The sequence below is a fragment of the Streptomyces sp. NPDC002793 genome, from assembly GCF_040295485.1.
Lineage (GTDB): Bacteria > Actinomycetota > Actinomycetes > Streptomycetales > Streptomycetaceae > Streptomyces.
This window is the reverse complement of the sequence record NZ_JBEOVL010000009.1, coordinates 57,672-173,014: the sequence shown is the minus strand read 5'-3', so window position 1 is coordinate 173,014 and position 115,343 is coordinate 57,672. Positions and strand designations below refer to the sequence as shown.

Genomic DNA, 115,343 nt, shown 5'->3' with positions numbered 1-115,343 from the left:
GCATCAGGCCGGAGAGCAGCATGGCCGGCATGGTCAGTGAGTTGATCACGGGCCCGAACTCCTGTGGCGTACGCACCTTCATGGCCAGGGCGTACGACAGCGAGGCCAGCGAGACCGTCAGCAGGCCCACGAAGGCGAAGCCGATGAGCACCCCGGGCAGCGGTGCGCGCAGCCCCATGACCAGCGCGGCGAGCACCAGCAGCACCGCTTGGAACATGAACAGCAGGGCGTCCCGCAGAACCCTTCCCAGCAACAGCGCCAGACGGCTGACAGGGGTCACGCGCATGCGCTCGACCACCCCGGTCGACTGCTCGATGATGAGGGAGAAACCGGTGAAGGAGGCACCGAAAAGGGCGAGTTGAAGGAGCAGACCGGGCACCAGGACCTGCCAGGAGTCGCCCGCCGAGCCGAGCGGGAGAGCCGTGAGGAGCGGGCCGAAGAAGAGCAGGTAGAGCAGCGGCATCAGGATCCCGAAGAAGATCTGGAACCGGGAGCGCAGGGTCTGCCGGACGTACCGGCCGAAGATCAGCGATGTGTCGTGGAGAAGCATCGGGCACGTCCTATACGGCGACGGGGGTGGTCTCGGCGGCAGCCGGGGACCGCCCGGTGATCGCGAGGAAGGTGTCGTGGAGCGAGGCGTCGGGGGAGCCGGCGTGCTCGGTCCTGAGCGCGGCCGGCGCACCCTCGGCGACGACCAGGCCGCCGTCGATGACGACCAGCCGGTCCGCGAGGGCGTCGGCCTCGTCGAGGTAGTGGGTGGTGAGCACGACCGTGGTGCCGAAGTCGTCCCGGAGCCCTCGGACCAGCTCCCACAGGTCCTCCCGGCTGCCCGGATCGAGCCCGGTGGTCGGCTCGTCGAGGAAGAGCACGGCGGGGCGGTGGGTGAGGCCCATGGCGATGTCGAGGCGCCGGCGCTGGCCGCCGGAGAGCGCGGCCGTCCTGCGGTCGAGCAGGTCGCCGAGTCCGAGTCGCGCGGCCAGTTCCGTCGTGCGCGCGATGGCGTCGGCCTTGCCCAGCCGGTACAGCCTCCCCTGGGTGACCAGCTCCTCCCGCACGGTGACGTGAGGGTCGACCCCGCCGGACTGGGCGACGTAGCCGCACTTCCCACGGACCCCCGCCGGGTCCCCGGCCAGGTCGCAGCCGGCGACGGTGGCGGCGCCGCCCGTGGGGGCGAGCAGTGTGGTGAGCATGCGCAGCGTGGTGGTCTTGCCCGCGCCGTTGGGCCCGAGCAGCCCGACGATCTCTCCGGGCATCACGGTGAGATCGACCGAGCGCACGGCGTGGACCGGTCCTGCCTTGGTCGTGAAGGTCCGGGAGAGCCCGGACGTACTGATGATTGGCATGGAGACCACAAAAACAGAGAGACTGAAAAAATGCAATGACACCAAGATTTCATCGACACCACCCGATCCGTAGGATGGGTGCATGGCTGAGGGACTGAGGGAGCGGAAGAAGCGTCGGACGAGGCAGCACCTCTCGGACGTGGCCACCTGGCTCTTCGTGGAGCGGGGCTTCGACGCGGTCACGATCGCCGAGATCGCCGAGGCCGCCGATGTCTCGGCGAACACGGTGTACAACTACTTCCCGGCCAAGGAGGATCTCTTCCTGGACCGCAGCAGTGGCGTCATCGACCGGCTCTCGCGCTACGTCCGCGGCCGAGACAAGGGGGAGTCGGCCGCCGACGCCGTCCTGCGCGAGCTCCGGATCCAGGTGGAGGGCGTCTCGCCGACGGTCGGCCTCATGGACGGGTACGCGAGCTTCATGCGGGTCATCGAGGGCGCCGACAGCCTCAAGGCCCGCCTCTGGCACATCGGGCAGGAGGCCCAGTTCCACCTGGAGGGAACCCTGCGGGAGGAGACCGGCGCGGACCCCGGTGACCGCCTGCCGGTCCTGGTGGCCGGGCAGCTCTCGTGGGTGCACGGCGCCCTCATGGCGTACATCGGCGGCGAGATGGTCGCCGGCCGGGCGGCGAACGAGGTCTCGCGTGACGCGCTCGTCCTGCTCGACGAGATGGAGGGCCTCCTCGGCGGGAAGGTGCTCAACTACGCACGGCGCGCCGCCGCGTGACGCCGGCCGGTGTGATGTCCGTCATGTGAGACGTGACGCGCATCTCTTCACGGCCTCACGGCCCCTCACGGGTACTAACCTCCGCCGGAGAGCATGCGAACAACCGAGAAGCATTGGGGTGCGAAACGTGGCCAGGAAGCTTGCCGTCATCGGCGCCGGACTCATGGGGTCCGGTATCGCGCAGGTCTCCGCCCAGGCGGGCTGGGACGTCGTACTGCGTGATGTCACCGACGAGGCCCTGGCCCGGGGGCGCGGCGGCATCGAGGCCAGTTACGGCAAGTTCGTGGCCAAGGGCAAGCTGGAGGCCGCCGACGCCGAGGCCGCGCTCGCCAGGATCACCACGACCACCGACCTCGACGCCGTGGCCGACGCGGACGTCGTCGTCGAGGCCGTCTTCGAGAAGCTGGAGGTCAAGCACGAGATCTTCCGTACGCTCGATCAGGTCGTCCGGGAGGACGCCGTCCTCGCCTCCAACACCTCCGCCATCCCGATCACCAAGATCGCGGCCGTGACGGAGCACCCGGAGCGGGTCGTCGGGGTGCACTTCTTCTCGCCGGTCCCGATGATGCGGCTCTGCGAGCTGGTGCGCGGATACAAGACCAGCGACGAAACGCTCGCCACCGCAAGGGAGTTCGCCGAGTCCGTCGGCAAGACCTGCATCGTCGTCAACCGTGATGTCGCGGGCTTCGTCACCACCCGGCTCATCTCGGCGCTCGTCGTCGAGGCGGCCAAGCTGTACGAGTCGGGCGTCGCCTCGGCCGAGGACATCGACACCGCCTGCAAGCTGGGCTTCGGCCATGCCATGGGCCCGCTCGCCACGGCCGACATGACCGGCGTCGACATCCTCCTGCACGCCACGGGCAACATCTACACCGAGTCCCAGGACGAGAAGTTCGCCGCTCCGGAGCTGATGCGCCGGATGGTCGACGCAGGTGACATCGGCCGCAAGAGCGGGCAGGGTTTCTACACCTACTGATCACGAACGGGCCCCGGGCGGTCTGATGCGCCGTCAATCAGACCCGGGGGCCCGGGATCCGACGCCCACGGCGCACGGATCCCGCGACACCACCGATATCGAGTTCACCCCTCGGGGTGAATTCGATATCGGTTCGCTCACAGACGGCAACTTCCCTGTCACTGCGGCAGTCAGTTGTGGCAGAGGCAGAGAGAAACCAGACAGACAGACCTAGCTGCGGAGTACTTCCGGGGAGCGCATATGCACATCAGGGGCGACCACGCCGAGCTGGTCGTCGGGGGCCGCCTCGACGTCCGAAGCGCGGCGGACGCCCGTACGGTTCTGCACTCGGCCGTCGACGACGGAGCCGGCGATCTCGTGCTGAACCTGACCGAGCTGGACTCGTGGGACGCCACCGGCCTCGGCGTCATCATGGGCGCGCACCGCAGAGCCGGCCGGGCCGGCCGGCGGCTGGTGCTGCGCGGCGTGCCGCCGCAGATGCAGCGGCTGCTGGTGGCGACGAGGCTGCACAGGATCCTGGCCATCGAGGGCGGGCTCGCCGCGGACTCCCTGCCACGCGTCTGACGGCGTCCACGATCCACGCACAATCCTCACGAGAATGTGGTGTCGGGGCGGCGCGGCCCCCCGCCGGTTCGTGGATACTGTGCGAAGGTTTAGGGTTCGGCCGTCTGCCGATCGACGAGGACCCACTGGCGGACACCGGACCGGGAGCGACCGCGGGCGTGCGAGACCGGTGGGGGCAACCGCGCGCTGCGCGTCTGGGGGGCTTTGACGATGGACCCGACCAATCGGGGACCGGAAGAGTACGGCCATGACCGTTCCGGTGATGACGGCGGGCGACGGCGACAGCCCCGCGACCCGCTGACGCCCGACTTCGGGCACCAGACACCGCAGCAGGCGCGCATGGTGCAGCTGACGACGGGTGACTTCCTGCTCACCGTCAATCCGGTCGACGGCAGCGAGATCGAGCCCTGCCGGCCGGGGGAGCGGCCCGAGGCCCCCACGCGGTACACCGCCGCCCAGCGGGTAGAGCGCGAGCGCGCCGCCGCGCCGCCCGTCCCTCCGGGGCCACCCGCCCCGCAGATGCCACTCCTGGAGCGTCAGGAAGAGCGTGAGCGACTGGTGCGGCTGCTCTCCCGCGGACGCTCGGTGCGCCTCACCGGACCGGCCGGGGCCGGCCGCACGGCCCTCCTGGACGCCGTCGCGGGCGACTGCGCCGACCTGGCGCCCGACGGGGTCGTACGGCTCTCCGGATACAAGCGGAGCGCCACGGAGCTGCTGTACGCACTGTTCGGGGCCGTCTACGGCGCTCCGCTGCACCGCCCCGACCGCGAAGGGCTCCTGGCGCTCCTCCACGGAGTCGGCGTCGTCGTCGTCGTCGACGACCTGGAGCTCGGCGGTGCCGCGCTCCAGGAACTGCTCGACGCCACCCCGGAGTGCGCGTTCCTCTTCGCCGCGACCCCCGAGGTGTCCGCACCCGCGGCCGAGGCGAACCTCGAAGAGGTCTTCCTCACCGGTCTCGGCCGCAGCGCCTCGATCGAGCTCATGGAACACGTCGTGGAGCGCGCGCTCACCGACGAGGAGGCGAACTGGGCGGGCGACCTCTGGTTCGAGTCCGAAGGGCTGCCCCTGCGGTTCGTCCAGGCCGGAGCCCTGCTGCGTCAGCGCGACGACCTGCACGCCGGCCAGGGCGCGGCCGACGGTGACGACGACCCCGCCGACGCGTCTCCCTTCGGGCGGCCCGAGCCGGCCGACCTCCCGCTGCCCAGCCTCGGCGAGGGCGCGGCGCCCGCCGCCCTGCTCGCGTCCCGGCTGACCGAGGCGGCCCGCGAGACCCTGCGCTTCGCGGTCGCGCTCGGCGGCGAGGTGCCGCACCAGGCGCACCTGCCGGCCCTCGTCGGGGACACCCACGCCGACGCGGCACTGGGCGAGCTGGCCCTCACCGGCATGCTCTCCCCGGCCGGGCCCCGCTACCGCCTGGCCGCCGGGGTCCTGACCCAGCTGGAGGCGAGCGGATACGGCGAGAGCGCCGACGCGCACGCCCGCAGCGCCGCCCAGCACTACGCCTGGTGGGCCGGGCACCCCTCCGTCACCCCGGAACGCGCCGTCGCCGAGGCGGACGCCCTGCTCGCCTCCATGGCCCGGCTCGTCCCCGCCGAGGCCCCAGGACAGGCCAGCGTCGCCGTCCTGCTGGCCCGCAGCGCCGCTCCCGCCTTCGCGGCGGGGATGCAGTGGGGTGCCTGGGAGAAGGCCCTCAGGACCGGACAGGAGGCCGCACGGATTGCCGGTGAGGTGGCGGAAGAGGCCTACTTCCACCACGAGTTGGGCGTACTCGCGCTCTGCACCGGTCATCTGGACCGGGCCAGGGCCGAGCTGGAGGCGTCCGTCGGCATGCGCGGCGCGCTCGCCGACAAGGCCGGTGCGGTGGCCGGCCGCCGGGCCCTCGCCCTCGTCGCAGACCGCTCCGGCGAACCGGTCCTCCGCACCCCGGTGGGCGAGGAGGTGCCGGCCCCGCGCCATGACGAGTCGGCCCCGCCCCCCGGCGGCCTCCCGGCGTCCACCCCCCTCTTCCCCCGTCAGACGGCCGAGACCTCCACGACCCTGCTCACCCGGCAGAGCCCGCCGCCCGCCCGGGGCCCCGGCGGTCCCCTGGGGGTGCTCCGGGGTGCCCGGCGCAACATCGTCGCGGTGGGCGCGGGCGCGCTGCTTGCGGCCGTGCTCGGCACGGTGGTGACGCTGGGCGCCACTTCGGGCGAGGAGGAGCCGGAGGGGCAGACCGTCACGACGGAACAGTCGGCGAACGCGGACGACAGCGAGAACGGCCTCGGCGCGGACGAGCCGACCGACGACCCGGCCACCGACGAGGGCACGGCCGGCGGCGACTCCACGACCGGCGCCCCGTCCGGCACGGCTTCGCCCTCCCCGAGCGGCTCCCCCTCGCCGAGCAGCTCCAGCCCCGGCACGACCCCGGGACCGGGCACCCCGTCGAGCAGCGCCCCCACCGGTGAGGACCCGCCGACGGAGGAGAGCCCCGAGCCGACGAAGTCGACTCCCGCGCCCACCGAGTCCGAGCCCGGGACGGAGACCCCCACCGAGACCCCGACGGACCCGCCCACCACGGAGGAGCCCCCGACGGAGGAGCCTCCCACGGAGCCCGAGACCTCCAACTCGGCGAGCGGCCCGGCCGAGACCGTCACCGCCTCGGCGACGGAGAGCGCTCCCGCCTCGCCGGCCGTGGTCTGAACGCGGAACCGCCGTACGGTCCCGGGGAACCGGGCCCGTACGGCGGTCGGGGGCAACAGCTCCCGGGGATCAGAACAGTCGCAGCTTGTCGTCCTCGATGCCCCGCATCGCGTCGTAGTCGAGGACCAGACACCCGATCCCACGGTCCGTCGCCAGCACCCGGGCCTGCGGCTTGATCTCCTGCGCCGCGAACACGCCCCGCACCGGTGCCAGATGCGGATCGCGGTTGAGCAGCTCCAGATAGCGGGTCAGCTGCTCCACGCCGTCGATGTCACCCCGCCGCTTCAGCTCCACGGCCACCGTCGCGCCGTCCGCGTCCCGGCACAGGATGTCGACCGGGCCGATCGCGGTCGGGTACTCGCGGCGGATCAGGGTGTAACCCTCGCCGATCGTCTCGATGCGGTCGGCCAGCAGTTCCTGGAGGTGCGCCTCCACACCGTCCTTGATGAGCCCCGGGTCGACACCCAGCTCATGGGACGAGTCATGAAGGATTTCCTCCATGGTGATGATCAGTTTCTCGCCCGCTTTGTTCACCACGGTCCAGACGCCTTCGTTCTCGTCGGCGCCCTCCTTCAAAGTGCACGGCGGGGACATCCAGTTGAGGGGCTTGTACGCCCTGTCGTCGGCATGGATCGAGACGCTGCCGTCCGCCTTCACCAGGATCAGACGGGGGGCGGAGGGCAGGTGGGCAGTGAGCCGGCCCGCGTAGTCGACGGAGCAACGGGCGATGACGAGACGCATGGTCGGCAACGCTACTCGACGACCACGGGTCCACGCGATTCCCGGACTCCGTCCGGTAGCCCCCTTGACGTCTGCCGAACGGACACCGATCGGGCTTGCCCCTCTTTGCGACCGTTCGTTATTGGCCGGTTGTGTTCCCAATCTCCTGGTGCGGCCCGGACTGCGCGCTTACCGTGGAAGCAGGAGGTCGCCGTCTGTGTACACAGCGTCGCCGTCCTGCCCTGCCCGTAAGGCCCCGCCCACCTGTCGGGGTCGCGAGAGGAGAACCCATGTCGCTCGACGTCTCACCGGCGCTGTTGGAACAGGCCGAGCGAGGCGAGGTCGACGAAGCCGACTTCGTCGACTGCGTCCGGACCTCCCTGCCTTACGCATGGGAGATGATCAGCTCCCTGGTGGCCCAGCTGAAGGTCGACGGCGGAGAGTTCGCCGACAACCAGACGCCCCCGCCGGACGAGCAGGCACGCGGCCAGCTGCTGCGTGCGCTCGCCAGTGACGCGATACGCGGCGCGCTGCAGCGCCACTTCGGAGTGCGCCTGGCATTTCAGAACTGCCACCGCGTCGCGGTGTTCCCGCTGGACGGTTCGGTCGACGAGCGGCTGGCCCGATTCACCTCGGTGAGGGGCCAGTTGCTCAACCAGTCGCCCGGGCTTCGGGACTGCTGAGTGCTTCTGCTGCCGCTTCGGGCCGCGGGAGGTGCAACTGGCTCCGGGGCGGCAGCTCCCGCACCACCAGGACACCACGAGCGTGAACGTGTCACTCCAGCAACGGCAGCACTTCCGTGCCCAGCCGCTGCACATTCGTCTCCGTCGCCGCGAGATCACCCGACCCCTCCACCATGAGGGCGTAGCGGGTGATGCCCGTGCGCTCCGCCGTGGCCGCCAGCCGGTCGGCGGCGAGACGGGGCGGGCCCACCGGGTGCAGACCGCAGAGGAACTCCGTGTACGCGACGGGGTCGCGCATCATCCGGTGCCGGCCGTCGACCGTCACATGGGCGTCGAGTCCCTGACGCAGCCAGCCCGGCATCGCCTTCACGAGCGTCTCCACGGCGTCCGCGGGACTGTCGGCGATCTGGGCCACCCCTGCGGACACATGTGCTACCCGCTCCACGACCTCCGAGGACTGACCGGCCTCCCGGGCGGCCGATCGCCACAGGGCGGCCATGTCGGCCTTCTCCTCGTCGCCGCAATGCATCCCGAGGAGCATCGGCAAACCCTTTTCAGCGGCGAGTTTCACGCTTTTCGGCGATGTGCAGGCGACGATCACCTCGGGCCCCGGAGGGCCGTCGCCGAGCAGCTCGTCCGTCCGGGGGACCACGGCCACCTCACGGAAGCCGAACCGCTTCCCGCGCCCCGCCACCCGGGGCGCGTCCAGCCAGTCGAGCAGCAGCTCAAGCGCCTCGGGGAAGCCCTTCTCGTACGCCTCCAGCCCGCCGCCGAACACCTCCAGGTCGACCCACGGACCACCACGCCCCACCCCGAGGGAGAAACGCCCTCCACTGGTCAGGTGCAGCAGCGCGGCCTGCTCGCCGAGCATGACGGGGTGCTGGTTGGGCAGTACGCTCACCGCCGTGCCCACCCGGATCCTGCGGGTGCGGCCGAGCAGCAGGGCGGCCAGGGTCGTGGCGGACGGGCACACCCCGTACGGCACGAAGTGGTGTTCGGCGAGCCAGACGGAGTCGAGCCCCGACTCCTCCGCGACCTCCGCGGACCGGACGGCCCGGTGCAGGGCCTCACCCTGCCCCTGGCCCGGGAACTGGGCTGCCAGCACGAATGTTCCTACGCGCATCTCTCCTGCCTCCTTACGGCCGACGCGGCTGTCCCCCAGTGGCACCAACGTCTGACACGTGCCAAAGGCACGGTCCAGGGCGAAGTTGTTGCGATTTTCCGGTTACCCACTCGCCCCGCAGCTGCTCACACGCCACGCCCGACACGGGCCGGCGGCCGATGGCTCTAGGCTGGTCGGAACGATCCGCCCGAACCGCCGCCCCGTGAGGTGTCCCGTGTCCCCGCGCCGCAACCGCCCCCGAGGCGGCGAGAGTCCTCACAGCACCGCCCGAGAGGCCGGTGAGCGGTACGGCGGGGGCGGTGCCACGGAGAGCTGGCAGGGCGAGGAGTGGTCGGTCCGCCCGGTGGCCGGCGCGAGCGCGGCCGGCAAGCGCTACCGCTGCCCCGGCTGCGACCAGGAGATCCCGTCCGGGGTACCGCACCTCGTCGCCTGGCCCGAGTTCGGCGGGATCGACGACCGCCGGCACTGGCACAAGGCCTGCTGGAACGCGAGGGACCGCCGCACCACCCGGGTGCAGCGGTCCAGGAACGCTCCGCGCTACTGAGTCCCGGGAGTCCTCAGACGTCCCGCCGGTCCAGCGCCGCGAAGGCGCCGGCCATGGCCACCGCGGTCACCCCGACGATGATCCACACCGGGTCCCAGCCGCTCGGCCCCGCCGAGGTCATCGACGTGTTGTACAGCGCGCCGAGCTGGTTGGGGATCGAGTACTGGAAGAGCGCGTTCTGCACACCGGCCAGCGACGGCGAGAACATGAACATCGCCAGCACGAGCGGGAGCAGCACCACCGCGATCATGATCGTGATCGCACCCGCCGAGTGCCGGATGATCGTACCGAGCGCGAGCGAGAGCAGCCCGAGCGTGGCGACGTAGAGGCCGACCCCGACCGTCGAACGCACCCACAGGCCGGTGTCCGGAGTGGCGCCGTCCAGGATGGCCGTCTGCAGGACACCGACGACCCCGGTGGTCACCGTGGTGATCGTGAAGGACAGCAGGAAGAAGACCACCGACTTCGCGATCAGTATCCGCGCCCGGCTCGGGCACGCGGTCAGCGTCGTACGGATCATCCCGGTGCCGTACTCGGACGCGATGGTCAGCACGCCGAGCGTCATCACACAGATCGATCCGAGCAGTACGCCGAAGAATCCCATGCTGAGCACGGGGGCGTCGTCCAGGGGGGCGTCCGACAGGTTGACGACGAGCGCGGTGAGCAGCCCGATCCCGACCAGGAGCACGATCATCACGCCGAGCGTCCACATCGTGGAGCGCACGGAACGGATCTTCGTCCACTCGGAGGCGATCGCGTCACCGAGGCCGGGAGAGCGCACGGGAATCGGTGAGGCGTACGGACCGGGAGGGGCACCCCAGCCCTGCTGCTGGGGGGCCTGGTGCTCCTGGGGGGTCGCCGGCATCGTCATCGGGGGTCCTCGGTGGTCTCGGGCACGGCCCCGTCCGCGGTGGCCGGTGTGTCTGCGGCGTACGGATTCTGTCCCGGCGGCGGCGGGGCGTACCAGCCCTGCTGCGGGACCTCCGGCGCACTCGGGGGCGCGTGGACGGGCTGCCCGTAACCGGGCGGCGGCAGCTGGAGCCCTTCCTTGGCGTCCGCCGTCGAGCGGTAGTCCACGGCGCCCTGCGTCATCCGCATGTACGCCTCCTCCAGTGACGCCAGGTGCGGGGAGAGCTCCCACAGCCGGACGTCCGACGCATGGGCCAGATCACTGATCCGGGGGAGCGGGAGTCCGGTGACGCGCAACGCCCCGTCCGGCTCCGTCATGACCCCGCCGCCCGCCTCCGCCAGCGAGGCGGTCAGCTTCTCCCGCTCCTCCGGCCGGTCGTCGGGGACTCGCACCCGCGCGAAGCCGGCGGAGTTGGCGGAGATGAATTCCGCGATGCTCATGTCGGAGAGGAGCTGCCCGCGGCCGATCACGATCAGATGGTCGGCGGTGAGTGCCATCTCACTCATCAGGTGGCTGGAGACGAAGACGGTGCGGCCTTCGGAGGCCAGCTGCTTCATCAGGTTGCGGACCCAGAGGATGCCCTCGGGGTCGAGCCCGTTGACCGGCTCGTCGAAGAGCAGCACCTGCGGGTCGCCGAGCAGCGCCGCCGCGATCCCGAGCCGCTGGCCCATACCGAGGGAGAAGCCCTTGGACCGCCTCTTCGCTACGTCCTGCAGCCCGACGACGCCGAGGACCTCGTCGACCCGGGCCGCCGGGATACCCGCCAGCTGGGCCAGGCTCAGCAGGTGGTTACGCGCACTGCGCCCGCCGTGCACGGCCTTGGCGTCGAGCAGGGCGCCCACCTGGCGCGGGGCGTTGGGAAGGCTGCGGAAGGGGTGGCCGCCGATCGTCACGTGTCCGGACGTCGGCCGGTCCAGGCCGAGCATCATGCGCATGGTGGTGGACTTGCCCGATCCGTTGGGACCGAGGAACCCCGTCACGGCACCGGGCCGCACCTGGAAGGAAAGGTTGTGCACGGCCGTCTTCGCGCCGTAGCGCTTGGTCAGGCCGACTGCCTCGATCATTCTCCAGCCCCATCGACTTATCTCTCGTCGGGGCCCAGGCCTCTGCGGCCGCACACCCCCGTAAGAGTTAGGAGGATAACCAGCCGTGGGCGGTTCCGGCCAAGCCGCTCCACGGGGCGCCCGTGTCCCGGGCGCCCCGTTCAGGCGTCCCGCCTCTTCAGCACGAGGTAACCGCCGACGAGCGCGGCGACCACCCACAGCGCCATGATCCCGAGCCCGGCCCAGGGCCCGTACGGCGCCGGGTCGCTGTTCATCGCGTCCGGGACCACCTGCATGATCTTGGAGCCGGCCTGGTCGGGGAAGTACCGGGCCACGCTCTTGGCGACCGGGACGGCCGAGAGGATCTGCGAGACGAGGAAGAAGAACGGCATCAGGATGCCCAGCGACAGCATGGAGCTGCGCAGCATCGTCGCCACCCCCATCGAGAAGATCGCGATCAGGCCCATGTAGATGCCGCCGCCGAAGACCGCGCGCAGCACGTTCTCCGCCCCGATGCCGGTACCGCGGTCGCCGAGCAGGGCCTGGCTGAGGAAGAACGTCACGAAGCTGGTGGCGAGGCCGACCACCAGGGCCAGGAGGCCGGCCACCGCGATCTTGCTGAAGAGGAACGACCCGCGCTGCGGCACGGCGGCCAGCGATGAGCGGATCATGCCGGAGCTGTACTCCGTGCCCACCACCAGGACACCGAAGACGACCATCGCCAGCTGGCCCAGGACCATCCCGGAGAAGCTCACGAACGTCGGGTCGAAGGTGGCCCGCTCGGCGGCGGAGAGATCGTCGAACTGGCTGTTCAGCAGAGCGCTCAGGGCCGCGCCCATGGCGACGGTGACGAGGAACGCGGAGATCAGCGTCCAGGTGGTCGACGAGACCGTACGGATCTTCGTCCACTCGGAATTCAGGACCGCGGGTACCGATGCCATCGCCGTCACGCCCCCTTCGTCACGTCGCCGGCCGGTCCGCCGCCCGTCCGCCGGTCGTTCCACTGATCGCCCCAGTGCGGACCCACCGGCGGTGGCGGGGCGTCCTCACCCTCGGAGTGGGCGTGGTACTCCACCGAGCCCGCGGTCATCTGCATGAAGGCCTCCTCCAGGGAAGCCCGCTGGGAGCTGAGCTCGTGCAGCACGATCCCGTGCCGGCCGGCCAGCTCACCGAGCCGCTCAGGGGCCTCGCCGTCGATCTCCAGCGTGCCGTTGCCCGACTCGGTCGCGACGACACCCTCCGCGTGCAGGAGGTCGCGCAGGCGCTCCTGCTCCGGGGAACGCATCCGCACGAAACTGCGGGAGTTCTCGCGGATGAAGTCGGCCATCGAGGTGTCCGCGAGCAGCTTGCCCTGCCCGATCACGATCAGATGATCGGCGGTCAGGGCCATTTCACTCATCAGGTGGGAGGAGACGAAGATCGTACGGCCCTCCGCCGCGAGGGCCTTCATCAGATTCCGGATCCAGTGGATCCCCTCGGGGTCCAGACCGTTGACGGGTTCGTCGAACATCAGGATCTCGGGGTCGCCGAGCAGCGCGGCCGCGATGCCCAGCCGCTGGCCCATGCCGAGGGAGAAGCCCTTGGACTTCTTCTTCGCCACCGCGCTCAGGCCGACCGTGTCCAGCACGTGCGAGACCCGGCTCGCCGGGATGCGGTTGCTCTGGGCGAGGCACAGCAGGTTGTTGTACGCGCTGCGTCCGCCGTGCATCGACTTGGCGTCCAGCAGCGCCCCGATGTGCTTGAGCGGCTCCTGGAGGTCGCGGTAGGGGCGCCCGTCGATCCGCACCGTGCCGCTGGTCGGGTTGTCGAGGTCGAGCATCATCCGCATGGTCGTGGACTTGCCCGCGCCGTTCGGACCGAGGAAGCCCGTCACCATCCCGGGCCTGACTCGGCACGACAGATGGTCGACGGCAACCTTGGCGCCGAACCGTTTGGTGAGGCCGTCGAGCTCGATCATGCCGCTCACGCTAGAACGGCCGCGCGCCCGGCGCCACCACAAGGGCGGCACCGGGCGCGCGAAGGGGTACAGCTGATGTACGTGCCCCTGGACTCCGGGTCAGCGGGTCTGCTGGGCGGGGACCCCACGGGTCGTGGACTCGTCCTCGGCCGGGGAACCGGCGGCGGCGACCGCGGCACCCGTCAGCGTCGCCAGCATCTCCCGGACGTTGGTCAGCTGGGCGTTGATCGAGTCGCGGCGGTTGGTGAGCGCCGCCAGCTCGCGCTCCGACTCGCTGCGGATCCGGTCGGCCTTGGCGTTCGCGTCCGCCACGATGTCCTCGGCCTGACGCTGAGCCGTCTCCACCGTCTGACGGGCCCGGCGCTCGGCGTCCGTACGGAGCTTCTCGGCCTCCAGGCGGAGCTGCTCGGCGCGGTGCTCGATCTCGGCGAGGCGCTTCTCGGCCTTCGCCTGACGGGACGCGAGGTCGCGCTCCGACTGGTCGCGGCGCTTGGCGAGGTTCGTCTCGAAGTCCGCGGCGGCCTGGGCGGCCTTGGCGCGGGTCTCCTCGAAGAGGGCGTCCGCCTCCTCGCGCTTCTGCTGGGCGTCCTTCTGGGCGTCGGTGCGCAGCGTGCTCGCTTCGCCCTTGGCCTTCTCGACGATACGGACGCCGTCGTCCTCGGCCTTCGCCTTGCGCTCCGCGGCGAACGTCTCCGCGTCGTTGCGCACCTGCTGGGCGGCCGACTCGGCCAGCTCGCGGTGCTGCTCGGCCGCGCGGCGGGCCTCCTCACGCAGGTCCTTCGCCTCCTCCTCGGCGAGGCGGAGGATCTTCTCGACGCGGGCACCGAGACCGGCGTACGACGGCTCCGCGTCGTTGACCTGGGCCTGGGCGTTCTGCGTCTCGAGGTGGAGTTCCTCGATGCGCTTTTCCAGAGACGTGATGCGGGCGAGGGCGCTGTCACGGTCGGCGACGAGTTTGGTAATGCGGTCGTCCACCTGACCGCGGTCGTATCCACGTCGCACGAGCTCGAAGCCGAAGGGGGAGGAAGGGTCGCTCATGGGGTTCCTGTCGAATGAGACCGGTGAGGTGTTAGAGGGAATCCTAGGGGCCTGGGCGGCGTGTCAATGTGAAGATGCCGCTTTGGTATGGAGAATGACACCCCTTTTGAGTGGCTGACCCCCGGAGCGCTTGCGACCGGGAAGAGTTGAATGTTCATGGCGAAGTGCGTGAGCCGCTACCCGTCCGACGCCTTGCCCCCCGAACGGTTCCCCGCCGCAGCGCCGGCCTTGACACCCGCGCCGCCGCTTCCGGACCCCTTGCCCGATCCCCCCGGGGCCTCGAACGACTCCAACGCCTCCAGGACGTCCTGGACACGGGAGATCTCCGTGTTGATGTCCTCGCGCCTGCGGACCAGCAGGTCCAGCTCACGGCGGCCCTCGTCGACCGTCTGCTTGGCCTCCGCCTCGGCGTCGGCGCGCAACTTCTCGGCGACCCTGGTCAGCTCGGCCTTCTTGGTCTCGGCCTCCTTGAGCAGCGACTCGGCGCGCTTCACGGCGGCGATACGGACCTTGCTCGCCTCCGAATTGGCGTTCGCCAGCAGCTCCTTGGCCTTGGCCTCGGCCTCGGCCCGCTGTTCCGTCGCCGCCTTCATCAGCTTGTCGACACGCTCGCCCGCCGTCTTCATCTGCTCGGAGGTCTCGCGCCGCGCGCGCTCGTGCAGCTCCTCGACCTCGCTCTCGATCCGGACCCTGAGTTCCTCGGCCCGCTCCCGGGTCGCGGTGGCGTCCCGGCGGGCCCCGACGAGCAGCTCGTCGGCGTCCGTACGGGCCCGCTCGACCAGGGAGTTGCCCTCGACCGTCGCCTCCGAGGTGATGCGCACGGCCTCGTTGCGGGCGGCGCCGACCATCCTGTCGGCCTGCTCCTCGGCCTCGGTGGCGGCGCGCAGCGCCTCCTCCTGGGCCTTCTCGACCAGCTGGTCGGCCTGTTCGGCGGCATCGGCACGGCGCTTCGCCGCGGCCTCGCGCGCCTCGTCCAGCAACCGGTCCGCCTCCTGGCGTGCCTCCGCGCGCAGTTGCTCGGCGGCGGCCTCCGCCTCGGTGCGCAGCCGCTCCGACTCCTCCCGGGTACGGGCCGCGTGCTCCTGGGCCGAACCGACCGTCTGCGCCGCCTCCGCGCGCAGCCGTTCGGCCTCGTCGGTCGCCTCTCCGACGAAGCGTTCCGACTGCTCGGTGGCCTCGGCGCGGATGCGCTCGCTCTCGCTCGTCGCCTCGGCCATGAGCCGGTCGGCCTGCGCCGCCGCCTCGGAACGGATCCGGTTGGCGTCCTCACGGGCCTCGCCGCGAGCGCGCGAGGCGTCCTGCTCGGCGGACGCCAGGGCGTCGGACGCCTCCGTACGGACCCGCTGGCTGTACACCGAGGTGTCCGAGCGCAGCTTCTCCGACTCGGCGATGGCCTCGGACACGGTCCGCTCGGCCAGGGCCTTCGCGGCCTCCGACTCCTCGTGCGCGACCTGACGGACGCGGTTGGCGTCCTCGGTGGCCCGCTCGCGCTCGGCGTAGGCGTCGGACCTGACCCGGTCCGCCTCCTCCTGCGCCTCGTTCCTGGTCCGCTCCGCCGAGTGCTCGGCGGCGGAGCGCAGCCCGGTGATCTCCTCCTCGGCCTGCTCCTGCAGCCCGGCGACGGAGTCCCGCACCTGCTGGGCGGTCTGCTCCGCCGCGGCGACCAGCTCGGCGGCCCGGCTCTCCGCCTCCCCGACGAGCCGCTGGGCCTCGGCCTGGGCCTCCTCGACCCGCTTGCGGGCGGAGGCGAGGAGTTCCTCGCTCTGCTCGCGGGCGCGTTCGCGCTCCTGCTCCGCCTCGTCGCGCGCCGAGCCGAGTACCTCCTCGGCGGCGCGGCGGCGGCGGTTGGCCTCCTCCTGCGCGGCGGCGAGAGCCTCGGCGGCCTCCGTGCCGACCCGCTCGGCGGCGGCCGCGGCCTCGGAACGCACCCGGTCGGCGCTCTCCTGCGCCTCGGTCTTCAGCCGCTCCGCCTCGGCGGCGGCCTCACTGCGCAGCCGTACGGCGACGGACTCGCCCTCGGCACGGGACTGCGCGGCGTCGGCGGCGGCCTCGGTACGCAGGCGCTCGGCCTCCGTGGTCGCCTGCTCCTGGAGCGTACGGATCCGCTCGGCGGCCTCGGCGCGCAGCCGTTCGGACTCCTCGCCCGTCTCGCGGCGGATGCGCTCCGCCTCCGCACGTGCCTCGCCGAGGGCCGTCTCGGCGGCCGTGACCCGGGACTCCGCCTCGGTGTGCAGCCGCGCCAACTCGTCGGCGGCCTCGGCCTTGCGGGCCTCTATGGCCTGCTCGGTCTCCTCGCGCAGGGTCCCGGCCGCCGTCTCCGCCGCGGCGGTCAGGGCCGCAGCCTGCTCCTCGGCCTCGGCGCGCAGCTTCTCCGCCTCGGCGCGGCTGCGTTCCAGCGCTTCCTCGGCCTGCTTGCGCAGGGTGGCGGCACGCTCGGCAGCCTCGGTCCTGACGCGCTCGCTCTCGGTCCCCGCGGAGGTGCGCAGCTCCTCGGCGTCGGCCTTGGCCTTGGTGAGCAGCTCCTCGGCGGTGCGGGCACCCTCCTCGAGCTGCTGGACGGCCTCGCGGCGGGCCTCGCCACGGATGCGCTCGCCCTCGGCGACGGCCTCGGAACGCAGCTGCTCGGCCTCGCCGCGGAGCCGGCGTGCCTCCTCCTGCAGCTCGACGGTCTTGGCCCGGTACTCCTTGGTGTCGTCCTTGGCCGCGCCCTTGAGCTGGTCGGCCTGCTCGGCGGCCTCGCCGCGCAGCCGGTCCGCCTCGGCCTCGGCCTCGCGGCGGATCCGGTCGGCTTCCTCACCGGCCGCCCTGGTGGTCGACTTGGCGTCGTCGGCGGCCTTGGTCAGGACCTCCTCGGCACCCCGGGCCGCCTTCGCGAGCTGGGCGGCGGCCTCCTCGGCGGCCAGGGTGCGGGCCTTCTCGGCTGCCTCGGCGACCAGCCGCTCGGCCTCGGCCCGGGCGTCGACGAGGGCCTGCTCGGCCTCTTCCTTGAGCGTCTCGGACTGCTTCGTGGCCTCGCCGACCAGCCGGGCGATCTCGGACCTGGCCGTACGGGTGCGCTGTTCGTTCTGCGACTCGGCGCCGGCCAGCCGCTTGACCGCGGCCTCCTTCGCCTCGGAGAGGACCTTCTCGGCCTCCAACCGGGCCTCGCGCAGCCGGGTCTCGGCCTCCTGCATGCGCTGCTCGGCGGCGCGGTTCAGTTCCGCGGTCTGCTGCCGGGTCTGCTCGGTCTCGGCGGTGGCCGTCGAGCGCAGCCGCTCCGCGTGTCCGGTGGCCTCCTGGGCCTGGGAGGAGGCGGCCTCCAGCAGCCGCTCGGCGTCCCTGCGGGCCCGCAGGAGCGTCGCCTCGGCGTCCGCACGCGCCGACTCCGTCTCGGAGTTGAGGCGCCGGCGGGTCTCGTCGGCGAGCCGGGCCGCCTCGGCGCGGGCGGCGGCCAGCGACTGCTCGGCCTCCGTACGCGACTCGTCCAGGAGCCGGCGCGCCTGCGATTCGGTCCTGGCCCGCAACTGCTCGGCCCAGGCGACGTTCTCGTTGACGTGGGACTCGACGGTCTGCCGGCGTTCCGCCAGCTCCTGGTCGAGCCGCTGGCGCCGCTGCACCGCCTCGGCGTGCAACTCCGCCTGGAGCCGGGCCTGATGCTCCGCGTGCTCCTGCAGGATCCGCTGCGTCTGCGCCCTGGCCTCACGCAGCTCGCGCTCGGCGTCCGTACGCAGCTGATCGGCCTGGATCTGGGCGTTACGGAGCATCTGTTCGGCCTGGTAGCCGATGTCCGCGCCGTCGTGTGCGGGACGGGTCGCCAGATTGCGCCTCGCCTCGTGCAGCTTGGCGCGCAAGACCTCGACCTGGTAACCGAGGTCCTCGGCGTGCTGGACGGCCTTCTCCCGGTCGGTCTTCAGCCGGTCCATCTCGGCTTCGAACCGCGAGAGATGGTCGTCGTCAGCTCGGTGGCTCTGCTGGCTCTCGTAGCCCCGCATTGCGCGGTCCCATCCTTCCCCGAGCTCTCAACGTCGTTCGAGCAGGGGAGACCCCAACCCTGGTCGCAATTCTCCACACGAGTACCGCTCGCGGGCGAGCGGTACCCCGGGGAATGGTGACAGATCAACGGCGGGGACGCGGCACGGCCCCGACCCGGCCCCGGCCCGGAACAGCCCACTCTACCGGGCCGGGTATGGGTCAGGTCAGTGCTCTGCCGCCGAGGTGACCAGTTCGGTGAGGACACCGTGGCAGTCCTTGGGGTGCAGGAAGGTGATCCGGGATCCCATGGACCCGGTCCTGGGCTCGTCGTACAGCACCCGGACGCCCTTCCCGCGGATGTCGGCGGCGTCCTGGTCGACGTCCGCCGTCCCGAAGGCGATGTGGTGCACACCCTCACCGTTCTTCGCCAGCCACTTGCCGACGGCCGAGTCCTCACGGGTCGGTTCCAGGAGCTGGAGGTAGGAAGCCCCGCCGTCCGAGGTCTCGTTGATCTTCAGCATGGCCTCCCGGACGCCCTGCTCCTCGTTGATCTCCGAGTGGTGCACCTCGAAGCCGTATGTCGCGCGGTAGAACTCCACTGTCCTGTCGAGGTCGAAACAAGCGATTCCGATGTGGTCGATACGCGTCAGCATGGAACCAGTGCAGCGCCCCGGGACCGGTCACGCAACGTGCGCGCGATCACACCGACAGCTGGATGACGGGGCCCATACCGCTCAGTACATTCGAGTAAACCCTCGTTCACAACCTAACCAAGGGGCTGTGCCTCATGTCAGGAACGACCGGAACCACCTCAGTGATCGTCGCGGGCGCGCGGACGCCCATGGGCCGGCTCCTCGGCTCGCTGAAGAGCTTCTCCGGAGCCGATCTCGGCGGCTTCGCCATCAAGGCGGCGCTGGACCGGGCCGGCATCGGCGGCGACCAGGTCGAGTATGTGATCATGGGCCAGGTGCTCCAGGCCGGGGCAGGGCAGATCCCGGCACGCCAGGCCGCGGTCAAGGCCGGAATCCCGATGAACGTCCCCGCGCTCACCGTCAACAAGGTGTGTCTGTCGGGGCTCGACGCGATCGCCCTCGCGGACCAGCTGATCCGCGCGGGCGAGTTCGACGTCGTGGTGGCCGGCGGCCAGGAGTCCATGACCAACGCCCCGCACCTGCTGCCGAAGTCCCGTGAGGGATACAAGTACGGTGCGATCGAGATGCTGGACTCCATGGCGTACGACGGTCTGACCGACGCCTACGAGAACATCCCGATGGGTGAGTCCACGGAGAAGCACAACACCCGTCTGGGGCTGGCCCGCGCGGAGCAGGACGAGATCGGCGCCCTGTCCCACCAGCGTGCCGCCGCGGCCCAGAAGAACGGCGTGTTCGAGGCCGAGATCACCCCGGTCGAGATCCCGCAGCGCAAGGGCGACCCCGTCCTCTTCTCCGAGGACGAGGGCATCCGCCCCGAGACGACCGTCGAGTCCCTGAGGAAGCTGCGGCCCGCCTTCACCAAGGACGGCACGATCACCGCGGGAACGGCCTCGCAGATCTCCGACGGCGCCGCGGCCGTCGTCGTCATGAGCAAGGCCAAGGCCGAGGAGCTCGGCCTGGAGTGGATCGCCGAGATCGGCGCCCACGGCAATGTGGCGGGCCCGGACAACTCGCTCCAGTCGCAGCCGTCCAACGCCATCCGGCACGCCCTGAAGAAGGAGGGCCTCGGCGTCGACGACCTCGACCTCATCGAGGTCAACGAGGCCTTCGCGGCCGTCGCGGTCCAGTCGATGAAGGACCTCGGCGTCACCTTCGACAAGGTCAACGTCAACGGCGGTGCGATCGCGCTCGGCCACCCCATCGGCATGTCCGGCGCCCGTGTGGTGCTGCACCTCGCGCTGGAGCTGAAGCGGCGCGGCGGCGGTACCGGGGCGGCGGCGCTGTGCGGCGGCGGCGGTCAGGGCGATGCGTTGATCATCCGCGTACCGGGCAAGTAGCCGGTACGGGCGAGCGAGGAGGCCGAGCGTGAAGGTGGATGTTCCCACCCTGGTCGAGCAGGCACGGGAGGGCAGGCCGCGTGCGGTGGCCCGGCTGATCTCCCTGGTGGAGGGAGCCTCGCCGCAACTGCGTGAGGTGATGGCCGCCCTGGCGCCCCTCGCGGGCCGTGCCTATGTCGTGGGCCTGACCGGATCACCGGGTGTCGGCAAGTCCACCTCCACCTCGGCGCTGGTATCCGCCTACCGGAAGGCCGGCAAGCGGGTCGCGGTCCTGGCCGTCGACCCGTCGTCCCCGTTCTCCGGAGGTGCGCTCCTCGGGGACCGGGTGCGGATGTCGGAACACGCCTCCGACCCGGGCGTCTACATCCGTTCGATGGCCACCCGGGGCCACCTGGGCGGCCTCGCGTGGTCGGCGCCGCAGGCGATCCGGGTGCTGGACGCGGCGGGCTGCGACGTGATCCTCGTGGAGACGGTGGGGGTCGGCCAGTCGGAGGTGGAGATCGCCTCCCAGGCCGACACGTCCGTCGTCCTCCTCGCCCCCGGCATGGGCGACGGCATCCAGGCGGCGAAGGCCGGGATCCTGGAGATCGGCGACGTCTACGTCGTCAACAAAGCCGACCGGGACGGCGCCGACGCCACCGCCCGCGAGCTCAACCACATGCTGGGCCTGGGCGAGTCCAGGGGGCCCGGCGACTGGCGGCCGCCGATCGTGAAGACGGTCGCCGCCCGGGGCGAGGGCATCGACGAGGTCGTCGAGGCCCTGGAGAAGCACCGGGCGTGGATGGAGGAGCACGGCGTCCTGGCGGAGCGGCGCACGGCGCGTGCGGCCCGCGAGGTCGAGACGATCGCCGTCACCGCGCTCCGCGAACGCATCGCGGATCTGCACGGGGACCGCCGGCTCGACGCCCTCGCGGAGCGGATCGTGGCCGGCGGCCTCGACCCGTACGCGGCGGCGGACGAGCTGGTCGCGGGACTCACCGGAGCGAACTGACGGCTCCCGGGCGGCGTGCGGGCCGCCCGGGAACCGCCGTCGCGCGGGCGACGGATCAGTCGTCGTCGCCGTCGTCACCGTCGTCGTCGTTGTCGTCGTTGTCGTCGTCCTGGTCCACGGTGACCTCGGCGTTCCTGGCATCGACGTGCAGCTCGTGCTGCCTGCCGTCCTTGCCCGCGACGTCGACGTCCCAGCGCAGCGCACCGCGCTTGCCGCCGTCGTCATCGTCGTCGTTGTCGTCCAGGTCCACCGACGTCACCGTGCCGGGCTGCGCGCCGAGCGCAGCCTTCACCGCGGCGTCCAGGGAGACGGCCGCCGAACGGGGCGCGTGCCGGTCGCGGTCGTCGTTGTCGTCGTCCTCGCGGTCGGACAGCACCTCGCCGTTCCGCGCGTCCACGGTCACGTCGTGCCAGACCTTGTCGGAGCCGAACACGTCCAGCTCCCAGACGGTGCGGTCGCGGTCGTCGTCGTCATCGTCATCGTCCAGTTCGGCCCCGGTGACCGTGCCGGGGACGGCCTTCAGCGCGGCGCCGACCGCCTCGTCCAGGGTGAGCCGGTCGGCCTTCCCCTCTGTCGTCCGCTCCCCGGTGGTCCCGGCCGACCGGTCCGCCGAGACCTTCCGGTCGTCCGCGCCGCCGCCGTCGGAGTCCGCGAACGCGGCGGTGGCGGCGAGCCCGCCGCCGACGAGTACGGCCGCGGTGAGAGTGGCGATGGCGATGTTGCGCTTCATGGTGGGTTCCTCCCCGATGGGATGTGCTGTGCTGAGCGACAGGACACACACTGGCCCGGCGATGCTGAAGGCAGCCTGAAGCCACCTGAAGGCTTCTTCAGCTTCGGTTTGCGAAGCTGTCCCCATGCGCCTGTTGATCGTGGAGGACGAGAAGCGTCTCGCGACGTCCCTCGGAAGAGGGCTCACCGCCGAGGGCTTCGCCGTGGACGTCGTGCACGACGGTCTGGAGGGCCTGCACCTGGCCGGCCAGGGCGTCCATGACCTCGTGGTCCTCGACATCATGCTGCCGGGGATGAACGGCTACCGGATCTGCGCCGCCCTGCGCGCCGCCGGGCACGAGATGCCGATCCTGATGCTGACCGCGAAGGACGGGGAGTACGACGAGGCGGAGGGCCTCGACACGGGCGCCGACGACTATCTGACCAAGCCGTTCTCGTACGTCGTGCTCGTCGCCCGGATCAGGGCGCTGCTGCGCCGACGCGGTGGCTCCGCCTCGCCGGTGCTGACCGCCGGCACGCTGCGGATGGACACGGCCGCCCGCCGGATCCACCGGGGCGAGGAGGAGATCACGCTCACCGCCAAGGAGTTCGCCGTCCTGGAGCAGCTCGTGCTGCGGGTGGGCGAGGTGGTCAGCAAGGCGGACATCCTGGAACACGTCTGGGACTTCGCCTACGAGGGCGACCCGAACATCGTCGAGGTCTACATCAGCACCCTGCGCCGCAAACTCGGCGCCGCGTCGATCCGCACGGTCCGGGGCGCCGGCTACCGCCTGGAGGCGCTGTGAGGTCCGTACGGGCCAGGGCCGCCCTCGGTGCCACCCTGGTCGTCGCCGTCGCGCTGACCGTCGCGGGGCTGGCCGTCCTGGCGGTGCTGCGTGGCAACCTGACGGACCGGGCGGGCCTGGAGGCCGAGGTGACCGCGCGCGAGGTGGCCGGGGACCTGGCCCTGGGCATGACGTACGCGGAGCTGGAGCCGGGCGACGACGACACCCACCCCGTCCAGGTGACCGACGGGGAGGGGCGCGTGGTGGCCGTCTCCAAGGATTTGGAAGCGATCTCGGGGACGGGGATCGCGCAGGTCGTCCCGGTCCCGCCGGCGCCGACTCCGAGCCCGGACGATGACGACGACGATGACGATGACGACGACGGGGACGACCCGCCCCGCAGCGAGGTCTCCTCCGATCCGCCGGACTTCACGAACGGCACCGCCACCGTCGACGGGGAGACGGCGGACTACCGCTTCGCCGCCGTCGAGGTGACCACGCGGGAGGACGTCACCCTGACCGTCCACGCGGGCGCCCCGCTCGCGGCCGAGCGGGAGGCCGTGGACACCGTACGCACCTCCATGCTGACCGGGCTGCCCCTCATGCTGCTCGTCGTCGCCGGAGTGACCTGGCTGGTCACCCGGCGCGCCCTTCGCCCGGTCGAGGGCATCCGGCGGGAGATGGCGGCGATCACCGCGTCCGAGGACCTCAGCCGCCGCGTGCCCGAGCCGGACTCGCGGGACGAGATCGCACGGCTGGCCCGCACGACCAACGAGACCCTCACCGTGCTGGAGGCCTCGGTCGACCGGCAGCGGCGCTTCGTCGCCGACGCCTCGCACGAACTGCGCAGCCCGATCGCCTCGCTGCGCACCCAGCTGGAGGTGGGGGAGGCCCACCCGGAGCTGCTGGACGTGCCCGGCGCGGTCGCCGACACCGTACGTCTGCAGGCGCTGGCCGCCGATCTGCTGCTGCTCGCCCGGCTGGACGCGGGGGAGCGGCCGGGGCGGACGGCGGTCGCCCTGGGCGCGTTGGTCCGCGAGGAGGTCTCCCAGCGCGCCACGGACCGCGTCCCGCCGGAGGTGTCCGTCTCCGACGCCGGTGGCTCACTCGAAGTGGTCGGCTCGCGTGGTCAGTTGGCCCGCGTGGTCGGCAATCTGCTGGACAACGCCCAGCGTCACGCGGAGCGTTCGGTGGCCGTGTCGGTGCGGGCGGCCGGGGGAGACGTGCTCGTGGAGGTGACCGACGACGGGTCGGGTGTGCCCGAGGACGAACGGGACCGGATCTTCGAGCGTTTCGTACGGCTGGACGACGCCCGTAGTCGTGACGACGGCGGGGCGGGGCTCGGCCTGGCCATCGCCCGTGATGTGGCCGCCCGGCACGGCGGCACACTCACGGTGGGTGAAGGGCCGGGCGGCGGCGCGCGGTTCACCCTGCGGCTGCCGGGGAAGCCGCAGGACGCACGGGAGGGAACGGCGGAGGAGGGCTGAGGCCCTACGGCTTGCCGCGCCGGCCGCGCAGATGGTCCGCGATCGGGGTCAGCGCCGAGTGCAGTCCTGCGAGCTCCTCGGGGGAGAGCAGGTCCATGAAGTGCCTGCGCACGGACTCGACATGGCGCGGCGCGACCTTCCGCATCGTCTCGCCGCCCAGGTCCGTGAGGACCGCGAACAGCCCGCGCCGGTCCGACTCGCAGTGCTCGCGCCGCACCAGGCCGGCGTTCTCCATGCGGGTGATCTGGTGCGAGAGCCTGCTCTTGGACTGCAGGGTGGCGGCGGCCAGGTCGCTCATCCGCATGCGCCGGTCCTCCGACTCCGAGAGGTTGACCAGGATCTCGTAGTCGTTCATGGTCAGGCCGAACGGCTGGAGGTCCTTCTCCAGCTGGTGTGTCAGCAGCCGGCTGACGTCCAGGTGGGTGCGCCAGGCGCACTGCTCCGCATCGGTCAGCCAGCGTGTGGCCGTCTCGGTCTCCATGTATGGATTCTACCTAAGATGTTGAAAGCCGGACGAAGTCTGGGGGTGTGACACCGCGCACGCACCAGGCGGTGTCACACTCCGCAGACTACCGTTCACAGCCCGAAGCGACGCTGGAGGTCCCCCAGCTGACCGGGCATGCGGGGTGTGGAGCCGTGTTGACCGCCGCTGCCTGGCCCGCCGCCCGGCACGCCCGGCGCGTGCGGGACGGCACCGGCCGCCTGCTCGGGCATCACGGCCTCCGTCGACTGGAGCAGTACGGTGCCCGCCCCGACGAACTCGAACTGGTGCTCCTCACCCGAGGTGCCGCCGATCCCGGTCAGCGAGCGCAGCCCGCCCATCACGCCCGTCATGTAGCCGTGGTCGTAGTGGTGGCAGGGCGAGGGGCAGTCCGCCCAGCCCACCAGCGCCTGCGGGTCCACCCGGAGCGGTGGCTCCATGAAGACCACCGGGCCGTTGGAGGCGGCGACGAACTTCCCCGTCCCGATCAGGGTCAGGAAGCCCGGCACGATGGACTGCTTCAGCGCCAGCGTCGGCTGGTACGCCAGCAGGTTGCCGGACCGGATCGTCAGGTTCCCCTCCTCCAGGTCGAAGGAGTTCACGTCGAAGGCCCGGTCGGCGAGCAGCATCTTGCCGCTGCCCTCGGCCACCACCCAGTCGCTCGCGTGCAGCGGCGAGTGGAAGCTCGTGCGGATCAGCCGCTCGAAGCGGCCGTGCCCGATGCCGTTGAAGTCGATCTGCCCGTAATAGGCGATCATCTTGCCCTTCTGCAGGAACCACCGGCTCCCCTTGAGCTCCACGCAGAAGGTGTACGCGTTGACGTTGTCGTCCGACGGCAGCGTCGTCGGATCGAAGACCACCGGCGTGCTCACAGCTTCTCCTCCGACGCCTGGACGTAGACCGCTCCGCTGCCGCTGAGCTCCAGCTGGAACGCCTCACCGGAACCGCGCCCCACCATGTCGCGCCAGCCGAGCGCGGTGGACAGCTTGTTGGTCACGTCCCCGTGGTGCGCGACGTACGCCTGCGGGTCCACGTGGACCGGCCGCCCCGGCGTGATCGGCAGCTCGATCACCCCGCCGTGCGCCATCACGGCGACCGCGCCGTGACCCGTGAGCGTCGTCGTGAACAGGCCCTGGCCGGTCACCTGGCCGCGCACCATGCCCATCACCCCGCCCTGCGAGCCCATGAACATGGTGCCCTGCTGGAGCGTCCCGTCGAAGGCGAGCAGCCGGTCGGCCTCCACGTAGAGGGTGTCACCGTCCAGGCCGATCACCTGGATGTGATGACCCCCGTGACCGAACATCACCGTGCCGTTCCCCTCGACCGTCATCAGCGGGGTCGCCTCGTTCGCCACCCGCCTGCCGATCATCGACCCCAGGCCGCCCTGGCCGCCCTGGATGTTCGGGGTGAACGAGACGTCGCCCCGGTACGCGAGCATCGCGCCGCGCTGGCTGTACATCGTCCGGCCGGGGCTCACCACGGCCTCGACCATCTTCGAGTTGATCTCACGGAACGGCATCAGGCATCGCCCCCGACGGTGTTCCGCTCGCTGGGCTGCACGTAGACGAGGCCCTCGCCCTCGAAGCGGATCTGGAAGGACTCGCCGGAGCCCTCGCCCATGAGCGTCCGGAAGTTCACCCCGGACTGGAAGTGCTGCTGAAGCCTGCCCTGGTGGGCGATGTACGCGCCGGGGTCGACGTTCAGCGGGTACTGGGGTGTCACCCGCAGCACCACGGCGGATCCGTCGGACATGATCGCCGCCTGGCCGGTGCCCTCGACGGTCGTGGTGAACAGGCCGTTGCCGGTCGCCCCGCCGCGGAGACCCGTGAAGGAGGTCCCGGTGCGCAGCCCGGCGTCGGTGGCCAGCAGATTGCTGGACTCGACGTACAGGGTCTCGCCGTGCAGCGAGACGAGGTTGATCTCGCTCGCCCGGTCGGCGAAATAGCAGGTGCCCTGCCCCTTCACCTCCATCATGTCCATCTGCTCGCCGGTCAGCCGGCGGGTCACCATGCCGCGCAGGCCCTCACCGCCGCCGGACATCTTCTTGAACGCCATCCGGCCGTCGTACGCCACCATCGCGCCGTTCTTCGCCTTGACGGCATCACCCGTCAGGTCGACGGCGAGCGTCTTGCTGCCTTGAAGTCGGAACATCGCCACGGTGCGACGTTAGCCGCAGAGGAGTCCGGCGCACAGGGACCCACGGACGATCCGCCCCCCGGAACGACCCTGATATGGGCGGAGACGCGCGGCAGGTACCGGACACGGACCCCCTGCCCGGGGGGCCTGCGGGCGATGCCACAATGGCTGTGCTTGTGCCTGCTTTCACAAGCCGACACGCCCCTCCCACCGAAGGTGCCCTCGTGGACATCAAGACCGCTTCCGCCCTGCACCGGCTGCGCCTCATCTCGCTTCCCGAGGCGTTGTCCTTCCCGGCGCTCCTGATCTTCGGCTCGCTCCTCATGAGGATCTCGGACATCGACTTCCTGATGCCGCCCCTCGGCGCGCTGCACGGCCTGCTCTTCACCATCTACGTGATCTTCCTGCTGGACGTGTGGGTCAAGGCCAAGTGGCCCCTCAAGCGCGTCGCCCTGTTCTTCCTCCTCGCGGTCGTGCCCTTCGGTGGTCTCTACGGCGAGAAGCTGCTCAAGAAGTACGAGGCCGACGGCGTCATCGCCGCCCGCGCTCGCGCCGAGGGGACGGTCGACGCATGATCGTCGCCTTCTCCGTCAGCCCGGTGGGCGTCGGCGAGGACGTCGGTGAGTACGTCGCCGACGCCGTCAGGGTCGTCCGGGAGTCCGGGCTGCCCAACCGCACCGACGCGATGTTCACCTCCCTCGAAGGCGAGTGGGACGAGGTCATGGACGTCGTCAAGCGCGCCGTCGCCGCTGTCGAGGCCCGCGCCGGCCGGGTCTCCCTGGTGCTGAAGGCCGATATCCGGCCGGGCGTCACCGACGGCCTGACCTCCAAGGTCGAGACCGTCGAGCGCCACCTGGCGGGCTGACACCCCGTCCACCCCGCGCGCACGAGCCCCCCACGCCCTCCGGCGTCGGGGGCTCGTCCCGTTCGGGGGAAGGAATCCGCCCGGTCGGACCTTCCCGGTCGACACCCTGCCGGATCTCCCCTTCTGTGGGGACACCGGCATATCCGACCGTTGGAGGCCCGATGCCGTCGGAAAGACCTGACCACGTCCACCGTGCCGGACGTACCGGCCGCGCCGGGTGGCGCCGAATACGAGCGGTCTCCCCGCTGACGCTCGCCCCCGTGCTCGCCGGACTGCTGCTGCTCCTCCTGGTCCTGCCCGCGCACCGGACCGGGCGTCCCGGCCAGGCGTGGCTCGGCCTCGCCGACTCCGTGACGCTGGTCTCCCTCGGCCTGCTCGCCGTGCCCGCGGCGGCCGGCCTCGCCCTGGCCGTGCACGCCGTCGCGGTGGCCAGGGACCCGGGCCCCCGAGCTCCGGAGTCCGGCACCAGGGTCGCCTTCCTCACCACGTACGCACCCGGCGGTGAGCCGCTCTCCTCGGTGCGGGTGAACCTGGAGGGCGCCGTACGGATGCGGCATCCGGGACCGCTGGACGTCTGGCTGCTCGACGAGGGCGACGACCCGGAGGCCAGGATGCTCTGCGCCGAGCTGGGCGTGCACCACTTCACCCGCCTCGGGGTGCCCGAGTGGAACCGGGCGGAGGGCCCGCACCGGGCCGGGGCGAGGCACGGCAACCTCAACGCCTGGGTCGCCAAGCACGGTGACGCGTACGACCTCGTCGCCTCCGTGGAGACCGGCCACGTCCCGCTGCCGGGCTTCCTGGAGCGGATGACGGGTTACTTCCGGGACCCGGACACGGCCTTCGTCGTCGGCCCGCGGCCCGGCGGGGACGACGAGGTCCACGCGCTGGCGCAGCGCGCGGGCAACCGCTACGGCGCGGCCGCTCTCGCCGGTCCCGGCAGCGTCGTACGGATCGCGGCGCTGCGCCGGGCCGGAGGCTTCCACGACTCCGCCGGCGAGGACGACACCGCCACCGGGCTGGAGATCCACCGGCGCCGCGACCCTCGGACCGGCCGGTACTGGCGCTCCGTCCGCGTCCCGCACGTGACGGTCTCCCACGAGGGGTACGCCGCTCCGGCGGTACCGCCCCGGGGGGCGCTGCTGCGGCAGTACGCGAAGGCGCTGTTCCGGATGCCACCCGGCCGGCTCCTCGGCTACACGCTGCTGCTCGTCCACCGGCCGGTGGCCGTGCTCACCTGGCTGCTCGGTGTGCTGAGCTGCGTGGCGGCCCTTACGCACCCGGCGGCCCGTGGCTGGGCGGCGCTCGCTCTGGTGATCGCCCTCGCGCCGCTCGCGGCGCGGTCCTCCCTCACGCCGCTGCGTACGCGCGGGAACGGCGGAGGGCCGGGCGCGCTCGGCACCGGTCGCAGCCTTCTGCCGGCCATGGAGGGCCGTAGAACACGTGTCTGGTACCGAAAGGCGAGACAGGGCTGACCCTCATGTGACCAATGGGTAAGGTCGTTCCGTGCCGAAGCCGCTCAGCCTCCCCTTCGATCCCATCGCCCGCGCCGAGGAACTCTGGCAGCGGCGCTGGGGGCCGGTGCCCTCCATGGGTGCGATCACCTCGATCATGCGCGCGCAGCAGATCCTGCTGGCCGAGGTGGACGCGGTGGTCAAACCGTACGGGCTGACCTTCGCCCGTTACGAGGCGCTGGTCCTGCTCACCTTCTCCCAGGCCGGTGAGCTGCCGATGTCCAAGATCGGGGAGCGCCTGATGGTGCACCCCACCTCCGTGACGAACACGGTGGACCGGCTGGTGCGCTCGGGGCTGGTCGACAAGCGCCCCAACCCCAACGACGGCCGGGGGACCCTCGCCTCCATCACGGCCAAGGGCCGCGAGGTCGTCGAGGCGGCCAGTCAGGACCTGATGGCGATGGACTTCGGGCTCGGGGCGTACGACGACGAGGAGTGCGCCGAGATCTTCGCGATGCTCCGGCCGCTGCGGGTGGCCGCCCAGGACTTCGACGACAAGTGACCGGGGCCCGGGGCGCTGCAAGATCGCTCATGTGCCCCGGTTAGGCTCGATGCCATGAAACGCAGCGTGCTGACCCGCTATCGGGTGATGGCCTACGTCACCGCCGTCATGTTGATGATCCTGTGCGTGTGCATGGTCTTCAAGTACGGATTCGACACCGGTGAGAGCCTGACCTTCGCGGTCTCGCAGCTCCACGGCGTCCTGTTCATCATCTACCTGATCTTCGCCTTCGACCTCGGTTCCAAGGCGAAGTGGCCGATCGGCAAGCTGCTCTGGGTGCTGATCTCCGGCACGATCCCGACGGCCGCGTTCTTCGTGGAGCGCAAGGTCGTCCGGGAGGTCGAGCCGCTTATCACCGACGGCACCGCACGGGCCGTCAAGGCCTGACCCGAGGCGCCCCCACCGCCCCGCGCGATGCGCAGGGCGGTTTGCCATCGACATTTACTAGGACGTCCTAGTAAATTTGAGGCATGGACGCTCACGAGATCGAGGAAGGCCGCCGGCGCTGGCAGGCCCGTTACGACAAGGCACGCAAGCGCGACGCCGACTTCACCACACTCTCCGGAGACCCGGTGGAGCCTGTCTACGGCCCGCGTCCCGGCGACACCTACGAGGGATTCGAGCGGATCGGCTGGCCCGGCGAGTACCCCTTCACCCGGGGGCTCCACGCCACCGGCTACCGGGGTCGCACCTGGACCATCCGCCAGTTCGCCGGCTTCGGCAACGCCGAGCAGACCAACGAACGGTACAAGTCCATCCTGGCCAACGGCGGCGGAGGGCTCAGCGTCGCCTTCGACATGCCGACCCTGATGGGCCGCGACTCCGACGACCCCCGCGCACTCGGCGAGGTCGGCCACTGCGGTGTCGCCATCGACTCGGCCGCCGACATGGAGGTCCTGTTCCGGGGCATCCCGCTCGGCGACGTCACCACCTCCATGACGATCAGCGGACCCGCCGTCCCCGTCTTCTGCATGTACCTGGTCGCCGCCGAGCGCCAGGGCGTCGACCCGGCCGTGCTCAACGGCACGCTCCAGACCGACATCTTCAAGGAGTACATCGCGCAGAAGGAGTGGCTCTTCCAGCCCGAACCCCATCTGCGCCTGATCGGCGACCTGATGGAGCACTGCGCCCGCGACATCCCCGCCTACAAGCCGCTCTCGGTCTCCGGTTACCACATCCGCGAGGCCGGCTCCACGGCCGCGCAGGAGCTCGCCTACACCCTCGCCGACGGCTTCGGGTACGTGGAGCTCGGACTGTCACGCGGCCTGGACGTCGACACGTTCGCCCCCGGGCTCTCCTTCTTCTTCGACGCACACCTCGACTTCTTCGAGGAGATCGCCAAATTCCGTGCCGCCCGCCGGATCTGGGCCCGCTGGATGAAGGAGACCTACGGCGCGAAGACCGACAAGGCGCAGTGGCTCCGCTTCCACACGCAGACGGCCGGTGTCTCGCTCACCGCCCAGCAGCCGTACAACAACGTCGTACGCACCGCGGTGGAGGCGCTGTCCGCGGTCCTCGGCGGCACCAACTCCCTGCACACCAACGCCCTGGACGAGACGCTCGCCCTCCCCTCCGCGCAGGCCGCGGAGATCGCGCTGCGCACCCAGCAGGTGCTCATGGAGGAGACCGGCGTCGCCAACGTCGCCGACCCGCTGGGCGGTTCCTGGTACGTCGAACAGCTCACCGACCGCATCGAGGCCGACGCCGAGAAGATCTTCGAGCAGATCAGGGAGCGCGGCACCCGGGCGCACCCGGACGGCAAGCACCCCATCGGGCCGATGACCTCCGGAATCCTGCGCGGCATCGAGGACGGCTGGTTCACCGGCGAGACGGCCGAGGCCGCCTTCCGCTACCAGCAGTCGCTGGAGAAGGGCGAGAAGCGGGTCGTCGGTGTCAACGTCCACCACGGGTCCGTCACCGGGGACCTGGAGATCCTCCGGGTCAGCCACGAGGTCGAGCGCGAGCAGGTGCGCGAGCTCGCCGTGCGCAAGGGGGCCCGCGAGGACGCGGAGGTCCGAAACGCGCTGGACGCCATGCTGGCCGCCGCCCGCGACGGCTCGAACATGATCGGGCCGATGCTGGAGGCCGTACGGGCGGAGGCGACCCTCGGCGAGATCTGCGGGGTGCTGCGCGAGGAGTGGGGCGTCTACACGGAGCCGCCCGGCTTCTGACCCGCGGGGCGTCAGGGCCGGGGCGGGGACGCCACTCCCAGCCCCGAGAGCAGCAACAGGGTGAAGCGCCGGGCCCAGTCGGTGTCGACGGGCTCGGCGCTCACCAGGGTCCGGTGCACCACGGCGCCGGCGATCACGTCGAAGATCAGGTCGGCGGTGCGGGCCGCCACCACCGTGTCCGGCTCGGCGGGCAGTTCGCCCCGGCGCTGGGCGCGCTCCCGGCCCTGCAGCACGAGGTGCTTCTGCCGGGCCACGATCGAATCGCGTATGCGGTCCCGCAGGGGCTCGTCCCGGGTCGACTCGGCGACCACCGCCATCAACGCCGTCTTGGTCTCCGGCCGTTCCAGCAGGGCCGCGAACTGGAGGACCACGGCCTGCACGTCGGCCGCGAGGCTGCCGAGGTCGGGCAGCTCCAGTTCGTCGAAGAGGACCGCGACCGCGTCCACCACCAGCTCGTTCTTGCCGGCCCAGCGCCGGTAGAGCGTGGTCTTGGCGACCCCAGCCCGGGTCGCCACATCGCCCATGGTCAGCTTCGACCAGCCGAGGTCGACCAGCGACGCACGGGTCGCCTCCAGGATCGCGGCATCGGCCTCGGCACTGCGAGGACGTCCGGAACGGGCGGGTCCGGTGGGGCTGCGGCTCAGCATGCGGCGACCATACCGGCCGGTAAGTACCGCTGACCGGCCCCGGAGCGCGTGAGACAGATCACCGAAAGCTCTTGCCCCGCAGGGGGTCCGGCCAGTTACGCTACGGGTCGTAGCGTAAGGAGAGACGGTTCGTCCCTCGTCGCGCGACGACCGATCGACAGCCACAGGCGCCGGGTGGGGACCCGGTACCGAGCACGGGGTTTTCAGGGCCCCGGGACCGTTTCCGTCCGCCCGCCGCGCACACCGGTGCGGCTGTGGACGGAAGCGGTTCACGGATCGCTTTCCGGAACAGTGGGTGCAGGGGGGAGGATGTACGTATGCAGCCTAGGAACATGTCCATGAGCGGTGTCGTCGACCTCGCCGCTGTGAAGGCGGCCGGCGACGCCAAGGCGAAGGCGGAGCAGGCCCGCGCGGAGTCCGCCCGGCAGGGGGGCGCCGGTGCCGTGGCACCTGCCTCCCTGGTGATCGACGTCGACGAGGCGGGCTTCGAGACCGATGTCCTCCAGCGCTCCACCGAAGTCCCGGTCGTCATCGACTTCTGGGCCGAGTGGTGCGAGCCGTGCAAGCAGCTCGGTCCGCTGCTGGAGCGCCTCGCCGCCGAGTACAACGGCCGCTTCGTGCTGGCCAAGGTCGATGTCGACGCCAACCAGATGCTGATGCAGCAGTTCGGTATCCAGGGCATCCCCGCGGTCTTCGCGGTGGTGGCCGGGCAGGCCCTCCCGCTCTTCCAGGGCGCGGCCCCCGAGAGCCAGATCCGCCAGACCCTGGACCAGCTGATCCAGGTCGGCGAGGAGCGCTTCGGCCTCACCGGGATCACCGTCGACCCGGACGCCGGATCCGCGGGTGAGAAGAGCGAGCCCGCCGAGGTCCCCGCGGGGCCGTACGACGCGCAGCTGGAAGCCGCCGCGCAGGCGCTGGACGCCAACGACTTCGCCGGTGCGGTCCAGGCGTACAAGGGCGTCCTGGCCGACGACCCGGTCAACACCGAGGCGAAGCTGGGTCTGGCCCAGGCCGAACTGCTGGGCCGCGTCGCGGGCATGGATCCGCAGCAGGTCCGCAAGGAGGCCGCGGAGAATCCGGCCCAGCCGGTGGCGCAGATGGCCGCCGCCGACCTGGACCTCGTGGGCGGCCATGTCGAGGACGCGTTCGGGCGGCTCGTCGAGACGGTCCGCCGCAATGTCGGCGACGACCGCGACGCGGTCCGGGTCCGGCTCCTGGAGCTCTTCGAGGTGATCGGCCCCGACGACCCCCGGGTCGCGGCGGCCAGGACCGCCCTGGCGCGCGTCTTGTTCTGATGTGACAACGCGGCCGTGGAGCCCTCCGGGCACCACGGCCGTTTTCACGGGCGAACGACAATCAACACGTTCGCTTTACCAAAACTTGATAAAAGTGCGCCCTGTTACTCGCAGTAAAGCGCCTGCACGGGTCTGTCCGGTTTCGCTCTGTAATCCCGCCATTCCCGCGTCCCTTTGGTGCCACCCTGTGTGGCCGGTTGATGCCCCGCTGTCGCCACCTGGTTATCGGGTCGTTACTAGTCGGTAACGACCCCCCTTGTGTCACAGCCGCGAATGGACCACGATCGGCCACGCTCGGTCCAATACCCGCGGGCCCGACGGCCAGTCGGCGCAGGTGGGTCTGTTGGTTCCCCACCGGGTGGTCGGCGGCAGTGACGCCGATCGCGGACAGGGGGGTTCCTGCCCTCGGCAGGGCCTGTCCGAGCCGGCCGCGCAGACGTGCGGCCAGTGGTTGTCGCTCGGGGGTGATCGCCGGTGATTCGGATGCGGTACGCGCCTCCGGTCCGGGCGCTCTCCTTCCCGAGGACGTAGCACTTCTCCCATCCCAGGACGGGCACGATGCCCGTACCGGAGATGTACGTCCGAGAAGGAGGAAATTTATGAGTTCGCAGGTTCGCGGTGGTACCAGATGGAAGCGTTTCGCTCTGGTCATGGTGCCGAGCGTCGTCGCGACCGCCGCCGTCGGCGTCGGTCTCGCGCAGGGTGCGCTCGCCGCGTCGTTCAGCGTCTCCGGCCAGAGCTTCAAGGTCAGCACCGACAGTCTCGTCGGTAAGGACTTCGTCCAGTACGGGAACGTCGCTTCCGGGGCGGGCAAGCACCACCCGGTGGCCGTGTCGGGCTTCAGCAGCGCCACGATCACCAACATGTGCCAGTCGGTGGTCACGCCGAACCTCCCGTTCGACCTCGGCAGCGTCACGCTGAGGCTGGAGGCCGGTACCGACCCGGATAAGCCGGTCAGGGCGACCAATCTGTACCTGGACGTCGCCCAGCTCGACGCGGACGCGGCGTTCAAGAACATCGACATCGGCGTCGCCGCCGGTGACCTCGGTGCCACCGGCATCCAGCCGGGTACCCAGGCCAACAAGAACGGTTTCGCACAGCGTGCGGAGGAAGCGGTCCTGACCGATGTGGAGCAGGTGGCGTGGGCGACCACGGCCGGCACCTTCGAGCTCAGCAACCTGAAGCTGCGGCTGCACAGCGGTACCGACGAGCAGTGCTTCTGAGGCACGTGACCGGGCGGCCGGAGCGCTCCCTGCGGGCCTCCGGCTGCCCACCCCTTCTCTTCTCACAGCAGTACCGGTTCCAGGGAGCTGTTTTCCATGAGCCCCGAGTCCACAGGGCAGAACGAGCACTACCTCACCGTCCACCGGCGGGGATTCCGCACCTGGCGGGGTAACCGGCCGTTCTGGGCGGGCCTGTTCACCATCCTGGGTGGTCTACCCATCGCGTACTTCCCGTACGCGAACATGCACCTCGGAAACATGACGATCGCGATGTCCACCACCGCCGGTGCCGGGTCGTTGATCATCGGGGTCCTGCTCGTCACGCTGGGCCTCACGATGTGGTTCCACCACATCGTGCGGGTGTTCGCAGGGGTCGCCGCGATCCTGCTCGCACTCATCTCCATTCCCGTCGCCAATATCGGCGGCTTCGTCATCGGTTTCCTGCTCGCCCTCATCGGCGGAGCACTCTCCCTCTCCTGGGCACCGGGCGAGGCGGAGGGCGCGCCGGCGCCCGGTGGTCCGGAGGCGGCCCGCCCCGAGGCCCCGGAGCGCGGTCAGGAATTCCACGACATCGCAGAGGCCCCGCGGAAGCGGAAGCTGTTCGAGGTGGCGACGGAGGCCGACGCTGGGAGGCATCGTGAGGGGTGACGACGGACAGACGAACGACGTCCGGCCCGAGGATCTTCCGGAGCGAAGAGGGCCCCGTCACGCGGCGCCCAGGAAGTCACTCCTGACGAAGCTGCACATGCCCGCGGGCAAGAAGGCGTTCGCGCTCGCCGCGATGCCGACGGCCGTCTTCGTGGGCATGGGGCTCACCCCCAAGCTGGCGATGGCCGACGACAACTCGGACATCCCCTTCGCCCCCGGGCCCTGTGTGACGCGCTCCGACGAGCCGTCCGAATCGCAGGAGCCGGAGACGGAGCCGACCCCGAGCGCCACGCCGTCCGAGGACGCGGGCAAGGACGACGCCGGCAAGGACGATGGCGCCGAGGACGACGGAACGGCGACGTCGAAGCCCTCCGCCGGCGCGAGCCCCTCCGGGGAGGACGTGCCCCCGGGGAACTCCGGGGACGAGGCCACCCCCTCGGCCACCCCCACGCCCACCGAGTCGAAGAACCCCCTCGACCCACTGGGTGTCGGTGACGCGCTCAAGGACCTCTTCGACGGACCGGACAAGGAGACGGCCGAGCCGTCCGCCGGAGCCACCGCCGAGAGCCCGGAGCCGTCGAAGAGCGCCGCCGCCACCGATCCGGTGGAGAAGGCGACGGAGGCCGCGGAGGACACGGTCGACAAGACCACCGACGCCATCCGCGACGCGGCCGAGAAGGCCGGCGAGGAGGTCGAGGAACTCGACGACGACGTCAAGGGCCTCGACCCCGTGAAGGACGAGGACATCCCGGACGGCGCCAAGGAGCGCTACCCCTGCCCGACCGCCGACCCCGAGGCGCTCGCCGCGGCCGAGCTGGAGCAGGGCATCCCGCTGCTGCCGGACGACCCGTGGACGCTGGAGACGTCGAAGCTCACGCTCAACGGGCTCGACTACGCGGGCATCGTCGAGGTGAGGACGTACAGCGGCGCCGTCAAGAAGGTCCTGAAGTTCACGGCCAGTTCCATCGACATCAGGGACCTGCACCAGCTGACGAAGGGCCCGGCCGGGACGACCGGCCACGTCAAGGCGAGCGCCGGCTCCACGTCGACGATCCGCGGCGGCGAGGTGACGATGTACACGGAGAAGCTCGAGGGCAACCTCTTCGGGCTCATCCCGATCACCTTCAGCCCGGAGACCCCTCCGCCACTGAACGTCCCGTTCGCCTTCTTCACCGACGTGACGGTGACCCAGGCCGGCCAGTTCGGCGGCACGCTCACCATCCCCGGCCTGCAGAACTACTTCACCGGCAGCAACACCTGACCGGTGACCAGGACCCGTCCGGGAGCCGCACGACGACCGTGGCCCGCACACCCGTGAGAACGGGGGTGCGGGCCACGGTCGTGTCTGCCGCGGGGCGGGTCAGGCGCGCTCGCCGCTCAGGTGGTGCACCCGGACCATGTTGGTGGTCCCGGGGACACCGGGGGGCGAGCCGGCCGTGATGACCATCGTGTCGCCGTCGTTGTAGCGGTTGAGCTTCAGCAGCTCCGCGTCCACCAGGTCGACCATGGCGTCCGTGTTGTCCACGTGCGGCACGACGTAGGACTCGACGCCCCAGCTCAGCGCCAGCTGGTTGCGGGTGGACTCCTCCGTGGTGAAGGCCAGGATCGGCTGCGCCACGCGGTAGCGGGACAGACGGCGGGCCGTGTCACCGGACTTGGTGAAGGCCACCAGTGCCTTGCCGTCCAGGAAGTCCGCGATCTCGCAGGCCGCGCGGGCCACCGAACCACCCTGCGTACGGGGCTTCTTGCCCGGCACCAGCGGCTGGAGGCCCTTGGAGAGGAGCTCCTCCTCGGCGGCGACGACGATCTTCGACATCGTCTTGACCGTCTCGATCGGGTAGGCGCCGACGGAGGACTCGGCAGACAGCATGACCGCGTCCGCGCCGTCCAGGATGGCGTTGGCGACGTCGGACGCCTCGGCGCGGGTCGGCCGCGAGTTGGTGATCATCGACTCCATCATCTGGGTCGCCACGATCACCGGCTTGGCGTTGCGGCGGCACAGCTCGACGAGGCGCTTCTGCACCATCGGGACCTTCTCGAGCGGATACTCGACGGCGAGGTCACCTCGGGCGACCATCACACCGTCGAAGGCGGCTACGACGCCCTCCATGTGCTCGACGGCCTGCGGCTTCTCGACCTTGGCGATGACGGGGACCCGGCGGCCCTCCTCGTCCATCACCTTGTGCACGTCCTTGACGTCCTCGGCGTCCCGGACGAAGGACAGCGCGACCAGGTCGCAGCCCATCCGCAGGGCGAACCGCAGGTCCTCGACGTCCTTCTCCGACAGCGCGGGAACGTTCACCGCCGCACCGGGGAGGTTGATCCCCTTGTGGTCGGAGATGACACCGCCCTCGATGACGATGGAGGTGACCCGGGGGCCGTCGACCGAGACGACCTTCAGCTCGACGTTGCCGTCGTTGATCAGGATCGGGTCGCCCTTGGTGACGTCGCCGGGCAGACCCTTGTAGGTGGTGCCGCAGATCGACTTGTCGCCGGGGACGTCCTCGGAGGTGATGACGAACTCGTCCCCGCGGATGAGCTCGACGGGTCCCTCGGCGAACTTCCCGAGACGGATCTTGGGGCCCTGGAGGTCGGCGAGCACACCGACCGCGCGGCCGGTCTCGGCGGCGGCCTTGCGGACCCGGTCGTAACGGCCTTGGTGCTCCTCGTGGGTACCGTGACTGAAGTTGAAACGGGCCACGCTCATGCCGGCCTCGATCAGAGCGACGAGCTGCTCATGGGAGTCGACGGCGGGACCGAGGGTGCAGACGATTTTGGAACGGCGCATAGGGCGGATCCTATCGGTTTGTTTCACTGCGGAATATTCCGTCTGGTGGAAGATACAAAGGGGCGCGAGCCCGCTCAGTTGTCGACCAGGGCGAAGGTCTGACCGGCGATCTCCAGCTCCTCGTCCGTAGGTACGACGGCGACCGCCACCCGTGCGTCGTCGGGCGAGATCAGCCGCGGTTCGCGGGACCGTACGGCGTTGCGGTCCGCGTCCACGGCCAGGCCGAAACCTTCCAGTCCCGCGAGCGCAGCCTCCCGCACCGGGGCCGAGTTCTCCCCGACCCCCGCCGTGAACACCACCGCGTCCACCCGGCCGAGGACCGCCGAATAGGCGCCGATGTACTTCTTCAGCCGGTGGACGTAGATGTCGAACGCGAGCGTGGCCCGCTCGTCGCCCTCGTCCACCCGGCGCCTGATCTCCCGCATGTCGTTGTCGCCGCACAGGCCGACCAGGCCGCTCCTCTTGTTCAGCAGGACATCGATCTCGTCCGCCGACATCCCCGCCACCCGCTTCAGGTGGAAGGTGACGGCGGGGTCGATGTCCCCCGAACGCGTGCCCATGACCAGGCCCTCCAGGGGGGTCAGCCCCATGGAGGTCTCCACGCACCGGCCGCCCGCCACGGCCGAGGCCGAGGCGCCGTTGCCGAGGTGCAGCACGATCACGTTCACCTCGGGCACCGGACGGCCCAGCAGTTCGGCCGTCCGGCGCGACACGTACGCGTGCGAGGTGCCGTGGAAGCCGTAGCGGCGGATGCGGTGCGCGTCGGCGGTCTCGACGTCGATCGCGTACCGGGCCGCGTGCTCCGGCATCGTCGTGTGGAACGCCGTGTCGAAGACCGCGACCTGCGGCAGGTCCGGGCGCAGCGCCTGAGCCGTGCGGATCCCGGTGATGTTCGCCGGATTGTGCAGCGGGGCCACCGGGACGAGCCGCTCGATCTCCTTCAGCACCTCGTCGGTGATCACGGTGGGCTCGCTGAACTTCAGCCCGCCGTGCACCACCCGGTGCCCGATCGCCGCCAGGTCGGGGGAGTCCAGGCCGAGCCCGTCGGCCGCGAGCTCCTCGGCCGCCGCCCGCAGGGCTTCCTCGTGGTCGGCGATCCTGCCGGTCCGCTCGCGGGCCTCCCCGCCCTCCGGAGGCGTGTGCACCAGCCGGGAGTCCGCCTCGCCGATCCGCTCGACCAGGCCGGTCGCCAGCCGTGCGCCGTCCCGCATGTCCAGGAGCTGGTACTTGACCGAGGAGGACCCCGAGTTGAGGACGAGCACCCGGCTCGCCCGGCCGCCTGGGGTGTGCGTGGGGGTCATCCGGTCTGCTCCTCGTCCTGCGCCTGGATCGCTGTGATGGCCACGGTGGTCACGATGTCCTGCACGAGTGCGCCGCGCGAGAGGTCGTTGACCGGCTTGCGCAGCCCCTGCATGACCGGCCCGACCGCGACGGCGCCCGCCGAACGCTGGACGGCCTTGTAGGTGTTGTTGCCGGTGTTGAGGTCCGGGAAGACCAGCACGGTCGCCCGGCCCGCCACCTCGGACGCGGGAAGCTTGGTCGCGGCGACGGACGGATCGACCGCCGCGTCGTACTGGATCGGCCCCTCGACCCTCAGGTCCGGTCGTAGGGCGCGTACCCGCTCCGTGGCCTCGCGCACCTTGTCGACGTCGGCGCCCGTGCCGGAGGTGCCCGTCGAGTACGAGAGCATCGCGATCCGTGGGTCCACACCGAAGCGGGACGCGGTGACCGCCGACTGCACCGCGATGTCCGCGAGCTGCTCGGCGTCCGGGTCCGGATTGACCGCGCAGTCGCCGTAGACCAGGACCCTGTCGGCCAGACACATGAAGAAGACCGAGGAGACGATCGAGGCGCCCGGCTTGGTCTTGATGATCTCGAAGGCGGGGCGGATCGTCGCCGCCGTGGAGTGCACCGAGCCGGAGACCATGCCGTCGGCCAGGCCCTCCTGGACCATCAGCGTGCCGAAGTAGTTGACGTCGGAGACGACGTCGTACGCCAGCTCGACCGTCACGCCGCGGTGCGCGCGCAGCGCCGCGTACCGCTCGGCGAAGCCCTGGCGCAGCTCGGAGGTCCCCGGGTCGACGAGCTGGGTCCCGCCCAGGTCGATGCCCAGGTCGGCGGCCTTCTTGCGGATGACGTCGGTGTCCCCGAGGAGGGTCAGGTCGCAGACGTCGCGGCGGAGCAGGACGTCGGCGGCGCGCAGGACGCGCTCCTCGGTGCCCTCGGGGAGGACGACCCGACGCCGGTTCGAGCGGGCCTGTTCCAGCAGTTCGTGCTCGAACATCATGGGGGTGACCCGGCCGCTGCGGGCCACGGAGATGCGCTCCAGGAGGGCGCCGGTGTCCACGTGGCGCTCGAAGAGGCCGAGGGCGGTCTCCGCCTTGCGAGGCGTCGCCGCGTTCAGCTTCCCTTCGAGTGCGAAGAGTTCGCCCGCGGTGGGGAACGAGCCGCCGGCCACCGCGATGACCGGGGTGCCCGGTGCGAGGCGGGCCGCCAGCCGGAGTATCTCCTCGCCGGGGCGCTCGTTCAGCGTCAGCAGGACACCCGCGATGGGCGGCGTGCCCGCGCTGTGCGCGGCGAGCGAACCGACCACCAGGTCCGCGCGGTCGCCGGGGGTGACGACCATGCAGCCAGGGGTCAGGGCCTTCAGGAGGTTCGGCAGCATGGCGCCGCCGAACACGAAGTCCAGCGCGTCCCTGGCCAGGCCGGAGTCGTCGCCGAGCAGAACCGTTCCGCCGAGGGCGGTGTTGATCTGGGCGACGGTGGGCGCGGAGAGCGCGGGGTCGTCGGGCAGGACGGAACAGGGGACCGGGAGCTGTGCCTTCAGCCGGTCGGCGATGTCCGCGCGGTCCCCGGACGCCACCCGGTTCACGATCATCGCCAGCACGTCGCAGCCGAGACCGGCGTAAGCCCGGTAGGCGTTGCGCGTCTCGGCCCGCACGGACTCGGCGTCCTGGTCCTTGCCGCCTACCACCGCGATCACCGAGGCGCCGAACTCGTTGGCGAGCCTCGCGTTCAGGGCCAGTTCGTCGGGGAGCTGGGTGGCGGCGAAGTCGCTGCCGAGCACCAGCACCACCTCGTAGTCGCGGGCCACCCGGTGGAACCGCTCGACGAGCAGGGACACCAGCTCGTCCGTACCCTTCTCCGCCTGGACTGCGGAGGCCTGCTGGTAGTCGAGACCGAAGACCGTCTCCGGGCTCTGCGAGAGCCGGTAACGGGCCCGCAGGAGCTCGAACAGCCGGTCGGGACCGTCGTGGATCAGCGGCCGGAAGACGCCCACCCGGTCCACCTGACGCGTCAGTAGCTCCATGACTCCCAGATCGACGACCTGCCGGCCGTCTCCCCGGTCGATCCCGGTCACGTACACGCTGCGCGCCACGCGTGTTCTCCCGTCCTGTTTGGCTGGCATTGCCCCTTTGACGATACCCACCGGGGCAGGCGGGCCGCCCGCCGGGCACAGCCCCGGCGCGGGCCGCTCCCGGGCCCCGGTCGGTCACTGTCCCGAAGCCGGGAGCGCGGGGTCCCGGCTCGGCGTGGGACAATCGTCGTGGCTCACGGTACGGGGGTTTCTCGACGGGCCCCCGGAACGCATGTCACTAGCGAGCAGGAGACAGAGCAGGATGCGCATCGGAATTCTCACCGCAGGCGGCGACTGCCCAGGCCTGAACGCTGTGATCCGGTCGGTCGTGCACCGGGCCGTGGTGGGCCACGACGACGAGGTCATCGGCTTCGAGGACGGCTTCAAGGGGCTGCTCGACGGCCACTTCCGGCCCCTCGACCTGAACGCGGTCAGCGGCATCCTGGCCCGCGGCGGCACGATCCTCGGCTCGGCCCGCCTGGAGCGCGACCGGCTGCGCGAGGCCGCCGAGAACTGCGCGGAACTCTCCCTCCGCTACGGCATCGACGCCCTCATCCCGATCGGCGGCGAGGGCACGCTCACCGCGGCCCGCATGCTGTCCGACGCCGGGATGCCCGTCGTCGGTGTCCCGAAGACCATCGACAACGACATCTCCGCCACCGACCGGACCTTCGGCTTCGACACCGCCGTCGGTGTCGCGACCGAGGCCATAGACCGCCTCAAGACCACCGCCGAATCGCACCAGCGGGTCATGGTCGTCGAGGTCATGGGCCGCCACGCGGGCTGGATCGCGCTGGAGTCAGGCATGGCCGGCGGCGCCCACGGCATCTGCCTGCCGGAGCGGCCCTTCCAGGTCGACGACCTGGTCAAGATGGTCGAGGAACGCTTCGCGCGCGGCAAGAAGTTCGCCGTCATCTGCGTCGCCGAGGGCGCGCACCCGGCCGAAGGGTCCATGACGTACGCCAAGGGCGAGATCGACCAGTTCGGCCACGAGCGCTTCCAGGGCATCGGCAACCGGCTGGCCGCCGAGCTGGAACGGCGGCTCGGCAAGGAGGCCCGGCCGGTCATCCTCGGCCATGTGCAGCGCGGCGGCACGCCGACCGCGTACGACCGTGTGCTCGCGACCCGCTTCGGCTGGAACGCCGTGGAGGCCGTGCACCGCGGCGACTTCGGGCGGATGACGGCGCTGCGCGGGACCGAGATCGTGATGGCCCCGCTGGCGGACGCCGTGACCCGGCTGAAGACCGTTCCCAGCGACCGGATGTACGAGGCCGAGTCGGTCTTCTGAGCCGCGCGGGCACCTGTGGGCGGTGGGGGCGCTGTCGTCGCCCCCTCGCTCAGATGCCCGCCGTCCGCCAGAACTCCTCGACCACCCGGTCCAGGAACTCCCGGCCCACGTCGTCCGCCCCTGCCCGGTCCCGGGCCGTCGGGTTCCAGCTCAACGTGGAGAGCATCAGGGCCTGGTAGTCGGTGTGCAGCTGCTCCAGCACGTTCTGGACCAGGACCCGGTCCAGGGGTACGAGCTTGTCCACCGGCCGTACGTACGCCTGCCAGCGGGTCGTGACGGCCCTGCTCAGCAGGTCCGCCAGCTCCTCGTTCCGGCCGGTCGCCGTCAGGAACTGCGCCGCGGACATGTCCAGCGCCTCGCAGAGTGCCACGGCCTGGCGCTCGTTGCCGCGCCAGCGGCCCGACTCCTCGGTCCGCTGGTACGCGGCGGCCGTCATCCCGAGCGACCGAGCCAGGTCCTCCACCGCGATGTCCCGGGCCAGCCGGTGCTCGCGCAACGTGCTCGCGGCGGTCAGCAGTTCGTCGGGCGCACACCACAGCACACCCGCCAGCGCCTTCAGTTCGCGTTCGCCGGGCTGGGCCGTGCCACGCTCCCAGGCCATGACGGTCTCAGCGGTGAGGGTCAGTCCGTACTGGGCGCCGAGGCCGTACGCAACATGTCCGGGAGCCATTCCCAGCGCCTCGCGGAGACGGCGCGCGGCGGGGGCGTTGAAGGGCGTGGTGGGGTGCACGGCCCCACCGTAGAAGGCCGTGAACGGCCTGGCTACAGGCTGTTCCTCCCAGTTCACCCTTCGTACGATCCTCCTAGGGCGCACGCCCCGGTGCGCCCCGATCCATCAGCGGGATTCAGCCACCCAGTGATAGTGCAACTCCGGCCTGCCCACCTGGCCGTAACTCGGCCGCCGCACGGCCCGGCCCCCCGCCACCAGATGCTCCAGATAGCGGCGCGCGGTGATCCGGGAAATCCCCAGCCCCTCCCCGGCGTTCGCCGCGGTCACCCCGTCCGGAGCCTCCCGCAGGGCCCGGGTCACCGCCTCCAGCGTCGGCCCGCTCAGGCCCTTGGGCAGCGTGGCCGGGTCCGAGACCCGCAGTGCGCCCAGCGCCCGGTCCACCTCCTCCTGACCGCTCGCCTCCCCGGCGGCCGCCCGGAAGTCGGCGTAGCGCACGAGCCGGTCCCGCAGCGTGGGATAGGTGAACGGCTTCAGCACGTACTGCACGACGCCGAGCGACACGCCTTCCCGCACCACCGCCAGATCGCGTGCCGACGTCACCGCGATGACGTCCGCCCCGTGTCCCGCCGCCCGCAGCGAGCGCAGCAGTTGCAGACCGTGCCCGTCGGGCAGGTAGAGGTCGAGCAGCAGCAGGTCCACCTCCGTCCGGTCCAGCGCTCGCACGGCCTCCGCCCTGGAGTGGGCGACGGCGGCGACCTCGAAGCCCGGCACCCGGGCCACGTACAGCTGATGGGCGTCCGCGGCCACCGGATCGTCCTCCACGACCAGCACCCTGATCACGGCGCTTTCGGCGCTCTCGGCGCTCATGGCGCGACCACCTCCGCCCCCGTCGTACGGCCGGCGAGCGGCAGCCGCACCGTGAACTCCGCGCCACCGCCCCGCGCCCGGCCCAGCGTCACCGTCCCGCCGTTGCGGTGGGCCGCCTGGCGTACGAGTGCCAGGCCCAGGCCCCGGCCCGCGCCGTTCGTGGTCCAGCCGCGCCGGAAGACCTCGTCCGCGTCGTCCGGGCCGATCCCCGCGCCGGTGTCCGCCACCCGCAGCAGCAGCTCGCCGGACTCCGCCCGCGCCGTCACGGTGACCAGGGCCCGCGCCGCGGCACGCGGGGCCGGTACGGCCCCGGGCGGCGCCCCGCCCGTCGCCGCCTCCGAGGCCGCGTCCACCGCGTTGTCGATCAGATTGCCGAGGATCGTCACCAGGTCGCGCGGCGGCAGCGCGCGCGGCAGCGCCCCGTCGTCGATCAGGCTGTCCTCCGCCAGCAGCAGCTCCACCCCGCGCTCGTTGGCCTGTGCCGCCTTGCCGAGCAGCAGAGCGGCGAGCACCGGCTCGGCCACCGCGTCCACCACCCGGTCGGTGAGGACCTGGGCCAGCTCCAACTCCGCCGTCGCGAAGTCCACCGCCTCCTCGACCCGGCCCAGCTCGATCAGCGACACCACGGTGTGCAGCCGGTTCGCCGCCTCGTGCGCCTGCGAGCGCAGCGCCTGGGTGAAGCCCCGCTCCGAGTCGAGCTCGCCCGACAGCGCCTGCAGTTCCGTGTGGTCCCGCAGCGTCACGACCGTGCCGCGCCGCTCCCCGCCGACCACCGGGCTGGTGTTGACGACGACCACCCGGTCCACCGTCAGATGGACCTCGTCCACCCGGGGCTCGGACGCCAGGAGCGCCCCGGTCAGGGGCGCCGGCAGCGCCAGCTCGTCGATCCGGCGGCCCACCGCCCCCGGCCCGAGCCCCAGCAGTTCCCGGCCCGCGTCGTTGATCAGGGCGACTCTGCGCTGCCCGTCCAGCATCAGCAGACCCTCGCGCACGGCGTGCAGCGTGGCCTCGTGGTACGTGTGCATCCGGCTCAGCTCCCCGGCGTTCATCCCGTGCGTGTGCCGCCGCAGCCTGGCGTTGATCACGTACGTCCCGAGCGCGCCGAGCACCAGGGCGGCACCCGCCGCCGTGCCCAGGGCGCCGAGCTGCTCACGCACCTGGGTGGACACCTTCTCGACGGTGATGCCCGCGCTGATCAGGCCGACGATCGTGTCCCCGTCGTGGACCGGGGTGACGACCCGTATCGAGGGGCCGAGCGTGCCGGTGTAGGTCTCCTCGAACGTCTCTCCGCGCAGTGCGCGGTCCGTGTGGCCGATGAAGCTCCTGCCGATCTGGGCGCGGGTGGGGTGGGTCCAGCGGACCCCCTTCGGATCCATGATCGTGACGAAGGTGATCCCGGTCTCCTCGCGCACCCGTTCCGCGTACGGCTGGAGTACGGCGGACGGGTCCGGGGTACGGATCGCCTCCCGTACGGACGGCGATTCGGCCATGGCGAGGGCGGCGGCCCGCACCTGGCGGGCCGCGGTCTCCTCCGCCCGGTCCCGGCCGGAGGCGTACGCGAAGTAGGCGCAACCCGCCACGACCGCGGCCACGAGCAGGGCCTGCATCGCGAACAGCTGGCCGGCCAGGCTGCGGGGGAGGGTTCGGGGCAGGCGCATGGCTCCCAGTCTGCCTGGCGGGGGCGACCGGCCCAAGATGGCTCGAAAGCATCTGTGAACGTTATGAACGCAAGGGTGACGGCCGTCACAGGGAAGTGAATAGTCACCGGGGCCCCCAGGGACGGGGAGCAGCCGCATACCCGAGGAGACCCCCGTGGCAGAGAAAGCCGCACGACGGGACCGCACCCACTACCTCTACATCGCAGTGATCGCCGCCGTGGTGCTGGGCGTCACGGTGGGCCTGGTGGTTCCGGACTTCGCAGTCGAGCTCAAGCCGATCGGCACAGGCTTCGTCAACCTCATCAAGATGATGATCTCGCCGATCATCTTCTGCACGATCGTGCTGGGGGTCGGCTCCGTACGCAAGGCCGCCAAGGTCGGTGCCGTCGGCGGCCTGGCCCTCGGCTACTTCCTGGTGATGTCGACCGTCGCCCTGGCCATCGGCCTGGTCGTCGGCAACCTCCTGGAGCCCGGTTCCAGCCTCCACCTCACCGAGGCGGCCCGCGCCGCGGGTGAGAAGCAGGCATCGGGGGCCAGCGAGTCCACCGTGGACTTCCTGCTCGGCATCATCCCCACCACCATGGTGTCGGCCTTCACCGAGGGTGAGGTTCTCCAGACCCTGCTCATCGCCCTGCTCGCGGGCTTCGCGCTCCAGGCCATGGGCTCGGCCGGCGAGCCGGTCCTGCGCGGCATCGGCCACATCCAGCGCCTCGTCTTCCGCATCCTCGCCATGATCATGTGGGTGGCCCCGGTCGGCGCGTTCGGTGCGATGGCGGCGGTGGTCGGCGAGACCGGCGTGGACGCGCTGAAGTCCCTCGCGATCATCATGATCGGCTTCTACGTCACCTGCGCGCTCTTCGTGTTCCTGATCCTGGGCGCGATCCTGCGCCTGGTGTCCGGGGTCAACATCTTCACCCTGCTGAAGTACCTGGGCCGTGAGTTCCTGCTGATCCTCTCCACCTCCTCCTCCGAGTCGGCCCTGCCGCGGCTGATCGCGAAGATGGAGCACATGGGCGTCAGCAAGCCCGTCGTCGGCATCACCGTGCCGACCGGCTACTCCTTCAACCTCGACGGCACCGCGATCTACCTCACGATGGCCTCCCTCTTCATCGCCAACGCGACGGGCGACCCGCTGACCATCGGCGAGCAGATCTCGCTGCTGGTCTTCATGGTGATCGCCTCGAAGGGCGCGGCGGGCGTCACCGGCGCCGGCCTGGCCACCCTCGCGGGCGGCCTCCAGTCGCACCGCCCCGAACTGGTCGACGGCGTCGGCCTGATCGTCGGCATCGACCGCTTCATGAGCGAGGCCCGCGCCCTGACGAACTTCGCGGGCAACGCGGTGGCCACGGTGCTGGTCGGCACCTGGACCAAGGAGATCGACCGGGAGCGGGTGGACCAGGTCCTCTCCGGCGCCCTCCCGTTCGACGAGAAGACGATGACGGACGACGCCCATGGCGGAGAGCCGCACGTCCCGGAGTCGCGGGACGGCGACGTGGACGCCGACGAGAAGCGTTCGCTGGCGAAGGCGTAAGCGGGCGCGGCGACGCGGACGGACGAGTGCGGCCGGTACGGGACATCCGTACCGGCCGCACCCGCGTCGAGGCCCGCGCCGGGCCGCAGCACCCGCCGTGGCAGACTGCCGTTCCACTGCGACCGAGGAGCGGATGGGATGCACAGGAAACTGTCGGAGACCGCCCGGGCCGCTCTGACGGCCGCGTGCGCGCCGGACACCGGCGGGCGACCGGCCGCACCGGGTCACCGCCTCCTGGGCGCCACCACCGCTGTCGTCGCCGACACGTGCGTACGGGGCGCCCTCGGCTTCGTCCTGCTCCTCCACCGGCGCAAGGACGGTCTCGTCGCCGAGGAGCTCTACTTCGCGAGCCGCGAGGACTCCGGGGCCTGGGGGGACACGGAACACCTGTCGGGCAGCGCGGGTATCGCGGACCTGACCCGTCCCGAGGAAGCCGCGGCCGTGCTGCGAGGCCGGTCCATGACGTCGCTCGGTGAATCCGAGACGCTTCTCCACACCGGGCGGCCCCAGGCCGACGAGGGGCATGAACTGCTGCGCTTCCACACGCTGCTGGTGAGCGGGAACATCGGCCATCTCGACATCGAGGACACCTCGGCGGGAGCCTCCCCGGCATCAGCCCGCGTCCGTAAGCCCCTCATGTCCCAGGTCGCGCTTCTCGCACTGTTCCCCGAGGAGACCGTCACCGTGCGCACGGGACCCGACGCGGGGACCGGTGTCCGGGCCCTGGGCGAGCTCCTCGACCTTTCCGGGAGCGGCGTGTCCGGCGCGTCCCGGGCGTAGGCAGGCCTTGCCTTGACGTCGGCGTCAAGGAATACGGTCGCGCTATGCGAATCGGGGAACTGGCCGAACGCGCCGGGACGACGACACGGACGCTGCGGTACTACGAGTCACGGGGCCTGCTGCACGCACGCCGCGCGGAGAACGGCTACCGCACGTACGACGAGAGCGATCTGCGGCAGATCCAGCAGATCCGGACCCTGCAGGACTTCGGATTCGATCTGGAGGAGACCCGCCCCTTCGTCGACTGTCTGCGCGCCGGCCATCCGGCGGGCGACGCCTGCCCGGCCTCGCTGGCCGTCTACCGGCGCAAGCTCGGGGAGCTGGACGCGCTCATCGGTCAGCTGCAGTCGGTCCGCACGGAGGTGGGCACCCAGCTGGCCCGTGCCGAGCTGGAGGCGTCGGCCGAGGTGCCGGGCGGCCCCGAACCCCGATGTGAACTGAACCGGGAGGACGAAGGATGATCCACGCAGAAGGTGTCGCCGAGGTCACCGACACGACCTTCGACACGGAGGTCCTGGGAGCGGGCCTGCCGGTCCTGGTCGAATTCACCGCCGACTGGTGCGGTCCGTGCCGCCAGCTCGCGCCGGTGCTGGGCGCGATCGCCAGGGAGGAGGCCGAACGCGTCAAGATCGTCCAGATCGACGTGGACCACAACCCGGGCGTCACGAGCCGGTACGCGGTCCTGTCGACGCCGACCCTGATGGTCTTCCAGGACGGCGAACCGGTGAGGTCGATGGTGGGTGCCCGCCCGAAGCGCCGCCTGCTCCAGGAGCTGGAGGAGGCGCTTCCGGCGGCGGTGTCCCGTCGGTGACGCCGGGGCCGCCCGGATCGGGTGCGGACACGACCCCGCGAGGACCCGGACCATGCCCGCCACCTCGTCGTCCGCGCTGCGGTGGCGCGCGTACGCGCCACCCTGGCGGCGGGCGGTGATGATGCTCTGGAGGGCGGTCAGGAGCGTGTGATGGTCGCCGGGAGGCCACGGACACACCCGTGAGTCGTATGTTCGGTTTCGGCCGTCCGTGATCTTCCGGTGACCGCGCAGGGCTCGACCTGGGCACCGCCTTGTGGGAATCCTTCGGGTATGGAGTTTCTCTGTTACCACCGCGACCGGTCCGGATCTCTGTCACTGAGGGACGAGTTGCTGGAAGAGCACTGGTCCTACATGGACCGGTACGCGAAGGAGATGATCGCCCGGGGGCCGACCCTCGAGGACGACGGTGAGACCCCCACCGGCAGCGTGCACATCGTCGACCTGCCTGACAGCGCCGCCGCCCGGGCGTTCGCCTTCGACGAGCCGAACTACCAGGCCGGCGCCTACCGGGACGTACTGCTGCGCCGGTGGCGCAACACGCTGGGCTCCACCATGTGGGACTTCCCCGGCGGCCCGACCGACGGCAACCGTTACCTGGTGCTCGGCCTCGGCGAAGGGCCGGCCGCCGACCTCGAAGTGCCGGAGACGCAAGCCGAGTTGATTGCATACGGGCCGCTGCTGTCCGACAGCGGTGACATCTGGCTGGGCACGGCGGCACTGGTCCGGGCACCGGACCCGGACACCGCACGCGCCGTGCTGACCCCGGACCGGTACGCCGACATCGAGGTGCACAACTGGCAGTTCGGCGGACGCCGGTCCTGACGGTCATGGCGTGCGGCTCGCCGGTACGCGACGCGTCGGCGCAGGTCCCGGGTGCGGGATCAGTCCTTGCGTCCCGTGGCGGCGACCGCGACGCCCAGGCCGATCATCGTGAGGCCGCCGACTCCCCCGAAGAGGGAGAGCCGCTGGGGCGAGCGCGCGAACCAGTCGCGTCCGGTGGCCGCGAGCAGGCCCCACAGGCTGTCGGAGGCCACCGCGATGAGGGTGAAGACCAGACCGAGCAGGAGCATCTGCCCGACGACGTGTCCCTGGGCGCGGTCGACGAACTGGGGCAGCACCGCAGCGAAGAACACGATGGTCTTGGGGTTGGCCACACCGACGGCGAACCCCTCCCACCACGTGCGCAGACCGGTCCGTGTGTCCTCGCCCGTGGTGGACGAGGCGTGCAGCGAGCTCCGTTGCCGCCACGCCTTGACACCCAGATACACCAGGTAGGCCGCACCGGCCAGCTTCAGCGCCGTGAAGACGAGGACGGAACGCTCCACGATCGTCCCGACCCCGAGAGCGACGGCCACGATGAGCGCGTAGGCACCCGACGCGTTTCCCAGGACCGTCGTGAGGGCGGCGCGCCGCCCCTGTGCCAAGGCCCGCCCGATCACGAACAGCACGCTGGGGCCGGGGACCACGATCAGCAGGAACGACATGGCCGCAAAGGCGAGTAAGCGTTCGGCAGACACCATGGCTCCCATGCAAGCACGGCTGAGGCTCGTCTCTCAGCCCCTTGTGACTTCCCGCAGCGGCGGTGCGCCGTAGGCACCGGCGGAGGAACGGCGTCGCGGGCCCTCGCCGAGGCCGGCGCGCCGTCACTTCGCGGCGCACGGCGGGTACGGCCACGGATCGCGGCTGCGGCCGTACCGCCAATCATCGCGTCGGCATGCCTCCGTGGGGGCTGCTGACCACGATCGGCACCGACCCTTCGACGAGGTAGGGGTGGTCGGGGAAGTAGTCGATGTGGAGGTGGCCGCCGTCCTCGGCGGCAGCCATGGCACGCAGGTTGTCCGCCAGGATCGCCCTGGCTCCGGGGTCGCCACTGATCACCAGGACCTGCCGCGGGGCGTCGAGCGCGATCCGGGCGCCGGTGCCGGAGGTCTTCCTGGTCTCGATACCGACCAAGGTGCCCCCGTCCGGCGACGGCGCGCAGCCGACGAACCCGCCGCCCTCGGCCACCGCGTGGGCCAGTGCGGCGAGTTCCTCCGCCGACGCGTGGATGACCACTTCGGTGAACACGGTGTCGGAAACCAGTCGCACAGGCACTCCTTCCCGCGTCGGCAGCCGGACGTCAGGCGGCTGTCAGCGGACGTCAGCCGGCCGTCCATCCGCCGTCCACGGCCAGTGCCGACCCCGTGGCGAAGGAGGCGCGGTCGCTGCACAGCCACAGGGCCGCCTGGGCGATCTCGACGGGATCCGCCATCCGCTTCTGCATCTGGCGGTTGACGAAAGCCGTCTCCAACTCCGGGTACGCCTCCACCGCCTGGTCGATCATCTCCGTGCGGGTGGTGCCGACGACGAGCGTGTTGATGCGGATGCCGTGGGGAGCGTACTCGGCGGCCGCCGCCCTGGTCATGCCGAGCACAGCGTGCTTGGCGGCCACGTAGGGCACGGGTGCTCCGGTGGCTCCCACGGCAGCCGTGCTGGACGTGTTGACGATCGCGCCCTTCCCCGCTTCGAGCATCACCGGGATCTGGGAGCGCAGGCAGTTCCAGGTGCCGTTGACGTTGACGGCCATCGAACGGTCGAAGACGGCCTGGTCGAGCTCATGCAGCGGGGACAGGTCGTCGCCCGCGAAGCCCGCGTTGTTGAACGCAGCGTCCAGGGAGCCGAAGTGCTCCAGGGCCGCGTCCACGGCGCGCTGTACGTCCTGGGCGACCGAGACGTCGCCCGCGCTGATCGCCGCTCGGCCGCCCGAGTCGGTGATCTCCTGCGCCAGTTGCTTCAGTACGTCCGCGCGGCGGGCCATCAGCAGGACCGCCGCTCCCTCCGCGGCGAACAGACGGGCGGCGGCCTCTCCGATGCCGCTCGAAGCACCCGTGATCATGACGGTCTTGCCGGCCAGCATTCCCTGTGTGTCACTCATACGGCCAGTCAACCTCCCGGGGCCCCGGCAACGCACCCCTCGGGCCTTGTCCGGCAGACCGCAGAACCTCGGCCGCCCGGAACCCGGCGGCTTCCGGGCGTCGATGCCGAGCCGGATGGCCTTCTGCACGTCGGCGGAGGCGGTGGGGAGGTTCTTCGCCCGGCTGACCGCGAGGTAGAGGACCTCCGCCTTCTGGCTGTTGTCGACCGCGAGGTTGTCGCCGCGCAGGCCCTTGGTCTGGAGTGCCGAGATGTCGAGGGCGACCTGCGAGTCGCCCGACTGCACCCCGAGCAGCTGCTGCTGTGCCGACGGCACGTTCCTGATGATCACCCTGGGGTACGCCGGTGCGTCACCGGCGTACTCCGGGTTGGCCTCCAGGACGATCTGCGAGGAGTTGCTGTAACTCTTCAGCCGGTACGGCCCGGAGCCCGCGGACTCCGTGTTCAGCCAGGTCTCGGCCTTGTCCTCGGTGACCGCGTCCTTCGCGTCGGTGCCCCCGTGCGCACGCACAGCGTCCGCGTTGAGCACCCCGAACTGCGGGGTGGCGAGCATGGCGGGCACGTCGGCGCGGGGCGATTCGGTGGTGACGACGACGGTCCGCGCGTCCTTCGCCTCGACGGAGATCCCGGCCATCAGATAGGCCGGGCTGGCGTCCACGTGACGCAGCCGGTCGAAGGAGAACACGACGTCGCTCGCCTCGACGGGGGTGCCGTCGGAGAAGCGGGCGTCCTTCCGGAGGCCGAACGTCCAGGACTGTCCGTCCTCGGAGTTGGACCAGGAGGTGGCCAGGCCGGGCACGGGCGTCCGCAGGTCCTCGCCGCGGTAGGTGGTCAGCGTCTCGTACAGGGCGTGGTCGACGAGGTAGTCGGTGGGCTGGTAGACGCGCGCCGGGTCGATGGACTTGGCGTTGAAGGCCGTGTCGACGACGAGGGTGTGGCGCGCCGCCTCGACGGAGACACCCGCGGTCGCGCAGGAGGTGAGCGAGGCCGTCAGGGCGGCGGCCAGCGCGAGGGCGGCGAGGGTGCGCCGCCGTGGCCGGGGCGCGAGGGGGCGGTGGGGCATCGGGGTCTCCACTCGGAGAGCGGGCAGGGAGGAGGCGGGGAGGTCACTCCTGGGTGGCGTCCCGGGGCAGGGGGCAGGCGCCGGGTGCGTACGACGGGTGGGGTCCTCGGCGGGTACGGGACCGGGCGGCCGGGCGGCGGTCCGAGGTCCGCCGCCCGGCCGGCCGGTCAGGCCGAGGCGGTCACGGGGACGGCCACCGGGCCGCCCCGCAGGTCCACGTCGATGGTCTGCCGGTACAGGCGCAGCCAGTTGCCACCGCACAGCTTCTCGACCTCTTCGGCGGAGAAGCCGGCCTCGGCCAGCCCGGCGGGGATGTTGCCGAACTGCGCCGCCGTCTCGAACCACTCCGGGTCCGGCACGACCGGCGACTGGCCGGGCTTGCCCGCCCCGTACTCGGGGCCCCGCGTCCAGTGCCCCTTGCGCATCTCCACCATGTGCTCCTCGGTGAGGAAGCGGCCGAGGTCGGAGCCGACGCCGACGTGGTCGACACCGACGCGCTCCACGGTGCGGGCGACCAGCTCGCACCAGCTCTCGACGGTCTCGCACCACTCGCCGGCGATGTTCGGGTACATCGTCAGGCCGAGCACCCCGCCCCGCTCCGCGAGCGCGTCGAGGACCTCGGGCCGCTTGTTGCGGGCGTGGTCGAAGAACTCGCGCGGGTTGGCGTGGTTGATCGCCACCGGGACGGCCGAGGCGTGGATGGCGTCGTAGGAGGTCCGGTCACCCACGTGCGAGCAGTCGACGACGACGCCGCAGCGGTTCATCTCCTCCACGGCGTTACGGCCGAAGCGGGTCAGCCCCGCGTCGGTGGTCTCGTAGCAGCTCGCGCCCAGGGTGTTCTGGATGTTGTAGGTGAGCTGCATGACCCGCAGGCCCATGCGGGCGAACAGCTCGATGTAGTCGAGCCGGTCCTCGATCGGGGACGCGTTCTGGGTCCCCATGAGGACGGCGGTGCGGCCCTCGGCGGCCGCCGCCTCGATGTCGGCCGTGGAGTACGCGATCCGTATCAGATCGGAGTTGTCGCGCTCCAGGCCGTACCAGTCGGCGAGGGCCTGCATGGTCTCCGCCGCGTTCTCCCAGAACGCGATGGTGTTGGTCACGCAGTCCACGCGCCCGGCGCGCAGCTCCTCGAAGACCGTCCGGTTGAAGATGCCGCACTCGAGTCCGTCGATGTTCATCGCTGCTCTCCGTTGTCGATGGCCTTGGTTGCCGTGCCGCCGACGAAGTCCACGTCGTCGGTGAGGTCGGGTTCGATCACGCCGTTCTCGTCGACCGCGGTCGCGCCGGCGTGCTTGAGGGAGGTCACCGACTCCGTGGACAGCGCGCGTGCGGAGTCCTCGAACAGCGACCACCACAGGGCGGCGGGGGTCTCCACCCCGTTGCGTACGGCGCGGGCCGCGGGCAGCGAGCCGACGAGCGGCAGGAGGCGCAGCAGTTCGGGGTCGTCGGGCAGCGCGGGTGCGCGGCGCTCCATGACGAGCAGTACGCCGTCCCCGGCCAGGGCCGCGGGCAGCGGGGGCAGTCCGGCCGCCGGTGCGGCGTCCGCCGGCGTGGGGGTCACCGTGAGGACCACACCCCGGTCGGTGCCCTGGTGCTCCAGTACGGCGGCGAGCCCGGCGTGTTCGATGTGCCCGGCCCACAGGGTGACGCGCTCGCCGGGTTCCGCCTGGAGCAGGTCGAGGAGCGCGGGGGCGACGACGAGGGCGCTCTGGCCGAGGCAGTCGACCACGAGCGCGCCGGGGGCCTCGGCGGCGATCTCCACCCGGCCCGAGCCGTCGCGGTCGGCGGCGCCGAGCCCGTCGGAGAGGAACTGGAGCGCGGGCAGCCCGGCGGCCTGGGCGTGCAGCACCAGGTCGCGTACCGCGTGCACGGCGCCGAGCGCCAGGCCCTGGGCCTGGAGCAGCCGCTCGGTGATGAGCCGCAGTTCGCGCAGCGACAGCCGGAGGGTCTCGGCGTCGGAGGCGTTCTGCCAGGTGCGGCCGAGGCGGTCGGCGGCGCCGTCGCTGCCGGGGCCGCTGGTGAGTGTGGCGGAGGTCATCGGGCGGCTCCGTTCGAGGGGGCGGGCGCGGGTGCGTCGAGGGCGAGGGTGTCGGCGGGGTGCGGCACTGCGGGCCAGAACCACGGGCCCGCGGCGTCGGCGGAGCTCAGGTCGGCCGCCGTGGGAGCACCCTGGAAGATCACTCCGCGCAGGTCGCGGCCCAGGTAGTCCTTGGTGCGTTCCAGGCCGTAGAGCGCGGCGTTCGCCAGGCGGATGAGCTGCGCCGGCACGAAGGCGTGGTCGCGGATGTGGGTGTGCGGGACGGCGTACGCGTGCCCGGCGAGGGACTGGAGGCGCTCGACGGCTCCGCGCAGCTCGGGCCGGCGCGCGAGGAGGCGTCCGACGGGCAGGGCCGGGTCCTCCCCGGCGAGTACGCCGTCGAGGTGCTGGACCATGCCGGGGACGTCCACGGTGAGGTCGACGGTGCCCTCGGGCAGTTCGGCGGTGGCGCCGCAGCGGGGTTCCTCGGCGGACCGGGACTTGTACCAGGTGTTGGCGACCGCGCCGGGCGCGGTGCGGTCGACGGCGAGTGCCCAGGCGTACCGGTCGGCGAGCAGTGCGCGCAGGGCACCGGCGGTCATGGAACCGTCCCGGCGGAACGTCTCGTTGACGGTGAGTCCCGCGGCGAGCCGGTCCGACTCCGCCGGGTCCAGCTCGGTGAGGACGGAGTTGACCACCTCGGCGGCCTCGTCGCAGACGTCCTGGACGCCGTCGACCAGCTCGGCCACCGTCGGAACCCGGCCTTCCGCCAGGGCCGCCGCCGCGCGTCCGGGGATCGCGTCGAGGACGCGTCGCAGGTCGGCGACGATCCGCTCGGCGGGGGTGAAGCAGGTGTACTCGTTGACGTCCTCGCTCTGGTAGACGGCGGCCCGCTCCAGCAGGGCGACCAGCGAGTCCGCCACTCCGGAACCGGGTGCCGCCGCGAGACCGCGGGCGTGGGCGAGTGCCTGCTCGCGCAGCGAGATCCAGCGGTCCACCAGCACGGGGTGGTTGCCGACCCACAGGACCAGACCGAGCGCGGAGCTGTTGCCGACGCCGAGGAAGCGGCGCACCTGCGGGTCGAGGGCCACGGCCGTGTCCGAGCGGCGGGCGGCCAGCGCCTCGACCAGGTCGGCGCTCAGCTCGCGCATCATGTACGCGGACAGCAACTGGGCGTGGTACGGCACCGCCAGCGGGTGGTCCTCGCCGTACGCCAGGAACGTCCGCGTGCCGAAGGTGCCGTTGCCGTCGAGACCGATGTTGCGCATCAGGTAGCCGACGCGGGAGAGCGCGACGGTGTCGGGCTGCCGGGCGGCGGCCAGCGCCTCCACGACGTGCTCGAAGACGCGCAGCGAACGGTTGGCGCGGCACCAGGTGAGCGTGTGCCCGGTGGCACGGCCGTGGTAGAGGCGGGGCATCTCGTTGCGGGTGTGCTCGACGTCCTCGGCCGTCGCGGGACCGTCGAGGAGGGCGCCCATCATGTCCCAGCCGAGGTCGAAGATGCGCAGGGTGCGCTCCTGCGACGAGGGCGGGAAGGCGAAGGCCACGAAGTCCATCACGCGGTCCGCGGTGTGGATGCGGTAGACGGCCTCGCCGCTGCCGTCCGCCTCGACGGTCAGCGAGCGGCGCTCGACGCGCCAGTCCTCGCGGAGCATCCGGTTGACCAGGGAGCGGGCCGAGGAGAGGCGCCCGGCCTGCAGGGAGGAGAGGGCGGCCGAGGTCATGATCTCGGCGGCCGGCCGGCCGGCGGGACCGGCCAGGCTGGGCTGTGGTGCCACGGATGGTTCCTTTCGTGCGGGTCATGCGGTGTGGTGCCGGTGATGCGGGCAGGGCGTCGGGACAGCCCGGGGCCAGGCATGCGGATGTACGGAGGGTGCGGCCGGCCAGGGGGTGAGGTCAGGTCGCGAGGTGGTGCGGGGGTGGCGGCGCGGCGGGGCACGCCCCGGTCGGGGGCGGCGGCGCCGGGGTGCCGCGGGGTGCCGGGTCCGGGCGTCCGGGGCGGACGGGCCGGGACCATGCGGGTGGGGCGGGTGGGGCGTACGGGATCCGGGTCAGGGCCCGGTGGCGCGGGGTCGGACGGCGGCGGTCACCTGCTCCCGGAGACGATCTTGGTGACGCGGGCGGCGCATGCCACGGCGTCACCCGCGGCCTCCTCGGCGTCGAAGCGCACCATCGGGCCGACCACGGACAGAGCCGCCATCACCCGCCGCCTGGCGTCGAAGACGGGGGCCGCCACGGCGACCGTCGGCTCCAGCCGGTTCGGCAGCGAGACCGCGTAACCGAGGTGCCGGATGTGCTCCAACTCCGCGTCACCCGCGGTGGATACACCCGCCTCCCGCAGCGCGGCCAGATCGTGCGGCAGCGCCCATGCGGTGAGCACCCGGCCGGAGGCGGTGTCGGAGATCGGCATCCGCGCCTCGATCCGGGAGTCGACACGCAGCAGCCGGTCCACCTCGACCCGCTGCACTATCCGCGCCGAGTCCCCGTCGAGCACGGCCAGGGACACCGTCTCGTCGACCAGGGCGGCCAGTTCCTCCATCGCCGCGGTGGCCCGGTGGCCGAGTCCGGCCTGGGCGAACGCGGCGTCGGAGAGCCTGGAGACACGGAGGCTGAGCCGGTAGGTCCCGTCCTCCGCCTGTTCAGCCCATCCACCGGCGCACAGCGTCACCAGCTGCCGGTGCACATAGCCCCGGCTGCCGCCGGTGCGGCGGGCCAGCTCGGACACACCCACACCCTGCGGCTCGTCGGCCAGGGCTGCGAGGACCTCCAGCGTCTTGAGCGAGGAGGTGAGGATCTGGGTGGCCAATGCGCTGTCTCCTATAAGAGGACACTGTCTCCGATCGAGATGCGTCACTTAAACACCGCGCTCACCGGGCCGTCAATGGTCGCCGGAAGAAAAACGTCAGACACACCATCAGGTGTGGCGTTTACTCGCGTGTGCCTTGGATTTCATCCCCAGAACCCCGCTCAGCTTACGAATTCGCGAGTCCGGCCCGTTCGGCGCGTGGTTCGCACCTGTCTTTCATAGGAAGACGCCCCAGGCGGTGTCAGCCGGGCCACCGGCCCTCGTGCGGATACGGGGCCACCGGGACGGGGCGGTCCAGGAAGGCGGCGAGGCGGGCGAAAGGGGCGGGTGCGGCAGGGTCCAGGATCAGCAGGGAATCCGGACGGCCGGCGAACAGGGCGCGGACCTCGGCCACATGACGGCGGTGGACGTGGCGGAACCGGTCCTCGTCGAACGCGTGGCAGCCGTAGACCGCGGCCCGTAGGAAGAGCTGCAGCGCGAGGTAGCGCTCCCCGTACTCGGTCTTGCGGTGCGGCGGACGGCTCCAGTGACGGGCGCACGAGCGCAGCCACAGCTCCTCGTCGCGGACGGTGAGGACGAATTTCGCGCCCGGCCACGCCCGGTCGAGCTGGGCGACGTACGGGACGGTCGTGATGTCGGTGATGCCGTCGTGCCGGGTGAGCAGCGGGAACCGCGCGTCACCGCGCAGCAGCGTCCGGTACGTGCCCTCGTCCGCCGGGTAGTGGACGACGTCGTGCCCCAGCACGCGCAGCGCGGCGGTCAGCGACTGGGTGCCGGTCCGGGAGAGGCCGATGCCGAAGACCTTGCGACAGGAGGGCTCCGGGACGCTCATCGGCGACCTCGCAGTGCGTGCCGCAGGCCTGCGGGGGTCAGCCGGGAGCGCAGGGAGGCCAGCGGGGCGAGGCGGGTGCCGAGCAGCCGCGGGTCGAGGTAGGGGACCCACCCGGTGGCGCGCAACGGGTAGCGGGGAGGGCCGGCCGAGAAGCGCTTGGTCAGGACGAACCGGGTCGCGTCGGTGGTGTTGGGCTGCGAGGCGTGCAGGTGGTCACCGGAGAACAGGAGGATGTCGCCGGGGTCGAGGGAGAGGTCGACCGGGTCGCCCGTGTCCTGGCCGGGGAGCAGGGTGTGGCCGTCGTGGCGCAGGGGCCGGCGGAAGGCGTCCGGATGGAGGACCAGGCCGTTGCCTCGGCGTACGGGGGTGACGGCCATCCAGAGGTTGACGGAGTTCAGGGCGGTGTTGAACCAGGAGTCGACATGCACGTCACGGGGCGTCAGGAAGCCGTCCAGGGCGGCGAACGCGGCGGGCTCGCCCACCGTGCCGAGCGGCGGCATGATGCGGACGCCGAGGTGTTCGCTGACGTAGGGGCGGACGTCACGCGGGAGGAGGGCGGCCGTCACGTCGTGCAGGACGCGTCGCCCCAGCGGGCGCAGCCGGGTCTCCAGGTCGGTGCGGATCGCCTCGATCGCGTGGGTGTCGGCATACCGGTGCAGCTCGTCCAGGGGTGCGTCCACGGCAGGGCTGCCCGGCAGCCGGTGGGCGACTGCCGCGCGGGCCAGCCGTTCGACGTCGGGCAGATGGCCGAGGTGGCGGAGCCCGCCGGTGAGGACGAAGAGGTCCCCGGCGAGCACCCGCCGCAGAGGGACGGGGAATCCGGCGGGCGTGGGCCCCACCCTGTGCAGCGTGGCGGGCCGGACGGGGGTGAGCCGGGAGGGGCGGGAGGAAGGCGGGTTCACCGGTCGTCTCCTGTCCATGCGCGAGGGCGCCGGTCCGGCGGGGACACGGATGAGACGCCCGCCACGACGGCTGCCCCGCCCGGCGTGGGGACGAAGGCCGGGCCGGTCGACAGCGCCATGGCCGTCAGGCCCTCCGTGAGCTCGGTGCGGGGCCGGAATCCGAAGGCGGCGCGGGCCCGGCCGATGTCGGCGGCGGTGTGCCGGGCGTCGCCGGGGACAGCCGGGTGCCGGGTCAACAGCACCGGTCCCACGAGGCGTTCGAAGGCGGCGACGGCCGTGTTCACGGAGAGCGGGCTGCCGCCGCCGATGTTGGCGACGCCCGTGAACGGACTGCGCGCCGCGGCACGCATCGCGCTCACGACGTCGGAGACGTAGGTGAAGTCGCGGGTCTGCTCCCCGTCACCGTAGAGCCGGAACGCCGGCCCCCCGCTCGCCGCGGCGAGCAGACGCGACAGCGCCATGTCGGGCCGTTGCCGCGGTCCGTAGACCGTGAACAGGCGCAGAGCGACCGTGGGCAGCCCGTGCACCGTGCGGTACAGCTCGCAGAGGTGCTCGCCCGCGAGCTTGGTGACTCCGTAGGGGGAGATCGGCCGCGGCTGCGCCGTCTCCGGGGTGGGGCGGCCGAGGGCGTCACCGTAGACGGAGGAGCTGGACGCGTACACGAACTTGGCGGGCGGACGGGCGCGCGCGGCTTCCAGCAGACGCTGCGTGGCGAGCACGTTGCGGTCGTTGTAGAGGGCGAAGTGGGCGCCCCAGGACGGTCGGACGCCCGGCTGGCCCGCCAGGTGGTAGACGACGTCCGCACCGGCGATCAGCCCGGCCGGGTCGGTACGCAGCAGGTCCGCGTGGTGGAAGGTGAAGCGGGGGTCCTCCAGGGCGGTCCGCAGGTTGCCGCGTTTGACCGCCGGGTCGTAGTGATCGGTGAGGGAGTCGACGCCCGCGACCTCGTCGCCCGCCGCCAGCAGGTGCTCGCAGAGATGGGATCCGATGAAGCCGGCGGCGCCGGTGACCACCGCGCGCATCAGCGCCTCCCCGGACGGGCGGCCGGGACGGCGGCGGGGCGCGGCCCGGCGAACGGGGACAGCACCCGGTCGGCACGGTGCCGCCAGGTGTACGTGGTCAGCAACTGACGGCGGGCCTCCGCACCCAGAGCCGCCCGGAGGTCCGGGTCGGCGGCGAGCCTGCGGACCGTCCGTTCCCACCCGTCGACGTCGTCCGGCCGTACGAGGAGGCAGTTGACGCCGTCGGCCATGACCTCGCGCAGCACGGGAAGGTCGGACGCCACCACGGGCAGCCCGTGGGACATGTACTCGAACAGTTTCATGGGTGACACCCAGCGGCTGATGTCCCCGACGCCCTGCGCGCAGGCCACGCGCTGCTGGTAGGGGGCCAGCACGATGTCGAACGCCCGGTAGTACGGGTGGAGTCCGGCGGGCGGCCGGTGTCCGTGGAAGTACAGGTGGGGCCGGTCGGCGCGCTTCCTCCAGTGCTCCAGATCGGCCTCGGTGCCGCCGACGACGTGGAAGTCGGCCTCCGGCATCCGGTCGGCGAGCGCCAGGATGATGTCGATGCCGCGCCCTGGGTACAGATGGCCGACGTAACCGATCCTGAGCGCGCCCGGTCGGCCGGGGAGTTCGGCGACGGGCCCGGGCGGGGGCGGGTCGGCGCAGTCGGACGCGGTGACCTGCGCCGGTCCCTCGGCGGCCCGGAGGGCGGGGAAGGCGCGTGCGTAGTCATCGGCGAGCGCCTGTGAGACGAACACGACACCGCGCAGCGACCGGCTCCGGAGCAGCAGGCGTTCGACCGCGCGTTCCCGGCGGCTGTCCCACAGCAGGTGGGTCTCGTAGACGCTCGGAGCCAGACCGCCGGCGGCCACGAGTGCGCGCAGGTCGCGTCCGTACACCGCGTCGGGCACACCGTCGCGCCGGACCGCGCGGCGCACCCGCCAGGCGCGCAGCCAGGGGCCGAGCAGCGGCAACCGGGGCATCGGGAAGGTCCGTACGGGGAAACGGTTGCGGGTTCCGTAGTAGGCGTGGACGTCGTCGGAGGTCATCTCGCCGCGCAGGGCGTAGAGGCGCACGTCGTGCCCGGCGTCTGCCAGCGCGTCGCACATGCGCATGACGTGGACGCCGTTGGCGTAGACCGACGGGATGCTGCCGGAGTGCAGGTAGGCGATGCGCATGCGACGGACCTCCGGGCGGTGGGTGGCGGTGTCATGGGAGGGCGGGGCCGGCGGGCCTGGAGGCGCGCAGCGAGAACGAAAGGGGCATCGCCGGGAGCGTGCCGGGCAGCCTCCACCAGCCGTCCGGGTCCCGTTCCATGAACGGCAGCAGGCGCCAGCCCACGAAGGGCCATTCGTGCAGGAAGTCCACCCGTAGCCCGGCGTCGGCGAGGGCGGTGATCAGATCGCCCATGGTGTGGCCCCAGACGTACTCGACGTCCGGGATGCGGGCCTCGGGCACGGAGGTGGGACTGCGGTACTCGAAGGACAGCGGGGTGGGCTCGCCGAAGTAGGAGTAGCGGAGGCGCAGTTCGGGGGTATCGACGGAGGTGTCGAGCATCCACGCGGACGGGTGGAACTCGAAGAGGTAGAGGAAGCCGCCGGGCGCCAGGAAGTGCGCGACGACGCGGGCCCAGGTGCGCAGGTCGGGGAGCCAGCCCAGAACTCCGTTGGACGTGTAGACGATGTCGTAGCTGCCCGTGAGGACGCCCGGCAGGGTGAGGACGTCGGCTTCGACGAAGCGGGCGTCCGGAGCGACGTCGGCGGCCAGACCGGTGGCGATCTCCACGGCGCGGGAGGAGAAGTCCACCCCGGTGACGCGGGCGCCGAGCCGGGCCCAGGACAGGGTGTCGAGGCCGACGTGGCACTGCAGATGGAGCAGGGACCTGCCGTCGACGGGGCCCACCTCGTCCCGCTCCAGCGGTCGCATCCGGTTGCCGCCGGCACGGAAGCCGTCGAGGTCGTAGTCGGCGGAGGCGGCCTTGAGCGGAGTCCACTGCTGCCAGAGCCGGTGGTTGTCCGCGATGTAGCGCCCGGGGTCGCGTGACGCGCTCGCGGCGGTCACGCGGGCAGCTCGTACACGGAGACGTGATGGGTGGAGGAGTCGGTCAGCGGCCGTCCCGACCAGCCGCCGGTACGCCGTACGAGCCGCAGGCCCGCCAGTTCCGCCAGCAGGTCGAGTTCGCCGGGGGAGGAGTAGCGGAAGGAGACGCGTACGTGGTGCATCCGCCCGTCGTCGAGCACCGCGTAGTCGGAGGTGTACTGCTGGCGGGCGGGGTGCAGCGTACGGGTGCGGAGCACGAAGCCCCCACCGGGGGTGTCCACCTGCTGGGTGCCGCTGCCCTGGGTGGCGAGCGCCTCGGGCAGATGCGCGTCGAGCACGAACCGCCCGCCGGGCCGCAGCCGCCGGGCGGCCGAGGCGAGGCAGCGGCGCTGGGCCTCCTGGGTGTCGAGCTCGGCGAAGGTGCCCCCGGCCGCGTAGACCAGCGCGTACCGCCCGGTGTCCGCGGGGTCCGGGGGCGCGGAGAAGTCGCCGAGCGCCACCCTGATCGCGGCGCCGCCGGGCTTGGCGTGCAGTTGGGCGGTCATCTCGGGGGAGGCGTCGAGCCCTTCGACGGTCAGGCCCAGCGCGGTCAGCGGCAGGGCCACCCGGCCGGTGCCGCTGCCCAGTTCGAGCAGGGGGCCGGGTGGGCCCTCCTTGGCGAGGGCCGCCAGGAAGCCGACGGTGGAGTCGGTGGTCGACGCGGCGAACCAGTCGTCGTAGCGGTCGGCGAACAGCGAGGCGTACGACGGTCGTGCCGACGTGTCGTGGGGGAGCGCGGACATGAGGTCCTCCCGGGGGCGGGCGTGGGCAGGGGCGAGGAGCGGTCGTCGTGGCCGGCCGGGGGCGTGGCGGTGCGTTCCGCACCTGCCCTGCCGGGGTGGTCAGCCGAACGGGTGAGGAGGCACGCCGGGTACGGGACGGGCCGGAAGGGGCGACGCCCCCGGTGCGATCAGCCGGACGACGGTCAGGCCCTCGTCGGCCGGAGGGCCCGCGCAGCGGTCGACGGCGATGACGTCGCGCCCGGTGTACCCGGCCAGCAGAGCGACCGGATCCGGCTCTCGGGAGGGCCGTGAGACCGGGGGAGGGGGGTCGCGGAGGGCGGTGGCGGGCCCTGCCCAGTGCGTCAGCGCGTCCTGGGCGTGATACGTCCACAGCGCGTGGTCCAGCCCGGTGCGCGGGACGCCGGTGCGCGACAGGTGGTCCCAGGCGCGGACGGCGACCGGCGTGGTCATGCTCCAGCGGACCATCAGCGCCTCCCAGCAGGCCCGTGCCACCGATGTCGGAAGATCGTGTGCGGGGCCGCAGCGGGCTCCGTACGTCTGGCGCGTGCGATCCGGCTCGTGCACACAGACGGCGACAGCCGCGGCACCCGCCGGAGCGGGGAGCGCGAGCGCGGTGGCCACCAGGCCCTCGCGGTCGAGCAGGGAGCACAGTTCGCCCGCCCCGGGCGGCAGCGCGCCTCCGGCGTCGAACGGTACGGGCGGGTGGCGGAGCGGGTCGCACCAGCTGCGGCGCACCAGATCGCGCTCCAGGATCTCCCAGGCGGCGTGCCCGGCCGCCTCGTCGGGGCCCCGGTGCGCGGCGACGCCGGTCGATCCGGCCCGATGGGTGGCCGCACAGCCGGGCGGCGGGCGGTGATGGAGGAACGCGGCCCCCGCCGGTACCCAGACGTCCTCACCGGACCCCGTCGCCCGGCCCCGGCACCAGAGCTGCCGCACCTGGCGCGCGGCGGTCCCGTCGTACGCGCCCACGGGAGGAACGGTGTCGGGATCGGCGGCGGGGACGCCGTCGCGGCGCAGCGCGAACCAGTCGCCGGTCCGGACCCGCCCGCCCCCTGCCGACGGCGGCTGTGCGCGGCCGGCCTCGGCCTCGGCTTCAGCGGCCCGTCCGGCGAGCACGTTGCCCATGCGTTCCATCAGTTCGCCGCGAGCCCGCCGTCCGACGTCGGAGGCGACCGCGCCCGCGGCACTGCCGATCAGGACGGAGGCACCGCCCCCGGCGCCGGTGGCGTCGAAGGCCGGAGACCGCGCGGCGACGCGGGCCAGCAGCGCACCGGGGGTGTGCGGCCACGGGGCGAAGACCTCCGGGGCCCAGGCCGTCGGTGCGGAGACACTCACGCACGGCCTCCCGACAGCCGCCCTGTACACGCCTCGTCCCGCGCGGCCTCCGCCGCCAGCAGCCCGGCCGCCTCGGCGCGCACGGCCTCACCCGCCGGGGTGAGGGCGGCACGGTGGCGGCCGAGCGTGTCGACGCCCTGGAACGCCTTCTCCATCAGCCGGTCCCTTCGCTCGGCCACGGCCTCCCGCTGCGCGTCCGACAGCGGCGTCCCCCGGTGGACCAGCCGGTACAGGACCGTCTGACGGACCAGGACGACCGTCTGCTGGAAGAGCCCGGTCAGCGGCCGGGGGTCCGGCCGCAGCGGAGTCATGACGGAGGGGCCGGGCCCCGTGGCGGGCACGAGGAACGGGGTGCTGAAGGCGGCGGCGTTGCACCGGGTGTGGGTGCCCTCGTGGACCAGGGCGTCGGCCAGCCGGACCCAGCCGGGCAGGCCGGTGCGCCCCGTGGCCAGCCGGGACGCGTTCACGAACACGGCGCCGTGGGTGGTGAAGTCGGTGAATCCGTCGATGGCCCGCCCGCCCAGCAGGACGATCTGCCGTACTCCCTCCTCCAGTTCGGCCAGCATCGCGGGCCATATCCGGCCCAGCCGCTCGGCGGTCTCGGCCAGTACGGCGACCTGCCCGGTTTCCCACGCCCGGACGGCGGCGCCCGGTCCCTCCGCGCCCGTCGTGGTCTCCCGGCCCGGCGGGATCGAGGCGAGCGCCCGCCCGACCGCCGCGTGGAGGTGGGGCGCAGGGCCGGCGAGGTCGACCGCCCAGCGGCCGACGGCCGTACGGGGCAGGGGGACAGCTGCCGGATCCCCGCCTGCCGGGGCCGGGGGCGGCGTTTCCGTGCCGCCCCGGTGAGCGGCTGCCTTGCGGGCCGGGTGCCGGGGCGGCACGCCCTCGCCGGCCCTCGACCTGCGCAGCACGGCGTCGGTCGCGCGCCAGAGGGCGTCCTCGGCGCGGCGGGCGGCCACGGCGTCAGGGGTCACAAGCACGTTCCGGCCTCCGTCGTCCTTCGGTCGCGGAGGTGCGTGGCGGACGGACCGCCACGCACCCAGGTGCTGTCACGCGGAGAGGCCGAGCGCCTCAGTCCTCGCTGGGGATGTCGATCATCAGGCCGAACTCCGGAAGTTCCTCGGTGACCTGCTCGATCTCCGGCTGCTCCATGGGGTCTCCTTCGATGGGTTCATCCGTGACGAACGGACGGCACTCGCCGCCGGTCGGACAAGGAGTTACCCAATGGACACCACGTCGAAGGACAGGTATTCGAGAAGCCGTCGCAAAAGCGCCATCGCCCGAACTTCCTGTCCTCCGCGCCGAAGCGCGGAAAACCGCCGGAATACGTCCGGGAAGCACCGCTCCCCGTGATGGGTGGGACAGGGGGCACGGGTGAGGAAAGCACCGACGGCGATGACGCCAGGATCCCGCTCATCTCACTGGCTGAACCTGGCCTGATCGTCACCACGGGCGCTGTCGCGGCGCGCACAGGAAAGAAGGGGGCCGGGCCCGGCGACGGCGCACCCGGGCCCTCCCCGCCGCCGAAGCCCTGTTGTCACCGATCGGGGGGCCGGGAACAATGCCGAGCTGTGACACCTGACAACGCAGGCCCGGTACAACGGAGTTCACCGACCGCCGATGCCGACGGCGAGGTCTATGTGATCTCGTTCCCCAAATGCGGCCGCACCTGGCTGCGCGTCCTGCTGGCCCGCGCGATCTCGGAGGCCCACCGGCTTCCGATGGAGCTGTGCAGGGACCTTGACCTGACGCATTTCACCGCAGCCGACCCCGCTGTACCCCGGATCGTCTTCTGGCACGACGACCGGGTGGCCTGGCGCGCGCCGGGCGAATTGTCCTCGGACAAGGAATTCTACCGGGACCGCAAGGTCGTCCTCCTGGTCCGGGACATCCGGGACGTCGCCGTGTCCCACTATTTCCAACGGACGCGGCGGGAGGGAAATCCCTTCACCGGAACCCTCGGCGAATTCCTCTCCGAGGACGTCGGCAGCGTACGCACCTGTCTGGAGTTCTGGAACATCTGGCAGAGCCGGCAGCACACACCGGCCGCCTTCCTGCTCTCCTCCTACGAGCGTCTGAGCGCGGACACCACCGGCGAGCTCGCCCGCATCCTGGACTTCTGTGGCCTGCCCGGAGCCACGGACCCGGCGACGCTGCGGGCGGCGGCGGAGTACGCCGGGTTCGACGCGATGCGGGCCATGGAACGCGACGACACACTGCGCTCGGAGAAACTGCGGCCGGCCGTCCCCGGCGACCCGGAGTCGTACAAGACGCGGCGCGGTGTCGTCGGCGGGTACAGGGACTACCTGGACCAGGAGCAGATCGGCTACGTCGACACGCTGGTCCGGGACCTGCTGGCCCCGCCGTGGCAATCCCTGGCACGAGCCGCGGACGGCCGGCCAGGGGCCCCGCCGTCCTGGGAGGGACGACCGGGCCGACCGGTGCACGTGCGTCCCCGATAGGGTGCCGGCGCCGGGAAACGGGCATCACGCACCTCGTGCCGCGCGTGCCCTCCGGCCCATGTCGCCTCGCTGAACGCGGGGGGTCAGGAAGGGGGCGACGCCTCTGACGGCGTGACCGTCCGGTCGCATCAGTGTGCGGAGAACCCCTCCGTACCGACGGACGTTGGTGCGGGCAGGTCCGCGCCGTACGTCCCGAGCCCCTGGTCGAGGAGGTGGACCGCCCGTGTCCGTACCGGTCGCAGGGGCAGTCGGTGGCAACGAGGAGGTAACCCCCGTGCACGAAGGTCATGGCCCTGGTCATTGGGAGATAACGGACACCTATACCGGACATACGAGGCGGATATGCGTCCGTACTTTCCCAACGACGGCCACCGGCCGTCGGGCCGGGGCTGTCGGTGCGGCTGACTAGGCTCTTCCTGGACCCGGGGCGCGAAGAGCGTGCCGGGGAGACCGAATCATGGGGGAAGTGCATGCGCAAGACACTCACCGCGACGGCCTGCGTTCTGGCGGCCGCTCTGCTGACGGGCTGCGGTGGTGGCGAGGAGAAGCCCGCCGACACCAGCAAGGCGGCGAGTTCCGCGAGTCCGCAGGCCGAGAAGTCGGAGGAATCCGGCGGCAGCGGCGTCTCCGAGGGCCCCTCGCACGAGGTCACCATCAAGATCGAGGGTGAGGGCACGGGCATCGTCATGTACACCCTCGACGAGTCCGAGACCCCGAAGGTGACCCTGCCCTGGTCGAAGACGGCCACCATCGCGGCGCGAGGCGCCGAGCAGGAGGTCGGCCGGCTGGTGATCGCTGCGCCCGGCCACATGATGACGGCCGACGGTACATACGCCCCCCGGGCGACGTGTTCGATCGTCTTCGACGGCAAGACGGTGGTCGACACCAAGAAGGACCCGGGCAAGCCCTGCTCGTACACGTTCAAGTAGGGCAGGCCGCACGCGCTCGCAGGGGCGTCACGGACGTCCCCTTCTCATCACCACGGGCGTGGTGCGGCGCACCCGGTTCCGTCCGGGTGCGCCGTCTGTTCCTCGTCGCCGTCAGGCCGGTCGCAGCCAGACCGTCGCCAGCGGTGGGAGCGTCAGCGTGATGCTGGTGTCCCTGCCGTGCGCCGGTACGGCCTCCGGCTTCAGCGGCTCGGCGTTGCGCACGTCGCTGCCGCCGTAGCGGGCCGCGTCCGTGTTGATGACCTCGACCCAGGCGTCGGGGCCGTCGGGTACGCCGATGCGGTAGTCGTTCCGCACGACCGGCGCGAAGTGCGAGACGGCGATCAGCGGCGACCCGTCCGCGTCGTACCGGACGAACGCGAACGCGTTGTCCTCGGCGGCGCCGCCGTCGATCCAGCTGAAACCTTCCGGCACGGTGTCCCGCTGCCAGAGTGCGGGCAGTGCGTTGTACACGCCGTTGAGGTCTGTCACCAGATTGCGTACGCCCCGGTGGTCGCCGGAGGCCTCGTACGTCTCGTCCAGCAGCCACCAGTCCGGTCCATGGCCCTCGGACCACTCGGCGCCCTGGGCGAACTCCTGGCCCATGAAGAGGAGTTGCTTGCCCGGGTGGGCCCACATGTAGCCGAGGTACGCGCGGTGGTTCGCGCGACGCTGCCACCAGTCGCCGGGCATCTTGGTGACCAGCGCCTGCTTGCCGTGCACCACCTCGTCGTGTGAGATCGGCAGCACGTAGTTCTCGCTGTACGCGTACACCATCGAGAAGGTCATCTCGTTGTGGTGGTACTTGCGGTGGACGGGCTCCTTGGACATGTAGACGAGGGAGTCGTGCATCCAGCCCATGTTCCACTTCAGGCCGAAGCCGAGGCCGCCGTGGTCCGTGGCGCGGGTGACGCCGTCCCAGGCGGTGGACTCCTCCGCCATCGTGACCACGCCGGGATTGCGCCGGTAGACCGTCGCGTTCATCTCCTGGAGGAAGGCGACCGCGTCCAGGTTCTCCCGGCCCCCGAACTCGTTCGGCGACCACTGTCCGTCCTCGCGGGAGTAGTCGAGGTAGAGCATGGAGGCCACCGCGTCGACCCGCAGGCCGTCGATGTGGAACTCCTCGCACCAGTACGTGGCGTTGGACACCAGGAAGTTACGCACCTCCTTGCGGCCGTAGTCGAACTCCAGCGTGCCCCAGTCCGGGTGCGCGGCCCGGTTCGGGTCGGAGTGCTCGTACAGCGGCCGGCCGTCGAACTCGGCGAGCGCCCAGTCGTCGCGGGGGAAGTGCGCCGGGACCCAGTCCATGAGGACGCCGATGCCCGCCGCGTGCAGCGCGTCGACCAGGAAGCGGAAGTCGTCCGGGGAGCCCATGCGGGACGTCGGCGCGTAGAAGCCGGTGACCTGGTAGCCCCAGGAGCCCCCGAAGGGGTGCTCGGAGACCGGCATCAGCTCCACGTGGGTGAAGCCCAGTTCCCGTACGTAGGAGGGGAGCTGGGCGGCCAGCTGGCGGTAGCTGAGGCCGGGGCGCCAGGACGGCAGGTGGACCTCGTAGACCGAGAACGGGGCCTCGTGGACGGGGCGTTCGCCCCGGTGGGCCATCCAGTCCTCGTCCTGCCACACGTGGTGCGACGCGGTGACCACCGAGGCGGTCGCGGGCGGGATCTCGGTGGAGCGGGCCATCGGGTCGGCGCGCTGGGTGTGCGAGCCGTCGGGGCGGCAGATGTCGTACTTGTACACCGCTCCCTCGCCGACGCCGGGGAGGAACAGCTCCCACACGCCGGTGGAGCCGAGGGAACGCATGGGGAGGGCCGTGCCGTCCCAGTAGGTGAAGTCGCCCGTCACGCGCACGCCCCGCGCGTTCGGCGCCCAGACGGTGAACCGGGTCCCCGCGACACCCTGGTGCTCCATCGGCCGGGAGCCGAGTGCCTTCCACAGCTCCTCGTGCCGGCCCTCGCCGATCAGGTGCAGGTCGAGCTCGCCGATGGCGGGCAGGAAGCGGTACGGGTCCTCCACCTCGATCGTGTTGTCGTCGTAGACGACCTGGAGGCGGTAGCCGTCGGGCACGGCGGGCAGCGGCAGGACGCCGGAGAAGAAGCCGTCGCCGTCGCTCTGCAACTCGGACCGCTTGCCCTCGGACAGCACCGCCACCGAGCGCGCGTAGGGGCGCAGCGCGCGGAACAGTACGCCGCCCGAGGCCGGGTGCGCGCCCAGGACGCCGTGCGGATCGTGGTGCTCACCGGCGAGCAGCCGGCCCCGGTCCGCGTCGTCCAGGGCGGGGGCGGGCAGCACGTTCTTGCTGCCCCCGCCGCGCCGGGGGCGGGGCGGGGTCTTGGCGGCCGCGGCGGTCGTCTTCCTGGCCCGCGCACGCTTGACGGGCGGCGGAGCGGTCTCCGAGGACGCGCCCCCGTCGGCAGGAGCAGCGGCAGGAGCGGGGGAGGGGGCCGCGGCCGGGGCGGTGACCTCGGTGGTCACCGGCTTGGCCGCGGGTGGGACCTCGATGGGCTCGGACGGCTTGCGGGACGGCTTGCGGGCGGTCACAGAGACAGCCTCCTCGTGGGGTGCGGGGGGTGGGTGGTGGGAAGGGGGTCACGCGGGCGTGGCCGCCAGGCGCTGGATGGCGGCCATCGGGACCGGTAGCCAGTCGGGGCGGTGCCGGGCCTCGTACAGCACCTCGTACACCGCCTTGTCGGTCTCATGAGCGCGCAGCAGCTCCGGTTCGGAGCGTGGGTCGGAGCCCGCGGCGGCGGCGTAGCCCTCGCAGTACGCGGTACGGCAGTGGGCCGCCCATGCGGGGTTCCACGGATGGTGCGAGCGCGCCGCGTAGTCGAAGGACCGGAGCATCCCCGCGACGTCGCGCACCGTCGGCTGCGGACCGCGGCGCTCGGGCAGCGGCTTGGCGGGCTCGCCCTCGAAGTCGATCAGCGACCAGAAGCCGTCGGAGCCCCGCAGGGTCTGGCCCAGGTGCAGATCCCCGTGGACCCGCTGCGCAGCCCAGCCGCGACCGGTGTCCCCGAGCGCCGCGACGGCGTCGAAGGCGGTGCGCAGCCCCGGCACGTACGGGGCGAGCACGGGGACGGCCTGGGCGGCGGCCTCCAGGCGCTCCACCATCCCGGCCACGAGGTCCCTGGTCCGGTCGTGGGCCAGGGGCGGCGTCGGCAGCGCGGCGGCGAGGGCCGTGTGCACCTCGGCGGTCGCCCGGCCGAGCGCATGCGCCTCGGGTACGAAGTCCCGCCCGGCGGCCAGCGCGGCCAGGGCGAGCTGCCAGCCGTCCTCGGCGCCGCGCAGGAACGGCTGCAGCACCCCCAGCGTGAGCGGCTCCGGGGTGGTCGTCGCCTCGAACCAGGCCACCGGGGCGGGGACCCGGCCGCAGCCCTCGCGGCCCAGCGCGAGCGGCAGTTCGAGGTCGGGGTTGGTGCCGGGGAAGACCCGGCGGAAGATCTTCAGGATGAGGGCGTCCCCGTAGACGAGCGAGGAGTTCGACTGCTCGGTGTCCAGGAGGCGCGGGGCGAGGTCCGGGGGGACCGTCCCCGCCCGGTCGAAGCGGAGGAGGCCGAGGGATCCGGGGTTACGGAATCGTTCCAGCAGGAGGCCGGCGACGCGCGGGTCGTGCAGCCCCTCGTACAGGGTGCGGCCCGCCAGCGGCCCCTCGGTGACCTGGCCGATGCGGGCGTCCGCCAGGTGCGGGGGGAGTGTGCCGCGCACGCCGAGGAGGAGCTGGTAGCAGTCCCCCTGGGCAGGCGCGGAGCGGCTGCTCGGCTGGTGCACCCGGACGAGCAGGTGCAGCAGGCCGGGGGTCGTGCCCGCGGTGTCCAGTGGCAGTATCTCGGTGGCCGCGACGAGGGAGAAGCCGGTGACCGGCTGCCCCTTGCCCGCGAACCACCGCTGCCTCGGCACCCACTCGTGGAGCAGCGGCGCGAGTGACGCCAGCAGGGCCGTGGTGCCCATGGCGCTCGCCGGATGTCGTCTTGTCGTCTTTCTCGATGTTGTGCTCTTCGCCAGGGCGACTCGAGTGGATGCAGCCTCCGACATGGCATCGCGTCCTTTCCCCGGGCACACCACAGGATGCGAAGAGTGTCCCGGATTGCGGCAATGGCTGTCCGGCTGTGCGGGACGTGTCGGGTGAGGAAATGTCCGTGTGGACTCGATCAATGCGCGATCTGTGCTCGATCTGCGTGGATCAATGAGCCATAAAGAGCACGGAAGTACACGGAAGTGCTCGATATGGGGGGAGAGTGCCCCGTGCGGGGCGGCGGAAACCGCCCCGCGGGTGGCGTGCCAAGGCCGGGTGCCGTCAGCCGGCCGTCACCGGCGGCAGGCCGGCCGGGGCGTCCTTCCGCATCCGGAACCAGTAGAAACCGTGTCCCGCGAGTGTCAGCAGGTAGGGCCACTGACCGACCGCCGGGAAGCGCACCCCGCCGATCAGCTCCACCGGATGACGCCCGTCGAACGCGCGGAGATCGAGCTCGGTCGGCTGTGCGAACCGTGAGAAGTTGTGGACGCACATCACCAGATCGTCCTTGTACTCACGGGTGAACGCGATCACCGCCGGGTTCGACGACGGCAGTTCGCTGTACGAGCCGAGACCGAACGCCGGATTCTGCTTGCGGATCTCGATCATCCGCCGCGTCCAGTGCAGCAGCGACGACGGCGAGGCCATCGACGCCTCGACGTTCGTGACCTGGTAGCCGTAGACCGGGTCCATGATCGTGGGGAGGTAGAGCCGGCCCGGGTCGCTCGACGAGAACCCGGCGTTGCGGTCCGGAGTCCACTGCATCGGGGTGCGTACGGCGTCACGGTCGCCCAGCCAGATGTTGTCGCCCATCCCGATCTCGTCCCCGTAGTAGAGGATCGGGGAGCCGGGCAGGGACAGCAGCAGCGCCGTGAACAGCTCGATCTGGTTGCGGTCGTTGTCCAGGAGGGGCGCGAGACGCCGCCGGATGCCGATGTTGGCCCGCATCCGCGGATCCTTGGCGTACTCGGCGTACATGTAGTCGCGCTCTTCGTCCGTGACCATCTCGAGCGTGAGCTCGTCGTGGTTGCGCAGGAAGATGCCCCACTGGCAGCCCGACGGGATCTCCGGGGTCTTCGCCAGGATCTCCGAGACCGGGTAGCGGCTCTCGCGGCGTACGGCCATGAAGATCCGGGGCATCACCGGGAAGTGGAACGCCATGTGGCACTCGTCGCCGCCGGCCGTGTAGTCGCCGAAGTAGTCGACGACGTCCTCCGGCCACTGGTTGGCCTCGGCCAGCAGCACGGTGTCCGGGTAGTTGGCGTCGATCTCCTTGCGGACCCGCTTGAGGAAGCCGTGGGTCTCGGGGAGGTTCTCGCAGTTGGTGCCCTCGCGCTGGTAGAGGTAGGGAACCGCGTCGACCCGGAAACCGTCGATGCCGAGGTCCAGCCAGAAGCGCAGGGCCGAGATGATCTCCTCCTGCACCGCCGGGTTCTCGTAGTTGAGATCGGGCTGGTGCGAGAAGAACCGGTGCCAGTAGTACTGCTTGCGGACCGGGTCGAAGGTCCAGTTGGACGTCTCCGTGTCGACGAAGATGATCCGGGCGTCCGGGAACTGCTTGTCGTCGTCGGCCCAGACGTAGTAGTCGCCGTACGGCCCGTCAGGGTCCGTGCGGGACTGCTGGAACCAGTCGTGCTGGTCGCTAGTGTGGTTCATGACGAAGTCGATGATCACGCGCATGCCGCGCTGGTGCGCGGCGTCGACGAACTCCACGAAGTCGGCGAGGTCGCCGAATTCGGGCAGCACGGCGGTGTAGTCGGAGACGTCGTAACCACCGTCGCGCAGCGGTGACTTGAAGAACGGCGGCAGCCACAGGCAGTCGACGCCCAGCCACTGCAGATAGTCCAGCTTGGCGGTGAGGCCCTTGAGGTCACCTACGCCGTCCCCGTTGGAGTCCTGGAAGGACCGCACGAGTACCTCGTAGAAGACGGCGCGCTTGAACCAGTCGGGATCGCGGTCCCTGGCGGGAGTGTCCTCGAACAGGTCGTGGACAGGCTCATTGACGATCATGGTGTGGGTGACCCTCCGGTCGGCGGGGACGGTCGCAGGGCCGCGATGTGCGCCGGTGCCGTACCCGGCTCCAGACGCACATAGAAGGTCCTGCCCCAGTGATAGGTGGCGCCGGTGAGCTCGTCGCGCACCGGCACGCTCTCGTGCCAGTCGAGGCCGAGACGCGGCATGTCCAACGAGACCGTGGCCTCCTGGGTGTGGTGAGGGTCGAGGTTGACGACCACCAGGACGGTGTCCGGGCCGGAGCGCTTGCTGTAGGCGATCAGTGCCTCGTTGTCGACCGGGTGGAAGTGGACGTCGCGCAGTTGCTGGAGCGCCGGATGGCGACGCCGGATCCGGTTGAGAGAGGTGATCAGGGGAGCGAGCGAGCGGCCCTCACGTTCCGCCGACTCCCAGTCCCTGGGCCTGAGCTGATACTTCTCCGAATCCTGGTACTCCTCGCTCCCGGGACGCACCGGGGTGTTCTCGTACAGCTCGAAGCCCGCGTACACGCCCCAGGACGGGGACAGCGTCGCGGCCAGCACGGCCCGGCTCGCGAAGGCGGGACGGCCGCCCTCCTGGAGGTGACCGGGAAGAATGTCGGGCGTGTTCACGAAGAAATTGGGCCGCATGTACGAGGAACTCTCGCCCGAGAGCTCGGTGACGTACTCGGTGAGTTCCTGCTTCGTGTTACGCCAGGTGAAGTACGTGTACGACTGCTGGAAGCCGACCGCGCCCAGCGTGCGCATCATCGCGGGTCGGGTGAAGGCCTCCGCCAGGAAGATGACGTCCGGGTCGGTGCGGTTGATGTCGGCGATCACCTTCTCCCAGAAGACGACCGGCTTGGTGTGCGGATTGTCGACACGGAAGATCCGTACGCCGTGCTCCATCCAGAACCGCAGGATGCGGACGGTCTCCGTGACGATCCCGGGCATGTCCGTGTCGAACGCGATCGGATAGATGTCCTGGTACTTCTTCGGCGGGTTCTCGGCGTAGGCGATGGTCCCGTCCGGGCGGTGGTGGAACCACTCCGGATGCTCCGTCACCCAGGGGTGGTCCGGCGAACACTGGAGGGCGAAGTCCAGCGCGATCTCCATCCGGAGCGTGCGGGCCGTCGCGACGAAGTGGTCGAAGTCCTCGATCGTGCCGAGATCCGGATGGACGGCGTCGTGGCCGCCCTCGGCCGAACCGATCGCCCAGGGCACGCCGGGGTCGCCGTCCCCGGGGGTGAGGCTGTTGTTGGGGCCCTTGCGGTGGGTGGTGCCGATGGGGTGGATCGGCGGGAGGTAGACGACGTCGAAGCCCATCGCGGCGACGGCGGGAAGCCGCTCGGCGGCGGTGCGGAACGTGCCGCTGACCATCCTCGGCGCGGGCAGGGGCAGCTCCGAGGAGACCGCGGCCGGAGCCGTCTTCCGGGCGGCCGCCGTCTTCGCGGTCTTCGTGGCCCGGGGCTTCCGGGCCGGCTTCGAGGGCGTCGCCGCCTCCTCCCGCGCGCCCTCGGAACGCGGGAACAGCTCGTACCAGGAGCCGTACAGGGCGCGTCGGCGCTCCACCGTCAGCGGAAGCGGCCTGGACGTCGTGACCAGCTCGCGCAGGGGGTGGCGGCGGAGGGCATCGTCCACCTCGGCGGTGAACGCGGCCGCGAGCCGGGCAGCCGCCGGGCGTTCCGTGTCACGCAGCGCGTCGACGGCGGCCAGCACCGCCTCACGCCCGTCCTTCTTCGGTACGCCCTCGGCGGCGCGGGCGTACAGCTCGGCCCCCTCGTCGAGGACCAGCGCGACGTCGATACCCGCCGGGATCTTGATCTGCGCATGGGTGCGCCAGGTGGTGACCGGATCGCTCCACGCCTCGACGGCGTACGTCCAGTGCCCCTCGGACTCCGGTGTGACGTCGGCGCCCCACCGGTCCGTCCCCGGGGCGAGCTCGCGCATCGGCGTCCAGGGGCCCGGCCGCCCGTTCGGGTCGCGCAGGACGACATCGGCGGCCACGGCGTCGTGGCCCTCGCGGAACACCGTGGCACTGACCTGGAAGGTCTCGCCCGCGACGGCTTTGGCGGGCCGTCTGCCGCAGTCGACGAGCGGACGGACGTCCAGGACGGGAATGCGACCGATCATGGAATCACCTGGGGGTCGGAGCTCGGCATGCACGGCGCGCGACGTGGGCGTGAGGGGCTGACCGCGCGCGCCGCGATGGTGGGGTTGCGTCCTTTGTAGCTGCTCGGTCGTCGGCTGGCGGGCTGTGGGCATGGCCGCTCCTGTCCGCGTTCACTCGAATGGCACTCGAATGGCAGGTGCGCGGGCGGTTCGTGCTCGGACCGGGGCACCTGGGATGTGCAGCGCGGGAGTGACGGCCCGGTCCGCGACGGGCGGACCGGATCGTCACCGGGGGAGCCTTCCCACCGTTTTCGGGCGGCCAACCCGGCGGTGTGTCAACTCCTGGGTGCAACCGGTGCACCCGGTGCACACGCTGTGGGCCGCGCGCCGGTCCCCCGGCCACCACGCGGGCACCTCCGCAGCCTTCCCTGTGGTGCCGGGTGCCACAAGTCCGAACGAGGTGGGGAAATCAGCCATATCGCCCGTGACAGAAGGGGACGTAACTGACGCATCTGGCCCATGAGGCGGCTGGGTCCTGAGGGACCGTCCGGGCCCCGGTGACCGGTGTGGCGCGGGAGGTGGCAGAGGGAGGGCACGCCCGGTGCAGCGCACGGGGCCGGGGCGGGCGGGCCGCGCCGGAGCGGACCCACTGAGCCGGTCGCGCGCCGTGTCCGCGTCCGGCGGCGCGCCGCTACCGTCGAGGGTGACGGAGAGGGCGCCCACCGTCGTGCGTCCCCTCGGATCCGTACGTCCCCTGTAAAGGTGGGATACGTGAAGGCCATTCGTCGATTCACCGTGCGTCCCGTCCTCCCCGAACCCCTGCGACCGCTCAGCGACCTCGCCCGCAACCTGCGCTGGTCCTGGCACACCGAGACCCGACAGCTCTTCCAGGCCGCCGACCCGGAGGGCTGGCGGCCCGCGGACGCCGACCCCGTGCGCCTGCTCGGCGCCGTCTCCGCCGCGCGCCTCGCCGAGCTGGCCGGGGACCAGCAGTTCCTGCGCCGACTCACCGAGGTGTCCGAGGACCTCCGGGAGTACCTCGGCGGCCCGAGGTGGTACCAGGAGCAGCTCACCCAGGGCGCGGAGCTCCCCGCCGCCATCGCCTACTTCTCACCCGAATTCGGCGTCACCGCCGCCCTGCCCCAGTATTCGGGCGGGCTCGGCATCCTGGCCGGTGACCACCTGAAGGCTGCCAGCGACCTGGGCGTACCGCTCATCGGGGTCGGCCTGCTCTACCGGCACGGCTACTTCCGGCAGAGCCTCTCCCGGGACGGCTGGCAGCAGGAGCACTACCCCGTCCTCGACCCCAACGAGCTGCCGCTCACCCTCCTCCGGGAGGCGGACGGCACACCCAGCAGGATCGTGCTCGCCCTGCCCGGCGGCCGCTCGCTCCACGCCTCCGTCTGGCAGGCCCTGGTCGGGCGTGTCCCCCTGCTGCTCCTGGACTCCGACGTCGAGGAGAACGCACCCGGCGAGCGTGACGTCACCGACCGGCTCTACGGCGGCGGCAGTGACCACCGGCTCCTGCAGGAGATGCTGCTCGGCATCGGCGGGGTGCGCGCCGTGCGCACCTACTGCCGGCTGACCGGGCACGCGGATCCCGAGGTGTTCCACACCAACGAGGGCCACGCGGGATTCCTCGGACTGGAACGCATCCGGGAACTCTCCGGGACGGGCCTGGACTTCGACGCCGCGCTGGAGGTCGTACGCGCCGGCACCGTCTTCACCACGCACACCCCGGTGCCCGCCGGGATAGACCGGTTCGAGCGACAGCTCGTCGCCCGTTACTTCGGTGACGACGGCGAGCTGCCCGGGGTCGGCGTGGACCGGATCCTGCGCCTCGGGATGGAGACCTACCCCGGTGGCGAGCCCGACCTCTTCAACATGGCGGTGATGGGGCTGCGGCTCGCCCAGCGGGCCAACGGGGTCTCGACCCTGCACGGGGAGGTCAGCCGGGAGATGTTCTCCGGGCTGTGGCCGGGATTCGACTCCTCCGAGGTGCCGATCACCTCGGTCACCAACGGCGTGCACGCCCCGACCTGGGTCGCCCCCGAGGTCCTGCGGCTCGGCGCCGGCGTCTTCGGATCCGAACGCACGCGGAACGCCCTCGCCGGAGCCGACGTCGGCCACGGCTCGGGCGCCGACGGTGGAGCGGCGGGCGCCCCGAGGCGCTGGGACGCCGTGACCGCCGTCCCGGACCGTGAGATCTGGGACCTGCGCCGGGGACTGCGCGAGCAGCTCGTCACCGAGGTACGCAAACGCCTCTACGCCTCCTGGCGCAGGCGCGGCGCGGGCACCGCCGAACTCGGCTGGATCGACGGTGTCCTCGACCCGGACGTGCTGACCATCGGCTTCGCCCGCCGGGTGCCCTCGTACAAGCGCCTCACGCTGATGCTGCACGACCGCGACCGGCTGCGGGAGCTGCTGCTCCACCCGACTCACCCGATCCAGATCGTCGTCGCGGGCAAGGCCCACCCCGCCGACGACGGCGGCAAGCGGCTGGTCCAGGAACTGGTCCGCTTCTCGGACGACCCGCGCGTCCGCCATCGCATCGTCTTCCTGCCGGACTACGGCATGGGGATGGCGCAGAAGCTCTACCCGGGCTGCGACGTCTGGCTGAACAACCCGCTGCGCCCCCTGGAGGCCTGCGGCACCAGCGGAATGAAGGCGGCGCTCAACGGCTGCCTCAACCTCTCCGTCCGCGACGGATGGTGGGACGAGTGGTTCGAGCCCGACTTCGGCTGGGCGATCCCCACCGCCGACGGCTCCGGCACCGACGAGGAGCGGCGCGACGAGCTGGAGGCCAACGCCCTCTACGCGCTGATCGAGGACCGGGTCGCCCCCCGCTTCTACGACCGCAACGCCGAGGACCTGCCCGAACGGTGGATCGAGATGGTCCGCCGCACCCTGGTCACCCTCGGTCCCAAGGTCCTGGCGGGCCGCATGGTCCGGGAGTACGTCGAAAGGCTCTACGCCCCCGCGGCGCTCTCCCGCAGGTCGCTGGAGCCCGCGGCCGCCCGCGAGCTCGCCTCCTGGAAGGCCAGGGTCCGTGCGGCCTGGCCGGGGGTGGCGGTCGACCATGTGGAGGCCTCCGTCGACACCGTCGTCGGCGGTTCCGCCGAGCTGGGGTCCACCCTGGCGCTCCGGGTCCGGATCACCCTGGGCGGTCTCGACCCGGAGGACGTCGAGGTGCAGGCGGTCGCCGGGCGGGTCGACTCGGGGGACGCGATCGCGGAGGCCCAGACGTTCCCGCTGAAGCCGGCCGGCGGCCACGACCTGGAGGACCGCTGGCTGTACGAGGGGCCGCTCGCCCTCGACCGCACGGGACCCTACGGCTACACCGTGCGCGTCCTGCCGTCGCACCCCCGGCTCGCCTCGGGTGCGGAACTCGGCCTGATCGCGGTGCCGAACGCCGCCACGGGTGACGGCGGCGGAGTGCTCCTGCGCTGACAGGGAGGCACGACGGCGGGCCGGGCGCGTGTGCGGCGCCCGGCCCACCGCTGTGCCGGTCGGTCTACCATGACAGCCGTGCCGGTGTGCGGCCCAGCAGCCACCGACGTGACAGCGAGGCGTCCCGCGGGGCGCGAGTGGAGGTCAGCACGGTGAACGGCGGCGGAGGCCGAGCGAGACGCCTGAGCCGTCGGCTGGCCGCGCGGAACGGCACCACCCGGCCGCTGCGCATCCGCCGGCCGGAGTCCGTCCCGCCGCGGGGCGAACGCTTCACCACCGCGGCCCGGATGCGGTGGCTGCACTCCGCGAGCACCCGGATCGGCACGACCCTCGACCTGGTGCGCACCACCGAGGAGCTGGCCCGGTACAGCGTCCCGCGACTGGCCGACGGTGCCGCCGTCGATGTGCTGGAGTCCGTGCTGCGCGGTGAGGAGGGCGAGCGGGTCACCGGTACGGCGGTCCCGGTCACCCGGGCGATGGCGGTCCATGCCATCGACGCCCTGAACGAGCTCGAACCCTCACCCGTGGGCCAGGTCGTCGACCACCGGGAGCGCCACGAGACGCTGCTGACCACCGAGTGCCTGCGCAACGGCCGGCCCGTGCTGGTCAGCCGGATGACACCGGAGGACTTCGAGCGCGTCACGCCCACCCGCAGCGCTGCCGAAGCCATGCGGCGCCAGGGCGTCCACAGCTACATGGCCGTTCCGCTGATCGCCCGCGGGGTACTGCTGGGATCCGCCGACTTCGTACGTGCCGGGAACAGCCCGCCCTTCAACCGCGCCGACCTCGATCTCGCGGGTCAACTCGGCTCCATGGCAGCCGTGTTCATCGACAACGCCCGGCTCTACGGGCGCGAGCGCGAGCACGTCGTCTCGCTGCAGCGCTCCCTGCTCCCGCGCGCCACCCCCCACACCCCGGGCCTGCGGGTACACGCCCACTACGCCCCCGCCGTCGACGCGCACGGGGTGGGCGGCGACTGGTACGACGTGGTGGCGCTGCCCAGCGGACGTACGGCGCTGGTCGTGGGCGACGTCACCGGCCACGGCCTGCCCGCCGCCGCCACGATGGGCCGGCTCCGGGCCGTCGCCCGGACGCTCATGATGCTGGACATCGCGCCCGACCGGGTGCTCGCCCGGCTGGACCTGGCCACCCGCGACCTGGAGGACGACCAGGTCGCCACCTGCCTGTGCGCGGTCTACGACCCGGTGGACTCCAGCTACACCATCGCCAGCGCCGGCCATCCCCCGCCGCTGCTGGTGGACGCCGGCGGCGCCGCCCGCTACCTCGACGTGCCGGTCGGCGCGCCGCTGGGCGCCGGGGTCATCCCGTACGACCCGCTGCGGCTGCGCGGCCCGGCGGGCGGCCGGCTGGTGCTCTACACCGACGGGCTGATCAAGACCAGGACCGACGACGTGGACGTACAGCTGGAGGGGTTGCGCCGGACCGTGGCAGCGATGCCGCCCGAGCAGCTCGACGCCGGAGGTCCGCTCACCTCCCCGCGGCGGGACGACGGTCGCTTCGACGAGGCCGTGCTGCTGGTCGCCGGGGGCCACGAGCCGCCGTCCGACATGAAGCTGCGGGAGTGGGACCTCCCCGCCGAGGGCAACCCCGCCTCCACGGCCCGCAAGCTGGTCACCGAGCAGCTCACCCGGTGGGGCCTCGACGAGCTCGCGGATGTGACGGAGCTGGTCGTCAGCGAGCTGGTCGGCAACGCCCTGCGCTACGGCGGCGGTCCGGGCCGCCTCCGGCTGCTGTACGACGAGAGGCTCCAGGTGGAGCTCGCCGACACCGGGCCCGATCTGCCGCAGATCCAGCACGCGGACGTCAGCGACGAGGGCGGCCGGGGGCTGCAGCTCATCAACCTGCTGTGCCGCAGGTGGGGTTCGTGCCGCACGGCGACCGGCAAGGTCGTCTGGGCCGAACAGAACATACCGGACTGAACGCGGATCCGGCCGGTCGCGCGACGGCCCGGGGGAGCGTGCTCCCCCGGGCCGTCGGGCTTCCGGTCACCGCCCTCGGCGCCGGAGGCCCAGCGGGCTCAGAAGGTGAGCTTGACGCTGTTGAAGGTGCCGGTGTCACCCGAGTAGGCGTCCTGGACCCTGAGGTTCCAGGTGCCGTTCGCCACCTCGGAAGAGGCGTTGACCGTGTAGGTCGCCACCACGTTGTCGGCGGAGTCGCTCGACGAGGAGTTCTTCAGGCGGTACGCCGTCCCGTCCGGGGCGACCAGGTCGAGGACGAGGTCACCGCGGTAGGTGTGGCTGATGTCGACGGCCACCGCCAGGTCGCTGGGCGCGTTGCCGGTGACGCCGCTGACGACGACCGGGACGTTCGTGGTGCTCCGGTCGGCGATGGCCTTGGCCGCCGTGTTCTGGAAGACCGTGCCGCCCGGGTCGGGGTCGGTGCCGCCGCCGGGGCGGGAGCCCACGGCGATGCCCGCCCAGGCGTTGGCGACCGCGGTGTACTCGGCGCTCGTCGTGCCGTACAGCTCACCGGCGACGGCGAGGGTGCCGGTGCGGGCCGCGGCGTAGTTCGTGGTGGAGGTGAACTTCGTGGTGAGCGCCTTGAACCAGATCTGCAGCGCCTTGTCCCGGCCGATACCGGTCACCGGCAGGCCGTCGGACGTCGGGGAGTCGTAGGCCACCCCGTTGACCGTCTTGGCGCCGCTGCCCTCGGAGAGCAGGTAGAAGAAGTGGTTCGCCGGTCCCGAGGAGTAGTGGACGTCGACCGAGCCGATGCCCGAGTACCAGGAGTCCTTGGACGCTCCGTCCTTGCTCGGCTTGTCCATGTAACGCAGCGGCGTGCCGTCGCCGTTGATGTCGATCTTCTCGCCGACCATGTAGTCGCCCGGGTCCTCGGCGGTGTCCGAGTAGAACTCGACGCCCGCCGCGAAGATGTCCGAGGTCGCCTCGTTGAGGCCGCCCGACTCACCGCTGTAGACGAGACCCGCGGTGTTGGAGGTGATGCCGTGGCTCATCTCGTGGGCCGCGACGTCGAGCGAGGTCAACGGCTTGACGTTGCCGCTGCCGTCGCCGTACGTCATGCAGAAGCAGCTGTCGGACCAGAAGGCGTTGACGTAGTTGTTGCCGTAGTGGACGCGGGAGTACGCGCCGACGCCGTCGCCCTTGATGCCGCTGCGGCCCATGACGTTCTTGAAGAAGTCCCAGGTCTCCGCCGCCCCGTAGTGCGCGTCGGCGGCGGCTGTCTCTGCGTTCGAGGCGCTGCCGTTGCCCCAGACGTCGTCGGCGCCCGAGAACAGGGTCCCGGTGCCGGACGTACCGCGGTTCAGGTTGTACGTCTTGTGGTTGCCGCGCGCGCTGTCGGTCAGGTTGTACGAGCCGGAGGAACCCGAGGTCCCCAGCGTCACCTGCCCGTTGTACTGCGTGTTGCCCGTGCCGTTGACGATGGCCTGCCACTCGTAGAGCTTGGCGCCGGAGGAGGCGTCCGTGATCACGTGCAGCTCGTTCGGGGTGCCGTCGTGCTGGAGGCCGCCGACCACGGTCTCGTACGCGAGCTGCGGAGTGCCGTTCGCCGCCCAGACGACCTTGCGCGGGGCCTTCGACGCCTCGGTGCTCTTCGAGCCGTCGGCCCTGGCCGCGGCGAGCGCCTGCTTCTCGGCGGTGGCCGGTGCGACGTCCGCCGTGGTGCCGGCCGCCTTCAGCTGCGCGCCGGTCGCCTTGGACGCCTTGGTCACGCCCTCGGTCCTGCCGGCCGCCGACGCGGACACGACCAGGTCGCCGCCGAGGACGGGGAGGCCGTCGAGCGTGCGCTCGTAACGGGTGTGGGTGGTGCCGTCGACGTCCTTGACGACATCGCGGACCACGAGCTTCTCCGTGGCCCCGAGCCCGAGTTTTTCGGCGGTGGCGGCCTTGGTGGAGTTGGCCTCGCGGAGCAGTTCGGCGCGCTGGGCGGGGGAGAGCTTCGCGGGGAGCGCGCCGGGGTCGGCGCCCTTCACCGCCGCGGCGGGGGCCGCGGTCGCGCTCTCGGGGGCGGCCGTGGCGGCACCGCCCTGGATTCCGACGACGAGGGCTGCTGCGGCTATCAGAGCGCCGGTCGCGCTGGTACGACGGCTGGGCGTGGATCTCACGCGGACTCCTTCTGCGAGGGGGCGCCGGCCGGCCGGGTGGGCGGGCCGGGCAGAGCAGGCGGTGCGTGGAACGGGGGAAGAGTGCCAGCCGGAACAGGGGTGTGTCAGGACCGCGTCAACACATTGGCCGGAATCCGTCCGTTGCCGGAAGGCTCGTGTTCGTTAAGCGGACGTTTCGCCGTGTGTCATTCCTGTGGCGCGGGGTGTTGCCCGGACCGTCATCTGCCGTACGGCGCAGGGTAGAGAGGGGTTTCCCTAGGTAGCCGCCGCATCCGTGCCACGCGAGGCGAAGTGGAGCGGACCACGTGCTGAGACGGCGCACAGGTATGGCCGGATCCGCCACGGGCACCGGAGCGGCGGTCGGGGCCGGCCCCTCAGGCCAGGCTCTCCCGCCACGCCCGGTGCAGGCCCGCGAACCGGCCCGTGCCGCCGATGAGTTCGGCCGGTGCGCCGTCCTCCACGATCCGGCCGTGCTCCATCACCAGGACCCGGTCGGCGATCTCGACCGTGGAGAGACGGTGGGCGATGACGACGGCCGTACGCCCGTGCAGCACCGTGTCCATCGCCCGCTGCACCGCCCGCTCGCCCGGGACGTCCAGTGAGCTCGTCGCCTCGTCGAGGATCAGCACCGCCGGGTCCGCGAGCAACGCCCGTGCGAAGGCGACCAGCTGACGCTGTCCGGCCGAGATCCGGCCGCCCCGCTTACGGACATCCGTGTCGTACCCGTCGGGCAGGGCGCTGATGAAGTCGTGCGCCCCGATGGCCTTGGCGGCGTGCTCGATCTCCTCGGGCGTCGCCTCCGGGCGGCCGATCGCGATGTTCTCGGCGATCGTCCCGGAGAACAGGAACGCCTCCTGGGTCACCATCACCACACCCTTGCGCAGCTCCGCCGTCGCCAGGTCCCGCAGATCGGTGCCGTCCAGCAGGACCCGGCCCTCCGTCGGGTCGTAGAAGCGGGCCAGCAGCTTGGCCAGCGTCGACTTGCCCGCACCCGTCGAGCCGACCACGGCCACGGTCTGGCCCGCCGGGATCCGCAGGGCGAAGCGCGGCAGGACCTCGCCCCCCGTGCGGTAGGCGAAGCGCACCCCGTCGAACGTGACCTCCCGGCCCGGATGCTCACCGGCGAGGGCCGGCAACACCTTCGGCGCCTCCGGCTCGGGCACGGTGGGCGTCTGGGCGAGCAGTCCCGCGATCTTCTCCAGCGAAGCAGCCGCCGACTGGTAGGAGTTGAGGAACATCGCGAGCCGGTCGATGGGGTCGTACAGCCGCCGCAGGTACAGCACCGCCGCCGCCAGCACACCGAGCTCCAGCGTGCCCGAGGCCACCCGGTACGCGCCCCACAGCACCATCGCCGCCACCGCGGTGTTGGCGACGAGCCGGGAGCCGACGACGTAGCGGGCCATCTCCAGCAGGGCGTCGCCGTTCCTCCGCTCGTGACGGCGGTTGGACACCGCGAAGTCCGCGTCGTTGGCGCGCTCCCTGCGGAACGCCTGCACGGGACGGATCCCGTTCATCGTCTCGGCGAACTTCACGATGACCTCGGCGATCGCCGAGGAGCGCGCCGAGTACGCCTTGGACGCCCGGCGCCGGTAGTTCCGCACCAGCAGGTACAGGGGGACGAAGGAGGCCACGGCGATGGCGCCGATACCGAAGTCCAGCCAGAGCAGCATCAGGGAGATCGACACGAACGACAGGACCACCCCGATGAGCTCCTGCAGACCCTCGCTCAGCAGCTCCCGCAGGGACTCCACATCGGTGGTCGAGCGGGAGATCAGCCGGCCCGAGGTGTAGCGCTCGTGGAAGTCCACACTCAGCGCCTGCGCGTGGCGGAAGATCCGCCCGCGCAGATCGAGCAGCACGTCCTGGTTGATCCGGGCGGCCGCCCGGATGAAGGCGTACTGCAGCAGCCCCGCCCCGACCGAGCACACCGCGTACCCGACGCCCACGGCGGCCAGCGGACCGTAGTCGTGGTCGCGGAACGCGGGCACACCGCTGTCGATGGCGTACGCCACGAGCAGCGGCCCCGCCTGCACGGCGACCTGCTGGACGAGCAGCAGGAGGGAGGCGACGACCACCCTGGCCTTCAGCGGTACGAGCAGGGAGATCAGCAGCGCCCGGGTGGCACCGGGAGGTGTGGGCAGCGCGTCGGCGTCGAAGGGGTCCCCGCCGCCCGGCGCCCGGCCGGACTCCTCCCCGGGCAGGTCCTCGTCGGTGAGGGCGGGGCCGTCGGCAGTCGTACTGGTCATCGGGTGCTGCCCTCCTCGGGGACGAGTGCGTCGGTCTCACGGGCGCCGGACATCAGCCAGGCGTACTCCGCATTGGTGCGCAGGAGTTCCTGATGGGTGCCCACCGCGCTGATCCGGCCCTCGGACAGCAGCGCCACCCGGTCCGCCAGCATCACCGTGGACGGCCGGTGGGCGACGACCACGGCCGTCGTCTCCGCCAGCACACGCCGCAGCGCGGCCTCCACCAGCGTCTCCGTGTGCACGTCCAGGGCGGACAGCGGATCGTCGAGCACCAGGAAGCGCGGCCCGCCGACCACGGCGCGGGCCAGGGCAAGACGCTGCCGCTGACCGCCGGAGAGGCTCAGCCCCTGCTCGCCGACCTGTGTGTCGAGGCCCTGCGGCAGGTCGTGCACGAAGTCGGCCTGCGCCACCGACAGGGCCCGGCGCAGCTCCCGTTCACTCGCGCCCTCCGCGCCCATCAGCACGTTCTCCCCGACGGTCGCCGAGAAGAGGGTGGGTTCCTCGAAGGCGACCGACACCAGCTCGCGCAGCCGGGACCGCTCCATGGTGGCGACGTCCTCGCCGTCCAGCAGGATCCGGCCGCCGGTGGCCTCGTGCAACCGGGGGACGAGAGCGGTCAGTGTCGTCTTCCCGGAACCCGTGGCCCCCACCAGGGCCATCGTCTCGCCGGGCCTGATCCGCAGGTCGATCCGGGCCAGGACGGGCGGTGAGCCGGGATCGGCGTCGGGGTAGCGGAACTCCACCCCGTCGAAGACGATGCCCTGACCGGCCGCCCCGGCCGGTTTCTCCGACACCTCGGGCTCCGGCTCCTCCGCGACGTCCATGACCTCGAAGTAGCGGTCGGCGGCCGTCGCCGACTCCTGGCTCATCGCCAGCAGGAAGCCGATCGACTCGACCGGCCAGCGCAGCGCCAGGGCCGTCGAGAGGAACGCCACGAGTGTGCCCGCCGACAGGCCGCCGTCCGCGACCTCGATCGTCCCGAGCACCAGCGCGGCACCGATCGCCAGCTCCGGAATGGCGGTGATGAGCGCCCAGATCCCCGCGAGGAGCCGGGCCTTGCCCAGCTCCGTGGTGCGCAGCCGCCGCGCGAGCGCGCGGAAGGCCAGCGCCTGGCTGCGGTTACGTCCGAAACCCTTGACGATGCGGATGCCCAGCACGCTCTCCTCGACGACCGTCGTCAGATCGCCGACCTGGTCCTGGGCCTTGCGCGCCACCAGGGAGTACTTCGTCTCGAAGACCGAGCACAGGATCATCAGCGGGACCGCCGGAGCGAGCAGCACCAGTCCCAGCGACCACTCCTGGGCGAACAGGATGACGAAACCGACCAGAATCGTCGTGCCGTTGACCAGCAGGAACGTCAGCGGGAAGGCCAGGAACATCCGCAGCAGCATCAGATCCGTGGTCCCGCGCGAGAGCAGCTGGCCCGAGGGCCAGCGGTCGTGGAAGGCCACCGGGAGCCGTTGCAGATGACGGTAGAGGTCGGCGCGCATCGACGCCTCGACACCGGCCAGCGGCCGGGCCACCAGCCACCGCCGCAGCCCGAACAGTCCCGCCTCGACGACCCCCAGGAGCAGCAGCCAGAGTGCCCCCAGCCACACCCCGCCGGGATCGCGGTCCGCGACGGGCCCGTCCACCATCCACTTCAGGACCAGTGGGAACACCAGCGCGAGACACGAAGCGAGCATCGCCACGAGCGCCGCGCTGAACCAGCGCGCACGCACCGGTCTGACATAGGGCCACAGCCGCAGGAGGGAGCGCACGGCGGACCGGTCCGTGGGCTCTGCAGGTTCTTGGGGCATCAGCACCGAGCCTAAGGTTCACCACTGACATCGCTCATGTGGTTTTCCGGTCACACGCCGCTGGTCGGAGGGTGCGGTCAACCGATCGGCTGATGCCGGTCCGAGCGGGACGGCGGATACCGGCGCCGACCGCCCGCCGGAATCCTTGGGGCATGGCAATCATCGAAGTGAACGGGGTCCACAAGGCCTACGGGGGCCGCCCGGCGGTCGACGGGGTGAGTTTCACCGTCGACGAGGGGGAGATCTTCGGGATCCTCGGCCCCAACGGGGCCGGCAAGACCACCACGGTCGAATGCGTCGAGGGACTGCGGGTCCCCGACGCGGGCACGGTCCGGGTCGCCGGCCTCGACCCCGCCGTCGAGCGCCAGGCCGTCACCCAGCTGCTGGGAGCGCAGCTCCAGGAGAGCGAGCTCCAGCCCAAGCTGACCGTGGGGGAGGCCCTGGAACTGTACAGCGCCTTCTACCCGCACCCCGCCGACCGGGGGGCGCTCGCCGAACGGCTCGGGCTCGACGGCCATCTGGACCGCCGCTTCGCCAAGCTGTCCGGTGGCCAGAAGCAGCGCCTGTTCATCGCGCTCGCACTCATCGGCAACCCGCGTGTGGTCGTGCTGGACGAACTGACCACCGGCCTCGACCCCCGGGCCCGCCGTGACACCTGGCAGCTGATCGAGGAGATCCGGGACAGCGGGGTGACCGTCCTGCTGGTCACCCACTTCATGGAGGAGGCCCAGCGGCTCTGCGACCGGGTCGCGGTGATCGACAAAGGGCGCGTCGTCGCGCTCGACACCCCAGGCGGGCTGATCGGCGGTGCGGCGGGCTCGACGGCCATCTCCTTCACCCCCTCGGAGCCGATCGCGTACGCCGAACTCAAGGCGCTGCCGGGCGCCGTCTCCGTCGACGTGACCGATCCCGGCGGCCGGGTCGTCATCAACGGCACGGACGACACCGCCAACGCCGTGATCACGCTCCTCGCCCGCCACCACATCACCGCCCGTCAGCTGCGCGTCGTCGAGGCCGGCCTGGACGACGTCTTCCTCGACCTCACGGAGCAGGCATCATGACCACGACCACCGTCCCGTCCCGACCCGCCCCGCTCGCCGCCGTCCTGAGGACGGAGACCCGGCTCTTCCTGCGTGAGCCCGGCAGCCTGTTCTGGATCCTGGTTTTCCCCACCGCACTGCTGACGATCCTCGGCCTGATCCCCTCCTTCCGGAAGGCCGACGACGCCCTCGGCGGCCGCAGCGTCATCGACCTGTACGTGCCGGTGGCCGTGCTCCTGGCCATGATCATGGCCGGACTCCAGGCCATGCCGCCGGTCCTCACCGGCTACCGGGAACGCGGCATCCTGCGCCGGATGTCGGCCACCCCGGTGCGCCCCTCGGCCCTGCTCGCCGCACAGATCGTGCTGCACGGCGCGGCCTCACTGGGTTCGGCGCTGCTCGTCATGGCCGTCGGCAGGATCGCCTTCGGCGTGCGGCTGCCGGGGCAGTCGGCCGGCTACCTGCTGGCACTCCTCCTCGCCGCCACGTGTGTCCTCGCCCTCGGCGCGACGATCTGCGCACTGTCCCGGACGTCCAAGGTCGCGACCGCCGTCGGTTCGGTGGCGTACCTCCTGATGATGTTCACCGCCGGGGTCTGGGTGCCCGTCCAGACCATGCCGGACCTGCTGCGCGTGATCGTCGAGTTCACCCCGTTCGGCGCCGCCTCCCAGGCCATGGACCAGGCGGCCACGGGGAACTGGCCGGGCTGGACGCACCTGTTGGTGATGGTTCTGTGGACCGCCGTGTTGGGCAGGGTGGCGACCCGGCTCTTCCGCTGGGAGTGACCCGGGGCGTGCCACGGGGGGAGACTGTGGCCGGAGGAGGCGACGGAGGCACGCATGCACATCGGGACGCTGGCGGAACGGTTCGGTCCGTACACCCTCCTGGGGGTCGCGGCCCTGATGGCCGCGCTGTCCGCCGGGCTCGTCGGCATGACCCCGACGGACCTGTACGCCGCGGCGGCCCTGGCCTCCGTGGCTGCCGTCCTCCAGGTGTGGTGGGGCCGGACCCGGCAACTGCCCGCGCACGAACGGGCCGGCCAGGTCTACTACGTGCTGCGGACCGTGCTGGGCTTCGCGCTCTGCTGGTGCAACCCCTTCTTCTCCATCTACGCCATCGTCGGCTACTTCGACGTCGCCACGCTGGTCCCGCGGCGCTTCGTACGACCCGGGCTGATGTGCACCGCCGTCACCATGGCCGGAGCGCAGTCCGGCAGCGGACTGCCGCCGGCCTCCCTGACCAACTGGATCGCCTTCGGCGCGCTCTTCGCCCTGCACTCCGCCCTCGCCATCTTCTTCGGCAACCTCATGGACCGCGAGGAGAAGAAGGCCTGGCACCAGAGACAGACCATCACCGAGCTGGAGCTCGCCAACACCCGACTGGAACAGGCCCTCGCCGAGAACGCGACCCTGCACGCCCAACTCCTGCTCCAGGCGCGGGAGGCGGGGGTCGCCGACGAGCGGCGCCGGCTCGCCGCCGAGATCCACGACACCCTCGCGCAGGGCCTGGCCGGGATCATCGCCCAGCTCCAGGCCGGCGACTCCACCACCGACCCCGCCGCGGCCCGGGAACACCTCGACCGCGCGGCCGCCCTCGCCCGGCACAGCCTCGGCGAGGCGCGCCGCTCCGTGCACAACCTGGTGCCCGCCGCACTGGAGGAGGACGACCTGCCCGGAGCACTGAAGAAGACGGTGGCCGGGTGGGCGGAACGCACCTCCGTGCGCGCGGAGTTCACGGTCACCGGCACCGTCGAGCCGCTCCACGACGAGGTCGGCGCCACGCTGCTCCGTATCGCGGAGGAGGCCCTCGCCAACGCCGCCCGGCACGCCGGAGCGACCCGGGCCGGCGTCACCCTCTCGTACATGGGCGACGAGATCACCCTGGACATACGCGACGACGGCTGCGGCTTCGACCCGGTCGCCGTGGCCCCGCACAGCGGCACGGGCGGCTTCGGCCTCGGCGGAATGCGGGCCCGCGCCGAACGGATCGGCGGCACGGTGGAGATCGAGACGGAACCCGGCCGGGGCACGGCGATCTCCGCCCGGGTGCCGCTGGTCCGGCGCACCTGACGCCACGTAACCTGGAGCCGATATGACTCAGGCCCCGGGAACCGCGCGCGTCATCACGCTTCTCCTCGTCGACGACCACCCCGTCGTCCGGGACGGTCTGCGCGGCATGTTCGCCGCGGCCCCCGGCTTCGAGGTGCTCGGCGAGGCCGCCGACGGAGTGGCCGCCGTCGAGCTCACCACCCGCCTCGACCCCGACGTCGTGCTGATGGACCTGCGGATGCCGGGCGGCGGGGGAGTCGCGGCCATCACGGAGCTGACCCGCCTCGGCGTACGCTCCCGGGTGCTCGTCCTCACCACGTACGACACCGACTCCGACACCCTGCCCGCGATCGAGGCGGGCGCGACCGGTTACCTGCTCAAGGACGCGCCCCGCGACGAGCTGTTCACCGCCGTACGCGCCGCCGCGGACGGCCGTACGGTCCTGTCACCGGCCGTCGCCTCACGGCTCGTCTCCCGGGTACGCACTCCGGCGGCAGCCGGTCACGAGTCGCTCTCCGCACGCGAGTGCGAGGTGCTCCGGCTCGTGGCCAAGGGGACCTCGAACCGGGAGATCGCCGCCGAGCTGTTCATCAGCGAGGCGACCGTGAAGACCCACCTCACCCATGTGTTCGCCAAGCTGGGTGCCAAGGACCGGGCGGCGGCCGTCGCCGTCGGCTACGAGCGCGGCATCCTCGGCTGAGACCGGCCGGTGCGCGAGGGCGTCCCTCACTCCGCCACCCGCAGCAGCATCACCGACCTGCCCTCCACCGTGAGCGCCGCACCGCCGCGGTGGAGCGTGCCGGGTGCCGTGGACTGTTCCTCGCGCGAGGTGTCCAGCACCAGTTCGTACGTCCGGGCCCAGGGCGGGCCCGGGAGCAGGAATTCGCAGGGCCGGTGGTCCGCGTGCAGGACGGCGAGGAAGCTGTCGTCCGTGATCTGCGCGCCGCGCGCGTCCCGGCCCGGGATGTCACGCCCGGAGAGGTAGAGGCCGAGCGTGGCGGCCGGTGCGTACCAGTCGTCCTCCGTCATCTCCGCGCCCCGCGCCGTGAACCACGCCAGGTCCCGCAGGCCGTCCGGGGCCTGCGGTGTCCCGGCGAAGAAGGCCCGGCGGCGCAGTACGGGATGGCGGTGGCGCAGGGTCAGCACCCGGGCGGTCAGCTCGGTCAGCTCCCGCCACCGGGGCTGCTCCAGGAGCGACCAGTCCAGCCAGCTGATCCCGTTGTCCTGGCAGTAGGCGTTGTTGTTGCCGCCCTGGGTGCGGCCCATCTCGTCGCCCGCCACCAGCATCGGCACCCCGGTCGACAGGAGCAGTGTCGTCAGGAGGTTGCGCAGCTGCCTCAGGCGCAGTGCGTTGATGCCGGGGTCGTCGGTCTCGCCCTCGGCGCCGCCGTTCCAGGCCCGGTTGTCGTCCGTGCCGTCGCGGTTGCCCTCGCCGTTGGCCTCGTTGTGTTTGTGCTCGTAGCTGACCAGGTCGCGCAGGGTGAAACCGTCGTGCGCGGTGACGAAGTTGACCGAGGCGTACGGGCGCCTGCCGCCCCATGCGTACAGGTCGCTGGAGCCGGTGAGCCGGTAGCCGATGTCGCGCACGTCGGGCAGGGCGCCGCGCCAGAAGTCGCGTACGGCGTCCCGGTAGCGGTCGTTCCACTCGGTCCACAGCGGCGGGAACGCGCCCACCTGGTAGCCGCCGTTGCCGACGTCCCACGGTTCGGCGATCAGCTTGACCCGGCGCAGTACGGGGTCCTGGGCGATGACCGCGAGGAACGGGGAGAGCATGTCCACGTCGTGCATCGAGCGGGCGAGGGCCGCCGCCAGGTCGAAGCGGAACCCGTCGACGCCCATCTCCGTCACCCAGTAGCGGAGCGAGTCCGTGATCAGCCTGAGGACCTGCGGCTGCACCACGTGCAGGGTGTTGCCGCAGCCGGTGTAGTCCGCGTAGCGCCGGGCGTCCTGCTGGAGGCGGTAGTAGCCGCGGTTGTCGATGCCCCGCAGGGAGAGCATCGGGCCGAGCTCACCGGCCTCCGCGGTGTGGTTGTAGACCACGTCGAGGATCACCTCGATCCCGGCGTCGTGCAGGGCGCGCACCATCTGCTTGAACTCTCCGACCTGCTGCCCCGCCGTGCCGCTCGCCGCGTAGTCCGCGTGCGGGGCGAAGTAGCCGATCGAGTTGTAGCCCCAGTAGTTGTGCAGTCCGCGCCGCAGCAGATGGTCCTCGTGGGCGAACTGGTGGACCGGGAGCAGTTCGACGGCGGTCACCCCGAGCCGGCGGAGGTGACCGATCGCGGCGGGGTGGGCGAGTCCGGCGTAGGTGCCGCGCAGCTCGGGCGGGATGTCGGGGTGGAGCTCGGTGAAGCCGCGTACGTGCAGCTCGTAGATGACCGTGTCCGCCCACGGCGTCTTGGGCCTGCGGTCCTCCGCCCAGTCGTCGTCGTCGTGCACGACGACCGCCTTGGGGACGTACGGGGCCGAGTCCCGGTCGTCGCGCACGGTGTCGGCCACGTGCTGCTCGGGCCAGTCCCTCACATGGCCGTACACCTCGGCCGGCAGGGTGAACGACCCGTCCACCGCGCGGGCGTACGGGTCGAGGAGCAGCTTCGCCGCGTTCCAGCGGGCGCCGGTCCAGGGGTCCCAGCGGCCGTGCACCCGGTAGCCGTAGCGCTGTCCCGCCCGGACGCCGGGCACGAAGCCGTGCCAGATCTCGTGGGTCAGCTCCGTCAGCGGGAGCCGGGTCTCGGTGCCCCGCTCGTCGAAGAGGCAGAGCTCGACGCCCTCGGCCCCGCCCGCCCAGAGGGCGAAGTTGGTGCCCGCCACGCCGTCCGGCCCGATCCGGAAGCGGGCCCCCAGCGGCATGGGGGCACCCGGCCATACGGGTGGTTCGTCCCTTTCGTCTTTCGAGGCCCGCCCGCTCGTCCCGACGCGCCCCGTCGTGCGCGGCGTTTCCTCCTGCTCGGCTGTGCTCGACACCTCTCAGCCTCCTGCGGCTCGTAGGAGCGACCACCCGGCAGATGGAGTACGCGGCGTCCCGGCCGCGGCCTTCCTGGCGGTGTGCTCCCCTCTGTTCTGCCCACCGGGGGCCCCGCACTCACGTTTCCCCGGGGCGGCCACGTCGTTGGGGGGAGCGTGAACCACGTAGCGAAGAGAGCACGGGCGGGTTCGGCCGCCGTGCTGACATGGGCAGGACTGTTCACCGTGCTGGCCCTGCTGACGGGCTGCACCGAGGCGACGTCGTTCTTCGGGGACGACCGGGCACCCGGGGACGCCATCCGGATCGTCCCCGAGGACGGTGCCGCGAACGTCGGCGCGGACAGCCGGCTGGAGGTGACCGTCCCCGACGGACGGCTGGAGCGGGTGAAGGTGACCCGGATGGAGGACGCGGAACACCAGGAGGTGCCCGGCCGCATCGCGAAGGACGGCCGGTCATGGGCCCCACGGGACGGCGGGTACCGGCTCGGGCTGGCCGGGAAGTACAGCGTGGAGGCGGTCGCCGTCGACGGTGACGGCCGCCGGTCGGCCCGCAGCGCCACCTTCACCACGCTGGTGCCCAAGGACCGTTTCATCGGTTACTTCAAACCGGAGAACCGGTCCACCGTGGGCACCGGCATGATCGTCTCCTTCGACTTCAACCGGCCCGTCACCCGGCGGGCCGCGGTGGAGAAGGCCATCAGGATCACCACGGAACCCGAGGTCGAGGTGGTCGGTCACTGGTTCGGCAGGAACCGGCTGGACTTCCGGCCCGCCGCCTACTGGGCGCCGGGCACCGAGGTGACCGTCGATGTGGGCCTGCGCGATGTGGAGGGCGCACCGGGGGTGTACGGCAGCCAGCGGAAGAAGGTGACCTTCAGGGTGGGCCGCTCCCAGACGTCCGTGGTGGACGCCGGGGCGCACACCATGGAGGTGCGCCGGGACGGTGAACTCGTCAGCACGGTGCCGATCACGGCGGGGGCGGCGAAGCGGACCACGTACAACGGGAAGATGGTGGTCTCCGAACTGCACGACGTGACCCGCATGGACGGCAGCACCGTGGGGTTCGGGGGTGAGTACGACATCAAGGACGTGCCCCACGCGATCCGGCTCACGAAGTCGGGCACCTTCCTGCACGGCAACTACTGGGAGTCCCCGGACGTCTTCGGTTCCGAGAACACCAGCCACGGCTGCATCGGGCTGCGTGACGTGAAGGGAGGCGGCTCGGACACCCCGGCCGGCTGGTTCTTCGAGCGGACGCTCATCGGCGATGTGGTCGAGGTGGTCAACTCCGCGGACAAGACGGTCGCGGCGGACAACGGCCTCGGCGGCTGGAACCTCTCCTGGCCCCGGTGGAAGGCGGGCTCGGCCCTGCGCTGACCCCCGTTCCGACCTAGGAAGGTCCCGGAGATCCGCTCTCCGGGACCACTCGGCGGCGGTCCGGGGCGACTTGGGACCGAACGGTGACAATCCGGGGGAGTTCTCCCCACGTGCGGTGTGATTATCTTGCGCCGAGCGTGCATGTACAGCGCGCGGGGGTGCGGGCCGGGCGGGGCCAGGCCGTGCGAGGGGAGACGACCACATTGAACGGGCAGCCGATATCGGGGGCATGGGCCGAGGCGGACGGGGGACGGCGCGGGCGGGGGGCCCGCGGAGTTCTCGCACTGGCACTGGGCGCGCTGCTGCTGCTGGTGACCGCGTGCGGGGGCAGCGGGAGCGCCGCCGACAAGGACGGCGGGGAGGCGGGCGCCAAGGTCGATGACACCAGTGCCTCACAGGCGGTGGTGACCATCGCGCCCAAGGACGGCGCCGAGGACGTGGCGACCAGCGGGGCGCTGAAGGTCTCGGCGGCCGAGGGCAAGCTGAGCACGGTGAAGGTCGCGGACCCCAAGGGCAAGGAAGTCGCGGGCAAGATCGCGAAGGACGGCCTGAGCTGGGTGCCCGACCGCCACCTGGCCGCCGCGACGAAGTACACGGTGCACGCGGTCGCCAAGGACGGCAAGGGCCGTGAGTCGGCGAAGGACATCAGCTTCACGACGCTGGTCCCGAAGAACACCTTCATCGGTCAGTACACCCCCGAGGACGGTTCGACCGTCGGCGTGGGCATGCCGGTGTCGATCCACTTCACCCGTGGCATCACCGACCCGGACGCCGTGGAGAAGGCGATCAGCGTGACGGCGGAGCCCGCCGTGCGCATCGAGCCCCACTGGTTCGGCAACGACCGCCTCGACTTCCGCCCCGAGAAGTACTGGGCGGCGGGCACGAAGGTGAAGCTGCGACTCGACCTGGACGGTGTCGAGGGGCGTCCGGGGGTCTACGGCAAGCAGGCCAAGACGGTGGAGTTCACCATCGGCCGCAGCCAGGTCTCCACGGTCGACGCGAGCTCCCACCGGATGAAGGTGGTCCGCGACGGCAAGCAGATCAAGGACATCCCGATCTCGGCGGGCGCGCCGGCCACGACCACGTACAACGGGCAGATGGTCATCAGCGAGAAGCTCAAGGTGACCCGGATGAACGGCGACACCGTCGGCTTCGGCGGCGAGTACGACATCAAGGACGTGCCGCACGCGATGCGCCTGTCGACGTCGGGCACCTTCATCCACGGCAACTACTGGGGTGCGTCGAGCATCTTCGGCTCGACCAACACCAGCCACGGATGCGTCGGCCTCCGCGATGTGCGCGGCGGCTGGGACGGCAAGACCCCGGCGGCCTGGCTCTTCGACAACTCCCTGATCGGGGACGTCGTCGTCGTCAAGAACTCCAAGGACAAGGTCATCCAGCCCGACAACGGCCTCAACGGCTGGAACATGGACTGGGCGGAGTGGACCGAGTAGACACCCACCGCTGACGCGGGCGGGCCCGGTGCTGTGACCAACGGCACCGGGCCCGCCCGCGTTAGCGGCGGTTAACCTGCTCCCCATGACCGTAACCCTCGAAGTAAGCGACGGCGTCGGCACGATCAGGCTGGACCGGCCGCCCATGAACGCCCTGGACATCGCCGTCCAGGACCGGCTGCGCGAGCTCGCCGAGGAGGCCGGCCGGCGTGACGACGTACGGGCCGTGATCCTCTACGGCGGCGAGAAGGTGTTCGCGGCGGGCGCGGACATCAAGGAGATGCGGGCGATGGACCACGCGGCGATGGTCGTGCGTTCCAGGGCCCTGCAGGAGTCCTTCACCGCCGTGGCCCGGATCCCCAAGCCCGTGGTCGCGGCCGTCACCGGCTACGCCCTGGGCGGCGGCTGCGAGCTGGCGCTCTGCGCCGACTTCAGGATCGCCGGGAGCAACGCGAAGCTCGGCCAGCCGGAGATCCTGCTGGGCCTGATCCCCGGCGCCGGCGGCACCCAGCGCCTGGCCCGGCTGGTGGGCCCGTCCAAGGCCAAGGACCTGATCTTCACGGGCCGTCAGGTGAAGGCCGACGAGGCCCTGGCGATGGGCCTGGTGGACCGCGTGGTCCCCGCCGCCGAGGTGTACGAGCAGGCGCACGCCTGGGCCGCCAGGCTGGCGCGGGGCCCCGCGCTGGCGCTGCGGGCGGCGAAGGAGTCCGTGGACGCCGGGCTGGAGACGGACATCGACACCGGGCTCACCGTCGAGCGGAACTGGTTCGCGGGCCTGTTCGCCACCGAGGACCGGGAGCGTGGCATGCGCAGTTTCGTGGAGGAGGGGCCGGGCAAGGCCCGGTTCCTCTGACCAGGAGGGAGACGCGTACGCAGGACCGCTGACTCGGGGGCGAGTCGCGTACGCAGGACCGCGCGTTCATCCTTGCGAGCGGATCAGCCGGACCTTAAGAGGGACTTAAGGTCCGGCGCCCGCTCCGCGTGTGCAATTGCCCGACGGTCCTTCGTCGTCGCAGGTGGCCGTGGTGCACAGGCGTCCGTTATGCCTCTGGCATATGCCGAGGAACGGCACGGAACGACTGGTTCCGGGTGACGGATTCCACCGGAACGGTCACGGAGCGCGTGGTGTGCGGCCATGATGGTGAGCATGGCGGGCCTGGAGGGTGTGGAGCAGCCGCGACCGCGCGGCGGTGCGGCGGCGGCACGTAGGACGGCCGCCGTCGAAGACGAACAGGCGTTCAAGGCGCTGGAGTTGTACGGAAACCCGACGGAGGCTGAAGTGCGGCTGCCCTCGCGTCCGGAGTCCGCCGCCACCGCCCGCAGGATCACCGGGTGCGTGATGCTGCGTCAGTGGCAGCTCCCCCCGCAGACCGCCGAACACGGTGTGCTCCTGGTCTCCGAGCTCGTGGGCAACGCCGTGCGGCATACCGGAGCGCGGGTTTTCGGCCTGCGGATGCTGCGTCGCCGCGGCTGGATCCGGATCGAGGTGCGCGACCCCTCGCGCGGCCTGCCGTGCCTGATGCCCGTCCGGGAGATGGACGTCAGCGGGCGGGGCCTCTTCCTGGTCGACAAGCTCTCCGACAGGTGGGGTGTGGATCTCTTACCGCGCGGCAAGACCACCTGGTTCGAGATGCGCACCACCGACCGCTGATACGCGGAAGCCCCCGGTCGCGGCCTGGGTGTGGCGCGTCGGGGGCTTCTGCGGGGGCCGCGGAATGGGGGGTGTCCACGGCCGCGCGGGGGACCTGGCTCGGGTCGGAGGAGGTCCTGTCCCCGACTATGGCAGACGGGCGACCGTGGAGCCAAAGTCGCATATCGGGCAATTATCTCTCAATCATTCCATTTATCTTGTGAATCGTAGGTGTGATGGGTCACGCACCTGACAATCTCTGTACGCACGTGGTGTTCACTCGGTGATTCATCGAGTACTGCCGGGGGTGGCTCTGCCTGGCCGCACCCGTGAATTCACCCGATGCCGCCCTACTCTGTGTCGGATCCCGGGAAAGATCCCCAACCGACCCGCGAGGTGGACGGCCATGGACGCTCGCAGGACACCGGTGCTCCGCCGAGGCGCCCTGCGGGCGGCCGCCGGGGTCCTGCTGGCGGCCACCTCCGCGGCGGGCTGCGCGCGGGACGTGACCCCGCAGCGGCCGGCCCGCACGGTGCGGCACGGCGACGGCGCGGGCGGCGCCGGGCCGTCCCGGCCGGCCGGTGGCGGCGCGCTCCCGGCCGCCCCGCGCCGCTTCCCCGGGCAGCCGGTCCAGATCGAGCACGGCCCCCGCGACCGCCCCCGCGTCGCCCTCACCTTCCACGGCCAGGGTGACCCCGCCCTGGCCGGCACCGCCCTCGCCCTGGCCGAGCGGGCCGGCGCCCGCCTCACCGTCCTGGCCGACGGCGACTGGCTCGACCGGCACCCCGGAATGGCCCGCCGGATCCTTGACGGCGGCCATGACCTCGGCAATCACACCCAGGGGCACCTCGACATCAACACGATGGACGAGGCACGGGCGTACGAGGAGATCACCGGCTGCGCCCGGCGTCTGCACCGGCTCACCGGTTCGATCGGCACCTGGTTCAGGCCCTCGCGCACCCGGTACGCCACCCCGCTCGTCCAGGACCTCGCGCGCCGGGCCGGATACCCGCACGTCCTGTCCTGGGACGTGGACTCCCTCGACTTCACCTCGCCCGGTGTCGCGGCCGTCACCCGCAAGGTCGCCGGTGAACTCCGTAACGGCTCCGTGGTGAGCCTGCACTTCGGCTACCGGGACACCGTCGCCGCACTGCCCCTGCTCCTCACCGAGATCGACCGGCGCCGACTGCGCGCGGTGACCGCCACGGAGCTGTTGTCCTGACGCCGTTCCCACGGGCCGGCGGGCTGCTGTCTCCCGCCGGATCCGCCGTCCGTGCTGCCGGATAATCTGACCTTCGTCAACGATGCTCAACGAAGGGGCGGAACAGTGGCGGACATCGAGTCGGCACGCAAGGCATTCGAGCGCTTCGACCAGAACGGCGACGGCAGCATCACGGCCGCGGAGTACAAGAGCGCGATGGCGCAGCTCGGTGACCCCTACGTCACCGAGACCGTCGCCCAGGCCGTCATCAACGCCCACGACGGCAACGGCGACGGCGAGCTCACCTTCGACGAGTTCTGGACCTCGCAGAACAAGGCCTGACCCGTACGGGACAGGCGGACGGGGTCCGGCCCTCCGCGCCGGCGGAGGCTCCGGACCCGTCGTCGTCGCGGCGCCCCTCGGTGGCCGGAGCTCAGCACTCCGGGGCCGGGGGATAGGCGGCCTCGAACGAGGCCCGGAAGAGGGCCTGGACCTCCTCGTGGCCGAGGCCCTCGTCGCGCGCCTGGTGCAGCCATTCGTTCAGCGCGGTGCGCAGCGGCCACTCGGGTCCGTCCTCCGGATCCGCGAGGGTGCGGGTGATGAACGTCCCCGCCCCCTGGCGCACCTCGGCGAGCCCCGCCCGCTCCAGCTCACGGTAGGCCTTGAGCGTCGTGTTCGGGTTGACCTTGATGGAGGCGGCGACCTGCGCGGCGGTGGGCAGCCGGTCACCTTCTTCCAGTGCGCCCATCCGCAGGGCCTGTTCGACCTGCCGGACGATCTGGAGATACGTCGCCACGCCGCTGCGCCGGTCGATGCGGAACACGACCACGGACATCACCTTCCGCTCGATCGATGACATTTTACGTAGAGGGCGGGGGGATCGTCACAGGGAACGCCGGGAGGCCCACCACAGGGCGAACGCGGTCAGTACGGCGGTGCCGGCCAGCAGGACGCCGGCACCGGTCCACTGCATGGCGGCCATCTGGTCGTACTCGAAGAACTCGTGGACGTTGTCGACGAGGCCCAGCTTCTCGACGCACGCGTTCGTGGCCTTCTCCGTCGCCTCGGCACACGAACCCCATCCGTACAGCTGACCGTCGGCGCTCGCGACCCAGCGGTCCACCTCGTACGCGTCGTCGAGGCGCGAGGGGAACTCGGCGTCCAGCGGGAAGGTGAGTGTGCGGGGCGCGACCAGGTGGACCCGGAGCACGCTCCAGGCGACCTTCGCGGCCACGCAGGCGACGAGCGTGATGACCATGGAGGCCAGGACCCTGCGCACCAGGATGCCGACCGTGAAGCCGACCGCAGTGAGGAACAGTGCGAGTGCGGGGAGGACGGGGCCCGTGGCGTCGAAGACCGAGGTGTCCATCCAGACGTCCGGAAGGACCGAGCGGTGGGGCCGCCACCACCAGGTGAAGACCGCGGAGAGCGCCGAGCAGGCCACCAGGGTGATCAGGAGGCACCATCCGAGCTTCGCGGCGACCCAGCGGCGGCGCGTCACGGACTGCGTGCTGACGAGTTGCGCGGTGCCCTGCTCCTGGTCGGCCGCGATGAGCGGGGCGCCGAAGAGGACGGCGAGGGCGACAGGCAACAGGCCGAGCAGGGAGGTGAGTTGGCTGTAGGCGCCGCCGACGACGGGCTGCGGCACGGTCTTCTCGGGCCAGCCCGCGGCGGTGAGTGCATCGGTCAGCTGGGCGCGCTGGTACACGATCCAGAGTGAGCCGAGCACCACCAGGGCGAGGATGCAGAACAGCGTGGTCCGGTGCTGGCGCAGGACCAGCCAGGTCAGTCCGCGCAGCATCCTCGGGCGGGCCGTCCGTGCGGCGGGGATGCCGGTCAGGGTGGTGCTCATGCGGCCCTGGTCCCTTCGGTCTCGATCTGCGCGCCGGGTGTGTACAGCGCGGGGGCGTCCGGTGAGCGCAGATGCGCGAGCAGCACTTCCTCCAGGCTGGGTTCGGACACCTGCCAGTCGCCGGACAGCGGGCCGTCGGGCCGCACCATCGCCTGGAACTGCCGCCCCTGCACGCGCTGTTCGATGACCGTGTGCCGGGTGAGAGCCGCGGGCAGGCCGCCGTCCTCGGCGAGCCCGGTCACCAGGGCGTGTGCGGGCACGAGTGCGTCGGCGTCACCCGCCATGCGGATCCGGCCGTCGGCGACGACCAGCAGGTAGTCGCACATGTCCTCCAGCTCGGTCAGGATGTGCGAGGACATCACCACCGTGGTGCCGCGCTCGACGGCCTCGGCCATCAGCAGGGTGCTCATCTCGTCGCGGGCCAGCGGGTCGAGGTCGGCCATCGGCTCGTCGAGCAGCAGCAGATCCGGCCGCTTGCCGAAGGCCAGTGCGAGGGCGACGCGGGTGCGCTGCCCGCCGGAGAGCGTGCCGACGGCGGCGTCCATCGGCACATTGCCCGCGCGTACGATCCGCTCGGCAGCCGCCTCGTCCCAGCCGGGGTTGAGTTCGCTGCCGATCCGCAGCGTGTCCGCCACGCTGAACCGCTTGAACATCGGCTTGTCCTGACCGAGGAACGCGAACCTCGGCAGCACCTCGGGATCGCCCACCGGAACCCCGAACACCCGCAACTCCCCCTGGGTCGGCGCCACCTGGCGGGAGGCCATGCTCAGCAGTGTGCTCTTGCCCGCTCCGTTGGGCCCGACGAGACCGCAGATCCGCCCGGCCGGAAGCCGGAAGGAGCAGTCCCGCAGTGCCCAGCCGCGCCGGTATCGCTTTCCCAGCCCGCGGGCCTCCAGGGCCCATGCGCCCGGGCCGTCGCCCCGATTGCTCGTCTCCGTCACGCGCGCCTCGCCTCAATTCCATTAGTCAACTAATGGAATGATGGTCATCGCGGGGCGTGACTGTCAAACGTTCGTCGCGCGGCGCTTTCGTGGTGGTCCTCGGTCTCAGACGAGCCGGGACCGCTGCCGCAGGGGGCTGCCCGCCCGGTGCAGGCTCCTGAGCGCCTGCCCGTAGGAGGCGATGAGCGAGGTCTGGAGGTAGGCCACGTCCAGTTCGGCGCAGTAACGGTGCACGAGGAGTTGCGCCTTGCGCAGGTTCGGCGAGGGCATGCTCGGGAACAGGTGGTGCTCGATCTGGTAGTTCAGTCCGCCCAGCGCCACGTCCGTGAACCAGTTTCCGCGCACGTTGCGGGAGGTGAGGACCTGACGGCGCAGGAAGTCGGGCCGGTCGGTGCCGGTGAGCGTCGGCATCCCCTTGTGGTTGGGGGCGAAGATGGCCCCCAGGTAGATGCCGAACAGGCACTGGTGCACGACGAGGAACACCACGGCTTTGCCGGGGGAGAGCACGAGGAACAGGGCACCGAGGTACAGGACGAAGTGCGCGACCAGAAGGGTTCCTTCGGTCCCGCGTTGTTTGAGAGAGCGGTCCGCCAGCGCTCGCACCCCCGCGACGTGCAGGTTGAAGCCCTCCAGAGCCAGCAGCGGGAAGAACAGGTAGGCCTGCACCTTGCCGAGCAGACGGGGCAGACCTGTGGCCTTGCGGGCCTGGGCCTGGCTCCAGACCAGGATGTCCGGGGCGACGTCGGGGTCGAGCTCTTCGTGGTTGGGGTTCGCGTGGTGGCGGGAGTGCTTGTCCTGCCACCAGCCGTAGCCCATGCCGATCCCCACGTTGGCGGCCAGCCGCCCGATCAGAGCGCTCGATCGGCTGCGCCGGAACACCTGACGGTGACCGACGTCGTGCGCGACGAGCGCGACCTGGCCGAAGACCGCGGCGAGGAACACGGCGGTGAGCAGCGTCCACCAACTGTCGCCGACGGTCACGAAGGCCAGCCAGCCCACCGCGTAGGCCGCGGTCACCAGCGCCATGCGCACGGCGTAGTAGAAGGGGCGCCGGCGCATCAGTCCGGCGTCCTTGATCTGCTGGGCGAGGCGGGAGAAGTCACTGCCCGCGCGGCGTTCCCCGGCCGGTGCGGCGGTTCCGCTCGTGTGCTGCGTCGTGTCCGTGGTCATCGTCGGTCCTGTCGTTCGCGGACGGAACCGGGACGGACGGTCGTCGAAGGGGGACGAGTGATCGGCATGAAGCCTCATTTCCCGGCGCCGCCCGCACGCGGACGACGTCGGAACGGCACGTCGAACACGGAAACGGGTCGGGTCGGTAGGGGGGACCGGATCTGTGGCGCCGCCGTGGCGACATGACCGACAGATCGGTTCCACAGGGTGACGGCGCGGTACGTGGAGTCAGCGCGTGCCACCGACTCGGGCGGGCACCTGTGCTCCTCCCCGACGTCCGGGAAGGACGGCCAGGGGCCGGACCATCCTGACCTCAGGGTACACATGGCCGTGTAGGGGCCGGATGTGACGCGGATCCGTCACGGCCCGGTCCACCGCCCGGCGCCTACCCGCACGCGCTCCGATCAGGCAGCTCGACCGGGCACCACGCCGCACGAACGATCATGGTGTCGTACCCCCGGAAGGGTCATCCGATGAGCCGGGAGCCCATGACCGTACCGAGAGGAGCGAACGCAGCGAGGCCTACGGCCTCAGCACTCGATGATGTTCACCGCGAGCCCGCCCCGCGCGGTCTCCTTGTACTTCACGGACATGTCGGCGCCCGTCTCCTTCATGGTCTTGATGACCTTGTCCAGGGAGACCTTGTGACTGCCGTCGCCGCGCAGTGCCATCTTGGCCGCAGTGACCGCCTTGACCGCCGCCATGCCGTTGCGCTCGATGCACGGGATCTGGACGAGGCCGCCCACCGGGTCGCAGGTCAGGCCCAGGTTGTGCTCCATGCCGATCTCCGCGGCGTTCTCCACCTGCTCGGGGGAGCCGCCCAGGATCTCGGCGAGGGCGCCGGCGGCCATGGAGCAGGCGGAGCCGACCTCGCCCTGGCAGCCGACCTCGGCGCCGGAGATGGAGGCGTTCTCCTTGAAGAGCATGCCGATGGCGCCGGCGGCCAGCAGGAAGCGGACGACGCTGTCGTCCTTCTCGGCCTCGGTGCAGCCGCTCGCCGCGAAGTTCGTCCAGTAGTGCAGGACGGCGGGGATGATGCCCGCCGCGCCGTTGGTCGGGGCGGTGACGACGCGGCCCCCGGCGGCGTTCTCCTCGTTGACGGCCATCGCGTAGAGGGTGATCCACTCCATGGCGTGCGTCTGGGGGTCGCCTTCGGCGCGCAGCTGCCTGGCCGTGTTCGCGGCGCGGCGGCGGACCTTGAGGCCGCCGGGCAGGATGCCCTCACGGGACATGCCGCGCGCGATGCAGGCCTGCATGACGCGCCAGATCTCCAGCAGCCCGGCGCGGATCTCGTCCTCGGTGCGCCAGGCCTTCTCGTTCTCCAGCATGAGCGAGGAGATGGACAGGCCGGTCTCCCGGGCGAGCCTCAGCAGCTCGTCGCCGGTGCGGAAGGGGTGCTTCAGGACGGTGTCGTCGGGGACGATCGGGTTCTCGCCGGCCACGGCGTCCTCGTCGACGACGAAGCCGCCGCCCACCGAGTAGTACGTCTTCTCCAGGAGCGGCGCGCCCTCGTGGTCGTAGGCGCGGACCGTCATCCCGTTGGCGTGGTAGGGCAGCGTCTCGCGCCGGTGCAGGACCAGCTGCTCGTCGGCGTCGAACGGGATGTCGTGCATCCCGAGGAGGTTGATGCGGCCCGAGGCGCGGATCTCCTCGACGCGGGCGTCGGCGCCCTCGACGTCGACCGTGCGGGGCGACTCGCCCTCCAGGCCCAGCAGGACGGCCTTCGGGGTGCCGTGGCCGTGGCCGGTCGCGCCGAGCGATCCGTACAGCTCGGCCCGGACCGACGCGGTGTGGGCCAGCAGGCCCTCGTTCTTGAGGCGGCGGGCGAACATGCGGGCCGCACGCATCGGGCCGACCGTGTGGGAGCTGGACGGGCCGATACCGACCGAGAAGAGGTCGAAGACCGAGAGGGCCACGGGGGTACTCCTAAGGCGTTGGTGGACGTCGTTGTCCGCCGGGTGGTGCGGGACGGGCCGGGTGGGCCCGGAAGCGCGGGGCAAAGGGGTGGGGGCACCGGGCTCACTGTGTTCAGTGTGCGCGATGCCCCCACCCGGTGTGCAAACGGCGGGTTACTTCTTGACGCCGGGGTACAGCGGGAACTTCTCGGCCAGCGCGATCACGCGGGCCTTCAGGTCGTCCGCGTCGTACGCGGGCTTCAGCGCGGCCGCGATGATCTCGGCGACCTCGGTGAAGTCCTCGGTCCGGAAGCCACGGGTGGCCAGGGCCGGCGTGCCGATCCGCAGACCGGAGGTGACCATCGGGGGCCGCGGGTCGTTCGGGATGGCGTTCCGGTTGACCGTGATGCCCAGCTCGTGGAGCCGGTCCTCGGCCTGCTGACCGTCCAGCTCGGAGTTGCGCAGGTCGACCAGGACCAGGTGGACGTCCGTACCGCCGGAGAGGACGGAGACGCCCACCTCGGTGACGTCCGGCTGCACCAGGCGCTCGGCGAGGATCCGGGCACCGTCCAGGGTGCGCTGCTGGCGCTCCTTGAACTCCTCGGTCGCCGCGACCTTGAAGGAGACGGCCTTGGCCGCGATCACGTGCTCCAGGGGGCCGCCCTGCTGACCGGGGAAGACCGCCGAGTTGATCTTCTTGGCGAGCTCCTGCGTCGACAGGATGACGCCACCGCGCGGACCGCCGAGGGTCTTGTGCGTGGTGGTCGTGACGACGTGGGCGTGCGGCACCGGGTTGGGGTGCAGACCCGCGGCGACCAGGCCCGCGAAGTGCGCCATGTCGACCATCAGATAGGCGCCGACCTCGTCCGCGATGCGGCGGAAGGCGGCGAAGTCCAGCTGGCGGGGGTAGGCGGACCAGCCGGCCACGATGAGCTTCGGCTTCGACTCCTTGGCGAGGCGCTCGACCTCGGCCATGTCCACGACGCCGGTGTCATCGACGTGGTACGGGACCACGTTGTAGAGCTTGCCGGAGAAGTTGATCTTCATGCCGTGGGTGAGGTGACCGCCGTGGGCCAGGTTCAGACCCATGATCGTGTCGCCCGGCTTCAGCAGCGCGAACATCGCGGCGGCGTTGGCCTGCGCACCCGAGTGCGGCTGGACGTTCGCGGCCTCGGCGCCGAAGAGCGCCTTGATGCGGTCGATCGCGATCTGCTCGACCACGTCGACGTGCTCGCAGCCACCGTAGTAGCGGCGGCCGGGGTAGCCCTCGGCGTACTTGTTGGTGAGGACGGAGCCCTGCGCCTCCATGACCGCGACCGGAGCGAAGTTCTCCGAGGCGATCATCTCGAGGGTGGACTGCTGGCGGTGGAGCTCGGCGTCGACGGCGGCGGCGACGTCCGGGTCCAGCTCGTGGAGGGAGGAGTTGAGAAGCGACATCAGTGGGTCCCTTGGGGTCTCAGTTGCCGGAGAACGCGGTGTACTCGTCGGCGGAGAGAAGGTCTTCCGGCTCCTCCGCGACGCGCACCTTGAACAGCCAGCCGCCCTCGAAGGGGGCGGAGTTCACCAGCGACGGGTCGTCCACGACGTCCTGATTGGCCGCGGTCACCTCGCCGGTCACCGGCGAGTACAGGTCGCTGACCGACTTGGTCGACTCCAGCTCACCGCAGGTCTCGCCCGCGGTCACCGTGTCACCGACCTCCGGGAGCTGGGCGTAGACGACGTCACCGAGCGCGTTGGCCGCGAACTCGGTGATACCGACCGTGGCCACGCCGTCCTCGAGGGCCGACAGCCACTCGTGCTCCTTGCTGTACCGCAGCTGCTGGGGGTTGCTCATGACCTGAATTCTCCTGTACGCGGGGGAGTGCTGATGAACGGTGGTCTTACGGTGTGAGACACGAATGCGTCACGTGCGCGGCGCGCTGTGCGACAGGTACGCCGCGCAGCGTCACTTGCGGCGCTTGTAGAAGGGCAGTGCGACGACCTCGTACGGCTCGTGCGTGCCCCGGATGTCGACCCCGACACCCTCGGTGCCGGGCGCGGCGTGGGCCGCGTCCACGTAGGCCATGGCGATCGGCTTGCCCAGGGTGGGCGACGGCGCGCCGGAGGTGACCTCGCCGACGACCTCCCCGCCCACCACCACGGGGTAACCGGCGCGCGGGACCCGGCGGCCCTCGGCGACCAGGCCGACGAGCTTGCGCGGCGGGCTGGTCTCCGCCCGCACGGCCGCGGCGGACAGTGCCTCGCGGCCGACGAAGTCGCCCTCCTTCTCGAACTTGACGACCCTGCCCAGCCCCGCGTCGAACGGCGTCAGCGCCGTGGTCAGCTCGTGCCCGTACAGCGGCATGCCCGCCTCGAGGCGGAGCGTGTCGCGGCAGGAGAGCCCGCAGGGGATCAGGCCGTACGGCGCGCCGGCCTCGGTCAGGGCCTTCCAGAGCTGCTCGGCGTGGGCCGGGGCCACGAAGAGCTCGAAGCCGTCCTCACCGGTGTAACCCGTACGAGCGATGAGCGCGGGGACGCCGGCGACCGTTCCGGGGAATCCGGCGTAGTACTTCAGTCCGTCGAGGTCGGCGTCCGTGACCGACTTCAGTACGGCGGGGGAGTCGGGACCCTGGACGGCGAGCAGCGCGTACGCGTCGCGGTCGTCCCGCACCTCGGCGTCGAAGCCCTCGGCGCGCTCGGTGACGGTGTCGAGGACGAGCTGGGCGTTGCCCGCGTTGGCGACGATCATGTACTCGGTCTCGCCGAGGCGGTAGACGATCAGGTCGTCCAGGATCCCGCCGTCCTCCGCGACGATCATCGTGTAGCGGGCCCGGCCCACGCCGACGGTCGCGATGTTGCCGACCAGCGCGTGGTTCAGGAAGGCCGCCGCCTGCGGGCCGGTGACGGTGATCTCGCCCATGTGGGACAGGTCGAAGAGGCCGGCCCGGGTGCGTACGGCGTTGTGCTCGTCGCGCTCGCTGGCGTACCGCAGCGGCATGTCCCAGCCGGCGAAGTCGGTCATGGTCGCGCCCAGGGACCGATGCAGGGCATCGAGGGCGGTGAGACGGGGGGCAGTGCTCATGGACATGGCTCCAGGGCATGACGACAGGGGGTGGTTCCCTCCCCATCTGTCATCGGAACCTGAGAGGTTCGCCGAGAGCCCCTGAAAGGGTCCTGGCCGAGACAGCCCGGTCAGGGTCGGCTTGCACCTTGGGTGGAGCCGCGCAGCGGCCCGCTTTTCAGATCTGCCTCATCCACGCGGTACGGGGCCTGAGAGATTCAAGGGAGGAACTTGCTCCTTCGGCGCCCGGCGCACACGGTGACCGGGACTCTCCCGCGCGGATTCAAACGGCCGGTATGCAGTTGGCGGGGTCATCATCGCACGCATTGGGGGAGAGTGGGGCGGCGCGGTCGGGACCGGTGCCGGTCCCGACACGTCCGGGTGTAACCGGTTGTGCCGCATTACCTTTTCTTTACACTTCTTGGGCAGGTCAGATGGGTGACTCGGCAGGGGGAAGGCGATGACGTTGCAGCACTACGCGACTAGCGCGGGGGCGGCACGCGGTGCGATGCCCCAGCAGCCGGGCGTGCCCGCCCAGGAGCAGACGGGCGGGCGGACTCCGGTGGTGCGTGATCTGCGGGGCGGGGGCCGCGGCGGGCCGCGGGTCCTGGACTTCGCGGCGGGCGACGTGGTGGTGGTCTCCGGGCTGCCCGGCAGCGGCAAGTCGACGCTGATCCGGCGGGCGGTCGAGGAGTACGCGATCGACTCCCAGGACACCCGGGACCGCTGGGCGGCGATGCTGCCCGGATTACTCCCCTACGCCCTCTACCGCCCCCTGGTGCGCGCCGCCCACTACGCCGGGCTGTGGCGGGCCCTGCGGTCGGGCGGATCCGTCGTCGTGCACGACTGCGGCACTCAGGCCTGGGTGCGGCGCTGGCTGGCGCGCGAGGCGGGGCGCAGGGGCAGCGCCCTGCACCTGGTCCTGCTCGACGTCACCCCGCGCGTGGCCAGACAGGGGCAGCGGGAGCGGGGACGCGGAGTGTCCGGATACGCGTTCGCCCGGCACCGGCGCGCGGTCGGCCGGCTGCTGCGCGACACCGAGAGCGGTCTGCTGCCTCCGGGGTGCGCCTCGGCGGTGCTGCTCGACCGGGAGGCGGCGGCCGCGATCGGCAGGATCGCCTTCCCGGGGGCCCGGCTCCCGCAGGAGTAGACGAGGCGAAGGCCCGCCCGGGGCGTCACCGTTCGCATACGCACAGTTCGCGGACCTCCTTCCGGCTGTCCGGAATCTGGACGGACGATGGCCCCGGGCACGGTGCCCGCCTGCGGATCTGCCCTCGGCACGCAGACCGGTCTAAGGTTTCAGCCGCACAGCATGGCGAGAAAGGGACACAGACACCGTGGACATTCCGGCTCAGGCCCAGGCCCCGTCGCACGCACCGCAGGGGTGGCCGGCCAACGAGCTCGAAGAAGTGCTCAGCGCCTCGCTCGGGGTGCCCGGGGCGGCAGGGCGGCTGGTCGAGGTGCTCGGCCGCAGCCAGGTCTGGGTACCCCTGCCGAACGGCGGCGGTCCCGACAGCGCGGACCTCGATCTGCCGACGGTCGACATCGGCGGCGGCGCGTACGTCCCCGTGTTCAGCTCCGAGGCGCAGTTCCTCCAGTGCGTCGGCACCCACCTCTCCTTCACCGTCGCGCCCGCACGCGAGTTCGCCCGGGGACTGCCCCCGCAGCTCGGCATCGCGGTCAACCCGGGCGGAGCCGTCGGGGTACCCCTGCCGCCGCCCGCCGTCGCCGAGCTCTGCCGGGCCGGGCGCACCCCGCTGGACGGTCCCGCGAGCGGCGGCCGGGTGCGGCTCTACGAACCGGACTGGAAGGAGGACCCCGTCGACTTCCTGTCCGCGGTGTCCGCCGAGTTCCAGGAGACCGGTGTGGTGAGCACCGCGCGCCGGACGCTGGCCAGCATCGAGGGCGACAGCCCCGTCCTCTTCGTCGGCGTCGAGTTCGCCGTACGGGAGGCGGCGGAGCAGGGGGTGCCCCTGGACGCCCTGGGCCGCGCGCTGGGCCGGGTCCAGGTGCCCTGGCCGGTCAACCTCCTCCTGCTCGACGTGGCACAGGACCCGGTCGGCGACTGGATGCGGGAGCAGGTGCGCCCGTTCTACCGGCGCGACGGGCACTGAACCCGGCAGCCCCTGCTGCCACGTGGCGTCAAGCGGGTGTCAGGGGCGGCGCATAAGCTGGTTGGATGACGAAGCCGCCCCGTGTGCCCGGGTGCGGCTCCACAGCACCGTGCGGCATGCGGGAACAGCGGAATCGATGAGGGGCGGGACCCAGGGTGAGTGCGTCAGGCACCGCGGCGGCCGGGCAGGTCGAGCACATGCTTCGCCGGGTGACCCCCGGGCGGCTCGACGCGTATGAAGCGCTGTTGAGTTCCCTGGCGGACGGCCCGGTCTGGATGCTCCTCTGGCACGGCACGGCGGGCTCGCCCGACGCCCAGTACGGCAACATGGAGATCGAGGGCATGGGCTACGCCCCGTGCGTGACCTCCGCCCAGGAGCTCGCGGCCAGCGGCTGGAACAGGGCCCACGAGGTGACCACCGGCCGCGACATCGCCCGTGCCCTCTTCCCCGACCGCTGGGGCATCTGGCTCAACCCGCACGCCCCCGGCGGCGGTGTCGGCATCCCCTGGCTGGACCTGCGCCGCATCGCCACCGGCCTCGACCGGATGCCCGCGGGTCCGCTGCGGCTCACCGAACCCGCCATCGACATCCCGCAGTTCTACGCCCTGCTGTCGCACAACGCCCACCGCACCCCCGCTGTCCGCGCGCTGCGTCGCGCCTGGGTGCAGCCGGCGCTCGGCGTCCCGTACCTCGCGATCGGGCTCGACCTCTACGACACCGGCCGTCCGTCCGTCGACGCCGTCCGCGCGATGATGCAGCAGTCGATCGGCGTGGTGCCCGACGGGCTGCCCGTGTCCACGGTCTCGCTCTCCGACGAGTACGACCCCGTCGCGATGTGGCTCAACGCCAACTCCCGGCCGTTCTACGACCGCGAGGCCCACGCCCCGGCGCCCGCGACCACCGGTTACGGCTACCCGCCGGCCACCGGCGCGGCACCGCACGCGTACTGAGCGGACCTGGCCGCGGCCCGTTGCGCGCTCCGGCCGCCGCACCCCGACCGGCAGTCAATGAGCCACCCGAACAACGCAATTGGGCGTCATGTCCGTTATCGCGGTTTAGCGACCGAGACGTCCGCTCACCAAGCACGGTTGTCCGGATAACGGAAGCCTCTTGGCAGCATCACGTTTGAGCAAACATTCCCCGTCAGGTCTGGCGGGTGATCGCAAAGTGGTTGAAGACTCCACACAGCAGGTGCTCCATGCCCGGCGAACCCCCTTTTCAAACGGGGGTGGTTCGGCCATGCCTGATCGCATCTGTCATGTTTTCGTTAGAGCCGCTACAGCGGCGGTCACAGGCCGGCCACCGTCGGCCGAGAGGGGTCTCCAGCGCAATGACGGCACCGATCGAGACCACCGGGGCGGACGTATCGCCTGAAACGGTGCTGGAAGGCGCCGGGCGCAAGGAGATCGAGGGCCGCTCGCTCGGCCGGATCGCCTGGACGCGTTTCAAGCGGGACAAGGGCGCGATGGCCGGTGGCATCGTTGTCGTGCTGCTGATCCTCACCGCGGTGCTCTCCAAGCCGCTCCAGTCCCTCCTCGGGCTCGACCCCAACGCGTTCAACCAGAGCCTGGTCGACCCCGTCCTGCTGGCACCCAAGGGCGCCCTCGGCGGGATCAGCTGGGACCACCCCCTCGGAGTCGAACCGCAGACCGGACGCGACATCCTGGCGCGCATCCTCGAAGGCTCCTGGGTCTCCCTGGTGGTCGCCGTCGGCTCCACGCTGCTCTCGGTCGTCATCGGCGTCGTCATGGGCGTCGTGGCCGGGTTCTACGGCGGCTGGGTGGACAGCTTCATCAGCCGGCTGATGGACACCTTCCTCGCCTTCCCGCTGCTGCTCTTCGCGATCTCCATCTCCGCCTCCCTGCAGGGCAACGCCTTCGGGATGGAAGGGCTCACGCTGCGGATCGCGGTCCTGATCTTCGTGATCGGCTTCTTCAGCTGGCCCTACATCGGCCGCATCGTCCGCGCGCAGACCCTGTCGCTGCGCGAGCGGGAGTTCGTCGAGGCCGCCAGGTCACTCGGTGCACGCGGCCCGTTCATCCTCTTCCGCGAGCTGCTGCCGAACCTGATCGCGCCGATCCTCGTCTACGCGACGCTGCTGATCCCCACGAACATCCTCTTCGAGGCATCCCTGTCCTTCCTCGGCGTCGGTATCGCACCGCCGCAGGCGTCATGGGGCGGCATGCTCACGCAGGCGGTCGACCTCTACGAGGTGGACCCGATGTTCATGGTCATCCCCGGTATGGCGATCTTCATCACCGTGCTGGCCTTCAATCTGCTGGGGGACGGGCTGCGTGACGCACTCGACCCTCGTGGCAAGTAATAACGCGGCAGTGCCGCACCGGACTAGCGAGGGGGCTTTCCTCAGCATGCAGAACAGAAAGACAGCAGCGGCCATAGCCATGGTCGTAGCGGTGTCGCTCGGCGCATCGGCCTGCAGTGGCGTTGACTCGGGCGGTGACAGCAACGGCGGTGGGGGCAACGCCAAGGCTGACGCCGGTCTGACGGGCATCGTCAACGCGACCGACAAGAAGGGGGGGACGGTCACGTACGAGCACTCCAGTGGCCCCGACTCCCTGGACCCTGGCAACACGTACTACGGCTGGGTGCAGAACTTCTCCCGCCTGTACGCCCGTGCACTGGTCACGTTCAAGCCGGCCGCCGGCAAGGAGAGCCTGGAGGTCGTTCCCGACCTGGCCACCAGCCTCGGCAAGGCCAGCGACGACGCCAAGACCTGGACGTACACGCTCCGCAAGGGCGTGAAGTTCGAGGACGGCACCGAGATCACCTCGAAGGACGTCAAGTACGCCGTCGAGCGCTCCAACTTCGCGCCGGAGGCCCTGTCCAACGGCCCGACGTACTTCAAGTCGTACCTTGAGGGCGGCGACAAGTACAAGGGTCCGTACAAGGACAAGTCGGCCGACGGTCTCAAGTCCATCGAGACGCCGGACGACCACACGATCGTCTTCAAGCTGAACAAGCCCTTCGCGGACATGGACTACCTCGCCGCCTTCTCGCAGACCGCTCCGGTCCCGAAGAAGGCCGACACGGGTGCCAGCTACGTCCAGAAGATGGTCTCCTCCGGCCCGTACAAGTTCTCGGCGTACGACGAGAGCAAGGGCGCGACGCTCGTCCGGAACCCCGAGTGGGACGCCAAGACGGACCCGATCCGCAAGGCTCTGCCGGACAAGGTCGAGCTCAAGTTCAACGTCAACGCCACCACGGTCGACGACCACCTGCTCAACGACGTGACCACCGCGGACATCGCGGGCACGGGTCTGCAGTCCAAGACCCAGCCCAAGGTCCTGGTCAAGGCCGACGAGAAGGCGAAGACGGACAACCCGTACGCCGGCGCCCTGCAGTACATGGCGCTGAACGTCAACGTGAAGCCGTTCGACAACGTCGAGTGCCGCAAGGCCGTCCAGTACGCCGTCGACAAGCAGAGCCTGATCGACTCGATCGGTGGCTCGGTCAAGGGTGACCCGGCGACCACGGTCATCCCGCCGACCGTCGCCGGTTACAAGAAGTTCGACCTGTACCCGACCGAGGGCAACAAGGGCGACGTCGCCAAGGCGAAGGAGCACCTGACCAAGTGCGGTCAGCCCAAGGGCTTCAAGACCACGCTGACGGCGCGCTCCGACCGTCCTGACGAGATCACCGCCGCCACGCAGCTCCAGGGCAGCCTGAAGGCGATCGGCATCACCGCCGAGATCAAGCAGTTCCCGGCGGACAAGTACTTCACGGACTTCGCGGGCGTCCCCGAGTGGGTCCACAAGAACAACGCGGGCATGATGATGATGCAGTGGGGCGCCGACTGGCCGACCGGCTTCGGTTTCCTGGACCAGATCGTGAACGGATCGGCCATCAAGCCGTCCGGCGGCACGAACCTGATGGAGCTCGACGACAAGGGCATCAACGACCTCCTCGTCAAGGGCATCGGCACCGTCGACACCACGGCGCGCAACGCGGCGTGGGGCGAGGTCGACCAGAAGGTCATGGAGAACGCCTCGGTCGTTCCCCTCGTCTACCGCAAGAACCTGCTCTACCGCCCGACCTCCGCGGCGAACGTCACGGTCACGGACGCCTACCTCGGCATGTACGACTACGTGCTGATGACGTCCACCAAGTAACACCTGTTCATCGACAGCATCCCTTGAAAGGCAGGTGAAGGCGCCGGGCCGGCGGGCATACCCCGTCCGCCCGCCCGGCGCCGCACGGCTGTGGCTGCGTACATCATCCGACGCGTATTCGCCGCGGTGTTGCTGCTGCTGGTGGTCAGCGCAGTCACGTTCGCGATCTTCTTCCTGGTCCCCCGCCTCGGCGGGCAGACCCTCGACTCGATGGCCGCCCAGTACGTCGGGAAGAGCCCTGACCCCGACGTCATCGCCGCGGTCAAGAAGAACCTGGGGCTCGACCAGC

Annotated in this window: 99 protein-coding genes, 2 pseudogenes and 1 riboswitch (2 of these 102 cut by a window edge); of the genes and pseudogenes, 46 read left to right on the top strand and 55 right to left on the bottom strand. The window is 71.3% G+C overall.

Annotated elements, in window-relative coordinates; translation table 11 throughout:
• Both ABT001_RS11540 and ABT001_RS11535 read right to left on the bottom strand, forming a co-directional pair.
• Nucleotides 1–550: the 5' portion of an ABC transporter permease gene (locus ABT001_RS11540; protein WP_351275509.1), read on the bottom strand. It extends 200 nt beyond the left edge of the window; the window shows 550 of its 750 coding nt (coding positions 1–550); its start codon is at nt 548–550; its stop codon lies beyond the left edge, outside the window.
• A gap of 10 nt (nt 551–560) precedes the next feature.
• Nucleotides 561–1,343 (bottom strand): ABC transporter ATP-binding protein, encoded by a 783-nt coding sequence (locus tag ABT001_RS11535; RefSeq protein ID WP_351275507.1) that lies wholly within the window; start codon nt 1,341–1,343, stop codon nt 561–563.
• Nucleotides 1,344–1,425: 82 nt separating this feature from the next.
• Here ABT001_RS11535 and ABT001_RS11530 point away from each other — a divergent pair, with 82 nt between their 5' ends.
• From ABT001_RS11530 to ABT001_RS11515, 4 genes are all read left to right on the top strand, one after another.
• On the top strand, nt 1,426–2,067 hold the full coding sequence (locus ABT001_RS11530; protein ID WP_351275505.1) for a TetR/AcrR family transcriptional regulator: 642 nt from the start codon (nt 1,426–1,428) through the stop codon (nt 2,065–2,067).
• A gap of 127 nt (nt 2,068–2,194) precedes the next feature.
• Complete coding sequence (locus ABT001_RS11525) at nt 2,195–3,043, top strand: 3-hydroxyacyl-CoA dehydrogenase family protein (RefSeq protein WP_351275503.1); 849 nt, start codon at nt 2,195–2,197, stop codon at nt 3,041–3,043.
• 240 nt (nt 3,044–3,283) lie between these two features.
• The gene (locus ABT001_RS11520; protein WP_014154038.1) at nt 3,284–3,607 is read left to right on the top strand and encodes an STAS domain-containing protein; all 324 of its coding nucleotides are present in this window, start codon (nt 3,284–3,286) and stop codon (nt 3,605–3,607) included.
• A gap of 210 nt (nt 3,608–3,817) precedes the next feature.
• Nucleotides 3,818–6,286, top strand: a complete 2,469-nt coding sequence (locus tag ABT001_RS11515) for an ATP-binding protein (protein WP_351275501.1) — start codon at nt 3,818–3,820, stop codon at nt 6,284–6,286.
• 69 nt (nt 6,287–6,355) lie between these two features.
• Here ABT001_RS11515 and nucS read toward each other — a convergent pair whose 3' ends face one another.
• A complete protein-coding gene (gene nucS / locus ABT001_RS11510) occupies nt 6,356–7,027 on the bottom strand; it encodes an endonuclease NucS (protein WP_014154036.1) in 672 nt (223 codons plus the stop codon).
• Nucleotides 7,028–7,296: 269 nt separating this feature from the next.
• Here nucS and ABT001_RS11505 point away from each other — a divergent pair, with 269 nt between their 5' ends.
• Entirely contained in the window at nt 7,297–7,689 is a 393-nt protein-coding gene (locus ABT001_RS11505; RefSeq protein WP_351275499.1) for an SCO5389 family protein, read from the top strand.
• Nucleotides 7,690–7,780: 91 nt separating this feature from the next.
• Here ABT001_RS11505 and ABT001_RS11500 read toward each other — a convergent pair whose 3' ends face one another.
• On the bottom strand, nt 7,781–8,812 hold the full coding sequence (locus tag ABT001_RS11500; RefSeq protein ID WP_351275497.1) for an LLM class flavin-dependent oxidoreductase: 1,032 nt from the start codon (nt 8,810–8,812) through the stop codon (nt 7,781–7,783).
• Nucleotides 8,813–9,026: 214 nt separating this feature from the next.
• Here ABT001_RS11500 and ABT001_RS11495 point away from each other — a divergent pair, with 214 nt between their 5' ends.
• The gene (locus tag ABT001_RS11495; RefSeq protein ID WP_351275495.1) at nt 9,027–9,356 is read left to right on the top strand and encodes an Rv1322 family protein; all 330 of its coding nucleotides are present in this window, start codon (nt 9,027–9,029) and stop codon (nt 9,354–9,356) included.
• Between the two features lie 13 nt (nt 9,357–9,369).
• Here ABT001_RS11495 and ABT001_RS11490 read toward each other — a convergent pair whose 3' ends face one another.
• From ABT001_RS11490 to mce, 7 genes are all read right to left on the bottom strand, one after another.
• Nucleotides 9,370–10,227, bottom strand: coding sequence for an ABC-2 transporter permease (locus tag ABT001_RS11490; RefSeq protein WP_351275493.1), 858 nt, complete (start codon nt 10,225–10,227; stop codon nt 9,370–9,372).
• On the bottom strand, nt 10,224–11,330 hold the full coding sequence (locus tag ABT001_RS11485) for an ATP-binding cassette domain-containing protein (protein WP_351275491.1): 1,107 nt from the start codon (nt 11,328–11,330) through the stop codon (nt 10,224–10,226). Before ABT001_RS11485 ends, ABT001_RS11490 begins: the two co-directional genes overlap by 4 nt.
• A 140-nt stretch (nt 11,331–11,470) precedes the next feature.
• A complete protein-coding gene (locus ABT001_RS11480; protein WP_351275489.1) occupies nt 11,471–12,250 on the bottom strand; it encodes an ABC transporter permease in 780 nt (259 codons plus the stop codon).
• Nucleotides 12,251–12,255: 5 nt separating this feature from the next.
• On the bottom strand, nt 12,256–13,266 hold the full coding sequence (locus tag ABT001_RS11475; RefSeq protein WP_351275487.1) for an ATP-binding cassette domain-containing protein: 1,011 nt from the start codon (nt 13,264–13,266) through the stop codon (nt 12,256–12,258).
• Between the two features lie 99 nt (nt 13,267–13,365).
• Entirely contained in the window at nt 13,366–14,304 is a 939-nt protein-coding gene (locus ABT001_RS11470; RefSeq protein ID WP_351275485.1) for a coiled-coil domain-containing protein, read from the bottom strand.
• A 176-nt stretch (nt 14,305–14,480) separates the two neighbouring features.
• Complete coding sequence (gene scy, locus ABT001_RS11465) at nt 14,481–18,275, bottom strand: polarized growth protein Scy (RefSeq protein ID WP_351275483.1); 3,795 nt, start codon at nt 18,273–18,275, stop codon at nt 14,481–14,483.
• Between the two features lie 204 nt (nt 18,276–18,479).
• Nucleotides 18,480–18,908 (bottom strand): methylmalonyl-CoA epimerase, encoded by a 429-nt coding sequence (gene mce, locus ABT001_RS11460; protein WP_351275481.1) that lies wholly within the window; start codon nt 18,906–18,908, stop codon nt 18,480–18,482.
• Between the two features lie 134 nt (nt 18,909–19,042).
• On the opposite strand from mce, the gene ABT001_RS11455 reads away from it, so the two are divergent.
• Together ABT001_RS11455 and meaB are read left to right on the top strand one after the other, a co-directional pair.
• Entirely contained in the window at nt 19,043–20,245 is a 1,203-nt protein-coding gene (locus tag ABT001_RS11455) for an acetyl-CoA C-acetyltransferase (RefSeq protein WP_351275479.1), read from the top strand.
• A gap of 28 nt (nt 20,246–20,273) precedes the next feature.
• Nucleotides 20,274–21,236, top strand: a complete 963-nt coding sequence (gene meaB / locus ABT001_RS11450) for a methylmalonyl Co-A mutase-associated GTPase MeaB (protein ID WP_351275477.1) — start codon at nt 20,274–20,276, stop codon at nt 21,234–21,236.
• Nucleotides 21,237–21,291: 55 nt separating this feature from the next.
• Here the strand turns inward: meaB and ABT001_RS11445 are convergent, their stop codons facing one another.
• Entirely contained in the window at nt 21,292–21,966 is a 675-nt protein-coding gene (locus tag ABT001_RS11445) for a PepSY domain-containing protein (RefSeq protein WP_351275475.1), read from the bottom strand.
• A gap of 124 nt (nt 21,967–22,090) precedes the next feature.
• Between ABT001_RS11445 and ABT001_RS11440 the strand changes: the two genes are divergently transcribed.
• Both ABT001_RS11440 and ABT001_RS11435 read left to right on the top strand, forming a co-directional pair.
• Complete coding sequence (locus tag ABT001_RS11440; RefSeq protein WP_351275473.1) at nt 22,091–22,750, top strand: response regulator transcription factor; 660 nt, start codon at nt 22,091–22,093, stop codon at nt 22,748–22,750.
• Nucleotides 22,747–24,216: a sensor histidine kinase gene (locus ABT001_RS11435; RefSeq protein ID WP_351275471.1), complete on the top strand. Its 1,470-nt coding sequence runs from the start codon at nt 22,747–22,749 to the stop codon at nt 24,214–24,216. The genes ABT001_RS11440 and ABT001_RS11435 overlap by 4 nt, the downstream gene beginning before the upstream one ends.
• 4 nt (nt 24,217–24,220) lie before the next feature.
• Here ABT001_RS11435 and ABT001_RS11430 read toward each other — a convergent pair whose 3' ends face one another.
• The 4 genes from ABT001_RS11430 to ABT001_RS11415 form a co-directional block, all read right to left on the bottom strand.
• Complete coding sequence (locus ABT001_RS11430) at nt 24,221–24,697, bottom strand: MarR family winged helix-turn-helix transcriptional regulator (RefSeq protein ID WP_351275469.1); 477 nt, start codon at nt 24,695–24,697, stop codon at nt 24,221–24,223.
• Between the two features lie 95 nt (nt 24,698–24,792).
• A complete protein-coding gene (locus ABT001_RS11425) occupies nt 24,793–25,569 on the bottom strand; it encodes an AIM24 family protein (protein ID WP_351275467.1) in 777 nt (258 codons plus the stop codon).
• Nucleotides 25,566–26,216, bottom strand: coding sequence for an AIM24 family protein (locus tag ABT001_RS11420; protein ID WP_351275465.1), 651 nt, complete (start codon nt 26,214–26,216; stop codon nt 25,566–25,568). The genes ABT001_RS11425 and ABT001_RS11420 overlap by 4 nt, the downstream gene beginning before the upstream one ends.
• On the bottom strand, nt 26,216–26,848 hold the full coding sequence (locus tag ABT001_RS11415) for an AIM24 family protein (protein WP_351275623.1): 633 nt from the start codon (nt 26,846–26,848) through the stop codon (nt 26,216–26,218). Before ABT001_RS11415 ends, ABT001_RS11420 begins: the two co-directional genes overlap by 1 nt.
• Before the next feature lie 209 nt (nt 26,849–27,057).
• On the opposite strand from ABT001_RS11415, the gene ABT001_RS11410 reads away from it, so the two are divergent.
• The 6 genes from ABT001_RS11410 to icmA all read left to right on the top strand — a co-directional run bounded on the left by ABT001_RS11410 (nt 27,058) and on the right by icmA (nt 31,882).
• Nucleotides 27,058–27,408: a DUF3817 domain-containing protein gene (locus tag ABT001_RS11410; protein WP_351275463.1), complete on the top strand. Its 351-nt coding sequence runs from the start codon at nt 27,058–27,060 to the stop codon at nt 27,406–27,408.
• Nucleotides 27,405–27,698 carry an MTH1187 family thiamine-binding protein gene (locus ABT001_RS11405; RefSeq protein ID WP_351275461.1) on the top strand — a complete coding sequence of 98 codons (294 nt, stop codon included), beginning with the start codon at nt 27,405–27,407 and terminating at the stop codon, nt 27,696–27,698. Before ABT001_RS11410 ends, ABT001_RS11405 begins: the two co-directional genes overlap by 4 nt.
• Before the next feature lie 161 nt (nt 27,699–27,859).
• A complete protein-coding gene (locus ABT001_RS11400; protein WP_351275459.1) occupies nt 27,860–29,170 on the top strand; it encodes a glycosyltransferase family protein in 1,311 nt (436 codons plus the stop codon).
• 31 nt (nt 29,171–29,201) lie between these two features.
• Nucleotides 29,202–29,711: a MarR family winged helix-turn-helix transcriptional regulator gene (locus tag ABT001_RS11395; RefSeq protein ID WP_351275457.1), complete on the top strand. Its 510-nt coding sequence runs from the start codon at nt 29,202–29,204 to the stop codon at nt 29,709–29,711.
• A 54-nt stretch (nt 29,712–29,765) separates the two neighbouring features.
• The gene (locus ABT001_RS11390; RefSeq protein WP_351275455.1) at nt 29,766–30,098 is read left to right on the top strand and encodes a DUF3817 domain-containing protein; all 333 of its coding nucleotides are present in this window, start codon (nt 29,766–29,768) and stop codon (nt 30,096–30,098) included.
• Between the two features lie 83 nt (nt 30,099–30,181).
• The gene (icmA, locus tag ABT001_RS11385; protein WP_351275453.1) at nt 30,182–31,882 is read left to right on the top strand and encodes a coenzyme B12-dependent isobutyryl-CoA mutase large subunit; all 1,701 of its coding nucleotides are present in this window, start codon (nt 30,182–30,184) and stop codon (nt 31,880–31,882) included.
• Between the two features lie 11 nt (nt 31,883–31,893).
• Here icmA and ABT001_RS11380 read toward each other — a convergent pair whose 3' ends face one another.
• Nucleotides 31,894–32,529, bottom strand: coding sequence for a TetR/AcrR family transcriptional regulator (locus ABT001_RS11380; protein ID WP_351275451.1), 636 nt, complete (start codon nt 32,527–32,529; stop codon nt 31,894–31,896).
• Nucleotides 32,530–32,867: 338 nt separating this feature from the next.
• On the opposite strand from ABT001_RS11380, the gene ABT001_RS11375 reads away from it, so the two are divergent.
• The 4 genes from ABT001_RS11375 to ABT001_RS11360 all read left to right on the top strand — a co-directional run bounded on the left by ABT001_RS11375 (nt 32,868) and on the right by ABT001_RS11360 (nt 36,956).
• Entirely contained in the window at nt 32,868–33,824 is a 957-nt protein-coding gene (locus ABT001_RS11375; protein WP_351275450.1) for a tetratricopeptide repeat protein, read from the top strand.
• Nucleotides 33,825–34,423: 599 nt separating this feature from the next.
• On the top strand, nt 34,424–35,047 hold the full coding sequence (locus ABT001_RS11370; RefSeq protein WP_351275448.1) for a DUF6230 family protein: 624 nt from the start codon (nt 34,424–34,426) through the stop codon (nt 35,045–35,047).
• Between the two features lie 96 nt (nt 35,048–35,143).
• Entirely contained in the window at nt 35,144–35,695 is a 552-nt protein-coding gene (locus ABT001_RS11365) for a DUF6114 domain-containing protein (protein ID WP_351275446.1), read from the top strand.
• Nucleotides 35,685–36,956 (top strand): prolipoprotein diacylglyceryl transferase, encoded by a 1,272-nt coding sequence (locus ABT001_RS11360; RefSeq protein WP_351275444.1) that lies wholly within the window; start codon nt 35,685–35,687, stop codon nt 36,954–36,956. Before ABT001_RS11365 ends, ABT001_RS11360 begins: the two co-directional genes overlap by 11 nt.
• A gap of 99 nt (nt 36,957–37,055) precedes the next feature.
• Here the strand turns inward: ABT001_RS11360 and pyk are convergent, their stop codons facing one another.
• The 3 genes from pyk to pta all read right to left on the bottom strand — a co-directional run bounded on the left by pyk (nt 37,056) and on the right by pta (nt 41,862).
• Nucleotides 37,056–38,483, bottom strand: a complete 1,428-nt coding sequence (gene pyk / locus ABT001_RS11355; RefSeq protein ID WP_351275442.1) for a pyruvate kinase — start codon at nt 38,481–38,483, stop codon at nt 37,056–37,058.
• Between the two features lie 74 nt (nt 38,484–38,557).
• A complete protein-coding gene (locus tag ABT001_RS11350) occupies nt 38,558–39,784 on the bottom strand; it encodes an acetate kinase (protein WP_351275440.1) in 1,227 nt (408 codons plus the stop codon).
• Nucleotides 39,781–41,862, bottom strand: a complete 2,082-nt coding sequence (pta, locus tag ABT001_RS11345; protein ID WP_351275438.1) for a phosphate acetyltransferase — start codon at nt 41,860–41,862, stop codon at nt 39,781–39,783. Before pta ends, ABT001_RS11350 begins: the two co-directional genes overlap by 4 nt.
• Nucleotides 41,863–42,103: 241 nt before the next feature.
• Here pta and ABT001_RS11340 point away from each other — a divergent pair, with 241 nt between their 5' ends.
• Nucleotides 42,104–43,129, top strand: coding sequence for an ATP-dependent 6-phosphofructokinase (locus tag ABT001_RS11340; RefSeq protein ID WP_351275436.1), 1,026 nt, complete (start codon nt 42,104–42,106; stop codon nt 43,127–43,129).
• 49 nt (nt 43,130–43,178) lie between these two features.
• On the opposite strand, the gene ABT001_RS11335 is transcribed toward ABT001_RS11340, so the two are convergent.
• From ABT001_RS11335 to ABT001_RS11325, 3 genes are all read right to left on the bottom strand, one after another.
• Nucleotides 43,179–43,799: a helix-turn-helix domain-containing protein gene (locus ABT001_RS11335; protein WP_351275621.1), complete on the bottom strand. Its 621-nt coding sequence runs from the start codon at nt 43,797–43,799 to the stop codon at nt 43,179–43,181.
• A gap of 165 nt (nt 43,800–43,964) precedes the next feature.
• The gene (locus ABT001_RS11330; protein WP_351275619.1) at nt 43,965–44,639 is read right to left on the bottom strand and encodes a response regulator; all 675 of its coding nucleotides are present in this window, start codon (nt 44,637–44,639) and stop codon (nt 43,965–43,967) included.
• A 23-nt stretch (nt 44,640–44,662) separates the two neighbouring features.
• On the bottom strand, nt 44,663–46,324 hold the full coding sequence (locus ABT001_RS11325; RefSeq protein ID WP_351275434.1) for a sensor histidine kinase: 1,662 nt from the start codon (nt 46,322–46,324) through the stop codon (nt 44,663–44,665).
• Nucleotides 46,325–46,478: 154 nt separating this feature from the next.
• On the opposite strand from ABT001_RS11325, the gene ABT001_RS11320 reads away from it, so the two are divergent.
• The 5 genes from ABT001_RS11320 (at nt 46,479) to ABT001_RS11300 (ending at nt 50,268) form a co-directional block, all read left to right on the top strand.
• Nucleotides 46,479–47,855 (top strand): cation:dicarboxylate symporter family transporter, encoded by a 1,377-nt coding sequence (locus tag ABT001_RS11320; RefSeq protein WP_351275432.1) that lies wholly within the window; start codon nt 46,479–46,481, stop codon nt 47,853–47,855.
• A gap of 138 nt (nt 47,856–47,993) precedes the next feature.
• Complete coding sequence (locus ABT001_RS11315) at nt 47,994–48,635, top strand: hypothetical protein (protein ID WP_351275430.1); 642 nt, start codon at nt 47,994–47,996, stop codon at nt 48,633–48,635.
• A gap of 44 nt (nt 48,636–48,679) precedes the next feature.
• Complete coding sequence (locus ABT001_RS11310) at nt 48,680–49,096, top strand: MerR family transcriptional regulator (RefSeq protein WP_351275428.1); 417 nt, start codon at nt 48,680–48,682, stop codon at nt 49,094–49,096.
• Entirely contained in the window at nt 49,093–49,446 is a 354-nt protein-coding gene (trxA, locus tag ABT001_RS11305) for a thioredoxin (protein WP_351275426.1), read from the top strand. Before ABT001_RS11310 ends, trxA begins: the two co-directional genes overlap by 4 nt.
• Before the next feature lie 270 nt (nt 49,447–49,716).
• Nucleotides 49,717–50,268: a YciI family protein gene (locus ABT001_RS11300; RefSeq protein ID WP_351275424.1), complete on the top strand. Its 552-nt coding sequence runs from the start codon at nt 49,717–49,719 to the stop codon at nt 50,266–50,268.
• 59 nt (nt 50,269–50,327) lie between these two features.
• Here ABT001_RS11300 and ABT001_RS11295 read toward each other — a convergent pair whose 3' ends face one another.
• The 16 genes and pseudogenes from ABT001_RS11295 to ABT001_RS11220 all read right to left on the bottom strand — a co-directional run bounded on the left by ABT001_RS11295 (nt 50,328) and on the right by ABT001_RS11220 (nt 66,120).
• Nucleotides 50,328–50,966 (bottom strand): LysE family translocator, encoded by a 639-nt coding sequence (locus ABT001_RS11295; protein ID WP_351275422.1) that lies wholly within the window; start codon nt 50,964–50,966, stop codon nt 50,328–50,330.
• A 181-nt stretch (nt 50,967–51,147) separates the two neighbouring features.
• On the bottom strand, nt 51,148–51,534 hold the full coding sequence (locus ABT001_RS11290) for an Imm32 family immunity protein (RefSeq protein WP_351275420.1): 387 nt from the start codon (nt 51,532–51,534) through the stop codon (nt 51,148–51,150).
• Between the two features lie 52 nt (nt 51,535–51,586).
• Nucleotides 51,587–52,342: pseudogene (locus tag ABT001_RS11285) on the bottom strand (SDR family NAD(P)-dependent oxidoreductase); the annotation flags it as partial.
• 129 nt (nt 52,343–52,471) lie between these two features.
• Nucleotides 52,472–53,422, bottom strand: a pseudogene (locus tag ABT001_RS11280) (ABC transporter substrate-binding protein); the annotation flags it as partial.
• A 167-nt stretch (nt 53,423–53,589) separates the two neighbouring features.
• Nucleotides 53,590–54,600, bottom strand: a complete 1,011-nt coding sequence (locus tag ABT001_RS11275) for a membrane dipeptidase (RefSeq protein ID WP_351275418.1) — start codon at nt 54,598–54,600, stop codon at nt 53,590–53,592.
• On the bottom strand, nt 54,597–55,460 hold the full coding sequence (locus ABT001_RS11270) for a hypothetical protein (RefSeq protein WP_351275416.1): 864 nt from the start codon (nt 55,458–55,460) through the stop codon (nt 54,597–54,599). Before ABT001_RS11270 ends, ABT001_RS11275 begins: the two co-directional genes overlap by 4 nt.
• Nucleotides 55,457–57,217 (bottom strand): hypothetical protein, encoded by a 1,761-nt coding sequence (locus tag ABT001_RS11265; RefSeq protein WP_351275414.1) that lies wholly within the window; start codon nt 57,215–57,217, stop codon nt 55,457–55,459. Before ABT001_RS11265 ends, ABT001_RS11270 begins: the two co-directional genes overlap by 4 nt.
• 308 nt (nt 57,218–57,525) lie before the next feature.
• Nucleotides 57,526–58,245 carry an IclR family transcriptional regulator gene (locus ABT001_RS11260; RefSeq protein ID WP_351275412.1) on the bottom strand — a complete coding sequence of 240 codons (720 nt, stop codon included), beginning with the start codon at nt 58,243–58,245 and terminating at the stop codon, nt 57,526–57,528.
• A 241-nt stretch (nt 58,246–58,486) separates the two neighbouring features.
• Nucleotides 58,487–59,077, bottom strand: a complete 591-nt coding sequence (locus ABT001_RS11255) for a sulfotransferase family protein (RefSeq protein ID WP_351275410.1) — start codon at nt 59,075–59,077, stop codon at nt 58,487–58,489.
• A complete protein-coding gene (locus ABT001_RS11250) occupies nt 59,074–59,979 on the bottom strand; it encodes a phytanoyl-CoA dioxygenase family protein (RefSeq protein ID WP_351275408.1) in 906 nt (301 codons plus the stop codon). The genes ABT001_RS11255 and ABT001_RS11250 overlap by 4 nt, the downstream gene beginning before the upstream one ends.
• The gene (locus ABT001_RS11245; protein ID WP_351275406.1) at nt 59,976–61,001 is read right to left on the bottom strand and encodes an NAD-dependent epimerase/dehydratase family protein; all 1,026 of its coding nucleotides are present in this window, start codon (nt 60,999–61,001) and stop codon (nt 59,976–59,978) included. Before ABT001_RS11245 ends, ABT001_RS11250 begins: the two co-directional genes overlap by 4 nt.
• Nucleotides 61,001–62,161: a glycosyltransferase family 4 protein gene (locus tag ABT001_RS11240; RefSeq protein ID WP_351275404.1), complete on the bottom strand. Its 1,161-nt coding sequence runs from the start codon at nt 62,159–62,161 to the stop codon at nt 61,001–61,003. The genes ABT001_RS11245 and ABT001_RS11240 overlap by 1 nt, the downstream gene beginning before the upstream one ends.
• 31 nt (nt 62,162–62,192) lie before the next feature.
• On the bottom strand, nt 62,193–63,044 hold the full coding sequence (locus ABT001_RS11235; protein ID WP_351275402.1) for a class I SAM-dependent methyltransferase: 852 nt from the start codon (nt 63,042–63,044) through the stop codon (nt 62,193–62,195).
• Nucleotides 63,041–63,805, bottom strand: a complete 765-nt coding sequence (locus ABT001_RS11230; protein ID WP_351275400.1) for a class I SAM-dependent DNA methyltransferase — start codon at nt 63,803–63,805, stop codon at nt 63,041–63,043. Before ABT001_RS11230 ends, ABT001_RS11235 begins: the two co-directional genes overlap by 4 nt.
• 99 nt (nt 63,806–63,904) lie before the next feature.
• Complete coding sequence (locus ABT001_RS11225) at nt 63,905–65,140, bottom strand: YcaO-like family protein (RefSeq protein WP_351275398.1); 1,236 nt, start codon at nt 65,138–65,140, stop codon at nt 63,905–63,907.
• Nucleotides 65,137–66,120, bottom strand: coding sequence for an aKG-HExxH-type peptide beta-hydroxylase (locus ABT001_RS11220; RefSeq protein WP_351275396.1), 984 nt, complete (start codon nt 66,118–66,120; stop codon nt 65,137–65,139). Before ABT001_RS11220 ends, ABT001_RS11225 begins: the two co-directional genes overlap by 4 nt.
• Nucleotides 66,121–66,711: 591 nt before the next feature.
• Here ABT001_RS11220 and ABT001_RS11215 point away from each other — a divergent pair.
• Nucleotides 66,712–67,602, top strand: coding sequence for a sulfotransferase domain-containing protein (locus tag ABT001_RS11215; RefSeq protein ID WP_351275394.1), 891 nt, complete (start codon nt 66,712–66,714; stop codon nt 67,600–67,602).
• Between the two features lie 470 nt (nt 67,603–68,072).
• Complete coding sequence (locus ABT001_RS11210) at nt 68,073–68,531, top strand: ABC transporter substrate-binding protein (protein WP_351275392.1); 459 nt, start codon at nt 68,073–68,075, stop codon at nt 68,529–68,531.
• Between the two features lie 111 nt (nt 68,532–68,642).
• Here the strand turns inward: ABT001_RS11210 and glgB are convergent, their stop codons facing one another.
• The 4 genes from glgB to ABT001_RS11190 all read right to left on the bottom strand — a co-directional run bounded on the left by glgB (nt 68,643) and on the right by ABT001_RS11190 (nt 76,643).
• Nucleotides 68,643–71,069 carry a 1,4-alpha-glucan branching enzyme gene (gene glgB, locus ABT001_RS11205; RefSeq protein WP_351275390.1) on the bottom strand — a complete coding sequence of 809 codons (2,427 nt, stop codon included), beginning with the start codon at nt 71,067–71,069 and terminating at the stop codon, nt 68,643–68,645.
• A 48-nt stretch (nt 71,070–71,117) separates the two neighbouring features.
• Nucleotides 71,118–72,560 (bottom strand): maltokinase N-terminal cap-like domain-containing protein, encoded by a 1,443-nt coding sequence (locus tag ABT001_RS11200; protein ID WP_351275388.1) that lies wholly within the window; start codon nt 72,558–72,560, stop codon nt 71,118–71,120.
• Nucleotides 72,561–72,822: 262 nt separating this feature from the next.
• A complete protein-coding gene (treS, locus tag ABT001_RS11195; RefSeq protein WP_351275386.1) occupies nt 72,823–74,550 on the bottom strand; it encodes a maltose alpha-D-glucosyltransferase in 1,728 nt (575 codons plus the stop codon).
• The gene (locus ABT001_RS11190; protein WP_351275384.1) at nt 74,547–76,643 is read right to left on the bottom strand and encodes an alpha-1,4-glucan--maltose-1-phosphate maltosyltransferase; all 2,097 of its coding nucleotides are present in this window, start codon (nt 76,641–76,643) and stop codon (nt 74,547–74,549) included. Before ABT001_RS11190 ends, treS begins: the two co-directional genes overlap by 4 nt.
• A gap of 750 nt (nt 76,644–77,393) precedes the next feature.
• Between ABT001_RS11190 and glgP the strand changes: the two genes are divergently transcribed.
• Both glgP and ABT001_RS11180 read left to right on the top strand, forming a co-directional pair.
• Nucleotides 77,394–80,072: an alpha-glucan family phosphorylase gene (gene glgP / locus ABT001_RS11185; protein ID WP_351275382.1), complete on the top strand. Its 2,679-nt coding sequence runs from the start codon at nt 77,394–77,396 to the stop codon at nt 80,070–80,072.
• 152 nt (nt 80,073–80,224) lie between these two features.
• Nucleotides 80,225–82,012 carry an ATP-binding SpoIIE family protein phosphatase gene (locus tag ABT001_RS11180; protein WP_351275380.1) on the top strand — a complete coding sequence of 596 codons (1,788 nt, stop codon included), beginning with the start codon at nt 80,225–80,227 and terminating at the stop codon, nt 82,010–82,012.
• Between the two features lie 98 nt (nt 82,013–82,110).
• Here the strand turns inward: ABT001_RS11180 and ABT001_RS11175 are convergent, their stop codons facing one another.
• The 3 genes from ABT001_RS11175 to ABT001_RS11165 all read right to left on the bottom strand — a co-directional run bounded on the left by ABT001_RS11175 (nt 82,111) and on the right by ABT001_RS11165 (nt 88,201).
• The gene (locus ABT001_RS11175) at nt 82,111–84,156 is read right to left on the bottom strand and encodes a M4 family metallopeptidase (protein WP_351275378.1); all 2,046 of its coding nucleotides are present in this window, start codon (nt 84,154–84,156) and stop codon (nt 82,111–82,113) included.
• Nucleotides 84,157–84,530: 374 nt separating this feature from the next.
• Nucleotides 84,531–86,402 carry an ABC transporter ATP-binding protein gene (locus ABT001_RS11170; protein ID WP_351275376.1) on the bottom strand — a complete coding sequence of 624 codons (1,872 nt, stop codon included), beginning with the start codon at nt 86,400–86,402 and terminating at the stop codon, nt 84,531–84,533.
• Nucleotides 86,399–88,201 (bottom strand): ABC transporter ATP-binding protein, encoded by a 1,803-nt coding sequence (locus tag ABT001_RS11165; protein WP_351275374.1) that lies wholly within the window; start codon nt 88,199–88,201, stop codon nt 86,399–86,401. Before ABT001_RS11165 ends, ABT001_RS11170 begins: the two co-directional genes overlap by 4 nt.
• 152 nt (nt 88,202–88,353) lie before the next feature.
• On the opposite strand from ABT001_RS11165, the gene ABT001_RS11160 reads away from it, so the two are divergent.
• The 4 genes from ABT001_RS11160 to ABT001_RS11145 are packed head-to-tail and all read left to right on the top strand — an operon-like array spanning nt 88,354 to nt 91,989.
• Nucleotides 88,354–89,262: an ABC transporter ATP-binding protein gene (locus ABT001_RS11160; protein WP_351275372.1), complete on the top strand. Its 909-nt coding sequence runs from the start codon at nt 88,354–88,356 to the stop codon at nt 89,260–89,262.
• Complete coding sequence (locus tag ABT001_RS11155) at nt 89,259–90,026, top strand: ABC transporter permease (protein ID WP_351275370.1); 768 nt, start codon at nt 89,259–89,261, stop codon at nt 90,024–90,026. The genes ABT001_RS11160 and ABT001_RS11155 overlap by 4 nt, the downstream gene beginning before the upstream one ends.
• A gap of 54 nt (nt 90,027–90,080) precedes the next feature.
• A complete protein-coding gene (locus ABT001_RS11150) occupies nt 90,081–91,310 on the top strand; it encodes a sensor histidine kinase (protein WP_351275368.1) in 1,230 nt (409 codons plus the stop codon).
• A 22-nt stretch (nt 91,311–91,332) separates the two neighbouring features.
• A complete protein-coding gene (locus ABT001_RS11145; protein ID WP_351275366.1) occupies nt 91,333–91,989 on the top strand; it encodes a response regulator in 657 nt (218 codons plus the stop codon).
• A 26-nt stretch (nt 91,990–92,015) separates the two neighbouring features.
• Here the strand turns inward: ABT001_RS11145 and glgX are convergent, their stop codons facing one another.
• A complete protein-coding gene (glgX, locus tag ABT001_RS11140) occupies nt 92,016–94,136 on the bottom strand; it encodes a glycogen debranching protein GlgX (RefSeq protein ID WP_351275364.1) in 2,121 nt (706 codons plus the stop codon).
• A 270-nt stretch (nt 94,137–94,406) separates the two neighbouring features.
• On the opposite strand from glgX, the gene ABT001_RS11135 reads away from it, so the two are divergent.
• From ABT001_RS11135 to ABT001_RS11110, 6 genes are all read left to right on the top strand, one after another.
• The gene (locus tag ABT001_RS11135) at nt 94,407–95,627 is read left to right on the top strand and encodes a L,D-transpeptidase (RefSeq protein ID WP_351275362.1); all 1,221 of its coding nucleotides are present in this window, start codon (nt 94,407–94,409) and stop codon (nt 95,625–95,627) included.
• 203 nt (nt 95,628–95,830) lie between these two features.
• Nucleotides 95,831–97,081: a L,D-transpeptidase gene (locus tag ABT001_RS11130; protein WP_351275615.1), complete on the top strand. Its 1,251-nt coding sequence runs from the start codon at nt 95,831–95,833 to the stop codon at nt 97,079–97,081.
• Nucleotides 97,082–97,166: 85 nt separating this feature from the next.
• Nucleotides 97,167–97,934: an enoyl-CoA hydratase/isomerase family protein gene (locus tag ABT001_RS11125; RefSeq protein ID WP_351275360.1), complete on the top strand. Its 768-nt coding sequence runs from the start codon at nt 97,167–97,169 to the stop codon at nt 97,932–97,934.
• A 282-nt stretch (nt 97,935–98,216) separates the two neighbouring features.
• Nucleotides 98,217–98,732 carry an ATP-binding protein gene (locus tag ABT001_RS11120; RefSeq protein WP_351275358.1) on the top strand — a complete coding sequence of 172 codons (516 nt, stop codon included), beginning with the start codon at nt 98,217–98,219 and terminating at the stop codon, nt 98,730–98,732.
• 385 nt (nt 98,733–99,117) lie between these two features.
• Entirely contained in the window at nt 99,118–99,933 is an 816-nt protein-coding gene (locus ABT001_RS11115) for a polysaccharide deacetylase family protein (protein WP_351275356.1), read from the top strand.
• A gap of 105 nt (nt 99,934–100,038) precedes the next feature.
• The gene (locus ABT001_RS11110; RefSeq protein WP_351275354.1) at nt 100,039–100,254 is read left to right on the top strand and encodes an EF-hand domain-containing protein; all 216 of its coding nucleotides are present in this window, start codon (nt 100,039–100,041) and stop codon (nt 100,252–100,254) included.
• 91 nt (nt 100,255–100,345) lie between these two features.
• Here ABT001_RS11110 and ABT001_RS11105 read toward each other — a convergent pair whose 3' ends face one another.
• The 8 genes from ABT001_RS11105 to gcvT all read right to left on the bottom strand — a co-directional run bounded on the left by ABT001_RS11105 (nt 100,346) and on the right by gcvT (nt 108,831).
• On the bottom strand, nt 100,346–100,771 hold the full coding sequence (locus ABT001_RS11105; protein WP_351275352.1) for a GntR family transcriptional regulator: 426 nt from the start codon (nt 100,769–100,771) through the stop codon (nt 100,346–100,348).
• 24 nt (nt 100,772–100,795) lie between these two features.
• A complete protein-coding gene (locus tag ABT001_RS11100; protein ID WP_351275350.1) occupies nt 100,796–101,764 on the bottom strand; it encodes an ABC-2 membrane transporter-related protein in 969 nt (322 codons plus the stop codon).
• Nucleotides 101,761–102,705: an ABC transporter ATP-binding protein gene (locus tag ABT001_RS11095; protein ID WP_351275348.1), complete on the bottom strand. Its 945-nt coding sequence runs from the start codon at nt 102,703–102,705 to the stop codon at nt 101,761–101,763. Before ABT001_RS11095 ends, ABT001_RS11100 begins: the two co-directional genes overlap by 4 nt.
• A gap of 105 nt (nt 102,706–102,810) precedes the next feature.
• Nucleotides 102,811–103,875 (bottom strand): fatty acid desaturase family protein, encoded by a 1,065-nt coding sequence (locus tag ABT001_RS11090; protein WP_351275347.1) that lies wholly within the window; start codon nt 103,873–103,875, stop codon nt 102,811–102,813.
• Nucleotides 103,876–104,405: 530 nt separating this feature from the next.
• Nucleotides 104,406–105,791, bottom strand: a complete 1,386-nt coding sequence (locus ABT001_RS11085; RefSeq protein WP_351275345.1) for an L-serine ammonia-lyase — start codon at nt 105,789–105,791, stop codon at nt 104,406–104,408.
• Between the two features lie 153 nt (nt 105,792–105,944).
• On the bottom strand, nt 105,945–107,207 hold the full coding sequence (glyA, locus tag ABT001_RS11080; RefSeq protein WP_351275343.1) for a serine hydroxymethyltransferase: 1,263 nt from the start codon (nt 107,205–107,207) through the stop codon (nt 105,945–105,947).
• A gap of 19 nt (nt 107,208–107,226) precedes the next feature.
• Nucleotides 107,227–107,604 carry a glycine cleavage system protein GcvH gene (gene gcvH / locus ABT001_RS11075; RefSeq protein WP_351275341.1) on the bottom strand — a complete coding sequence of 126 codons (378 nt, stop codon included), beginning with the start codon at nt 107,602–107,604 and terminating at the stop codon, nt 107,227–107,229.
• Between the two features lie 111 nt (nt 107,605–107,715).
• On the bottom strand, nt 107,716–108,831 hold the full coding sequence (gene gcvT, locus ABT001_RS11070; protein ID WP_351275339.1) for a glycine cleavage system aminomethyltransferase GcvT: 1,116 nt from the start codon (nt 108,829–108,831) through the stop codon (nt 107,716–107,718).
• A gap of 167 nt (nt 108,832–108,998) precedes the next feature.
• Nucleotides 108,999–109,096: riboswitch (glycine riboswitch) on the bottom strand.
• Between the two features lie 174 nt (nt 109,097–109,270).
• Between gcvT and ABT001_RS11065 the strand changes: the two genes are divergently transcribed.
• The 6 genes from ABT001_RS11065 to ABT001_RS11040 all read left to right on the top strand — a co-directional run.
• The gene (locus ABT001_RS11065) at nt 109,271–109,960 is read left to right on the top strand and encodes an AAA family ATPase (RefSeq protein ID WP_351275337.1); all 690 of its coding nucleotides are present in this window, start codon (nt 109,271–109,273) and stop codon (nt 109,958–109,960) included.
• A 187-nt stretch (nt 109,961–110,147) separates the two neighbouring features.
• Nucleotides 110,148–110,924 carry an enhanced serine sensitivity protein SseB gene (locus ABT001_RS11060; protein ID WP_351275335.1) on the top strand — a complete coding sequence of 259 codons (777 nt, stop codon included), beginning with the start codon at nt 110,148–110,150 and terminating at the stop codon, nt 110,922–110,924.
• A gap of 155 nt (nt 110,925–111,079) precedes the next feature.
• Complete coding sequence (locus tag ABT001_RS11055; RefSeq protein WP_351275333.1) at nt 111,080–111,874, top strand: enhanced serine sensitivity protein SseB C-terminal domain-containing protein; 795 nt, start codon at nt 111,080–111,082, stop codon at nt 111,872–111,874.
• Between the two features lie 380 nt (nt 111,875–112,254).
• Complete coding sequence (locus ABT001_RS11050; RefSeq protein ID WP_351275331.1) at nt 112,255–113,247, top strand: ABC transporter permease; 993 nt, start codon at nt 112,255–112,257, stop codon at nt 113,245–113,247.
• A gap of 46 nt (nt 113,248–113,293) precedes the next feature.
• Nucleotides 113,294–115,054, top strand: a complete 1,761-nt coding sequence (locus ABT001_RS11045; protein WP_351275329.1) for an ABC transporter substrate-binding protein — start codon at nt 113,294–113,296, stop codon at nt 115,052–115,054.
• Nucleotides 115,055–115,144: 90 nt separating this feature from the next.
• Nucleotides 115,145–115,343: the beginning of an ABC transporter permease gene (locus ABT001_RS11040; protein ID WP_351275327.1), read on the top strand. Its footprint extends 791 nt past the window's final position; the window shows 199 of its 990 coding nt (coding positions 1–199); its start codon is at nt 115,145–115,147; its stop codon lies beyond the right edge, outside the window.

Coding starts and splice junctions, on each gene's coding strand:
- ABT001_RS11090 (WP_351275347.1), bottom strand. CDS start 103,875: ATGACCACGGACACGACGCAGCACACGAGCGGAACCGCCGCACCGGCC.
- ABT001_RS11310 (WP_351275428.1), top strand. CDS start 48,680: ATGCGAATCGGGGAACTGGCCGAACGCGCCGGGACGACGACACGGACG.
- ABT001_RS11300 (WP_351275424.1), top strand. CDS start 49,717: ATGGAGTTTCTCTGTTACCACCGCGACCGGTCCGGATCTCTGTCACTG.
- ABT001_RS11200 (WP_351275388.1), bottom strand. CDS start 72,560: ATGTCGGAGGCTGCATCCACTCGAGTCGCCCTGGCGAAGAGCACAACA.
- ABT001_RS11145 (WP_351275366.1), top strand. CDS start 91,333: ATGACTCAGGCCCCGGGAACCGCGCGCGTCATCACGCTTCTCCTCGTC.
- ABT001_RS11530 (WP_351275505.1), top strand. CDS start 1,426: ATGGCTGAGGGACTGAGGGAGCGGAAGAAGCGTCGGACGAGGCAGCAC.
- ABT001_RS11115 (WP_351275356.1), top strand. CDS start 99,118: ATGGACGCTCGCAGGACACCGGTGCTCCGCCGAGGCGCCCTGCGGGCG.
- ABT001_RS11505 (WP_351275499.1), top strand. CDS start 7,297: ATGTCGCTCGACGTCTCACCGGCGCTGTTGGAACAGGCCGAGCGAGGC.
- ABT001_RS11415 (WP_351275623.1), bottom strand. CDS start 26,848: ATGTTCCGACTTCAAGGCAGCAAGACGCTCGCCGTCGACCTGACGGGT.
- ABT001_RS11405 (WP_351275461.1), top strand. CDS start 27,405: ATGATCGTCGCCTTCTCCGTCAGCCCGGTGGGCGTCGGCGAGGACGTC.
- ABT001_RS11045 (WP_351275329.1), top strand. CDS start 113,294: ATGCAGAACAGAAAGACAGCAGCGGCCATAGCCATGGTCGTAGCGGTG.
- ABT001_RS11470 (WP_351275485.1), bottom strand. CDS start 14,304: ATGAGCGACCCTTCCTCCCCCTTCGGCTTCGAGCTCGTGCGACGTGGA.
- ABT001_RS11400 (WP_351275459.1), top strand. CDS start 27,860: ATGCCGTCGGAAAGACCTGACCACGTCCACCGTGCCGGACGTACCGGC.
- ABT001_RS11455 (WP_351275479.1), top strand. CDS start 19,043: ATGTCAGGAACGACCGGAACCACCTCAGTGATCGTCGCGGGCGCGCGG.
- ABT001_RS11335 (WP_351275621.1), bottom strand. CDS start 43,799: ATGGCTCCCGGACATGTTGCGTACGGCCTCGGCGCCCAGTACGGACTG.
- ABT001_RS11165 (WP_351275374.1), bottom strand. CDS start 88,201: ATGCCCCAAGAACCTGCAGAGCCCACGGACCGGTCCGCCGTGCGCTCC.
- treS (WP_351275386.1), bottom strand. CDS start 74,550: ATGATCGTCAATGAGCCTGTCCACGACCTGTTCGAGGACACTCCCGCC.
- ABT001_RS11520 (WP_014154038.1), top strand. CDS start 3,284: ATGCACATCAGGGGCGACCACGCCGAGCTGGTCGTCGGGGGCCGCCTC.
- ABT001_RS11475 (WP_351275487.1), bottom strand. CDS start 13,266: ATGATCGAGCTCGACGGCCTCACCAAACGGTTCGGCGCCAAGGTTGCC.
- ABT001_RS11390 (WP_351275455.1), top strand. CDS start 29,766: ATGAAACGCAGCGTGCTGACCCGCTATCGGGTGATGGCCTACGTCACC.
- ABT001_RS11420 (WP_351275465.1), bottom strand. CDS start 26,216: ATGCCGTTCCGTGAGATCAACTCGAAGATGGTCGAGGCCGTGGTGAGC.
- glyA (WP_351275343.1), bottom strand. CDS start 107,207: ATGTCGCTTCTCAACTCCTCCCTCCACGAGCTGGACCCGGACGTCGCC.
- ABT001_RS11125 (WP_351275360.1), top strand. CDS start 97,167: ATGACCGTAACCCTCGAAGTAAGCGACGGCGTCGGCACGATCAGGCTG.
- ABT001_RS11160 (WP_351275372.1), top strand. CDS start 88,354: ATGGCAATCATCGAAGTGAACGGGGTCCACAAGGCCTACGGGGGCCGC.
- ABT001_RS11500 (WP_351275497.1), bottom strand. CDS start 8,812: ATGCGCGTAGGAACATTCGTGCTGGCAGCCCAGTTCCCGGGCCAGGGG.
- ABT001_RS11480 (WP_351275489.1), bottom strand. CDS start 12,250: ATGGCATCGGTACCCGCGGTCCTGAATTCCGAGTGGACGAAGATCCGT.
- ABT001_RS11170 (WP_351275376.1), bottom strand. CDS start 86,402: ATGACCAGTACGACTGCCGACGGCCCCGCCCTCACCGACGAGGACCTG.
- ABT001_RS11430 (WP_351275469.1), bottom strand. CDS start 24,697: ATGGAGACCGAGACGGCCACACGCTGGCTGACCGATGCGGAGCAGTGC.
- ABT001_RS11240 (WP_351275404.1), bottom strand. CDS start 62,161: ATGCGCATCGCCTACCTGCACTCCGGCAGCATCCCGTCGGTCTACGCC.
- trxA (WP_351275426.1), top strand. CDS start 49,093: ATGATCCACGCAGAAGGTGTCGCCGAGGTCACCGACACGACCTTCGAC.
- ABT001_RS11245 (WP_351275406.1), bottom strand. CDS start 61,001: ATGCGCGCGGTGGTCACCGGCGCCGCCGGCTTCATCGGATCCCATCTC.
- ABT001_RS11375 (WP_351275450.1), top strand. CDS start 32,868: ATGAGCGGTGTCGTCGACCTCGCCGCTGTGAAGGCGGCCGGCGACGCC.
- ABT001_RS11365 (WP_351275446.1), top strand. CDS start 35,144: ATGAGCCCCGAGTCCACAGGGCAGAACGAGCACTACCTCACCGTCCAC.
- ABT001_RS11515 (WP_351275501.1), top strand. CDS start 3,818: ATGGACCCGACCAATCGGGGACCGGAAGAGTACGGCCATGACCGTTCC.
- icmA (WP_351275453.1), top strand. CDS start 30,182: ATGGACGCTCACGAGATCGAGGAAGGCCGCCGGCGCTGGCAGGCCCGT.
- ABT001_RS11370 (WP_351275448.1), top strand. CDS start 34,424: ATGAGTTCGCAGGTTCGCGGTGGTACCAGATGGAAGCGTTTCGCTCTG.
- ABT001_RS11255 (WP_351275410.1), bottom strand. CDS start 59,077: ATGAGCGTCCCGGAGCCCTCCTGTCGCAAGGTCTTCGGCATCGGCCTC.
- gcvH (WP_351275341.1), bottom strand. CDS start 107,604: ATGAGCAACCCCCAGCAGCTGCGGTACAGCAAGGAGCACGAGTGGCTG.
- ABT001_RS11155 (WP_351275370.1), top strand. CDS start 89,259: ATGACCACGACCACCGTCCCGTCCCGACCCGCCCCGCTCGCCGCCGTC.
- glgX (WP_351275364.1), bottom strand. CDS start 94,136: ATGCCGCTGGGGGCCCGCTTCCGGATCGGGCCGGACGGCGTGGCGGGC.
- ABT001_RS11535 (WP_351275507.1), bottom strand. CDS start 1,343: ATGCCAATCATCAGTACGTCCGGGCTCTCCCGGACCTTCACGACCAAG.
- gcvT (WP_351275339.1), bottom strand. CDS start 108,831: ATGAGCACTGCCCCCCGTCTCACCGCCCTCGATGCCCTGCATCGGTCC.
- ABT001_RS11100 (WP_351275350.1), bottom strand. CDS start 101,764: ATGAGCACCACCCTGACCGGCATCCCCGCCGCACGGACGGCCCGCCCG.
- nucS (WP_014154036.1), bottom strand. CDS start 7,027: ATGCGTCTCGTCATCGCCCGTTGCTCCGTCGACTACGCGGGCCGGCTC.
- ABT001_RS11380 (WP_351275451.1), bottom strand. CDS start 32,529: ATGCTGAGCCGCAGCCCCACCGGACCCGCCCGTTCCGGACGTCCTCGC.
- ABT001_RS11105 (WP_351275352.1), bottom strand. CDS start 100,771: ATGTCATCGATCGAGCGGAAGGTGATGTCCGTGGTCGTGTTCCGCATC.
- scy (WP_351275483.1), bottom strand. CDS start 18,275: ATGCGGGGCTACGAGAGCCAGCAGAGCCACCGAGCTGACGACGACCAT.
- ABT001_RS11340 (WP_351275436.1), top strand. CDS start 42,104: ATGCGCATCGGAATTCTCACCGCAGGCGGCGACTGCCCAGGCCTGAAC.
- ABT001_RS11050 (WP_351275331.1), top strand. CDS start 112,255: ATGACGGCACCGATCGAGACCACCGGGGCGGACGTATCGCCTGAAACG.
- ABT001_RS11190 (WP_351275384.1), bottom strand. CDS start 76,643: ATGATCGGTCGCATTCCCGTCCTGGACGTCCGTCCGCTCGTCGACTGC.
- ABT001_RS11315 (WP_351275430.1), top strand. CDS start 47,994: ATGCACAGGAAACTGTCGGAGACCGCCCGGGCCGCTCTGACGGCCGCG.
- ABT001_RS11065 (WP_351275337.1), top strand. CDS start 109,271: ATGACGTTGCAGCACTACGCGACTAGCGCGGGGGCGGCACGCGGTGCG.
- ABT001_RS11445 (WP_351275475.1), bottom strand. CDS start 21,966: ATGAAGCGCAACATCGCCATCGCCACTCTCACCGCGGCCGTACTCGTC.
- ABT001_RS11440 (WP_351275473.1), top strand. CDS start 22,091: ATGCGCCTGTTGATCGTGGAGGACGAGAAGCGTCTCGCGACGTCCCTC.
- ABT001_RS11210 (WP_351275392.1), top strand. CDS start 68,073: ATGCGCAAGACACTCACCGCGACGGCCTGCGTTCTGGCGGCCGCTCTG.
- pyk (WP_351275442.1), bottom strand. CDS start 38,483: ATGCGCCGTTCCAAAATCGTCTGCACCCTCGGTCCCGCCGTCGACTCC.
- ABT001_RS11295 (WP_351275422.1), bottom strand. CDS start 50,966: ATGGTGTCTGCCGAACGCTTACTCGCCTTTGCGGCCATGTCGTTCCTG.
- ABT001_RS11275 (WP_351275418.1), bottom strand. CDS start 54,600: ATGAACATCGACGGACTCGAGTGCGGCATCTTCAACCGGACGGTCTTC.
- ABT001_RS11350 (WP_351275440.1), bottom strand. CDS start 39,784: ATGACCCCCACGCACACCCCAGGCGGCCGGGCGAGCCGGGTGCTCGTC.
- ABT001_RS11270 (WP_351275416.1), bottom strand. CDS start 55,460: ATGACCTCCGCCACACTCACCAGCGGCCCCGGCAGCGACGGCGCCGCC.
- ABT001_RS11485 (WP_351275491.1), bottom strand. CDS start 11,330: ATGATCGAGGCAGTCGGCCTGACCAAGCGCTACGGCGCGAAGACGGCC.
- ABT001_RS11325 (WP_351275434.1), bottom strand. CDS start 46,324: ATGCGCCTGCCCCGAACCCTCCCCCGCAGCCTGGCCGGCCAGCTGTTC.
- ABT001_RS11120 (WP_351275358.1), top strand. CDS start 98,217: ATGATGGTGAGCATGGCGGGCCTGGAGGGTGTGGAGCAGCCGCGACCG.
- ABT001_RS11230 (WP_351275400.1), bottom strand. CDS start 63,805: ATGTCCGCGCTCCCCCACGACACGTCGGCACGACCGTCGTACGCCTCG.
- ABT001_RS11150 (WP_351275368.1), top strand. CDS start 90,081: ATGCACATCGGGACGCTGGCGGAACGGTTCGGTCCGTACACCCTCCTG.
- mce (WP_351275481.1), bottom strand. CDS start 18,908: ATGCTGACGCGTATCGACCACATCGGAATCGCTTGTTTCGACCTCGAC.
- ABT001_RS11490 (WP_351275493.1), bottom strand. CDS start 10,227: ATGACGATGCCGGCGACCCCCCAGGAGCACCAGGCCCCCCAGCAGCAG.